Here is a 111,301-nt window from a genome sequence, read left to right as displayed (position 1 = left end):
GCAGAGCTTAGAGCCTGCAACCGGGGCCGGCAATGAACGCGGTCGCGTTCACGAAACGGCCGGGAGGGCAGTGCAGCGCGCCCGCCGCGGCGGATCTCCCATCGAGCCGCGGCGGCCGGTGGTGGCGGCCGCCGCTGGGCCGGGTTCAGGCGAAGCCGTAGGGCAGGTTCTCGCTGGACACGACTTTGTCGCCGACCTGTTCGCCGTGCAGGAAACGCAGGGCGGCGACGATCACGCTGCCGTCGTCGGCGATGCGGTTGTGGCCCAGGCCCTGGGTGCTGAGCAGACGCGAATCGGGCCAGTAGCGCGCATAACGCTCGCCCTCGGCCCACGGCACTTCGCGGTCGTCCAGGTCGTGCACGATCAAGGCCGGGCTGGCGATGCCGGGCGCGTTGCGATGGGCCTGCTGCGAATCGAAGCTGATGCCGATATGCGCCTCGTAATAGGCGAACAGGCGCCGGCAGATGTCTTCGCCGACCCACAAAAAGCGGGCGAAACGCTTCACCGCCGCGACCGGGTCGGCCGCGGGCGCGATCAGCACCGCGCGCTCGGCGCGCATGCCGCGCGCCATCGCCAGCAAGGCCGCGGCGCCGCCGAGCGAATGGCCGATCACCACCGCTGCCGGACCGTAGTGCTCGCCGACCGCGAACAGATGGCGGGTGAAGTCGGGCAGGGTGGCGAGGCGGCCGGCGCTCTTGCCGTGGGCGGGCTGGTCGAACGCCACCACTGCGTAGCCGGCGGCGGACAGCGCCGGCAACCACTTGGCGATGCGGGTGCCGTGGCTCGACCAGCCGTGGGCGAACAACACATAGGGCTGGCGCTGCGGATCGCCCCAGACATAGGTGGCGATGCGCTGGCCGTCGACCTCCAGCGATTCCTCGCGGGCGCCGTGGGTCGGCGCGGCGAGGGCGCGGCTGCGGGTCGAGGCGAACGGCGTACAGAACAACCGTGCCACCCGGTGCATGGTGGCGTCGGGCGCGAACCAGGCGCCGACCACGAAGCCCAGGCGCAAGCCGTATAGTTTCAACATGTTACGAACGGTCGTGCTAATTTTGGCGATAAGCGGATACATGACGAACCTCGTCGGTCGCTCAGGCGGTGGGGGAGGAAGCGTAGGAACGGATCAGGCGCTCGTAGGCGCGGCGCCCGCGTTCGGTCGCGGAGTCGTAGCCGAACAGGCCGGAATCGTGGTGCACGACCAGGGCCACGCCGTAGATTTCGAAGGCGAGCTGGGCGGTGTCGGTGTCGGCGCCGAGTTCGCCGGTGTCGATGGCCAGTTGCACGGCCTTGCCCAGGACCTGGTGCCAGCGTTTCTGTTGATCGACCACGGCATCGCGCAGCGAGCCGGGGCGGTCGTCGTACTCGCTGACCGCGCCGAGCAGGACGCAGCCGCCTTCGGTGTGGCGCGCCCAATCGAACCAGGCATCGACGATGGCGCGCAGCCGCGGCAGGCCGCGGGGGTGTTGCAGTGCCGGCAGCAACACATATTCGACGAAGCGCTGGCTGGCCATGTCCAGCACCGCCAGCTGCAAGTCTTCGCGCGAACCGAAGTGGGCGAACACGCCGCTCTTGGACATGCCGACCGCGGCCGCCAGCGGGCCGATCGACAAGCCTTCCAGCCCGGCCGACGACGCGATGCCGTAGGCCTGTTCGAGGATCGCGTCGCGGGTCGCGGCGCCTTTGACGGTGGCGGTCAGCATCGACATGAATTCAAATTAGCACGTCCGTTCGTTTTATTGCGACCGTTCGTCGGCAATCGCCGTTCAGCTTACCGGACGACGCCGGCCTTGCCACGGGCCTGGGTCGCAGTGCGACTCCGAACGCTCTGCAACCGCATGTAATGAGAACTCGGACCGCAGCCATCGGCGGCCACGAGCGGGCGCCCGGAGTCCGTCCGGGTAGCGGGCGTGCGAGTGTTCAAGGCAAGGGAGGCCGAGGCCTCGGTGGATATCGCGTGCATCGAAGCCATCGCCGGGTGGCGATCAGCGCAGGCCCGGCACGCCTTCGTCGGGCTCGCCCTGGTCGCCGTCGCCGAGCGCGCGCACCAGTTGCACGGTGTCGAGCCAGCGGCCGTGCTTGCGGCCCAGGCCGGGAAATACCCCGCCGGGCTTGAAACCCAGGCGTTCGTGCAACGCCACCGAGGCCTGGTTGCTGCCGTCGCCGATCACCGCGACCATCTGCCGGAAGCCCAGCGCGGTGCAGTCCTCGATCAAGCGCAGCATCAGCGCCCGGCCGATGCCGCGGCCGTGGAAGTCCGGAGCGACGTAGACCGAGTTCTCGACCGTCCAGCGATAGCCGATGCGGGTGCGGTAGGCGGTGGCATAGGCATAGCCGGCGAAGGCGCCGTCGTGCTCGGCGACCAGATAGGGATAGCCGGCGTCGACGATCGCGCGCCAGCGGCGGCGCATCTCGGCGGCGTCGGGTTCGTCGTACTCGTACGTCGCCAGGCCCTCACGGACTTCCCGCGCATACAGCACGGTGATCGCGTCGAGGTCGGCCTCGACCGCCGGACGCAGCAAGGGCGACGGACGAGCGTCGGCGTTCAATCGCGGTACCGCTTGAGCAGATCGGCGTAGGCGTCGATGCGGCGATCGCGCAGGAACGGCCAGATCCGCCGCACGTGTTCGCTGCGGCCGAGGTCGACTTCGGCCATCACGATCTCCGGCTCCTGGGTCTTGGCTTCGGCCAGGAACTCGCCCTGCGGCCCGAGCACGTGGCTCGAACCCCAGAACTGGATGCCCGAGGCTCCGATCGGCGAAGGCTCGTGGCCGACCCGGTTTACGCTGAGCACCGGCAGGCCGTTGGCGACCGCGTGGCCGCGATGGCTGAGGATCCAGGCATTGCGCTGGCGATCCTTTTCGTCCTGTTGATCGTCCGGGTCCCAGCCGATGGCGGTCGGATACAGCAGCAGCTCGGCGCCGGCCAGGGCCATCAGGCGCGCGCCTTCCGGGTACCACTGGTCCCAGCACACCAGCACGCCGAGGCGGCCGACCGAGGTGTCGATCGGCTCGAAACCGATGTCGCCCGGAGTGAAGTAGAACTTCTCGTAGAAGCCCGGATCGTCCGGGATATGCATCTTGCGGTACTTGCCGGCGATCGAGCCGTCGGCCTCATAGACCACCGCGGTGTTGTGGTACAGCCCGGCCGCGCGGCGCTCGAACAGCGAGCTGACCAGGACCACGCCGTGTTGCTTGGCCAGAGCGGACAGGCGCTCGGTGCTCGGGCCGGGAATCGGCTCGGCCAGGTCGAACTCGGCGACCGACTCGTGCTGGCAGAAGTACGGGCCGTTGTGCAGTTCCTGCAGCAGCACCAGGCGCGCGCCGCGCTTGGCCGCCTCGCCGACGCGAGCCTCGATATTGGCCAGGTTGGCTTCGCGCGAGCCGTGGTCGCGGTCCTGGATCAGGGCGACGGGGAGGGTGGTCTTCTTCATCGTCTCTAGCTTGATCGCGAACGTGGGGGAGTCATTGTAAGGCCGCGCGCCGGCGCGGCCGTCCCGGCCGAGCACTCCGCGTCATTGCGCGGTATCGCGCGGGCAGGCGCTCGGGTTCTCTTTGGCCAGATCCGGTGGCGGCGCACCGGTGCTGCGGTCCAGCACTCGCAGTTCGCAAGCGCGGGCGCCGGTCTCTTCCTGCACGACTTCGTAGTCGTGCTGGGGCTGTGGAACGAAGCTGACCAGATTCAGGCAGGTGCCTTGCACCAGGTACATGCCGGGTCCGTCGTAGAACGTACCGGGGCCGCGGGGCGGCGAGCTGGTAACGCCATAGCCGTGCAGGCCCGCCGCCAGGTAGAGGCGCTGGCCGGCGTCGACCGTGGCAGCTTTGCGCAAGGTCGTATAGGTCAACATCGCAGCGAGCCGGCCGGTGCCGGAGGTGTCCTTGCACTGTGCGTCGCGGTACGCGGAATAGACCTGCAGCGAGCGGCCGCCCAGGTGCATTGCACCGCGGACCAAGCTCAGTTGCGCTGTGCCGGCGCCGGCATTGGACTTGTAGTATCCGGCGCCGCAGCCGGACAGCAGGCCGGCGGCCGCGAGGGCGAGGCCCGCGGCGAGTATGGTTCGAAGCATCCCTGATCCCCTGGTTCGGCATGCGCGAACGACGCGCATGTGGCGCGCAAGGTTGTCGCATCCGCACCGAGCGGACAAGTTGCGATCCGTCGGCCCGGTCGCGTTGCAGTGCGGGCGGATGCGGTCCGCCCGACGAGGTTCAGCCGGCCACCAACCCCTGCGGCAACTGCATCGTCACGCAATGCAGGCTGCCGTTCTGCCAGATCAACGAGCGGCAGGGCACCGGCACGATGTCGCGATCCGGGAAGGCCCGGGCCAGCACGGCCTGGGCTTCGGCGTCGGCGGCATCGCCGTAAGCCGGCATCAGCACGGCGCCGTTGATGATGAGGAAGTTGGCGTAACTTGCCGCCAGCCTTCGGTTTTCATCGATCACCGGCTGCGCCCACGGCAACGCGAACAGACGATACGGCTGGCCGTCGCGGGTGCGCAGCGCCGCCAGTTCGGCGGCCATGGCCTGCAGTTCGCCGTAGTGCGAATCGGCCGGGTCGTCGCAACCCTGGTAGACGATGGCGTCGGGCGCGGCGAAGCGGGCCAGGGTGTCGATGTGGGCGTCGGTGTCGTCGCCTTCCAGATAACCGTGATCCAGCCACAGCACCCGGTCCTGCTGCAGCCAGCCGGCCAGCTTGGCGGTGATTTCCTCGCGGCCGGCCTGCGGGTGGCGTTCGTGCAGGCATTGCCAGGTGCTCAGCAAGGTGCCGGCGCCGTCGGTCTCGATGGCGCCGCCTTCCAGCGCAAAATCAATGCTTTGGCGAGTACTGTTCGAGAAGGTTCCCATCTCGGTCAGGCGTTCGACCAGCAGGTCGTCCTGGCTGGCGTCGAACTTGCCGCCCCAGCCGGTGAAGCGGAAGTCGAGCAGGCGGAAGCCTTCGCCGTCGCGCAGGCTGATCGGGCCGGAGTCGCGCAGCCAGGTGTCGTCGTAAGGCGCTTCGATGAAGTGCACGCAGGCCATGTCGATGCGCGCCGATGACAGGCGTGCACGTGCATAGGCCTGGACGTCGTCGTCGGCCACGCAGATCAGCACGGGTTGGTAGCGGACGATGGCCGCGACCAGGGCGATGTAGGTTTCTTCGACTTCGCCCAGGCGCTCGGCCCAGTCGGTGTCGGCATTCGGCCAAGCGATCAGGACCGCGGACTGGGGTTCCCACTCCGCGGGGAAGCGCAATACGTTTTTATTCATAGCCTCAAAGGATAGGCGGTTTCGGCCCGATTTCCTCGGCGTCGGCCTTGTTGGCGACCACGTCGATCACCCGGCTCTTCTCGAAATAGACGGTGAAAGCCGGGTAGACCCAACGGTTGATCTGCGGCCATTGCCGCTTCTGGCCGCCGCGCGGGTCCATGCGCTGGGTCGGCTCGCCGTAGCGCGCCTTGACCTGGTCCATGCTCTGGCCACGGGCCGGCAGCAAAGCCTTGCCTTCCTCCTGCACGCGCTGGATCAGCAGAGTCTCGGCAGAGACGGCGCCGGAAAAGGCGAGCAGGGCGAGCAACAGCGGGGCAACGGCGATACGCGATTTCATGGAAGAGCCACCTCGTCAAAGGACGCGGGGATTCTAGTCACAAGCTGACGCTTAACGGCAGCGTGCGGCCGTCACGGTTTGGCGAAGCCGAGGGGTGGGGCGGCAATAAGAATGAAGAAAGCCGCCTTGCGGCGGCTTTCGACTTCGAACCTGGACGGCGAGGGGCCGTCCGGCGGGTTTCAGCGCTGACGCGCTTTGACCGAGCTGGTTCGTTTCAGCGCTGACGCGCCTTGAAACGCGGGTTCGACTTGCAAATCACGAAGACCTTGCCGCGGCGGCGGACGACTTTGCAGTCGCGGTGACGGGCCTTCGCCGACTTCAGGGAGGACAGGACCTTCATGAGAGACCTCGGCAAAAATTAGGTGAAAGAAGCGGGGTGGAAAAGTTAGCCCGCGATTGTAGCGGACAAATCTTCGTCCGATCAAGTGCTTGCGTGAAAAAATCCAGCCGGCGCCGGCGAGGGGTGAAATTTCCGACGTAACGGCGATGCGCCGAGCGCTGTGACCGCAGGGCCTGGGCTAGGGTTTTTCGGCCCGACTCGGCGGGTCGGGCCGCGCGAACCGGGGCTCGCGCGCCCGGGCGCCTGGCGCCGATCGGCTGCGATCGCGAGCCGAAAACGCGTGCTGCCGTCGCATAATGATACGCATGAACAGCGCATCCTCAGACAACAGCAGTATCCCCGTCCTCACCATCGACGGGCCCTCGGGCTCGGGCAAGGGCACCATCAGCCGCCTGGTCGCGCAGCGCCTGGGCTGGCATTACCTCGATTCCGGCGCGCTTTACCGCGCGGTCGGCGTCGCCGCGGGCTGGGCCGATCTCGACCTGGCCGACCCGGCGGCCCTGGTCCGCTGCGCCTTCGACACCCACATCGGCTTCCGCGACGACGAGCGCGGCGAGCTGCGGGTGCTGGTCAACGAGGTCGACGCCACCGACGAGCTGCGCACTGAAACCGCCGGCGCCGCGGCCTCTGCGATCGCTGCGATCCCGGAAGTCCGGGCCGCCCTGAAGGACCGCCAACGGGCGTTCAGGCAGGCGCCGGGGCTGGTCGCGGACGGCCGCGACATGGGTACGGTGATCTTCCCGGATGCCCCGTTCAAGGTGTTCCTGACCGCCAGCGCCGACGAAAGGGCCGAAAGGCGCTATAAGCAGTTGAAAGACAAAGGGGTTTCGGTTATTTTAGATGGTCTGCTGCGGGAGATTCTTGCCCGCGACGCCCGCGACGCCCAGCGTTCGGTGGCGCCGTTGCGTCCGGCTGAAGATGCCGTTCGCATCGATACGACCGGGTTGGGCATCGACACGGTAGTCGAACAGGTGCTGGCTTTGTTGCCTGCGCGCTGAACGGCACGAGCGCACGCGATGCGTCCGCGGCAGAGGCAGTCGTAAGCAGGTTTGTAGTAGCAGGCTTTGGTTACAGATCGCTTTCGTTACAAGAAGTTCCGTTGCAAACGTTGTTCTACAGCCCCGTCGCAATCCTGCGGCGGATCAACCAATAACACATGGTGCAGTTCCATCGCGCCACATAACGGGTGGGTCGACCACGTACTGCTTGCGTTGCCAGTCCGGCAACGATGTCAGACGGTGCGGCCCGTGTGTTTAACCGAGATATCCAATCCAATGACCGAATCATTTGCCGAACTGTTCGAGCAGAGTCAGCAATACCTCGCCAAGCTGAAGCCCGGCGCCATCGTCACCGGTACCGTCGTGGAAGTCCGCGGCGACGTGGTGGTGATCAACGCCGGCCTGAAGTCCGAAGGCATTGTGCCGATCGAACAGTTCCGTAACGACGCCGGCGAGATCGACGTTGCCGTGGGCGACGAGGTCAAGGTCGCACTCGACTCGATCGAGAACGGCTTTGGCGAAACCGTGCTGTCGCGCGAGAAAGCCAAGCGCGCAATGGTGTGGGACGAGCTCGAAGAGGCGCTCGAAAAGAACGAGACCATCACCGGCCGCATCAGCGGCAAGGTCAAGGGTGGTTTCACCGTCGACATCAAGGATGTCCGCGGCTTCCTGCCGGGTTCGCTGGTGGACGTGCGCCCGGTGCGCGACTCCGCCTACCTGGAAGGCAAGGAACTCGAGTTCAAGCTCATCAAGCTGGACCGCAAGCGCAATAACATCGTCGTCTCCCGCCGCGCGGTGGTCGAGAGCGAGTACAGCGTCGAGCGCGAGCAGCTGATGGAGAAGCTGCAGGAAGGCGCGATCCTCAAGGGCGTCGTCAAGAACCTCACCGATTACGGCGCGTTCGTCGACCTCGGCGGCATCGATGGCCTGCTGCACATCACCGACATGGCGTGGAAGCGCGTGCGTCACCCGTCGGAAGTGGTGGAAGTCGGTCAGGAACTCGACGTCCGCGTGCTCAAGTACGACCGCGAGCGCAACCGCGTCAGCCTCGGCCTCAAGCAGCTGGGCGAGGATCCGTGGGACAACATCGCCCGCCGCTACCCGGCCAACACCCGCGTGTTCGGCAAGGTCAGCAACGTCACCGATTACGGCGCGTTCGTCGAGATCGAGCCGGGCGTCGAAGGCCTGGTGCACGTGTCCGAGATGGATTGGACCAACAAGAACGTCAACCCGTCCAAGATCGTGCAGGTCGGCGACGAAGTTCAGGTCATGGTCCTCGACGTCGATGAAGAGCGTCGTCGTATCTCGCTGGGCATGAAGCAGGTCACCTCGAACCCGTGGGAGACCTTCGCGGCCATCCACAAGAAGGGCGACAAGGTCGAAGGCCAGATCAAGTCGATCACCGACTTCGGCATCTTCATCGGCCTGGACGGCGGTATCGATGGCCTGGTCCACCTGTCCGATATCAGCTGGAACACCACCGGCGAAGACGTGGTCCGCAACTACAAGAAGGGCGACACGCTGGAAGCCGTGGTCCTGGCCGTCGATCCGGAGCGCGAGCGCATCAGCCTCGGCGTGAAGCAGCTCGAGCAGGACCCGATGGGTCAGTACGTGGCTTCCAACGCCAAGGGCTCGATCGTCAAGGGCACGGTCAAGGAAGTCGACGCCAAGGGTGCGACGATCGAACTGGCCGACGGCATCGAAGGCTACGTCGCCGCGCGCGACATCGCCAAGGAGCGCGTCGAAGACGCTTCGCAGTACCTCAAGGTCGGCCAGGAAGTCGAAGCCAAGATCATCGGCACCGACCGCAAGGGCCGCAGCATGCAGCTGTCGATCAAGGCCAAGGACGAGCACGAGCAGCAGGAAGCGATGGCCGATTACAACCGCCAGACCTCCGAAGCCGCCAGCGGCACCACCAGCCTCGGCGCGTTGCTGCGCGAGCGTCTGGGCGGCAAGTCCGAGTAATCGCTGCACGCGTCACGCTACAGGTAGTACGGCCCGGTCGATCCGGGCCGGGCAACACCGATGTACTCACCGAGGCGGCCCGGCATGGCCGGGTCGCCTTCGGTCTGCGGTAGGGGATCGCAGTAAATCGCGACGTCCGCACGACTCTCTTCACGACCTTCCTAAGGCAAGGCCACGCTTCGTCCATGACCAAGTCCGAACTCATCGAGATCCTTTCGCAGCGTCAGGCCCATCTCAAGGGCGACGATGTGGATCTGGCGGTGAAGGCTTTGCTGGAAATGATGGGCGGCGCCCTGTCGGCCGGCGAGCGGATCGAGATCCGCGGCTTCGGCAGCTTCTCGCTGCACTACCGTCCGCCACGCCTGGGCCGCAACCCGAAGACCGGCGAGTCGGTCGCGTTGCCCGGCAAGCACGTCCCGCATTTCAAGCCCGGCAAGGAACTGCGCGAACGCGTCAGCGGCGTGACCCCGCTCGACGAAGAGGCCTGAAAGCCAGGAAGAGTGGCGGCTGCGCCGCCTCGAGCAGCGAGGAACGAGTGGCATTGCCGCCGGCCCGCTTTTCGATTCCATATTTATATGTATTGGCCGCACTGGCCGAGGGGTAGGGCGATCGCGCCCTGACTCACTCCTTACTCCTCCAAACTCGTTTTCCCCGGCTCAACACGCCGCGGCCGCGCCTGTCCGTTAAGCTAGGCGCGACACGCACGAGATCGTGCACGACCTCCGGAACTCTCCCATGCGCGTGATCCGTCTCCTCATCGCCCTGGCCTGCCTCGCGGCAGGGGCGATCCTCGGCGCCCTGAACCGCCAGATCGTCAGCATCGACCTCGGCATCGGTTTCGTCCCGGCGACCTCGCTCGGCATCGCCCTGATCGTCGCCCTGTTGCTCGGCGCCCTGATCGGTGGTCTGGCGATCAGCGCCAGTGTGGTCCTGCCGTTGCGCCGTCGCCTCAGCCGCGCCGAGCGCGCGGCGAGCGCCGCGCCGGCGCCCCCGCTCACCGGCCCCGAGGTCTGAGCATGGAATTCATCAGCCAGTGGTTCTGGTTCTTCCTGTTGCTGCCGGTCGCGGCCGTGAGCGGCTGGGTGATCGGGCGGCGAGGGGGCGAGCGGCATAGCGACAACCAGGTCAGCCGGTTGTCGACCACCTATTTCCGCGGCCTCAACTACCTGCTCAACGAACAGCCCGACAAGGCGATCGAGTTGTTCCTGCACATCGCCGAGCTCGACAAAGACACCTTCGAGACCCAGGTCGCGCTGGGTCACTTGTTCCGCCGCCGCGGCGAAGTCGACCGCGCGATCCGCCTGCATCAGGCCCTCGTGCAACGGCCGGGCCTGAGCGACCAACAGAAGGTCCAGGCCTTGCTCGCGCTCGGCGAGGACTACATGCGTTCGGGTCTGCTCGACCGCGCCGAAACCGTCTTTAGCGACCTGGTCGCGCTCGACATGCGCGCGCCGCTGGCCTTGCGCCATCTGATCGGCATCTATCAGTCCGAACGCGACTGGGACAAGGCGATCGAGAACGCCCAGCGCTACGAGGCCGCGACCGGCGAGCCGATGGGCAAGCTGATCGCCCAGTTCGAATGCGAACTCGCCGACCGTTATCGCGCCGCCGGCGACACCGATGCCGCGCGCGCGGCGGTCAAGCGCGCCTACGAGGCCGATGCGAACTCGGTCCGCGCCGGCATGCTGGAAGGGCGCATCGAAGTGGAGACCGGCAACGATGCCGCGGCGATCCGCGCCTTCGAGCGCGTCGCCCGCGCCGACCCCGATTACCTGCCGGAAGTGTTGCCGGCCTTGCTGAGCTGCTATGAACGCGACGGCGACGCCACCGGCGCGCGCGCCTTCCTGGCCGAGATGTGCGAACACTACCGCGGCATCGCCCCGGTGCTGGCCCTGACCCGCATGGTCGAAGCCGAAGACGGTGTGCCGGCGGCGCGCGCCTATTTAGCGCGCCAGCTCAAGGACCGGCCCTCGGTGCGCGGCGAAGCGGCGTTGATCGACCTGACCATCGCCGAGAACGCCGACCCGCTGGCGACCCTGCACGACCTCAAGCACATCACCGATCAGTTGCTGGTGCGCAATCCGAGTTACCGCTGCAACCGCTGCGGCTTCGGCGCCCGTAGTCACCACTGGCAATGCCCGAGCTGCAAGGAATGGGGTTCGGTGAAGCCGCTGTTGAACTACGCGGTGGTTTGAGCGATGTGGCAATGGATCGCGATCTACGCGGCGCTCGGCGCCGCCGGTACCTGGTTGGCGCGCGTCTATGCGCTGCACAGCCGGCTCATCGACGAGCCCGGCGAACGCCGCAGCCATAGCGTCGCCACGCCGCGCGGCGGCGGCATCGCCATCGTCGCTGCGGTGCTGATCGCCGCGGCCGCGCTCGGCATTCGCTTCCCCTCGCATGCACCGCTCGCGCTGGCGTTCGCGATCGGCCTGTTGGCGATCGCCGGCATCGGCTGGGTCGACGACCATCGCCCACTGTCGCCGTGGCTGCGCCTGGGCGTGCATGCCTTCGCCGCGGCCCTGCTGGCGTTCGCGGTCTGGCACGTATTGGGCGATGTCTGGCTGGCGCTGGCGGCGTTCGCCCTGGCGGTCGGACTGACCAACGTCTGGAATTTCATGGACGGCATCAACGGCATGGCCGCTTCGCAGGCGGCGCTGGTCGCGCTGGCCCTGGTCTGGCTCGGCGGACCGGTCTGGAGCTGGCTGGCGCTGGCCTTGCTGGCGGCCTGCGTCGGGTTCCTGCCGTTCAATTTTCCGCGCGCGCGCATCTTCATGGGCGACGTCGGCAGCGGCGCGATCGGCTACGCCGTGGCCGCATTGTGTGTGCTCGCCGCGAGCGGGCTGGGTCTGCGTTCAGGCCTGTTGCTGTTGCCGCTGGCCGCATTCATGGTCGACTCCGGCCTGACTTTGCTGCGGCGGGTCCGGCGTGGCGAACGCTGGTGGACACCGCATACTCAGCATGCTTACCAGGTCTGGGCCAGGCGCATCGGCCACACCCGGGTGACCCTCGCCTATGCGGTTTTCACGCTGCTGTCCCTAGTCTGCGTGCGCTATGTGACCGAAGTCCGAACCGGTTTCATCTTATGTATGGGAGCCGCGTGGTATATGTCCGGCGCTTTTTTTTGGTGGCTGATCCAGAAGACCGGACGCGAAACCGGCGACCCGATCAGCTAGGACGAACCGAGCGGCCGAGCGGGCCGAACCGATTGATTTTCTTCAGTAGGGGCAGGGAATGAGTTCATTGCGCGATCGTCTGAAAGGCGGCCTGCCCCGGTTGGCGGTGGTTGCGCACGATCTCGCGATGGTCTGGCTGGTCTGGCAGGCGCTGCACAAGCTGCGCTTCGGCATCACCGCGACTCCTCCGACCCTGCCGCTGTGGTCGACCGAGATCGCCCTGGTCCTGGCCGCGCAAGGCCTGGTGTTCTGGCAGGTCGGTCTGTACCGCGGCCTGTGGCGTTTCGCCGGGGTGCCCGACCTGTGGAACATCTTCAAGGCCTGCATGCTGGGCCTGTTCGCGATCGTCCTGGGCCTGTTCCTCTATAACCGCGTCGATGCCGTGCCGCGCACCGTGCTGGTGCTGTACCCGCTGGTGCTGATGGGCATGCTGGGCGCGCCGCGCCTGCTGTACAGGGCCTGGAAGGACAGCCGCATCGACAGCGCCAATGCGGTTTCGGTAAGGATCCTGATCCTCGGTGCCGGCCGCGCCGGCGAAGCGTTGGTTCGCGACCTGCGCCGTTTCGGCACCTATCACCCGGTCGGCTTCCTCGACGATGCCGCGCGTCTGCGCGGCAGCAAGGTCCAGGGCGTGCCGGTGCTCGGCAACGTCGACGACGTCGCCGAGATCGCGCGCGAGACCGCGGCCAAGCTGCTGGTCATCGCCATGCCCTCGGCCGACGCCAATGCGATGCAGCGCGTGGTCATGGCCTGCGAACGCACCGGCGTGCCGTTTCGGATGGTGCCGCGCCTGCAAGACGTGCTCGAAGGGCGATCGCTGCCCGGCGAGCTCAAGGAAGTCGCGATTGAGGACTTGCTCGGCCGCAAGCCGGTGTTGCCGGATTGGAAGGCGATCCGCGCCTGGCTCGGCGCGCGTTCGGTCCTGGTGACCGGCGCTGGCGGCTCGATCGGTTCCGAGCTGTGCCGCCAGTGCGCGCGCCATGGCGCCGGGCGCATCGCCCTGATCGAGATCGACGAGCTGGCCCTGGTCACCACCGAGACCGCGCTGCGCCGCGATTTCCCCGACGTCGAATTCATTCCGATCCTCGGCGACTGCGGCGACAAGGCGCTCATCGAATACGCCCTCAAGCTGGCCTCGCCCGACGCCGCTTTCCACGCCGCCGCCTACAAGCAGGTGCCGTTGCTGGAAGCGCAGCTGCGCGAGGCGGTGCGCAACAACGTGCTGACCACCGAAACGGTGGCGCGCGCCTGCCGCGCGGCCGGCGTCGGCACCTTCGTGCTGATTTCCACCGACAAGGCGGTCGACCCGGTCAACGTGCTCGGCGCGACCAAGCGCCTGGCCGAGATGACCTGCCAGTCGTTGGCCGACCAGCGCGCCACCCGTTTCGTCACGGTGCGCTTCGGCAACGTGCTCGACTCGGCCGGCAGCGTGGTGCCGCTGTTCCGCGAACAGATCCGCAGCGGCGGCCCGGTCACCGTTACCGATCCGGAGGTCACGCGTTTCTTCATGACCATTCCGGAAGCCTGCCAGTTGATCCTGCAGGCTTCGGCGATCGGCACCCACGAGGCGATCTACACCCTCGACATGGGCGAGCCGGTGCCGATCCGCCTGCTCGCCGAGCAGATGATCCGCCTGGCCGGCAAGACGCCGGGCCGCGATGTCGCCATCGTCTATACCGGCCTGCGCCCGGGCGAGAAGCTGCACGAGACCTTGTTCCACGCCGACGAGCGTTATCGTCCGACGGTGCATCCGAAGATTCTCCAGGCCGAGCCGCGCGACGTCGCCTCGGTGGCCTTGGAAAACTCCTTGCAGCAACTGCGCGAGGCTTCGATCCGCTACGACCGCGAGGCGCTCAGCACGCTGCTGCGCATCGCTGTGCCGGAGTTCCGTCCGGTCGGTGAACATCCCGATTACAAGGAATCGGCTACGGTGGTGGCATTCCCCGCCCGTAACGCCAGGAAGATTTGATGGCCGCACGTATTCGCAAGGCTGTTTTTCCGGTCGCCGGACTCGGCACCCGTTTTCTCCCCGCGACCAAGACCGTGCCGAAGGAAATGCTGCCGATCATCGATCGGCCGCTGATCCAGTACGCCGTCGACGAAGCGATCGAGGCCGGTTGCGACACCCTGGTCTTCATCACCAACCGCTACAAGCACGCGGTTGCCGATTATTTCGACAAGGCCTACGAGCTCGAACACAAGCTCGAACGCTCCGGTAAGACCGAACAACTCGAACTGATCCGCAACGTGCTGCCCAGCGGCGTGCGCGCGGTGTTCGTGACCCAGGCCGAAGCGCTGGGCCTGGGCCACGCGGTGCTGTGCGCCAAGGAAGTGATCGGCAACGAACCCTTTGCGGTGCTGCTGCCCGACGACGTGATCTGGAACCGCGGCCCGGGCGCGCTCAAGCAGATGGCCGATGCCGCGCAGAGCAGCGGCGCCAGCGTGATCGCCGTGCAGGACGTGCCGCGCGAACAGACCGCCAGCTACGGCATCGTCGCCACCGACGCCTTCCAGGCCCGACAGGGCCGGATCCGTGCCATCGTCGAAAAGCCCGAGCCGGACGTGGCGCCGAGTACGCTCGCCGTGGTCGGTCGTTACGTGCTCAATCCGGGCATCTTCGAACTGCTCGAAACCACCACGCCGGGCGCCGGCGGCGAGATCCAGCTCACCGACGCCATCGCGACCCTGCTCGAACGCGAGACCGTCAACGCCTACCGTTTCCAGGGCACGCGCTTCGACTGCGGTACCCACCTGGGGTTGATCGAAGCCACGATCCGTTACGCCCTCGACCACGAAAAGCTCAGCGACTCGGCGCGCCAGTTGATGCAGAACGCGCTCAACGAACTCGGTGTCGAAGACCTCGAGTAACTCCGTCCGAGGGCACGATCGTGCGATTCATGGGCCGCGAATGCGGCCCACTTCGTTTTCGAGCACTGGCCGCGGTCAACTGAGCCAGATCCAGGCCGCTACGGCCGCCGCGGCGAATGCTCCGGCGGCGCTTTGCGCGATACGGCCCAGGCGCTCACTGCGCTGCGACCACTGCAATGCGGCCTGTTCGCGCAGCACCCGCACGTCGCGGTATGTCTTCCAGGCGCGCGGCGGAAACCGGCCTTCCTCGCGTGCGGCCCGGCCGAGCCGGCGCAGGCTGCGTCCCCACAGGACGCTCGGCAAGGCCGGCATGATCAGCATCGCGGCGATCGCCCCGCGCAGCCAGCGCCGCGCTTCCTGTGGCGCGCTCGCCAGCGCATGCGCCTGCACCGTCTGCAGCCAGCCGTGCAACAGCCACAGTCCGATCGCACAAGCGCCCAGGAGCGCGGCCAGCAGGCACAGGCTGCGTCTGCGGTAGGCTAGGTCGGCGCGGTGGATTTCCATCGTCTGCGTCTCGGCGTTCGGTGTGGCGGCGCGGTCAGGCACCGGTCGCCGCGACGGCCGACCGGCATCATCAAACCCGTTGCGACCCGCTCATGTCCATACCTGCCGAAAGCTATTACCGCGCCAGTCTCGAACGCCAGCCTTCGTGGTCCGAGCTCGAAGGAAAGCGCCAAGCGCGGGTGTGCGTGATCGGCGGCGGTTTCGCCGGGCTCAACACCGCCCTGGGCTTGGCCGAGCGCGACCTGGGCCAGGTGACCCTGATCGAAGCGCAGGAGATCGGTCACGGCGCCTCGGGCCGCAACGGCGGCTTCGTGTTCGGCGGCTTCTCGCGCGGCGAGGACGCGTTGCTGCGCGAGTTGGGGCCGCAACGCGCCCGCGCGCTGTACGCCGGCACCACCGACGCGGTCGAGCTGATCCGCTCGCGTATCCATCGCCACGGCATCGCCTGCGATGCCACCGAGGCCGGGGTGATCTGGGCCAACTGGTTTCGCGATCCCGAGGTCTTGCGCTCGCGCCAGGCCTTGTTGGCCGAGCATTACGGCGTCGACTGGCAATGGTGGTCGCGCGAACGCCTGCGCGAGCAGGTGCGCAGCGAGCGCTATCACGAGGCCCTGTTCGAACCGCAGGCTTTGCATTTTCATCCGCTCAAGTACGCGCACGGGCTGGCGAGCCTGGCCGAGAACCTGGGCGTCGCCGTGCACGAACGTACGCCGGCGCTCGCACTGGAACGCCAAGGGGCGGCTTGGCGGATCAAGACCGAACGCGGTGAGATCGAGGCCGAGCAAATCGTGTTGGCCTGCGGCGGATACCTGGCCGGTCTGCGCCGCGAGGTCGATGCCGGGGTGATGCCGATCGCGACCTATGTGATGGTGACCGAACCCCTCGGCGACCGGCTCGATAGCGCCTTGCATACACGTGCCGCGGTCTACGACACGCGTTTCGCCTTCGACTACTATCGGCCGCTGCCGGATACGCGCCTGCTCTGGGGTGGACGCATCTCGGTGCTGGATCGCTCGCCTGAAGCGGTGAAACGCTTGCTCTACCGCGACCTGCTCAAGGTGTTTCCGCAATTGGCCGGTGCCCGGGTCGACTACGCCTGGTCGGGCTTGATGAGCTATGCGCGTCATCAGATGCCTCAGGTCGGCCGTATCGGCGAGGGTCTGTGGCTGGCCCAGGCCTTTGGTGGACACGGCGTCGCGCCGACCACTTTCGCCGGCGAGACCGTCGCCGCCGCGATTGCCCACGGCGACGAGCGTTGGCGCGAGCTGTCCGATTACGGCCTGGTCTCGGCGATGAAACCCGCCGGCCTGTTGGCGGCGCAACTGAGCTACCTCTGGGCGCAATTCAAGGACGCCTACAAAGAACGCAGCGAAAGGAAACCAGGATGAGCGATACGAACAGCGACGAGGCGGGCCTGATCGCTTGGAGCGACTTCGAGAAAGTCGTGCTCTGCGCCGGCACCGTCACCCAGGTCGAGGAATTTCCGCAGGCGCGCAAGCCGGCCTGGAAGCTGTGGGTCGACTTCGGCCCGCACGGCCTGCGCAAGACCAGCGCGCAGATCCGCGATCTGTATTCGGCCGAGGAACTGGTCGGGCGGCAGATCGTCGGGGTGATCAATTTCCCGCCGAAGCAGATCGGGCCGTTCGTGTCCGAGTTCCTGCTGACCGGTTTTCCGACCGATGACGGCGTGGTCATCACCACCCTCGAGCGGCCGGTGCCTAACGGTACGCGCTTGGCTTGAATGCCAGCGTTCTCTCGTGCAGTCCGGTTTCAAGGGTAGGCGCGGCGCAAGCCGCGATTGAGCGAAGTCGTGTTCGCAAGCAGTACGATCGAAGCCGGGACATCCGGCGCATTTGCCAAGCCGCGCCGGAGAGTCTGGCTTCGGGAGAAAGACGTGGTATTTCACCGCTGCGGTTGATCGTGGCTTGCGCCGCGCCTACCCTGAAAGCGGAGGCGCGGCATCTGAAAACGAAAAACCCCGGAGCGATCCGGGGTTCTCGTGCCTAAGACCCGCTCGCGGGCCGCGGCCGATTACAGCGCTTCGAACACGCCGGCCGCGCCCATGCCGGTGCCGATGCACATCGTCACCAGGCCGTACTTCTGCTTACGGCGCTGCAGACCGTGCACGATCGTGGCGGTGCGGACCGCACCGGTCGCGCCGAGCGGGTGGCCGAGCGCGATCGCGCCGCCGAGCGGGTTGACCTTGGACGGGTCGAGGTCGCTGTCGCGGATCACCGCCAGCGCCTGCGCGGCGAAGGCTTCGTTGAGCTCGATCCAGTCGATCTGGTCCTTGGTCAGGCCGGCCTGCTTGAGCGCCTTCGGAATCGCGGCGATCGGGCCGATGCCCATCACTTCCGGACGCACGCCGGCGACCGAGAAGCTGACGAAGCGGGCGAGCGGGGTCAGGCCGTAGTCCTTGACCGCCTGACCGGAGGCCAGCAACACCGCCGCGGCGCCGTCGCTCATCTGCGAACTGGTGCCGGCGGTGACGCTGCCGCCGAACTGGCCGTTGCGGAACACCGGCTTGAGCTTGGCAAGCGCTTCCAGCGAGGCGTCCGGGCGCGGGCCCTCGTCGAGTTCGATCAGGCTCTTGCGCAGCTTGATCGTATTGCCCGACAGATCCGGCACGTGCGAGACGACTTCGAGCGGGCTGATTTCGTTCTTGAACTCGCCGGCCTGGATCGCGGCGATGGCCTTCTGGTGCGAGGCCAGCGCGAACGCATCCTGGTCTTCGCGCGAGATCTTCCACTCCTCGGCGACCTTCTCGGCGGTGATGCCCATGCCGTAGGCGATGGCGACGTGGTCGTCGTTGAACACCGACGGGCTCAGCGCGACCTTGTTGCCCATCATCGGCACCATCGACATCGACTCGGTGCCGCCGGCCAGCATCAGGTCGGCGTTGCCCAGGCGGATTTCGTTGGCCGCCAGCGCCACGGCCTGCAGGCCGGACGAGCAGAAGCGGTTGATGGTCTGCGCGGCGATGGTGTTCGGCAGGCCGGCCAGCAGCACGCCGATGCGCGCCACGTTCATGCCTTGCTCGCCCTCGGGCATGGCGCAGCCGATGATCGCATCGTCGATGCGGTTGACGTCGATGCCCGGCGCCTGCGCGATCACGGACTTGAGCACGTGGGCGAGCATGTCGTCGGGACGGGTATTGCGGAACACGCCGCGCGGGGCCTTGCCGACCGGCGTACGGGTAGCGGCGACGATGTAGGCTTCCTGGATCTGCTTGCTCATTGGATTCTCCGGAGGCGGGAATCGGGGATCGGGAATCGGGAATCGCAAGAGCAAACGCTCATGGTTCCCGCCCGGTCGCCGTATCCCGCTTTAACGATTCTCGATTCTCAATTCCCGATTCCCGTTGCGCTCAGTTGCGCAACGGCTTACCGGTCTTGAGCATGTGCGCGATGCGCTCTTGGGTCTTCGGCATCTGCGCCAGGGCGACGAAATGCTCGCGTTCGAGCTTGAGCAGCCATTCCTCGTCGACCAGCGCACCGCGATCGACTTCGCCGCCGCAGATGACGGTGGCGATGCGGCTGGCGATCTCGTAGTCGTGCGGCGAGATGAAGCGGCCTTCGAGCATGTTGACCAGCAGCATCTTGAAGGTGGCGATGCCGACGTCGCCGGCGACCTGGATGCGGCGGCCGGGCAGGGGCGGGCGGTAGCCGCTTTCGGCCAGCGCGCGCGCCTGCGCCTTGGCCACGTGCAGCAGTTCGAAAGCGTTGAAGACGACGCCGTCGCCGTCGCGGGCGAGCTTGAGTTCGCGCGCTTCGAAGGCCGAGGCCGAGACCTTGCCCATCGCCACGCTCTCGAACGCGGTCTTGAGCTCGGCGAACACGTCGCCGCCCGGACCGGCCGCGTCGGAGGCGCGCACCGCGAACTCCTTCAGGCCGCCACCGGCCGGCAGCAGGCCGACGCCGGCCTCGACCAGGCCGATGTAGCTTTCCAGCGCGAACACCGTGCGCGCCGAATGCATCTGGAACTCGCAACCGCCGCCGAGCGCCAGGCCGCGCACCGCCGCGACCACCGGCACCAGCGAGTACTTGATGCGCTGGCTGGTGGCCTGGAAGTTGGCGACCATCGCCTCGAAGCCCTTGAGGTCGCCGGCCTGCAGCAGACCCAGCGCGCCGGACAGGTCGGCGCCGGCCGAGAACGGCTCCTTCGGCTGCCAGATCACCACGCCCTTGAACTTCTTCTCGGCGATGGCGATGGCTTCCTGGATGCCGTTGAGCACGTGGTCGTTGACCGTGTGCATCTTGGTCTTGAAGCTGATCACGGCGATGTCGTCGCCGTCGTCGGCCCACAGGCGGATGCCGTCGTTCTCGAACACGGTCTGGCCCTGCGAGAAACGCTCGCCGAGCAGCGCGTCGGGGAAGCGCTGGCGCGCGTACACCGGGTTGGACGAGCGCGGCACCTGGGCATTACGGCCCGGGCTGTAGCTGCCGTCCTTGCCGTGCACGCCGTCGCGGCCGTCGAACACCCAGTTCGGCAGCGGTGCGCTGGCCATGGCCTTGCCGGCGACGATGTCCTCGGCGATCCAGTCGGCGACCTGCTTCCAGCCCGCGGCCTGCCAGGTCTCGAACGGGCCGAGCGACCAGCCGTAGCCCCAGCGCATGGCGAAATCGACGTCGCGCGCGGTGTCGGCGATGGTTTCCAGGTGGAAGGCGCTGTAGTGGAAGCTGTCGCGGAACACCGCCCACAGGAACTGCGCCTGCGGATGTTCGCTGGCGCGCAGCGCGGCGAACTTCTTGGCCGGGTCTTTTTCCTTGAGCAGGGCGGCGATGTCGGCGTCGAGCTCGCCGGCCGAGGCGCGGTAATCCTGCGCCTTCAGATCCAGCACCAGGATGTCCTTGCCGCGCTTGGTGTAAACGCCGGCGCCGGTCTTCTGGCCGAGCGCGCCCTTGCCGATCAGCGCCGACAGCCACTTCGGCGCCTGGAAGTAGGAATGCCACGGGTCGTCGGGCAGGGTGTCGGCCATCGTCTTGATGACGTGGGCCATGGTGTCCAGGCCGACCACGTCGGCGGTGCGGAAGGTCGCCGACTTCGGGCGGCCGATCGCCGGGCCGGTCAGGGCGTCGACGGTGTCGAAGCCGAGGCCGAACTGCTCGGTGTGGTGCATCGCGGCCAGCATCGAGAACACGCCGATGCGGTTGCCGATGAAGTTCGGGGTGTCCTTGGCGATCACCACGCCCTTGCCGAGGGTGGTGGTCAGGAAGGTTTCCAGGCCTTCCAGTACCGCCGCGTCGGTGGTCTTGGCCGGGATCAGCTCGGCCAGGTGCATGTAGCGCGGCGGGTTGAAGAAGTGCACGCCGAGGAAGCGATGGCGCAGCTGCTCGGGCAGCACTTCGGCGAGCTTGTTGATGCCCAGGCCGGAGGTGTTGGAAGCCAGCACGGCATGGTCGGGCACGTAGTCGGCGATCTTCTTGTACAGGTCCTGCTTCCAGTCCATGCGCTCGGCGATGGCCTCGATGACCAGGTCGCAACCGCGCAGCTGTTCCAGGCCGGTGTCGTAGTTGGCGGCGGTCAGGCGCTCGGCCAGAGCCTTGCTGGCCAGCGGCGCCGGGCTCAGCTTGGCCAGGTTGGCGATGGCCTTGTTGACGATACCGTTGGGGTCGCCTTCCTTCGCGGCCAGGTCGAACAACACCGTGTCGACGCCGGCATTGGTGAGGTGCGCGGCGATCTGGGCGCCCATGACGCCGGCCCCGAGGACCGCGGCACGGCGGACAAGCAATTGCTTAGACATCGTCTACAACTCCTTGAAGAAAAACGGAAATCTTGGATGTGGGCGAGGGGAGAGGGCGGGAGCCCGGAGAGAGGTCCGGGAGGCAGTCCGGGAACGACCGGCAGCGCGAGGCCGTCCGGCGATGCCGGTCCCCGCCGGGACCGGCATCCGGCGCCGCTCAGCTCTTGAAGCCGGCGGCGGCGAAACGGATCAGTTCGCGGGCCGCACGCTCACGGTGCGCCGCTTCGGTGACACCGGCGGGTCGCTTGATCAGGCCGAAATCGGCCATGGCATAGGTCAGCGAACCGGCCAGGAAGTCCAGGCGCCAGTACAGCTCCTCTTTGCTGAGGTTCGGCACCGCGCCGGCGATGGCCTTGGCGAATTCGCGCAGGACATGGCCGTAGTGGTCGGAGAGGAATTTGCGCAGGCTGTCGTTCTTCTCGGCGTAGGCGCGGGCGATCACCCGCACGAAGGCGCCGCCGCCGTTGCGGTCCTGGGCCAGGGCCAGGGCGGGTTCGACGAAGGCGGCCAGGATCGGTTCGAGCTCGCCGGGGTGCTGTTCGACCGCGGTCTTGAGCGCGCCCATGCGTTGCTCGGTCATCTCGTCCATGCGCCGGCGGAACACCTCGTTGACGAGGTTTTCCTTGCTGCCGAAGTGGTAATTGACCGCGGCGATGTTGACGTCGGCGCGGCTGGTGACCTGGCGCAGCGAGGTACCGGTGAAGCCGAACTGGGCGAACAGCTCTTCGGCGGCGCCGAGGATGCGGTCCTTGGTCGAAAAATGGGCGGTCGTGCTCATGAGGTGCGGGCTACTCCTGGACGACCGCCGCGGCGGCCTGAATCAAACGCTTGTTTGATGCTAGTCCGGCTCCCGGGAATCGTCAATCTCGGAGCCGTCTGAGCCCTCGCGCTGGCCTGCGGGAGGATGTAAACCAAGTGATTATTCCGTTAGAATTACCGCAGCCATATCGGCTAAACCCGCGTCCCGTCGCGGGTTTTCTGTTATTCTCGGGCCGACCGTAAGCGGCCCGCCTACCCGGAGACTTTCCATGGCGCTGGAGCGCACCCTGTCCATCATCAAGCCCGACGCCGTTGCCAAGAACGTAGTCGGCGAGATCTACACCCGTTTCGAGAAGGCCGGCCTGAAGGTCGTCGCCGCCAAGATGAAGCACCTCTCGAAGCAGGAAGCCGAAGGTTTCTACGCCGTGCACCGCGAGCGTCCGTTCTTCGCCGCCCTGGTCGAGTTCATGATCAGCGGTCCGGTGATGATCCAGGCGCTGCAGGGCGACAACGCCGTGCTCAAGAACCGCGAGCTGATGGGCGCCACCAATCCGAAGGACGCAGCGCCGGGCACGATCCGCGCCGACTTCGCCGACAGCATCGACGCCAACGCCGTGCACGGTTCGGACAGCCTGGAGAATGCCGCGATCGAAATCGCGTACTTCTTCCCGGCCACCGACGTCTACGCGCGCTAAGCGAAACCTTAGAGCACGCCAGTGAACGACATCCGCGACAACGCCAACGATCTTCCTCTTGCCGGCACCGCGCAGGCGACGGAAACCGCGGCCGCGCGCGCGGATGTCGCCGGCACCCCGGGCGCGATCCCGAGCGTGCTGGTCGGTAACGCGGCGGCGCCGGCTTCGGCCGGCACCGTCGTGCCCGACAACGGCAAGACCAACCTGTTCGATTTCGACCGCGTGCAACTCGAGGATTTCTTCGAGCAGACGCTGGGCGAAAAGCGCTATCGCGCGCACCAGGTGATGAAGTGGATCCATCACCGCTACGTCACCGACTTCAACGACATGACCGACCTGGGCAAGGCCCTGCGCGGCAAGCTCGAGGCGCATGCGCAAGTGCGCGCGCCGATGGTCATCTTCGACAAGCCCTCCACCGACGGCACCCACAAGTGGCTGCTCGGCATGGACGCGAAGAACGCCATCGAGGCGGTGTACATCCCCGACAAGGGCCGCGGCACGCTGTGCGTGTCCTCGCAGGTCGGCTGCGCGCTGAACTGCCAGTTCTGCTCGACCGCGACCCAGGGCTTCAACCGCAACCTGTCGACCGCCGAGATCATCGGCCAGGTCTGGGTGGCGGCGCGTCACCTCGGCAACGTCCCGCACCAGCAGCGCAAGCTCACCAACGTGGTGATGATGGGCATGGGCGAGCCGCTGATGAATTTCGACAACGTCGTGCGCGCCATGAGCATCATGCGCGACGACCTCGGCTACGGCCTGGCCAACAAGCGGGTGACCCTGTCGACCGCTGGCATGGTGCCGATGATCGACAAGCTCGGCGAAGTCAGCGACGTCTCGCTGGCGGTGTCGCTGCACGCGCCGAACGACGAGCTGCGCACCGAGCTGGTGCCGCTCAACAAGAAATACCCGATCGAGCAGTTGATGGACGCCTGCGTGCGCTACGCGCTGCGCAAGCGCGGCACCTCGGTGACCTTCGAGTACACCCTGATGAAGGGCGTCAACGATCAACCGACCCACGCGCGCCAGCTGGTCCGTCTGCTGCGCCAGTTCGACAACGCGGTGCAGATGAAGGACGCCGCCAAGGTCAACCTGATTCCGTTCAACCCGTTCCCGGGCACCCGCTTCGAGCGACCGGACGAGACCGCCATTCGCGCGTTCCAGAAACTGCTCAACGATGCCGGCATGATCGCGCCGGTGCGCCGCACCCGCGGCGACGACATCGACGCGGCCTGCGGCCAGCTCAAGGGTCAGGTCATGGACCGCACCCGGCGCCAGGCCGACTTCCGTAAACAACTGCAAGCCCAAGGCCTCGACCAGGATGTCGGCGATGCTGCTGCCTGAGGTTCCGCGCTCCACCGCATCGAACCGCCTTCCCGCCGCGCCGCGCGTCCGCGCCGTGCGCACCATCGTCCTGTTGACCGTCGTCGTTCTCGCGGCGAGCGCCTGCAACCGGCTCAGCTTCATCCGTCCGAACATGGAGCGCAAAGGCTTCAAGCAGACGGCGGTGGAGTACGACATCGGCGACAAGCGCGGCGGCCGCAGCGGCGGCGAAGCCAGCGCGCTGGGCCGCATCCAGTCCGCGCAGAGCCATCTGATGGCCGGCGACCGCGACAAGGCCCGCTCCGAGATCAAGCAGGCCCTGCAGTTCGATTCGAAATCGGCCGAGGCCTATAGCCTGCTGGCGGTGATGGCCGAGCAGGACGGCAACAACGCCCAGGCCGGCGCCCATTACCGCAAGGCCGCCGAACTGGCGCCCGACCGCGGCGCCGCACTCAACAACTACGGCGTCTGGCTGTGCGCGAACAACCGCGCCAGCGAGGGCCTGACCTGGTTCGACAAAGCCCTGGCGGATCCGCGCTACGGGACCCCGGCGGTGGTGCTGGCCAACAGCGGCGCCTGCGCCGACACGCTGGGGCAGGGCGAGCGCGCCGATCGCGACCTGCGTCTGGCGATCTCGCTCGAGCCGACCAACGCCATGGCGCTGGGCGCGATGGCCAAGCGGCAGCTGCGTTTGGGCAATGCCTTCGAGGCGAGGGCCTTTTCTGAACGCCGGCTGGCCGTTGAGCCAATCACAGCTGAAGCGCTGATGACTGCGTCACAGATCGAACAAAAACTCGGCGACACGGCTGCCGCCGCAAGATACGTTCAGCGAATGAGGGCGGAGTTCCCTGACGCGCAGGGCTCCGGAACGGGGGATGGCGGTAGGTGAAGATGCAGTCGAACGAATTCGCGCCTGAAGGCGGCGGAAGCTGTGGCGCGCGTCTGAAACAGGCCCGCGAGGCAGCGGGGCTGTCCATCGAAGACGTCGCGGCACGGCTGAAAATGCCGTCGCGGGTAGTGCAGTCGCTGGAAAACGACGATACCGCGAGCACCGGTGCGCCGGTCTTCGTGCGCGGCCAATTGCGCAGCTACGCGCGTCTGGTCGGCATCGATCTGGAAGACCAGCTCAGCGGCACACCGCTCGCTTCGACCGCACCGTCGGAACTGATCAGCCATACCCACACGCCGCGCTACCGCCGCGTGTACGAACAGACCACCCGCCGCGCCATCTACATCGTGATGACCGCGGCGATCACGGTGCCGGTGATCCTGGCGACGCGGCCGCACCTGAGCAACAGCGGCAACGTGCAATCGCTGGAAATGCCCGCGAACCCGGTCGGTGCCGAGCACGGCGCGGCGCAGACCACGCAATCGTCCAAGGCCGCGGCCACGCCGCCGCAGCGCACGCCCCTGGTCGCCTCGATGGCGCCGGCGCTGTCGCAGATCCAGGCCAGCAAGACCCTGACCCTGAATTTCACCGGCGAAAGCTGGATGCAAGTGCGCGGAACCGGCGGCCAGGTGCTCGACGAGGGCACCGTCCAGGCCGGCCAGGTGCGCAGCTACACCCTCGGCGAGGTCGGCTACGTCAAGCTCGGCAACGCCTCCGGCGTGGAAGTCCGCAAGACCGGCGAGTCGGTCGATCTGGCGCCGTTCAGCCGCGGAAGCGTGGCCCGCTTTACGCTATCCTCTGACGGTTCCCTCGCGCCAGCGTCTAATTGATCCGCGCTGCGGGTTCGCGACCATCACCGGCCCGCGTTGCGGGCCGGTCCTCATTGACTTCGGCTTCGCCCTCGCGGGCGAGGACCTAGCACGGCGGCCTACGGCGTACTCATGGCGATAGACGATCTGCTCGACGAACACGAACAAAGCGAACGGGTACTGGCCTGGTTGCGCGCCAACGGTGCCGGCCTGATCGGCGGCATCGCCCTCGGTCTGGCTGCGATCGGCGGCTGGAAGTGGTGGGGCAACCACCAGCTCGAAACCCACGGCAAGGCCGCCACCGAGTTCCAGGCCGCGGTCGATGCGGTGCAAGCGAAGGACAAGGCCGCCGCGGCCAAGGTCAAGGCGCTGCCCCCGGGCATGTACCAGACCCTGGCCTCGCTCGACCTGGCCAAGTCGCAGGTCGATGCCGACCAGCGCGATGCCGCGATCGCCACCCTGCGCGGGATCAAGACCGAGGACGCCGCCATCGCCGAGATCGTCAAGCAGCGCCTGGCGCGCTTGCTGATCGATGCCAAGCAGCCGGCCGAGGCAATCAAGTTGCTCGACAAGTCGACCTCGCCGATGGCGATCGAAGTGCGCGGCGACGCCCAGTTCGCGCTCGGCAAGCCCGAACTCGCCCGGGCCGATTACGGCACCGCGCTCGCCAAGCTCGACGAGGCCTCGCCGCGTCGCCGCCTGCTCGAACTCAAGCTCACCGAAGCCGGCGGCACGCCGGCCAAGCCCGAGGCCAAGTCTTGATGAAGTCCGCTGAAAACAGGTTCTCCGGCCGCCCCGCCGTCCGCAACACCGCCGCGATCGTGCTGTGCGCGTTCGCGCTCAGCGGTTGCACGACCATCAAGGGTTGGTTCGGCGGCGGCAAGAAGGACGACGGCAAGCCCAACGAGCCGACCGAGCTCACCGACATCACCCCGAGCGTCAAGGTCGACAAGATCTGGTCGGTCAACGCCGGCAAGGGCGAGGAGCGCATCGGCATTCGCCAGGGTCCAGCCGTGGCCGACGGCCGCGTCTATGCCGCCGCAGTCAAGGGCGGCGTGCACGCCTACGATCTGCAGACCGGCAAGCAGGTCTGGCACTTCCAGCCCATGCGCACCGACAAGGACAAGAAGGACAAGGACATCCGTCTGTCCGGCGGTCCGGGCGCGGGCGATGGCCTGGTCGTGGTCGGCGGGCTCGATGGCGAAGTGATCGCGCTCGACGCGGCCACCGGCGTGCAGAAGTGGACCGCCAAGGTTTCCAACGAAGTCATCGCCGCGCCGACCATCGGCCTGGGCATGGTGTTCGTGCGCTCCAACGACGGCCGCGTCACCGCCTTCGACGCCGCCAGCGGCGAGCGTCGCTGGTTCTGGGTGCATGAAGTGCCGATGCTGACGGTGCGCGGCAACGGTTCGCCGACCCTCGGCCCGGGCTTCGTCTTCGTCGGCAACGACGACGGCACCGTCAGCGCCTTGTCGGCGACCGACGGCCGCCCGACCTGGGACCTGCCGGTCGCGCAGCCGGAAGGCCGCAGCGAACTCGACCGCATGGCCGACGTCGACGGCACGCCGGTCCTGGAAGGCACCACCCTGTACGCCAGCAGCTTCAAGAAGCAGACCATCGCAATCGACGCCCCGAGCGGCCGGCCGATGTGGGTCAGCGAACACGGCAGCGTGGGCCGTCTCGGCGTCGCCAGCGACCGTCTGGTCGTCAGCGACCCGGCCGGCCTGGTGTTCGGCCTCGACAAGTCCGGCGGCAGCGCGTTGTGGCAGCAGCCCGGCTTGGCGCGTCGCAGCCTGACCGGCGCGGCGGTGCAGGGCGATTACGCCGTGGTCGGCGATTTCGACGGCTACGTGCACTGGCTCAAGCTCGACAACGGCGAGTTCGCCGCGCGTGCGCGCGTCGGCGGCAAGCTGCTGCGTGCCGCTCCGGTGGTCGCCGACGGCGTGCTGATCGTGCAGAACGTCGAAGGTGAGCTGACGGCGTTCAAGTTGCAGTGAGTCCGGGATACGAGAGTCCGGGCCAGCCCTGACCCTCGTTTCCAGCAGTACTCGCGGCCCGGGCGGCGCAAGCCGTGCCGGGCCGTTCGTTTGATCGGTGCCCCTGATCGGTGCCGAACCCAGGCCTCGGATGCCTGCTTCCGGAGTCCTCGCGGTAGCGGCCGGCGGCCGTGCGAAAGCGTCTTCGCGCCCGCTCTGGCACTATGGCGCCTGTTTCGGCAGCCTCGCGCCGATGGGTTTCCAGGCCGGCGCCGCTGTCCCACAGCCGCGCGCCTGCGATCCCGAATCCCCATTCTCCATTCCCGGCTTCAAACACATGCTTCCCTTAGTCGCCCTCGTTGGCCGTCCCAACGTCGGAAAATCCACGCTCTTCAATGCGCTCACGCGCAGCCGCGACGCGCTCGTCCACGACGAACCCGGCGTCACCCGCGATCGTCACTACGGTGTGTGCCGGCCCGAGGGCCAGCGCCCGTTCGCGGTCGTGGACACCGGCGGCATCGCCGGCGAAGACGAGGGCCTGGCCGGCGCGACCGCGCGCCAGGCGCGCGCCGCCGCCGAGGAAGCCGATCTGGTGCTGTTCCTGGTCGATGGCCGCGAAGGCGCCTCCGCGCTCGACGACGAGATCCTGGCCTGGCTGCGCAAGACCGCGCGCCCGACCTTGCTCGTGGTCAACAAGACCGACGGCCTCGACGCGCGCGCCGCGGTCAACGACTTCGCCCGCTACGGCATCCGCGACGCGGTCGCGGTGTCGTCCGCTCATCGCCAGGGCATCGACGAACTGCTCGCCGAAGTGTTCGCGCGCCTGCCGGAAGAGGGCACCACCAGCGAACTCGACAACGACCCCTCGCGCGTGCGCGTGGCCTTCATCGGCCGCCCGAACGTCGGCAAGTCGACCCTGGTCAATCGCCTGCTCGGCGAAGAACGCATGATCGCCTCGGAAGTGCCGGGCACCACGCGCGACTCGGTCGCGGTCGACATGGAGCGCGACGGCCGTCTGTATCGCCTGGTCGACACCGCCGGCGTGCGCCGCAAGTCCAAGGTCGAGGAAGCGGTCGAGAAGTTTTCGATCATCAAGACCCTGCAGGCGATCGAGAACTGCCAGGTCGCGGTGGTCATGCTCGACGCCGGCGAAGGCGTGACCGACCAGGACGCCAGCGTGCTCGGCTATGCGCTCGACTCCGGTCGCGCCCTCGTGGTTGCGGTCAACAAGTGGGACGGCCAAACCGAGTATCAGCGCCAGCAGACCGAAAACCTGCTGATGCGCAAGCTGGCGTTCGTGGAATGGGCCGAGAAGGTGCGGATCAGCGCCAAGCACGGCTCGGGACTGCGCGAGCTGTTCGGCGCGATCCATCGCGCCCATGCCTCGGCGACCACCGAGATCGGCACCAGCGAAGTCACCAAGGCCATGGAAGTGGCCTACGAAACCAACCCGCCGCCGGTGGTGCGCGGGCACGTGGCCAAGCTGCGCTTCGCCCATCCGGCCGGCCTCAATCCGCCGACCTTCGTCGTCCACGGCACGCGCCTGCGCACGCTCGGCGATACCTATAAGCGCTACCTGGAAAACTTCTTCCGCAAGCGCTTCAAGCTGGTCGGCACGCCGATCCGCTTCGTCTTCAAGGACAGCAGCAATCCTTACGAAGGCAAGAAGAACGTGTTGACCGAACGCCAGGTGGCGAAGAAGAAGCGTCTGATCCGCCACGTCAAGCGCGGCAAGTAAATCCGGCGGGCGCGGCCGACTACAGCGCCCGGGACACGCGAGGAGAGGCCATGCAGTGCACACGCGCCGACCTCAGCCTGGGCATCCTCGCCGGCGGCCGCGCCTCGCGCCTGGGCGGCCTCGACAAGGCTTGGCTGCGTCGCGACGGCGAGGCGCAGGTACTGCGCCTGGCGCGTGCGTATCGAGAGCAGGTCGCACAGGTGTGGGTCAGCGCCAATCGCGACCTCGCGCGCTATCGGCAGCATGGTTTGCAGGCGCTGAGCGATACGACGCCCGACCTCGGGCCGCTCGGTGGCCTCGCAGCCCTGGCCGAGGCCTGCACCACACCGTGGTTATTCACCCTGCCGGTCGATGCGGTCGCGCTCGACCGGCCATTGTTGTCGGCGCTGATCGAAGCGCAGGACGGGCAGGGCGCCTATGCGGTCGACGACGACGGCGTGCAGCCCCTGTTCGCGCTGTGGCCGGTGACGGCCCTGCGTACGGCCTTGGCCCAGGCCTTGGCGCAGCGACGGTTGGCGGTGCGCGAGCTGCAGGCCGCACTCGGCATGGCGGCGCTGCGCCTCGATGGCCTACGCTTCGGCAATCTCAACAGCCCCGAGGATCTGCTCGCCCACGGTTTCGTCGCCGACGACGCGCCGGGCCGCTGATCCGTCACCACTGCGAGCGATGCCCCCATGAGCGATGGCCCCATAAACGATTTCCCGAGCGGCCTGTTGTTCGACGAGGCGATGGCGATCGTCGCCGAAGTCGCCGCCGCGCACCGGCTCGAAGCCGAAACCGTGGCCTTGTCGCGTTGCCACGGCCGCGTGCTCGCCGGCGACGTCGATGCGCCGCTGTCCTTGCCGCCGTTCGACAACAGCGCGATGGACGGCTTCGCCTTTCGCCATGCCGATCTGGCCGGCGAGCAGACCGTGCTGCGCTTGATCGGCGAGCAGTTCGCCGGCCTCGACGGCGGCTGGTCGCTCGCTGCCGGCGAGTGCGTGCGCATCACCACCGGCGCGCCGCTGCCGGCCGGCGCCGACACGGTCGCGATCAAGGAGAACGTCGCCGTCGCCGGCGAGCGCGTGAGCGTGCCGCGCACCGCGCTCGGCCAGAACGTGCGCTACGCCGGCGAAGACGTGCGCCAAGGCGAGCGCGTCCTGCAGGCCGGACAGCTGCTGACCCCGGCGCGGGTGTCGCTGGCGGCCTCGCTCGGGCTGTCGTCGTTGCGGGTGCGGCGCAAGCCGACCGTGGCGGTGTTCACCAGCGGCGATGAGCTGGTCGAGCCCGGCATGAGCCTGCAGCCCGGGCAGATCTACGACAGCAACCGCGACTTGTTGATGGGCCTGCTGCGTGCCGACGGGCTGGAGCCGACCGCGTGGCCGCGCCTGCCGGACGATCCGAAACAAGTCGAGATCGCCTTGCGCGATGCCGCCTGCGCCTTCGACCTGGTGTTCACCTGCGGCGCGGTCTCTGCCGGCGAAAAGGACCACATCCCGGCGGTGTTGCGCGAATTCGGCCGCATCCATCTGTGGAAGGTGAAGATGCGCCCGGGCATGCCGCTGCTGTTCGGCAGCATGGACCAGGCGCGCATGCTGGGGCTGCCGGGCAACCCGGTCTCGGTGATGGCGACCTACATGACCTTCGGCCGCGCCCTGATCGACGGCCTCCAAGGCCGCAGCGAGGCGCGCCCGCGGTTCCGTGCGCGCCTGGTCGGCTCGATCGAGAAGACCCATCCGCGCCGCGAGTTCATCCGCGCGCGTTTGTTCAGCGACGACGCGGGCGTGCTGCGGGTCGACCCGAATCCGGCCACCGGTTCGCACCGTTTGCGCGCGGCCGCCGACTCCGACGCCCTGATGGTGGTGGCCGAAGGGCCGCAGACGCTGGCGGACGGGGCGGTGATGGACGTGCTGCCGTACTGACGGCCGGCGCAACACAGCGTCGCCGCGGACGCGACCGATCCGCCTGCGCACGAGCATCCGAAAGCGGATAATCCGCGCATGAGCATCGAACAGATTTCACCGGAGCAGGCGCGCCGGCGGCAGCAGGCCGGCGCGGTCCTGATCGACGTGCGCGAAGCCCACGAACGCGCCGGCGGCCAGGCCGAACACGCCCGTGGCATCGCCAAGGACGCGCTCGAATCCGAGCCCACGGCGTTCTTGCCCGACCGCGACGCCGATATCGTCCTGATCTGCCAATCCGGCGCGCGTTCGCTGCGCACCGCGCAGACCCTGGTCGCGGCCGGCTATGCGCGCGTGGCCTCGGTCGAGGGCGGCACCTCGCGCTGGATCGCCGAGCGTTTGCCGCTCGCGGTGCTGGAGCAGTCCGACGAAGAACGCGATTTCTACGACCGCTATTCGCGCCATCTGCGCTTGCCCGAAGTCGGCGAGGCCGGGCAGCGCAAGCTGCAGGCCGCGCGCGTGGCGATGGTCGGCGCCGGCGGCCTGGGCTCGCCGGCGGCGTTCTATCTCGCCGCGGCCGGCATCGGCACCCTGGTGCTCGCCGACGACGACGTGGTCGATCGCAGCAATCTGCAGAGGCAGATCCTGCACACCGAGGACCGCATCGGCGTGTCCAAGGTCGAATCGGCGCGGATCGCGCTGGCGGCCTTGAACCCGCGTGTGCGCGTGGAAACCTTCGCCGAGCGCATCAGCGCCGACAATGTCGAGCGGCTGATCGAGGGCGCCGACGTGGTCTTCGACGGCGCCGACAATTTTCCGGTGCGCTATCTGCTCAACGACGCCTGCGTGAAACTGGCCAAGCCCTTGGTCTACGGCGCGATCCATCGTTTCGAAGGGCAGGTCAGCGTGTTCGACGCCGGCCGCCATCGCGGTGCGCGCCCCTGTTATCGCTGCCTGTTCCCCGAGCCACCGCCGCCGGACGCGGCGCCGAACTGCGCCGAGGCCGGCGTGCTCGGCGTGTTGCCGGGCGTGGTCGGGCTGATCCAGGCCACCGAAGTCATCAAGCTGATCCTGGGGCTCGGCGATTCCCTGGCCGGGCGTCTGCTGCATTTCGACGCCCTGGGCCTGCGCTTCCGCGAAACCCGGTTGGCGCCCGACCCGGATTGCCCGGTGTGCGCGGCGGGTCGCGAGTTCCCGGGTTATATCGACTATCAGGCGTTTTGCAGTGCGCATTAAGCTCGCCGCGATCTCCCTGATCCTGGCGACGTGTCCAGGCGCGGTCGCCGCGAAGCAGCCGGCCCTGCCGGCCTTGACCCGCCTCGCCGAGCTCAGCGCCCAACGCCTGCTGCTCGCCGACACGGTTGCGGCCAGCAAGCGCCACTCCGGCAAACCGGTCGAGGACGCCGCACGCGAGAGCGAGCAACTCGAACGCCTCGGCGCGCAAGCCGCATCGCATGGCCTGACCGAGGCCCAGGCCACGGCCTTCTTCAAGGCGCAGATGGAGGCCAACAAACTGGTCCAGTACCGCTTGCTGGCCGAGCCTGCGCATCGAGCGGCCGCCGCGGTCGACCTGGGACCGGTGCGCGAGCGCCTGGACCGTCTCAATGTCGAGCTATTGGATGCGCTCGCGCCGGCCATGCACGAAGCGCAAGGCGAGGCCTGCGTGTTGCGGACCGATCGTGTCCAGCGACTTGCGGCGCGGCGGCATCGCCTGGATGCCTTGCACCGCACCGCGCTGGTGCGAGCCTTCGGCGATCTGTGCCGGATGCCGTAAGGATCAGTCGGCCGCGATCGCCTCGATCTCCACCAGCCAGCCTTCTTCGTACAGGCCGGTGATGATTACGGTCAGCGCCGGGGCGTGCTCGCCGAGCAACTCGTGGCGGATCTCGTAATTGCGCTGGCGATGGCGGCGATCGGTCAGAAAGGTCGTGACCTTGACCAGATGGCTGTAGTCCATGCCGGCGGCCGCCAATTGGCGCGCGACATTGGCCCAGGCCTGGTGGCATTGGCCGTCGAAATCGCCCGCGAGCGCGCCGTCGTCGCTTTGCGGAATCTGGCCGCTGACGAACAGCATCCGCTTGAAGTCGCTGATCTCGTGCGCCTGCGCGTACGAGACCGCAGTCGGGTGAATGGCCCGTCGCCGCATGGCCGAGTCCTCAATCCATGAACTCGCGCAGCGAATCGCCGTAAGCGGGGTAGGTGCCGATGTTGTGGTGATCGGCGCCTTCCAGTTGCACCACGTCGACGCCTTGCGGCCGGGTCTGCAGCGAGTGGATCAGGCGTTGGGTGTTCGGCGCCGGAATCACATCGTCGGCGGTCGCGCGCACCACCAGGACCGGGCCGAAATAGTTGCGCAGGTGGGTCACCGAATCGTAGCGGTCCTTGACCAGCCAACGCGTCGGCAGCCAGCGGTAATGGGCCTGCGCGGTCTCGCGCAGGCTGTCGAACGGCGTCACCAAGGCCAGGCGTTCGACCGGGCGATGGCCGGCCACGTAGCTGGCGACGCCGCTGCCGAGGCTGCGGCCGACGATGGCGACCGGCTGCCCCGGGTGCTCGCGCGCGACTTGATCGAACACCGCCAGCGCATCGGCGAACAGCGCCGATTCCTCGGGGCGGCCGTCGCTGGCGCCGAAACCGCGGTACGAGACCAGGTAGATAGTGCGGTCGGGAAACCACTGCGCCAGCGACTCGCGCATGTTCTCGATGCGTTCGGCGTTGCCGCCGAAATAGATCAGCGCCTTGCCCTGGCCGGCGTTGAGCCGCCAACCACGCAGGACCACGCTGCCGTGCTTGACCGTGTAGTCGGTCATCGACACTCCCAGACGCGTGTTCTGCGGGAAATACAGCAAATCGCGCTGCTTGAAGTAGAGCCAGCCGCAGACGCTGAGATAACCGGCCGCGGCGACGCCGGCCAGCATGGTGACGGATGGGAGCAGACGCGGATTACGAGCCATCGATGCGGGGCCTTCCAAGGCGGGCAAGGGAGCGCGGGCGTTGGATTGCGCGCGCGCGGTGCTATTCGGGCGACGATAACCCGCGGCGTCGGTATCTCGCCAGCGCTGCGGCTATCACACGACTTGCACAGGCGATCCATAGGCTGGGCAAGGGCGGCCGATTGATCGATCATGCCGCCACCCCACGCGGCGTCGTCGTTCGACGGACCGTACCGTCGTTTCGCCGTGCCGCACGGCACCGCCTTGGAGAAGTGCCGATGTTCCGTTCGCTCGTGTTCGCCTGTCTGTGGTTGTCGGCGGGTGCCGCCGTCGCCGCCGACGCCTGTCCGGCGTTGCGCGGGCAGACTGCAGCGCCGGATGCGGCCACCCGCATCGCCGCGGCCGCCTGCACCGAGAACCTGCAATGGTTCCGTCCCTTCATCGACGTGCAGGGGCGCCTGGCCAGCGCGACCCTCAGCGAAGCCGAGACCAGCCGGCTCGAGGACGGCGCCACCGAGACCTGGCGCCGCACCGTCAGTTACTGGCGCGACACCGGTCTGCTGCAGCGCATGGCGGGTTTCGCCGGCGCGACCCAATGCAGCGATCCCTATGGCGGCAGCTATCCGGCGGTCGCCTGCCGGGCCTTCCTGGTCGATAACCCCTGGTCGGCCGCGTTCGTGTCCTACGTGATGATGAAAGCCGCGGTCCCCGGGTTCCGGCCGTCCGCCAGTCATTACGACTACGTCCGCGATGCCTACCGCACGCCCGACCAGAGCCCGTTCCAGTACCTGGACCCGAGCACCGCGCGCCCCGCGGCGGGCGATCTGTTGTGCGCGGTGCGTTCGGGCAACCGCGTCTACGGTTACGAAGGCCTGGTCGCCGCGCTCGATGGCGTCAACGGCGCGCTCAACATGCATTGCGACATCGTCGTCGCGGTCAATCCCGGCAACGACGGCAAGGCCTATCTGATCGGCGGCAACGTCCAGCAGGGCGCGACCATGCGGATCATGGCGGTCAACCGCAACGGCGAGTTCTGGCCCTTGCCCCGGCGCAGCGAGACCCAGGTCGAGTGTTCGCCCGACACGGCTTCTGCCTGCGACATGAACAAGTTGGACTGGGCGGCGCTGCTCAAACTCAAGCCCGAGGCCTCGCTGGCCCAGCTCGCGCCGGCGATTCCCTTGTACGTCCCGCAGATGGCGCCGCCGGCGCCGACCCCGCAGGGCTGCTGCGTGCAGTGCGTGGTGGGCTCGGGCGTGCCGCGTTGCCCGAATCCGAATGCGCCGGGAGTGCGGCCGCAGCAGGAGTGAGCGCCAATATTCCTGTAGGAGCGGCGCGAGCCGCGACCGCGGAACGCGCAGAGCTTGCATCGCTGTCGTCGGTCATCGAAGCCGCGTACTTTCGCGAAGGGTAGGAGCGGCGCGAGCCGCGACCGCGGTGCTCCAAGTTGGCGCGGTCCTTTTCGATGCCGACGCCTTGGCTGTTGCTGTTGCTGTTGCTGTGCGTAGCCTCGCACTAGCGAAGGCTATAGAAGACCCAAAGGGCGGCGCGCAAGGATGCGCGCCGTTTTTCATCGGGACAGGGATGTCCCGTATGAAAAGTCCCTGCGTCGGCAACGCGCGTGCGGGCTGGTGATTCAAAGAAAAGCATTTTTCTTTGGTTACCTTTCTTTTGTTGCTTATGACAAAAGAAAGTAACCCGCCGCTTTAGTGGCGGAGGCTTTTGGCGTTTGATCTTGCAAGTGAGATGCGCCGCAAGAACGGTCGCGGCGCGGTCGCGGCTCGCGCCGCTCCTACCCGGGAAAGCATGTCGCTTCGATTGGATGGCATCGGCCTTGCGGTCCCTGCGCATCCTTTGGTCGCGACTTACTTCGCTCCTACAGGGGCGGATTCGCAAGATTGCGTTGATCGAGCAAGAGCAGAGCTTCCGTCCGCTGACGCGGCCGGGTTACTTTCTTTTGCTAAGCCCAAAAGTCCGTCTGGATTCCCTTCGGTCAAAGCTAACCAAAGAAAAGGGCTCTCCTTGCAAGGGCACAGGCCACGAGTGCGATGCCCGCGCCGGGATTTTTCGATAAGACGTCCCTGTCTTATCGAAAAACGGCGCACGTCCTGTGCGCCGCCCTACGGGTCTCCACTTGACCGGAAAAGCGGCAAAGCAGATCAAAATCGCGGCAACGGCAACGGCAACGGCAACGGCAACGGCATGCTCTTAGGGTAGGAGCGGCGCAAGCCGCGACCAAACGAAGAGGTTTAACGCCACGTCACTGTCCGAAGCCTGGCTACGCAGTGCGGAGCCGGAATGTCTCGGCTCCGGTCATTGCGCTTGCGTTCGTCGCTTCGTTTTGTCGCGGCTCGCGCCGCTCCTACCCAAAAGCGGCGCGGCAAAGCCGACGGTCTGGAGCCGCCGAAGCAGGATTAGCCGTGCTGTTTCTGCGCGGCCTCGAAGGCGGCCAACTGCTCCGGAGTGGCGTCTTTCTGGTGCTGCGCCTTCCATTGCGCGAACGGCATGCCGTAGACGGCCTCGCGGGCTTCGTCCTTGCTCATGGCGATGCCGCGCGCGTCGGCGGCTTCGCGGTACCAGTCGGCCAGGCAGTTGCGGCAGAAGCCGGCCAGGATCATCAGGTCGATGTTCTGCACGTCGCTGCGTTCGTGCATCAGATGGGCAATCAGGCGCCGGAAGGCGGCGGCCTCGATCGCCAGGGTCTCGTGGTCCTGCGGGGGATGGTCGGGGGGCGGGGTATGGCTCATGGCGGCGCTCGCGGTGACCCGGCAAAAAACGCGGGTGGGAATAGGGGATAATGCGCGGCTTCGACTCTACCGCAGCGCATCCGACCTCGCATGACGTCCACACCCCATTCGGCGCATCCGGCCCGCATCCTCGACGGCAAGCGCATCGCCGAGGATCTGCTCGACAATCTCAAGGCCCAGGTCGATGCGCGCATCGCCGCGGGCCAGTCGCGGCCGGGTCTGGCGGTGGTGCTGGTCGGCAACGACCCGGCCTCCAGCGTCTACGTGCGCAACAAGCGCCGTGCCGCGCAGAAGGTCGGGATCCGTGCGATCGACTACGACCTGCCGGCCGATACCAGCGACGAGCAGCTGCTGGCCCTGATCGACCGGCTGAACGCCGATCCCGAGGTCCACGGCATCCTGGTGCAACTGCCGCTGCCGGACCGCCGCGACGCCACCGCGCTGATCCACCGCATCGACCCGCGCAAGGACGTCGACGGCTTCCACCCGGAAAACGTCGGCCACCTGGTCCTGCGCCAGTTCGGCCTGCGCCCGTGCACGCCGCGCGGCATCACCACCTTGCTCGGCTATACCGACCGCCCGGTGCGCGGGCAGAGCGCGACCATCGTCGGGGTCAGCAATCATGTCGGCCGGCCGATGGCGCTGGAGCTGATGATCGCCGGCTGCACCGTCACCAGCTGCCACAAATTCACCCCGCCCGAGGTCCTGGAGGCCTCGGTGCGCGGCGCCGACATCCTGGTGGTCGCGGTCGGCCGTCCGCAGCTGATCCCGGGCGAGTGGGTCAAGCCGGGCGCGGTGGTCATCGACGTCGGCATCAACCGGCTCGACGACGGCCGCCTGGTGGGCGACGTCGGCTTCGACGCCGCCGCCCAGCGCGCCAGCTGGATCACCCCGGTGCCGGGCGGGGTCGGGCCGATGACGGTCGCGACCCTGATGCAGAACACCCTGGAAGCGGCCGAGGCCGCGGACAAAGTCGGCTGAAGGCACCGCGTCGCGGGGCGCCGGGCGGGTTGGATGGGTACTCCCAAGCCGTCATTCCCGCGCAGGCGGGAATCCAGAGACTTCAGTTGGCGGTTTCCGGAGGTCTGCGGTAGAAACGGCCGGACCTTGGTGGTTCTTGCTCGAAAGCCCTGGATTCCCGCCTGTGCGGGAATGACGGTTGCAGACTGCCTCGCCGGCCTCAGGTGAGGCTTAACGGCCACCTTCCCCCCACCCGCAGAACGCCTCTTTCCGTTGGCGCAGCGGGCAAGGAGGGGGCGTTTCGGGTTAGAATGGCGCGCTTCATCCTCCCGGGCCCGCCCATGCTGCGCATCCAGGCTGAAGCGCTTACTTACGACGATGTGTCCCTCGTCCCCGCGCATTCGATCGTCCTGCCTAAGGACGTAAACCTCTCGACCCGCCTGACCCGCGACCTGTCGATTCGCTTGCCGATCCTGTCGGCGGCGATGGACACCGTCAGCGAGGCCCGCCTCGCGATCGCGTTGGCCCAGCTCGGCGGCATCAGCATCATCCACAAGAACATGAGCCTGGAAGCCCAGGCCGCGCAGGTCGCCCAGGTCAAGAAGTTCGAGGCCGGGGTGATCCGCGAGCCGTTCACCGTCGGTCCGGAAACGACCATCGGCGAAGTGCTCAAGCTGACCCGTGCGCGCAACATCTCCGGCGTGCCGGTGGTCGACGGCGGCCAGCTGGTCGGCATCGTCACCAGCCGCGACATGCGCTTCGAGACCAAGCTCGACGATCCGGTGCGCCACATCATGACCAAGCGCGACCGCTTGATCACGGTGCAGGAAGGCGCCAGCGACGACGAAGTGCTGCAGCTGCTGCACCGTCACCGCATCGAGAAGATCCTGGTGGTCAACGACGGCTTCGAGCTGCGCGGCCTGATCACGGTCAAGGACATCCAGAAGAAGACCGACAACCCCAACGCCGCCAAGGACAGCGCCGAACGGCTGCTGGTCGGCGCGGCGGTCGGCGTCGGCGGCGACACCGAAGCGCGCGTCGAAGCGCTGGCTGCGGCCGGCGTGGACGTGGTCGTGGTCGATACCGCCCACGGCCATTCGCAGGGCGTGCTCGACCGGGTCAAGTGGGTCAAGACCCGCTTCCCGCAGTTGCAGGTCATCGGCGGCAACATCGTCACCGGCGACGCGGCATTGGCGCTGATGGATCACGGCGCGGACGCGGTCAAGGTCGGCGTCGGCCCCGGTTCGATCTGCACCACGCGCGTGGTCGCCGGCGTCGGCGTGCCCCAGGTCACCGCGGTGGCGATGGTCGCCGAGGCTCTGCAGGACCGCATTCCGCTGATCGCCGACGGCGGCATCCGCTATTCGGGCGACATCGGCAAGGCGCTGGTCGCCGGCGCCTCCACGGTCATGGTCGGCGGCCTGTTCGCCGGCACCGAGGAAGCGCCGGGCGATATCGAACTGTTCCAGGGCCGCAGCTACAAGAGCTACCGCGGCATGGGCAGCCTCGGCGCGATGGAGCAGGGCTCCAAGGACCGCTATTTCCAGGACGCGTCCGACGCCGACAAGCTCGTGCCCGAAGGCATCGAAGGCCGCGTGCCGTATCGCGGCCCGCTGCACGGCGTGGTGCACCAGTTGGCCGGCGGTCTGCGCGCGACCATGGGTTATGTCGGCTGCGCGACCATCGAGGACATGCGCAAGAAGCCCAGCTTCGTGCGCATCACCAACGCCGGTGCGCGCGAAAGCCACGTCCACGATGTACAGATCACTAAAGAACCGCCGAATTACCGGGCGGGTTGAAGTCCAGGAACGAATGAAGAGGAGTGAGGAACGAGTGTCCCGCTCCTCTTCGTCTATTCCGAAGCCGCTTTTGCTCGTCTCGTTCCTCACTCCCCTCCATTCGTTGCCGGCTCCATGACCGATATCCATAGCGACAAGATCCTGATCCTCGACTTCGGCGCGCAGTACACCCAGCTGATCGCGCGCCGCATCCGCGAACTCGGCGTGTATTGCGAAATCTGGGCCTGGGACCACGATCCGGCCGAAATCGCCGCCTACGGCGCCAAGGGCATCATTCTTTCCGGCGGCCCCGAGTCGACCACCGAGCACGGCTCGCCGCGCGCGCCGCAGCAGGTCTTCGACGCCGGCCTGCCGATCCTGGGCATCTGCTACGGCATGCAGACCATGGCCAAGCAGCTCGGCGGCGAAACCGAGGCCGCGGACCAACGCGAATTCGGCCATGCCGAAGTGTCGCTGGTCGCGCACTGCCGCTTGTTCGACGGCCTGAAGGACCATCCGGGCTCGCCGCCGCGTCTCGACGTGTGGATGAGCCACGGCGACCACGTCTCCAAGGCGCCGGAAGGTTTCGTCGTCACTGCCAAGACCGACCGCATCCCGGTCGCCGCCTTCGCCGACGACGCCCGTCGCTGGTACGGCGTGCAGTTCCATCCCGAGGTCACCCACACCAAGCAGGGCCAGACCCTGCTGCGCCGCTTCGTGGTCGACATCTGCGGCTGCCAGACCTTGTGGACCGCCGCGCATATCATCGAAGACCAGATCGAGCGCGTACGCGCCCTGGTCGGCAGCGACGAGGTCATCCTCGGCCTGTCCGGCGGCGTCGACTCCTCGGTCGTGGCCGCGTTGCTGCACAAGGCCATCGGCGACCAGCTGACCTGTGTGTTCGTCGACACCGGCCTGCTGCGCTACAACGAAGGCGACCAGGTGATGGCGATGTTCGCCGAGCACATGGGCGTCAAGGTCGTACGCGTCAATGCCGCCGACCGCTACTTCGACAAGCTCGCCGGGGTCAGCGACCCGGAAGCCAAGCGCAAGATCATCGGCAACCTGTTCGTCGACATTTTCGACGAAGAGTCGAACAAGCTCGCCAACGCCAAGTGGCTGGCACAGGGCACGATCTATCCCGACGTGATCGAGTCGGCCGGCAGCAAAACCGGCAAGGCTCACGTCATCAAGAGCCATCACAACGTCGGCGGCCTGCCCGAGCACATGAAGCTCGGCCTGGTCGAGCCGCTGCGCGAGTTGTTCAAGGACGAAGTGCGCCGCCTCGGCGTCGAACTCGGCCTGCCGCGCGAGATGGTGTATCGCCATCCGTTCCCGGGTCCGGGCCTGGGCGTGCGCATCCTCGGCGAAGTGAAGCGCGAATACGCCGAGCTGCTGGCCAAGGCCGACCACATCTTCATCGACGAACTGCGCAAGGCCGGTCTGTACGACAAGACCAGCCAGGCCTTCGCGGTGTTCCTGCCGGTGAAATCGGTCGGCGTGGTCGGCGACGCCCGCGCCTACGAGTGGGTGATCGCGTTGCGCGCGGTCGAGACCATCGACTTCATGACCGCGCATTGGGCGCACCTGCCGTACGATTTCCTCGGCACGGTGTCCAACCGCATCATCAACGAACTGCGCGGCGTCTCGCGCGTGGTCTACGACATCAGCGGTAAGCCGCCGGCTACGATCGAGTGGGAGTGAGTCCGCGCTGAATCCGTCGCGGCTATCGCCGTGACGACGGGGGCCTTGCCGTAAGCGCGGCAAGGTCCCGATGCCGGTCGCATCGACCAAGGCATCGCGGGCCCGGCCCGCTTCGACGGCGTCGAGCCGAATCCACCGAGCGGGCGGCGCTGACCACAGGTGCCGTAGCGTCCCGCTGAGTCCCGACGACGGCATCGAAGCAAGCGCTGCCCGGTCTCGTACTTTCCGCTGCGTCGCGTCCGCGCCCCGGCGTTGCTCCCTGCGCGATTGGAACGCGGCAGCCTCGAGTGCCGGCACCTGGAGTCACGGCCGATGCGGGCTCCCGGCATCCGGTTGTGTGATTCGGGACGCGTTTCCGGGCGCCGTGCGCCGCTAGGGTTCGATTCGGCATCCGGGTATCGGCCTGGAGCCGCCAGGGGACACAAGGATGTCCGTATCAGCTTGGATGGGCTGCCTCATCACTGTCGTGCCTTGCGAGGCCCGTTCCATGTCCGGGCGGCCGCCGTGTCGCCGCGAGTCGCCTTTGTTTTCGCTGCGAACGCCGGCCGGGCGACCTGCCGCTGCGTCTGCGAGCGGATATTCCCGCACCGCCAATGCACGCGACGCGCTTGCCTGCACATCGCTCCTGCATGCGCAGGCGCCAACGACTGCGTCTTCGCCAAGGCCCTGTGCGGCGCGCCGTGCGCGAAGCCAAGGCGTAGCGCGCTTCGATGATCGGTGCACGACCGGCACGGCGAGGCATCGGGATCTCCCGCGCTTGGGGCTTGAACGAAGCCCGCGTCGCGGAACCGAACCGGCTGCGGAAGGAGCCGCGGCGAACCGCGCTGGACGGCATCCGCCGTCGGCGCCCCAGACGGCGGGGGAAGGAGAGCCCCGGTCGTCCCATCAGCATAGGAGAAGGCGATGAATAGGAAGTCCCGCACCAAGGCATTGCTGGCTTGCTTCGCGTTCGGCTTGGGTCTCAGTGTCAGCCTCAGCGCATTCGCGCGGCCGTGCTGCAGCAGTTGCGACCCGGACGATCCGGATTCGCGTTGCTGGGCCATCTGCTCGCCCGGTTGCTGATTGGCGGAACCGGAAAGGGGCGGGAGACCGCCCCTTTCCTTTGCGATCCACGATTGGAATCCGCGAGCCGTGTTGCGCCTGGCGACAGCCGCAGTTCGCGGGCCACGCCGGCCTCGGCCCGGCTGCGTCTGTGTCGGCCCAACTGCGTGCCGAACGTCGTTCCCGCAACGGCCAGCGCCTGCGACAGCGGGTCACGTCCGATCGATAACTGCGTCCCGGATCATGACATCGCCGCAGTGACGCCTTCGATTTAGGACAAAGACAGTCCGGAATGGCGCGTAGTTTCGCCGCATGACGATTCGTCCCGGAGCCCCGATCCCGGCGGCTCACGGGCATCCGTCTGCGCGCGGAAGCGGGGTAAGTCGAGCCGCCCTTCGCCTTTGCGCTTCGCGCTGTCGATTTTGGAGTGCTCGACTCGTCGTTTCTTCAGTGCCGGCCGATCCAGGCAACCGCCGTGGCCGGCCCGCATGAGGAACGACCTTGATAAGGAGAAGTTCGATGTCGAGATATCTGCCGGTGGTGGCGGCCTTGCTGGCCTTGCCGCATCTGATCGCGGCCGCATCTGCGCGGACCGAATCGGATGCGGTGCGCAGCGAACACGCGATCGAGCTGGAACGGGCCCGCTGCGACGCGCTTTACCGGAAACACCCCGTGGCGGCACCCGCAAAGACCGCCAAGCCGATCGTGGTCGCGCCGCGATCGCTCGGTGCGCACTGAGCGCGCCAGCGCGCTTGCTTCAGGCTGACGGCCAGGCGCGCATCGCGATGCGCACGACCTGGGCCAACTGCTCCGTCGTCGCACCATCGCGTGCCTGGATCGACAGGCCCTGGGTCAGGGCAGTGAGGAACTTGGCCAACGCTGCCGCATCGGTATCGGCCGGCAGGTCGCCCACGCGCATACCGCGCTCGATGCGCAGCAGGAATTGGTTCTCGAGCGCGCTGCGATAGCGCGCGAGTTCTTCGCGCAGCTCGGCAGGCAGGCCGCCGGCCTCGGCCGCGATCAGCATGCAGCCGGAGCGCTGTTCGGACTCGACGAAACTCTGCGCGATCGCCTCGAAGAAGGCCTCGAAGGCCTGGCGCGTGCTCATGCTTTCGTCGGTGAGCACGCGTCCGCCATTGCAGCGGTAGCCGTCGATGTAGCGGGCGAGGGCGGCGCGGAACAATTGCTCCTTGCTGCCGAACGCGGCGTACAGGCTCGGGGCGGCGATGCCCATCGCGGCGGTGAGCTCGCTCAGCGACGTCGCCTCGTAGCCCCGGCACCAGAACAAGCGCATCGCGGTTTCCAGCGCCTGCTCGCGGTCGAACACCCGCGGCCGGCCGCGTGGGCGGGGCGCCTGCTTGCAGCTGTCCGAGGCCTCGGCGAGGGGCTCGGGTTTCGCAACGGGTATTTCCATAGCGATCGATAATAAAATCGTTGACCCGGCCGGAGCAAGCGGCCAGAATCCCGTTCGCATTCCTTAGCGGTCGCTACATTAAAGCTCCGGTCCGGGGTCGCCAGCACCTGGGTAGCGCGAGCCGGCACCGTGCAGTCCCGTCCGATCCATCCGCAAGCAGCTCAACGGCGCGCCGTCCGACGGCGGCGCGTTCGCCACCACGCCACCAAGAGAATTCCCATGACTCTATCCTTGTACGACATCTCGGTACCCAGCCTGTTGCGCGGTCTCGACACGCTTTCGCACTTGCTCGACAAAGGCCAGGCGCATGCGCAGGAGCAGGGCATCGAGGTCGAGCAGTTGCTCGGCGGTCGGCTCGCCCCCGACATGTACACGCTGACCCGCCAGGTGCAGGCGGCCAGCGATGCGGCCAAGTTCGGCGCCGCGCGCCTGGGCGGCATCGCGCCGCCGAGTTTCCCCGACACCGAAACCACCCTGGACGAGCTGCGCGCGCGCATCGTGCGTACCCAGGAGTTCGTGCGCAGCGTGCCGCGCGAGAGCATCGACGGCCAGGAGCAGCGCGAGATCGTGATCCGCCCGCCCAACGCGCCCGAGCTCAAGTTCGTCGCCGCCGACTACATCCGTTTCTTCGTGCTGCCGAACTTCTATTTCCACCTGACCACCGCCTACGGGATCCTGCGCCACCAGGGCGTGGCCCTGCGCAAGCCGGATTTCCTCGCCGCCGGCTCGATCTGACCGGCTCGATCTGAGCGGCAGCGGCCGCGCGCGCGGCGCATCGGCACGGCCGGTGCGCCGCTGACGCGCGTCGGCGATAATCGTCGCTTTCCACGAGCGGGACCTGCGCCGAGTGAGCGAGCTGGCCGACATCGACGAACGCTGGATGCGGCATGCGCTGACGCTGGCCGAACGCGCCGAGCGCGAAGACGACGAAATCCCGGTCGGGGCGGTGTTGGTCTCGGCCGACGGCGCGGTGCTCGGCGAGGGCTGGAACCGCAACATCGGCAGCCACGACCCCAGCGCGCACGCCGAGATCGTCGCCCTGCGCGAAGGCGGCCGGCGGCTCGCCAATCACCGTCTGATCGGCACGACCCTGTACGTGACCCTGGAGCCCTGCGCGATGTGCGCGATGGCGATGGTGCATGCGCGGGTCGCGCGCGTGGTGTTCGGCGCCAGCGATCCCAAGACCGGCGCGGCCGGCAGCGTGTTCGATCTGTTGGTCGACCCGCGCCACAACCATCGCGTCGAAGTGCGCGGCGGCGTGCTCGGCGAAGAGGCCGGCGCGCGCTTGACCGCGTATTTCCGTCGCAAGCGCGGCAAGCCGACCGGAGAGGCGTAGCTCGCATCGAGCGAGTTTCTCGGGCCGGGCGCGCAAACGCCGGCGGTGCGAGGCCTTCGCTCTCAACGCGTGCTGTCGCGCATCAGCGCCGCTTCTGGCGCCCGTTGTCGCGGTCGAACTCGCGCTTCACTTCGGCATCGAGCATGGACACGCTCATGCGCGCTTCGCGGCCCATGTTGATCGACGCGGCGAGTACCAATAGCACGCCGCACATCGCCAGGCCGGTCGGCACGCCGCGCAGGCGGTAGTCGGTGAACTGGTCGATGCCGATCGCCAGGCTGGTGGCGACGAAGGCGGTCATGGCGCCGTACAGCAACTGCAGGCAGATCAGGATCAGGCGCACCCGCCGGCGGTGCAGGATGATGCGCGCTTCCAGATAATCGCGCGCCTGCTCGTCGACGGTGTCTTCGAGTTGGTTCAGTTGCTGACGCATGCGGTCGACCACGCGCGCCAGGCGATTGTTCGAGGACACCAGCAGCGAGGCGGTCGCGGTCAGGAAGAACGCCGGCGTGATCATCGCCGAGACCACGGTGTAGTGACTGCTGAGTTGCAGCAGAGGGTCGGCCATGACGGGCTCCAGGGTCGATGCGCACGAAGCGCGATGATGCCGCAAGCCGGGCCGCTGCGGTTCATGCGCGCGGCTTGGACCAGCGCTTCATCGCGGTGATGTGGCCGTGGTCCATTTCCTCGTTGACCGCCTCGACCGCCAGCGAGGATTCGCGCGCCAGCAGCAGGCTGGCGGCGAACATCGCCAGCACCCCGAGCGCGGCAAGGATCGTCGGCACCGCGCCGAGCCGATAACCGAGGAAGGCGTCGCCGGCTACGCTGAGGCTGGTGCCGACGAAGAAGCTGATCGCGGTGTACAGCAACTGGCTGCCGCGCAGGATGATCTTGCTGCGCTTCTTCTGGCGCAGGATGTGGCGTTCGAGCTGGTCGCGCTCCTCGGCGTCCTCGGTCTCGGCCAGTTCCTTCAGCAGGACCCGGGCACGGTCGATCACCCGCGCCAGGCGGTTGTTGGCCGACAGCAGCAGCGAGGCGGTCGCGGTCAGGAAGAACGCGGGGGCCAGCATCGCGGTGAGGATCGCGTAGTGGGCGAAAGAGGCGGCGTTCTGGCTCATTGCGGTGCGGCAGCTGGGAAGGGGGCTGGGCTATCATGCCGCGACACGGGCACGACGGCGAGGCTATGAGCGACAAGACAGGGCAGGAGCACCGGCTGATCTGGATCGATCTGGAGATGACCGGGCTGGACACCGACCGCGATTCGATCCTGGAGATCGCCACCGTCGTCACCGATGCGCAGTTGCAGGTCCTGGCCGAGGGGCCGGAACTGGCGATCGCCCATCCGCTCGAACGCCTGCAGGCGATGGACGAGTGGAACCGCCATCAGCACGGCAAGTCCGGCCTGTGGAAGCGCGTGCTCGAACAGGGCGTGGCGATGGAAGAGGCCGAGACCCGGACCCTGGAGTTCCTCGCCCAGTGGGTGTCGCCGAACACCTCGCCGATCTGCGGCAATTCGATCTGCCAGGACCGCCGTTTCCTGCATCGCTGCATGCCGCGGTTGGAGAAGTACTTCCACTACCGCAACCTCGACGTCAGCACCATCAAGGAGCTGGCGCGGCGCTGGGCCCCGGACGTGCTGGCCGGGTTGAGCAAGGACAGCAAACACACCGCCCTGAGCGACGTCATGGACTCGATCGCCGAGCTCAAGCATTACCGCGCGGCGATGGGCAAGTTGGGCGGCTTGGGCTGAGGCGCCATACCGGCGCGATCGCGGGTCCTGGGGTAGGAGCGGCGCGAGCCGCGACCCACCGAAGCGACGTACGCAAGCGCAACGAACCGGAGCCCGACATTAGGGCTTGGGCCCGCGGGTAGCCGGGTTTCGGAAGGTTGCGCGGTATTGCACCTTTCCGGTTGGTCGCGGCTTGCGCCGCTCCTACCCTAAGGCCATCGCTTCGGGGCTAGCCGAAGCGGCTGCGGTCACGCCTTCGGCTTGATCGCCGGCTGGGCCACATCGCCATCGTCGGCGATGGCTTTGGTCAGCACTTCGGTCAGCGGGCGGCCGTCGGCGTCGTGGTGATACACGTGCAGGTCGCGCTGCGGGTAGGGGATGTTGAGACCCTTGCCGATCAGCTCGTTGCGGATGCCTTCGACCAGGTCGCTCTTGGTCCGCATCAGGTTCGCGGTCTTGACCCAGGAGCGCAGCTCCAGATTGACGCTGCTTTCGGCCAGAGCGGTCACCAACACTTCCGGCGCCGGGTCCTGCAGCACGTTCGGGTGCGCCGTGGCCAGGGCCAGCAGGGTTTCCTTGGCGACCTTGAGGTCGTCGTCGTAGCCCACGCCGACGGTCAGGTCGATGCGGCGCTTCGGGTTGGCGGTGAAGTTGATGATCGCCGCGGTGGTGATCAGGCTGTTCGGCAGCACGATCACGCGGTTGTCGATGGTGCGCAGGCGGGTCTGGAACACGCGGATCTGTTCGACCGTGCCCTCGATGCCGGCGGCCTGGACATGGTCGCCGGCCCGGAACGGGCGCAGCACGATCAGCATCACCCCGGAGGCGATATTGGACAGCGAGTCCTTCAGCGCCAGGCCGATGGCCAGACCGGCGGCGCCGAGCACGGCGAGCACCGAGGTCATCGGCACGCCGAGCTGCTGCAGGGCCGCGACCGCAACGATCACGATCATCGCCGCGTAGGCGATGTTGCGCAGAAAGCCACGCAGGGTGACTTCCATGTTGGCGCGGGTCATGACCCGCTCCAATGCGCGCGACAGCCACTTGGCCAGCCACAGGCCGATCAGCAGGATCGCCAGGGCGCTGATCAGGACCAAGCCCTTGGTCTGCGCCCAGGCGAGCAGCTTGTCGATGTCGAAGCCGGCCTCAAGCCCCAGCAGGGACTTGGGGACCAGCGCCTGCACCGCGTCCTTTTCCGTCATCGTGCGCTCAGGCCTGGGCCTTGGCTTTCGCCTTGGCCAGGCGCAGCCAGGTGTCGACCACGGTATCCGGGTTCAGCGACACCGACTCGATGCCCTGGTCCATCAGCCATTCGGCCAGGTCTGGGTGATCGCTCGGGCCCTGGCCGCAGATGCCGACGTACTTGCCCTTGGCGCGCGCGGCCGAGATCGCCATCGCCAGCAGCTTCTTGACCGCCGGATCGCGTTCGTCGAACAGGTGGGCGACGATCGCCGAGTCGCGGTCCAGGCCGAGGCTGAGCTGGGTCAGATCGTTGGAGCCGATCGAGAAGCCGTCGAAGATCTCGAGGAACTCGTCGGCCAGCAAGGCGTTCGAAGGGACCTCGCACATCATGATGATCTTCAGACCATTCTCGCCCTTGCGCAGGCCGTTCTTCTCCAGCACTTCCAGTACGCGGCGACCTTCGTCGAGGGTGCGCACGAACGGGATCATGATCCAGCAGTTGGTCAGGCCCATTTCCTCGCGCACCTTCAACACCGCCTGGCACTCCAGGGCGAAGGCGTCGGAGAAGCTCGGGTCGACGTAACGGCTGGCGCCGCGGAAGCCGATCATCGGGTTCTCTTCGTGCGGCTCGTAGCGGGTGCCGCCGATCAGGTTGGCGTATTCGTTCGACTTGAAGTCCGACAGGCGCACGATCACCGGATGCGGCGCGAACGACGCGGTGATGGTGGCGATGCCTTCGGCCAGGCGGTCGACGTAGAACTGCACCGGGTCGTTGCCGTAGCCGGCGATCTTGGCGTCGATCTTCTTCTTGGTGTCGGCGTCCTGCGAGGCGTATTCGAGCAGCGCCTTCGGATGGATGCCGATGTGGCTGGCGATGATCATCTCCAGGCGCGCCAGGCCGACGCCGGCGTTCGGCAGCATCGCGAAGTCGAACGCGCGTTCCGGGTTGGCGACGTTCATCATCACCTTGAGCGGCGCCGGCGGCATCTTGTCGAGGTCGGCGACATGGCGTTCGAACGGCAGGCTGCCGTCGTAGATGAAACCGGTGTCGCCTTCGGCGCAGCTGACCGTGACGATCTGGCCGTCCTTGATCGCATCCAGGCCATTGGTGGTGCCGACCACGGCCGGCACGCCGAGCTCGCGGGCGATGATCGCCGCGTGGCAGGTGCGGCCGCCGCGGTTGGTCACGATCGCCGCGGCGCGCTTCATCACCGGCTCCCAATCGGGGTCGGTCATATCGGCGACGAGCACGTCGCCCGGCTGCACCCGGCTCATGTCGTCGAGGTTGCGCACCACGCGCGCCACGCCGCTGCCGATCTTCTGGCCGATCGCGCGGCCTTCGGTGATGACTTCGCCGCGCTTTTCGAGCTGGTAGCGCTCGATCTGGGTGGCCTTGCCGCGCGACTTCACCGTCTCCGGGCGCGCCTGGACGATGAACAGCTTGCCGCTGACACCGTCCTTCGCCCATTCCACGTCCATCGGACGGCCGTAATGCTTTTCGATGACCAGCGCCTGCTTGGCGAGCTCGTGCACGTCGGCATCGTTGATCGAGAACGTCGCGCGCAGTTCGGCCGGGGTGTTCTCGGTGCGCACGCGCTCGCCGGGCTGGTCGGAATAGACCATGCGCAGCTGCTTGGCGCCGACCGAGCGACGCAGGATCGCCGGCTTGCCCTGTTGCAGGGTGGGCTTGTAGACGTAGAACTCGTCGGGGTTGACCGCGCCTTGCACGACCATCTCGCCCAGGCCGTAGCTGGAGGTGATGAAGACCACGTCGCGGAAGCCCGACTCGGTGTCGAGGGTGAACAACACGCCGGAGGCGCCGACATCGGAGCGAACCATCAACTGCACACCGGCCGACAGGAACACGTCCTCGTGCTTGAAACCGTGATGCACGCGGTAGGCGATCGCACGGTCGTTGTAGAGGCTGGCGAACACTTCCTTGACCTTGCGCACCACGTCGTCTTCGCCGGTGACGTTAAGGAAGGTTTCCTGCTGGCCGGCGAAGGACGCGTCGGGAAGGTCTTCGGCGGTGGCCGAGGAGCGCACCGCGACGGCGACGTCGCCGCCACCGTTCTCGTTGCACAGCTTGCGGTAAGCGGTGCGGATGTCCTGGTCGAGATCGTCCTGCAGCGGCGACTCGATGACCCAACCGCGGATCTCGGCGCCGGCGGCGTTCAGGGCCGGCACGTCTTCCACGTCCAGCGTCGCGAGCTTGTCGAAGATGCGCTGGTGCAGGTTGTTATGGGCGATGAAGGCCTTGAAGGCTTCCGAGGTGGTGGCGTAGCCGCCGGGCACCGATACGCCGAGGTTGGCGAGGTTGCCGATCATCTCGCCGAGCGAGGAATTCTTTCCGCCTACGCGGGCGAGATCGTTGAGGCGTAACGCGTGCAGCCAGAGGATGTTCTCGTTCAAGACACACAATCTCCGAGGGGGGAGGTCACGTCGGGGCGCGGCCAAGCGGCTATGATCGCCCGGGCGTCGGGTGCATACAAGCTTGATCCGACGGGCTTTTTCGTATTGGTGCAGCTTCGAGACGGGGTGGGCGATGGCAGGAACAAGACCGGTTTTCTACGTTTCCGACGGTACCGGCATCACCGCCGAGACCATCGGTCACAGTTTGCTGACCCAGTTCACCGAGACCCGGTTCGTCACAGATCGCATCGCTTTCGTGGACAGCGTCGAGCGCGCCCAGGACGCGGCGGCCAAGATCCGCGAGGCCGCCGTGGTCCACGGGGTACGGCCGGTGGTGATCAATTCCTGCATGGACGGGGAGGTCGGCGCGGCCCTGGCCGAGAGCGGGGCCCTGATGCTGGACGTATTCGCGCCGTTCATAGAACCGCTGGAGCGCGAGCTGCACGAGACCCGTCAGCGCCGGGTCGGCCAGGCCCACGGCATCGCCGACTTCGAGACCTATCACCGCCGCATCAATGCGATGAATTTCGCCTTGACCCACGACGACGGGGCCAGCGTCGATTACGCCGAGGCCGACCTGATCCTGGTGGCGGTGTCGCGGGCCGGCAAGACCCCGACCTGCGTTTATCTGGCGCTGCATTACGGGGTGCGCGCGGCCAACTATCCGCTGACCGAGGAAGACCTCGAGCACGACCGCCTGCCGCCGCGCCTGCGGCCCTACCGCAGCAAGCTGTTCGGCCTGACCATCGACCCGATTCGGCTGCAGCAGATCCGCCAGGAACGCCGGCCGAATTCGCGCTATGCCCAGTTCGAAACCTGCAAGCGCGAGGTCGCCGCGGCCGAGATGATGTTCCGCGCCGAGCGCATCCCGACGCTGAGCACCACCCACACCTCGATCGAGGAAATCTCGAGCAAGGTGCTGACCACCCTGGGCATCCATCGCGAAATGTTCTGAGGCCGCCGTGCGCCGCGCCGCCGCGTGCGGCGCAGGCGTGATGCCGGAGCAGGGCGGGCTGAAAACGTTGCGGGAGGGCAGCGAGACGATGGCTCGCAGACGCAATCACGGATCGACTCGCGCAGGGAGTCACTCCAGGAGTGCGGGGCAGGGGGTAGATGAATCGGGGAGTGGGGACGCGGGCTGAGGCCGCGGTTCGCAGGCCGCCGGGCGGTTCGCTGAGCAAACCTTTTCCCGATCTCGTTCGCCTTGGCGAAGAGCCTACAAATTAAGGCTTTTTCGTCATTCCGTCAATGCTGCCGCGCGCTGCGCAAGGCGTGTAGGATCGCGAACATGAGCACCGCCGCCTCCCGCTTCGCGCGCCTCCCCAAACTCAGCCGCTTCGGTTGGTTGATGGGCTTGTACGCGGAGAATCACGAGCGTCTTTCGCGTCTGTTTTCTCCGGCCGAACTCGCACGCGGCGTGTACCTGTCCGACGTCGGCGACGGCCTCGACCTGCGCCTGGACGTGATCGAGCAACACCGCTACACCACCGAAATGCGCTTGACGTATGCGCTGCAGGACCCCTTGACCGGCGAGCCGGATCCTTCCGCGTATCTGCGCCTGTATCACGACGCGCACCAGGTCGAAGCCACCCATTGCTATGTCGGCCGGCGCTGGCAGGACGTCATCGGCATGTACCCGCCGCCGGCGGAGGTGATCGGCCACCGCATGCGCATGAATACTTTTTTAGGAAAGTGGCTCGAGTATCTAGCGGAACGGGGTCATGGCATGGCAACATTGCGCCCGGTCGAACACGACCCCGCGCAGCCCGATCCATTCGGCCCAGGCGACGCGGGACCGGGAAAAAATTTAGCGATGAATGCTTGACGACATCGCTGAACGCCCGCTAAGATGTTCGTCTTTCCAGCACGTGGGGCCATAGCTCAGCTGGGAGAGCGCTACAATGGCATTGTAGAGGTCGCCGGTTCGATCCCGGCTGGCTCCACCACTCTTCGGAACTGAAAGGGTTTCCGGACGAGTTAGCTGCAAGAACAACAAGTTTTGTCCCCATCGTCTAGAGGCCTAGGACATTACCCTTTCACGGTAGCGACCGGGGTTCGAATCCCCGTGGGGACGCCAAACAACACAGAAGGCCGCCGAAAGGCGGCCTTCTGTGTTTTCTTGCGCGCGATGAACGAAAATCGCCGACATGCCCGCGTCCGCGGCTGCGCTTTCGTGCGTCTCCTTGCAAAGCTCTGTGAGCGCAGCGCGTAAGGCCTGCGATGCGCAGCGATGCGTCGCGCGCGCGGCGCGCGAGTCGAGCCGCGATCTTCGACGAGGCGAAGATCGCAAGCGCGCCGACGAGATCGCAGCGCGGATGCGCGCGCCGCGGCGCGCGCATTGCCGATGTAGTCGTTGCACCGCCGCGGGCGCTCTTCCGGGTACTTCTCGATCAGCCTCGATCGGCCTTAATCGGCCGCGCCTTCGGCGTACATGCCGTTGTGCACGGTCTCGATGATGTCGTTATAGCCGCCGGTGGACCACGGCTGCCCCTTGCCCGGCGCATACAAAGTCATCTTGGCCGGAATCACCCGGCTGCCGGCCTGATCGAGCAAGCGATCGAACTCGGCCAGCCCTTCCAGCAATTTCTTGGTCTTGAGCTTGGCCGGATTGCCCTTCTTCGCCAGCACGTCCTGCATGCGCGCGCTCAGCGCCGGCACGGTGCATTCGAGTTCGACCTCGCTGATCCGCCCGTTCTTGACGTATTCGTTCGCTTGTTCGGTGTTCGACAGGCCGCGGCATTGCGCGTCGGCCGCCAGTTGGTTGACCCGCTTGATCGCGGCGAACAGGGCCGGCTTGGCCTTGGCTTTGTCGACCTTCGGCATGTCCGCCAGAATGCCGTCGGCAAAGCCTTCGTACTGCTGCTCCAGACCGACAGTGTCGGCCAGGCCCTCGAGGTCGAACGCGTTTTCGTTGTTGGCGTACAGCGGTTTGGAGTAGGCGTTGAGTTGCTTCGCCGCTTCGAGGTCCTGCCTCAGCGCGACGCGCGCGTAAAGCTCGGCGACCTGCTCGGGCTTCATGGTGATCTTGGGCGCCCGGGTCTTGGCTTTGGCGGCCTTGGACGGCTTGGCGGCGAAGGCCGGGTCGAAGGCCGGCGCGAGCACAGCCGGAATCAACAGCGCGGCCAACAGCGCATTACGGAGAGGGGTGCGGGACATGGAGCGATCCTTTGCGTGGTAAGAGGGCTGTCCGCCGGTTCGATGCGGCCGGCTGGCGGGGGCGGGCAGGGCATGCGGGCCCGCCGAAGTCATAGGACGAACGACGGCACCCGTTCCAGTACGCCGCCGGCGTAGTCGCGCTGGAACGGCAGGTCCGGGCGATGGGCGTAGCCGATGTAGCAGTCGCAACGCGAGTTGGGGCAGGTGCGGGCGCGCAGCTGTGCGGCGTAGCTGCCGTCATAGAGGTTGCCGAGCGGTTCGGCGACGAAGTGGCAGCGCTTGACGTTGCCGTCGCCATCGACCGAGACCACGTTCTCGCCGGTCAGGCAGGGCGCGCCCAGGCTCGGCGCGGGGTCGAGGTTGTAGCGGAAATGCGGGTCGATGCGCTGCAGGCGTTCGATCCGTGCATCCTCGTAATAACCCGGCGGCCGTTCGTCGTAGGCGTTGAGCCATAGCGGCGTGTGCGCCGGCAGCTCGGCGCGCAGTGCCTCGATCTCGTCCAGGTGCTCGTGCAGCGCGACCATGCCGACGCTGTGGCGCACGCCGCGGCGCGTCAGTTCGCGACAGCGGGCGAGGAAGGCGGCGCGGCTGACCTGGGTCGGGTGGTAGGTGCACCACAGGGCGAGCGTGCGGGTATCGACCTCGTCGAGCCAGCGCATGCCGACGCACAGGTTGGTCTGGATCGCGACCCGGCGTACCTGCGGCAGGTGGCTCAGGCGAGTCATCGCGTCGCGGTAGTGACGGCGCACCAGGCCTTCGCCCCAGGGCGTGAACAGGATCGACAGATCCATCCGCTGCTGGGTCGCCCAATCGACGAAACGCGCCAGGTCGTCGGCGTCGCGACGCAGGGCGGCGCGGCTGTCGTAGGTCTTCGCGAACGGGCAGTAGGCGCACTCGTAGTTGCAACTGCTGAGCCGGCCGCGATAGAGCAGGGACAGGTGCATGCGCTCAGCCGAGGCGGTAGTCGTGCATGCGCTCGGCGATGCGCGCCGAGGTCAGCCACGGGCCGATGGTGTCGGCGCGGGCGAGGCCGGCGTCGGTCAGGGCGAGCATCCCCTCGTCGCCTTGGGCCAAGTCGAGTGCGAGCAGGTCGCGCAGCTGCGGCAAATCGTCGAGGCAGTCGGCGCCGAAACGGCGGCGGTAGTCGTCGCGATCCAGGCCCGGGCGGATCAGCAGGGACTGGATGACGTGGCGGCGCCGGCGTTCGTCGTCGTCGAGCTCGATGCCGTAGTCGGCATAGGCGAACGAGGCCGGGTCGCGGGCCAGATAGTGATCGAGGATCTCGGCCACGCTGCGGCGGGCGACACCGTACTCGCTGGAGTAATGCAGGGTGCCGGTGTACGAACGCGCACCGCAGCCGACCCCGACCATGCCGTCGCTCTGGCAGCAATAGACCGGCGCGGCGATGTCCGGCGAATGCGGCGCACGGAACATGCGCATCGAAACCTGGGTGTAGCCGGCCGCGAGCAGATGGTCGCGGCCGGCTTCGTACAGGGCCAGGCGCGTGTCCATCGGTTCGGCTTGCAGGGCGAACCCGGGCTTGGCGCCGGCCTTGGCTTCGATCCGGCCCAGGCCGGTCAACGGCCGCACATACAGCGGATACAGATAAATCTCTTCGGGCCCGTGCGTCAGGGCGCTGTCGATCGAGGCGAGAAAACTCGTCACCGTCTGCCCGGCGATGCCGTAGATCAGGTCGAGATTGAGGATCGGGAAGGCCTCGGCGCGGATCGTCGCGATCGCGCGCTCGACCACCTCGCGCTGTTGCGGCCGCACCAGCGAGCGCACCTCGGCGTCGCTGAAGCTCTGGATGCCCATGCTGACGCGGTCGATGCCGGCTTCGCGGCAGACCCGCAGCTTGTCGGCGTCGACGGTTTCCGGCGACACCTCGATGCCGGCCGGCGTGGCTTTCAAGTCGATCGAGGCGTAGCGCTCGGCCATCGCGAACACGCGCCGCAATTGCTCGGCGTCGAGGTAGGTCGGGGTGCCGCCGCCGAGCGCGAAACGTACGAAACGGTGATCGCCGAGGGCCTGCGTGGTGGCCTGCAGCTGCCGTTCCATCTGTTGCAGATAGCGCTCGACCTTGGCCGGTTCCGGCCGCGCCAGCGCGAACAGATTGCAGAAGCCGCAGCGGTACGAGCAAAACGGGATGTGCAGATACAGGAACAGCGCATCGCGGCGTTCGCCGGCCCAGAGTTTCGCCAAAGGCTGCGCCGGTTCGATCGGCCGATACGCGGTCTTGTGCGGATAGGAATACGAATACGCCTGGTACGGAGGCAGGCGCAGCAGGTCGGCGAGGCCGGGCGAAGCAAGGGCAGCGGTCATGGCGTGAGTATGAAATGCGCGTAGGGCACGGTCATCACCACTTCGTGGGCGAGGCGGTGGCCGTGGTAGCCGTCCTCGCCGTAGGCGGTGCCGTGGTCGGAACAGGCGATGACGAAGGCGCGTCCGCGTTCGCGCAAGGCGGCGAACAAGGGCGCGAGCGCGGCGTCGACGTAGCGCAGGGCTGCGCAATGGCTGTCGTAGCCGTCGTGCTCGGCGCCGGCGAGGTAGTGGCGATTGGGCTGGTGCAGGGCGGAGACGTTGATGAAGATGAAGCAACGCGTATCGCGCAGTTCCTCGCTGCGCAGGCGTGCGCAGGCCAGGGCGACCTGGCGCTCGGTGGAATCGACCGCGGTGACGCCGAAGCCCGGTTCCCAGTGGCTCTCGTCGAACAAGCCCGGCAGTTGCGAACCGAGCGGGTTGCGCTTGTTGAAGAAGCCGACCCCGCCGATGCAGATGGTGCGATAGCCGGCATCGCGCAGGCCGGAGACGATGTCGGCGCGGTCGCGGAACACGTAGGTGTTGGCGGCGGTGGTTTCGCTGCCTTCGAAGTCGAGCGCGAACAAACGCGGATGCGGGCCGGGCGAGGCCGGTGTGGGCAGGAAGCCGGCGAAGAACGCTGCGTGAGCGGCATAGGTGAAGCTGCCGGGCGTGTGCCGGCGCTCCCAGCCTTCCGGCGGCAAGTGCGGCCCGAGCACCGGCAGTTCGCCGCGTTCGAAACAGGCCTGCGCGGCGTCGTAGCGCAGGGTATCGAGGGTGATCAGGACCAGGTCGTGATCGCCGACGATGGCGCGCATGTCGGGCAGGGCATCAGGCATGGGCGAGGCTTCGTTGCGGGCCGGTCGTGGCTTGCGGCGAGGGCGTCAGTGCGGCTTGATCGTCGTACGTGCCGCGACCCTGCCACAGCAAGTTAGGAAGCAGATCGCCGAAGGCATTGGCTTCGAGCAGCCAACTGCGGCGGTCGCGCAGGATCAGGTCGAAGCCGATCATGCGGCTGCGCGGGAACACGCTGGCGGCACGTTTGGTGGCGGCTTCGAGCGCCTGCATCGAGTCCGTGTCGAGCCAGGCTTCCAGCGCGCCGCGGCGATTGCCCAGGTGCAGATTGGTCAGCGGCCTTCGGCTGACCCGGGCGACGCGTTGCCGCGCCTGGCCGTCCAGGGCGACCACGCGCAGGTCGTAGTGGCCGCCGAGGGCATCGGGCGCGCGCGGTTTCGGTATCCAACGCTCGAGGTAGGCGCCTTGCGCGGCCAGGGTGTCGACGAGGCGGGCGATCTCGCCGGTGGCGGTGTAGCGGCGCGGACGCAGCGAGTTGAACACGCGTGCCCGTCCGTCGCTTTCGACCAATTCGGCCGAGCCGTAGGCGATCTCGCGGCCGACGCGGTTGCGCCGATACGCCAGCACGCCGGCGCCCGAGGAACCGTAGCGCGCCTTGACGAAAACCTGATCGCAGGCGCAGTCGCGCAAGCGTTCGCGCAGAGCTTCATAGCCTTCGACCGGGCCGAGCAGCGGCGGCACTTCGATCCCGGCCGCAATCAGGCGTTGCTGGCAGGCCAGCTTGTCGCTCATGCAGGCGATGTCGTCGGGCGGATTGAGATAAGCGGCCTCGGCCGGCAGCGAGCGCAGCAGATCGGCGAAGCCGGCGTACCAGTACTGCTGGTAGGCGAGCTCGCCATGTTCGAGCGGCTGCGGTGCCGGACACGGCGCGCCGAGCCGATGCCAGCCGCGTTCGATCAGGGCGGCGTGCAGGGCCGGCGCTTCGCCGGGCGATTCCAGCTTGACCATCGCGCCGCGACGGCCGGCGATCGCCTCGGCGGCGCGTTCCGGTGCGCTCAGCAGGCTCTGGTAGTCGACGACCTCGGCCGCAGGCAGGCCGCGCTCGCGCAGGGCCTGCTGCAACCCCCGGACCCGGCGGCTGTCGTGCGGGCCGAACAACAGCCAGGGGGCGGCGGACACGGTTACTCGGCGACTGCGACGTAACGTTCGCCGTCGTCCTCGTCTTCATGCTCGTCGAGCACGACCTCGCAGGGCAGGCTGGCGAGTTTTTTCTGCCATTCCGGCGAGATGTAGTGGTGGCTCAGGTTGATGCGTTCGATGCCGCCGAGGTTCGGGCTTTCGAACAGGGCCTGCGCACCGACATCGCCGATGGTGCCCAGCGACAGGTCGAGGGTCTGCAAGCCGCCCAGCCAGGGCTGCGCGGCCAGCCATACGGCGAGCTCGTCGGTGATGCTGGCGTTGCGCAGGCCCAGGTAGCGCAGGCGCTCGGGCTGGATCGCGGTGAACAGGCGCTGGTAGGTCGCCAGGTCGCCGTCGTAGCCGTAGTTGTCGTCGCCGAGCCACAGTTCCAGATGGTGCAGCGCCGGCAGCCTGGAGCCGGCGAGGGCGTCGACGATCTTCGAAGGCAGGCCGCCGCATTCGATCGCCAGTTCCTGCAGATGCTCATGCTCGAAGGCCTGCAGTTCCAGACTGCTGGAACCGCGGATGCGCAGGGACTCCAGCGTCGGGTAGGCGGCGAGCAGGGCGTTGTACGAGGTCTGGATGATCCAGGAGATTTCGCAGTCTTCGTAAGTCATGTCGCCGACGAACAGGCCTTTGAGCGCGGGCAGTTCGGCGCGGCGTTCGATCAACAGGTCGAGATAGCCCGAGGGGCTTTCGTCGTGCGCTTCGCTCCAGGGGCCGACGACCAGCGCATCGAGCGTGCCCGGGTCGACCTGCGACAGCAGACTGCCGAGCAGATCGCCCTGGCTTTCGGCGCTGTCGTAGTCCTGGTGCAGGCGGTAGACGACGTCGCCGCCGGCGGGCGTCTCGCCCATGCTGAAGTTCACGATGCGCTTGCCGCGGTAGATCTGCGAATACTCGCCAATGGCCACGAGTGGCTCCTTGCCTGAATGTGCCGCAAGCATACCCAAGCCCGGGCCGACCGCGTAGCCGCGCGCAGTTTGCGCATCGAGGCGGCCGACACATCGTCGGTGCATCGATCGGCCGCCATCGCGTGGCGGTGCTGCCGACACAGCGCGCGGCAACAGGCCGTTGCTATGATCGGATCAAATCATGGAGGCGGCGATGGCGAATTTCGGTTTCGGCTCGACTAATCCCGGCGATTTCGGCGCCGGCCCCGATCTGGATGCTCTGGCGCGACAGTACTGGAGCGCATGGGGGCAGATGATGCGCGGCGCCGGCGCGCAGCCCTCGCAGCCGTCGGTTCCGGGTTGGAACGAGGCCGTGAACTGGTGGTCGCAACTGGCCAAGGGCGCGAGCCCGCAGGCCGACGAAACCCTGGACCGTTTCAACAGCCAGGCGCGCGGCTGGTTCGGCGAAATCCAGAAGCTGGCGGCGCAGTTCGCCGGCAGCGACGCCTCGGCCGGCGACATCGCCGGGGCCTGGAAGCGGGCCCTCGGCGGCAATGCCGCCAATCCTTTCGCCGACGTGTTCGGGGCCATGCGCGGCCCGGGTCAGCAGGACCTGTCGCGCTGGGTCGAGCAGGTCGCGCCGTTTCTCGAACGCCTGCAAGGCCAGGGCCAATCGATCCTCGGCCTGCCCGCATTCGGTTTTGCGCGCGAGCATCAGGAGCGCCTGCAGGCGCTGGCCCAGGCGCACGTCGATTACCAGAAGCAAAGCCAGGCCTATAACGCCTTGATGGCCGAAGCCGGCCAGGACGCGTTCTCGCGTTTCGAGGACAAGCTGGCCGAGCGCAGCGAGCCGGGTCGCCAACTCTCCAGCGCACGCGCGCTGTTCGATCTGTGGATCGACGCGGCCGAGGAGGCCTATGCGCAAATCGCCTTGTCGCCGCGGTTCCGCGATGCCTATGCGGCCCTGGTGAATTCGCAGATGCGTCTGCGCGCCGGCGTGCAGAAGGAAGTCGAACAGGCCAGCGGCGGCTTCGGTATCCCGACCCGCACCGAGATCGACGCCGCGCACCGCAAGATCGCGCAACTCGAACGCGAGCTGCGCCGCCTGCGCGACGAAGTGCAGCAGTCGCGCTCGGTAAGCGCGAACGAGGCACCGCGCCGGGCCGCGGAAGCGCCGCGTGCGCCGGCCCAGCCGGTTGCGAAGCCCGCATCGAAATCAGCGGCAAAATCAGCGGCGAAATCCGCCAAGCCCGCGGCGAAGAAAACGGTCAAGCCGCGTGCGGCCCAGGCCGCGGCGGCCGCCGCCAGCAAGTCGGGCGATGTGTCGCCGGGCAAGCCCAAGCTGGCGAAAAAGACCGCGATCGCCCGTCCGCAACCGCCGACCCGGCCCAGCGCCGCCGCCGCGGTGAAGCCGGCCAAGACCAGCCAGAAGGCGCGCTGACATGACCTCACCGATCAATTTCAGCGCCGAGTCCCTGGCCCAGGAAGCGATGCAGGCGCAGAACAAATTGCGCGCCGGCCTGGATTCGCTGCACCAGGTCGGCAACATCGACTACGGCGCGACCGAGCGCGAGGAAGTCTGGCGCGACGGCAAGGTGGTGTTGTATCGCTTCCGCGGCGACAAGGCGCCGACCGCGAAGGTCCCGCTGCTGATCGCCTACGCCCTGGTCAATCGCCCCTACATGGTCGATCTGCAGGCCGACAAGTCGATCGTGCGCGGCCTGCTGGAACGCGGCGAAGACGTCTACATCCTGGACTGGGGTTATCCCGACCGCTCCGACCGCTACCTCGAGCTCGAGGATTACATTCAACGTTTCCTCGGCGGCGCGGTCGACCATCTGCGCCGCGAGTACCGCATGGACGCGATCAACCTGCTCGGCATCTGCCAGGGCGGTGCGTTCTCGTTGTGCTATTCGGCCTTGAACCCCAGCAAGGTGCGCAACCTGATCACCATGGTCACGCCGGTGGATTTCCACACCGACGACAACATGCTGTCGAACTGGACCCGCGGCCTGGACATCGACCAGTTCGTCGACACCCTCGGCAACGTCCCGGCCGACGTCATGAACTGGTGCTACCTCACCTTGAAGCCGTGGCGCTTGTTCGTGCAGAAGTACGTCGGCCTGATCGACATCCTCGACGACAAGCGTGCGCTCGAGGACTTCCTGCGCATGGAGAAGTGGATCTTCGACTCGCCCGACCAGGCCGGCGAAGCCTTCCGCCAATTCATCAAGCAGTTCTACCAGGGCAACGGCTTCGTCAACGGCGGCATCGACATCGGCGGTCGCGCGGTCGATCTGGCCTACATCGGCATGCCGGTGCTGAACATCTTCGCCGAGCAGGACCACCTGGTGCCGCCGGCCGCATCGCGGGCGCTGGCCAAGCTGGTCGGTACGCAGGACTACTCGGAGCTGTCGTTCCGCGGCGGCCACATCGGCATCTACGTGTCCGGCCGTGCCCAGCGCGAAGTGCCCCAGGCGATTCACGACTGGTTGGCGCAGCGCTCGCGCTGAGGCAGCCGCAAGAACGACAGCGCCGTCGCCGCGCCGCGAACCGCTCCCTGTCCCGCTTGCGGGAGAGGGACGGGGTGAGGGCAAGCGAATCCTGCGCGTCGCCCCGAGATGCATCGTCCCGCCGAGACGTTTAGTCTCGGCAACTCGTCAGTCAGAGAACACCCATGCGCCGCATCCTGCTTCCCTTGCTGCTGGCCCTGCTTAGCGCCTGCGCCAGCACCGCGCCGACACCCCTGGCCGCAACGACGACCGCGGCAGTCCCGGCCGCCGCAGCAGCCGCAGCAGCCGGCACCGATTCCAGCCGCTGGGAACTCGACATCCAGGCCTTCGAGCGCGAGGACGCGGTGGTCCGCCGCCGTCCCGGCAGCATCGTTTTCGTCGGCAGCTCGTCGATCCGTTACTGGCAAAGCCTGGATACGGATTTCCCCGGCGTGGCCAGCATCAATCGCGGTTTCGGCGGTTCGCGCGTCTACGATTCGCTTCACTACGCCGATCGCATCGTTACCCCGTATCAGCCGCGCGCGGTCGTGTTCTATGCCGGCGACAACGACTTGTCCGAAGGCCGCACGCCGGTGCAGGTACGCGACGATTTCGCCGCTTTCGTCGAGCGCGTGCGCGCCGCCGCGCCGCAGGCGCGGATCGGCTTCATCTCGATCAAGCCCAGCCCCTCGCGCGCGGCCTTGCTGCCGCAGGTGCGCGAAGCGAACGCCCTGGTGCGCGCTTATGCGCAACAAGCCAAGGGCGTGGACTATCTCGATGTGTATACGCCGATGATGCAGGCCTCCGGTGCGCCGCGCCCGGAACTGTTCCTCGAGGACGCCCTGCACATGAACCGCGGCGGCTACGAAATCTGGATCGACGTGGTCGGCGCCTGGTTGGGTGCGCTTTAATTCGCCGCATGGACATCGCCCGCACCCGCACTCGTTTCCGCATTCCCTTCATCAGGGCCCTGACGACGACCGCCTTGCTCGTCGGCCTCGGCGTCGCCCAAGCCGCGCCGTCGGCCCAGGCCGAGCGCGAGATCGAGCAGCTGATCCAGGCACTGGGCAGTTCCTCCTGCCAGTTCGAACGCAACGGCAGCTGGCACGACGCCAAGACCGCGCAGGCGCACCTGCGCAAGAAACTGGCTTACCTGCGCAAGCGCGATCTGGCCGACACTGCCGAGCAGTTCATCGAGCGTGCCGCCAGCGAAAGCAGCCTCAGCGGCCAGGCCTACCGGGTCCGTTGCGGCGGCGCCCCGCCGGTCGCCTCGGCCGCCTGGCTCAAGGCCCGCCTCGTTCAGCTGCGCGCCAAGCCGGCGACGACGCCATCACCCTGACGCGTTAGACTGATTCCGGGCCCGCAGGAACCCGGAGCACGCCCGGATGAGCAGTACCACGCGAACGTTCTGCCGCTCGCGCCACGATCGCATGATCGCCGGCGTCTGCGGTGGTATCGCCTTGCGGATGCATTGGAATCCGGTGCTGGTGCGCGGCGCTTTCGTCGTCCTGGCTCTGGCCACGTTCTTGCTGCCGGTCGCGCTGGTGTACCTGATCCTGTGGCTGTTGATGTCGGAAGAGGGCTGCTGACTGGCTGGCTTGTTGCGAATCGCCGGCGGCACGCTCGGCATGCTCTGGACCTCGCCGATCACGGCGCTGGGTCTGTTGGCCGGCGTCATCGGAATGCCGTTCGGCGCGCGCCTGCGTTTGCGTCGCAGCGACCTGGCCCTGGTGTTCCAGCATTGGCCGTGGGGGCCGGGCGGGGCGATCACCCTCGGCAACGTCATCCTGCATACCGGCGATAGTCTGGATTCGCCGTGCTTCACCTACGCGCACGACGCCGGCCACGGCGACGAGCCGCCGATCCTGCTCGCCGATCACGAGCGCGCCCACGTCTATCAATACATGGTGCTGGGGCTGTTGTTCGTGCCGCTGTATCTGATTTGCGGCGGCATCAGCGTGCGCAATCCGTTCGAGCGCGCCGCCGATCGCTACGCCCAGACCGGCCGCGGCTGGTGGCCGTGGTCGAGGCAGTGAGGCCAGGAACGAGTGGTGAGGAGTGAGGAGTGAGGAATTAGTAGCTGCTAAAGCTACGGCGATCTCTCCACTCCTGGTTCCTGGCTACTCGCCCTGATTACTGAACGCGTCGCCGAGCGTCCTGAACAGGCGCGCGACCGTTTTCGCTTACGAAAATTTGATCGGCCGGTAACGCCGGCGACGTTAACTTACGCCCATCGGAGAACAACCAACGGACGAAAGTCCGATGCAATCGCTCCGATACGGAAGGCCCGGACACCCGAGGAAATCTCGAAGGCCCGGGTCTTCTCATTGCGTGTTCGGTTAGTGCGCGCGCCCGGAACTCAGCTGCGTGGCGACAACGGCAACAGCGTCGCCGATTCTCCGCCGGCCGCGCCGTTCGGGCCGAAGCGTCGCTCGACGAAGGCGATCGAATCCGCATCGATCAACACCACCGTGCTGCATCGCGTGCCGTAGCGCTCGCCGAGCACGAACGGCGGCGACAGCATGCGTTCGAGTTCCAGCCCCACGCCGGTATCGGGCAGCGCCTCGTCGGGCGCGGGCGTGGAGTCGGCGAGCGCCGACAACAGCATTTCCAATTGGTCGGTGCCCGATTGCGGCGCGGTCGATGCCGACGAATCCAGCCACGACGACAAGGCGCGCGTGGCGTGAGTGCTCTTGGGCCACGGCGCGTCGAAGGCGCCGTTCGACATCGCATGCACGCCGGGCGCGACCGGCCGGGCGACGAAATGCGGATGATTGCTGGCGAACATCAAGGCCTCGCCGTCCCATAGCAGCAGATTGAAACGGCCGAACTCGGCCGCGTCGGGACGCAAGGCGTCGAGGTAGTCCGAGGCGCCGATACGATCGCGCACGAACTCGCGCACCAGTCCGCCGCGCGATCGCGGTGCGACCTCCGGGTTGAGCCCGGCGCGCACGTTAGTGACCGCAGCGAAGCGGCCCGCGCTCGACGCCATCAGCCAACTGCCGCCCTGGAGCAGGTCGCGGCCGCCGTAGACCTCGGGGCTGTCGGGGTCGGGCCCCGCGGCCGCGGTCGGGCGCTGATGGGCCTCGTCGCGATTGGCGATCAAGGCCAGGCGATAGCGAGGGTGGTGTTGCCAGGCGAGGGCGATCAGACACATCGCGCCATTCTAGCCGTGCCCGCGTCGCCGCATTGCTCACGGACGGCGGCGACGCGCAAGCGGCAAGCGTCGCAGCGCCGCCACGACGAATGGCAGGGGCGGCGCGGCGGGCCTGGCCATATTCTGGCCATCGTCTCATCGGCTGAGATCGCTCCACGTTCTGCTAGCTGGCGCAGAAGGGGAGACGTGTCGATGAATCGTGGTGCCAGGATGTTGCTGCAGTTGTTCGCGCCGGCCTTGGTGATCGCCGCCGGCGGCATCGCGGCCGGTACGGTATTGCTGGAGTTGGGCGACACGCCCGCCGGTGCGGCGTTCGCACCGATCGCACGATCGTTGCAGCTCGGCAGCGTATGCGCCGGCTTCACGATGATGATGTATTCATTCTGGCGTCTGTGGCGCTGGGAACGCGGCTTGGAGCCGCAATGCCCTTGTGGCGGCCTGTTGTCGCGGCCCTCGTCCGGCCGTCGTGGCCACACCCGGCGATGCCTGGGCTGTCGCCGTTCTCATTCAGAAAACTGATCCCAATGCTCGCAACCGCCGCCGCCATCCGATGCACCGTGACCGCCTGGCAGGCGGCGGCGCGGATGAGCGCGGCGGAACGCGCGGAGTCGGTGGCGGAGCCGCAGGAAGCCGGCGATGCCGCGGCCGCTTCGATGGCAACGGCGTTTACGGCCGACGACGACGCCGGCGAGCCGAACTGAGCCCGGCGCTCGCGCACTCCTGCTGCGCGGGTCGGGCGCATCGCAAAAACAAAGGGCCTAGCCTTGCGGCTAAGCCCTTGTTTTTTCATGGTGCCGGAGGTGGGACTCGAACCCACACGCTTTTAAGGGCGGCGGATTTTGAGTCCGCTGCGTCTACCGATTCCGCCACTCCGGCAGCGGACGCGCAGTATAGCGAGCCGAACGCTCGGCGTCTGCATGCTTTGAACGAGGCACGGCGTTTGGGTTGTGCCGGGGTTCGTCAGATGCCCACCTGCCCATGCCTTCAATTTGCCGGGTCGGGTCGAAGTGACTCTCGCCATTGCAGTGGTAGAGGGCTCAGAAACCGCCGTAGCGCGCCATCGCCGCGGCCAGCACGAAGATCGCCGCGATCAGGACCAATTCGAAACGCACCAGACCGCGCATCTTCGCCACTTCGCCGGCGTCCGGCAGATAGGCCGGGTTGAGCGACAAGGCCTTGCGCCAGCGCAGGAAGCGTACGGTCGGCAGGATCGACAGCAGGCCGACCAGAACGTAGGCGCCGAGCTTGGCGTGGAACCACGGGTTGTGCAGGTAGAAATCGTGACCTTTGACGCCGTACCACACGCGCGCCAGGCCGATCAGCAGCAACAGGCCGGCGCAGCCGCCGTAGCCGGAGTCGAGACGGGCCAGGCGTTGCAGCACGCCGCCGTCGATAGGGCCGCGCAACAAGATCGATTCGGCGACGAGCATCGACACCAGGGCGAAGATCAGCAGGTGGTGCGAGGCAGCGAGCAACAGGTCGGTCAGCATCGTCTGATCTCCGGGCGGCGGCTGAGAGAGGCAATAAGCGAACGCGCGGATGCTACCCGGTGTCGGGCGCGCCGGCATGGGCCATCGGCAGGTTGTGTGGGGCGCCGTGATGTAAGGATGGCGCGTCTGCGCGCCGCTCATCAGGCTTGCCGGCGATGCGATGCCGCGGCGCCGCGGTGCGGCGCACGGCGGCTCAGGCCGCTTCGTCGGTTTCCAGCGACTTGTCGACGCGGCGGAACCACTCGCCATCGCGTGGCACGAACATCGAGCAGGCTTCCATCGGCGCCTTGTAGATGTGCAGGGACACGGCGACCGAGTCGTTACTGGCGTTGCGGATGGTGTGGTACTCGTGCGGCGGGATCAGGCTGCCGGCGCTGCCCGGGCCGGCATGCATGCCGCCGGCGGCGCGGAAACGGAAGTTCTCGCCGTTGCGTTCGAGCAGTTCGAACTGGGTGATTTCGAGTTCGCCGTCCCAAACGCCTTCGACGCACCACAGGCCACTGTGGTCGTGCATCGGCGTGCCCTGGCCTGGGCCCCAGGTCATCGCCACGACGCTGTAGCCGAGCTGCGGGCTGCGGTAGATCTCGCGCCGGGCGTAGTGATCGTCGATCGGATCGAACACGCAGTCGGGCAGGTGCACGTCGCGGTCGCGGATCATCTTGCACAGGGTATTGCGCAGGGCCGCGGTGACCGCGTGTTCGTCGCCGCAGCCGACGGCATCGTCGATGGCGGCGACCAGCTTGTCGTGGCCGGGGAAGTCGAGGTCGGGCAGGGCGTCGGTGGCGTTCATGCGGTCCATTCTACGCCTGTCCTAGCGTCCCCGCAGCTCGGCCAGGAATCCTGCGACGGCCGGCCCAAAACGGCCGATGTCGACCAGGAAGGCGTCGTGCCCCTGCGGCGATTCCAACGGCAGGAAGCGCGAATCGGCGCCGCCGGCGCTCAGGCCCTCGGCGATTTCCTGCTGTTGCTGCAAGGGGAACAGGATGTCGGTTTGGACGCCGATCGCCAGGGCCTTCTCGACCCGGATCGAGGCCAGGCCGAGTCGCACCTGTTCATCATTGTCGGCGAGGGGCTGGCCGCAGTAATCGCCCAGGTCGAACCAGTCCATCGAACGGCTGAGGTAGAGGTAGCAGTTGGGGTCGAAACGGCGGACGAAGCGGCGGGCGTGGCCTTCGAGGTAGCTTTCGACTTCGAACTCCAGCCCGAACGGTTCGTCGTCGGCGCGGTCCGAGTCCAGACGCACGCGGCCGAAGCGGCCGTCCCATTCCAGCGCCGAACGATAGGTGATGACGCCAAGCTTGCGCGCCATGCGCATGCCGGACTCGGGGTAATGCGCGTCGTCGTAGCGGCCCAGGTTCCATTGCGGGTCCAGGCGGATCGCCTCGCGCTGCAGCGAGCGGATCGCGATCGAGAACGGCAAGGCGCGGGCGGCGCCGGAGATGTTGATGTGGTTGCGCGCCAGGCCCGGATGACGGATCAACAAGGCCAGCGCGGTCATGCCGCCCATCGAATTGCCGATCACGCAGGCCAGGTGCTCGATGCCGAGCGCGCCCACGACGTGAGCGGCCGCATCGGCGCCGTCTTCGACCGACAGTTCGGGGAATTCGAGGCGGTACAGCTCGCCGGTAACCGGGTCGACCGAGGCCGGGCCGGTCGAGCCCTTGCAACTGCCCAGCGAGTTCACGCAGATCACGAACCAGTGCTGGCTGTCGATCGGCTTGCCCGGGCCGAGCATCGCCTCCCACCAACCCGGTTCCGGATTGCCGGCGTTGGCGGCGGCGTGCGCGTCGGGCGACAGGCCGGTGACGATCAGGATGGCGTTGTCGCGGGCGGCATTGAGCTCGCCCCAGGTCTCGTAGGCGATGCGGGCGCCGTGCAGCGCGCCGCCGCGTTTCATCGGAAACGGCGATGGCAGGTCGATGTGGCGGGTGCCGGGCGGAATGAATTCGGTCATGCCTTAACGCTCGTCTGGCCGGCCGTGGGCCGGTGTCCTTGGGGTCGGAGGGGAAGGGCGGAGCGGGAAGCTGACGCTTGCGAAGTTCGTTTCGTCCGCTCGCCCGCAGCGATCGCGGTGCAGCCTAAACCATAGGCCCGGCGTGCGTCGCAGCACCATCCGTTCTGTCGTCATGAGCCCGTTCCGATGGCGAAACAGGCCTCGTTTTGCCGCTGGACGGCCCCGAACCGGACCGACCCGGCGGCGCTCATTCGACCACGCGATCGATCACGATCTCGACCGTGCCGTTGTCGGCCACGCGCGCGATGGCCGGCGCAGAGGCGAGGTCGCCAGGCTGCGGGATCGCATTGCCCGAGGCCGATATGCGGGCGAGCACCTGCACCTGCGCGAGCTGGGACAGTTTCATGGTCGGCATCGGGCTGTCGCCGTCGTCGAGCCGGACCTCGATCGGGAAATCCTTGGCTGCGTGTTTCTCGACCGCGACCGGCATCGGCGCGCCATTGGGCTGGCGAGCGAGCACGAACAGGCTGGCGTTGGCCGGCAGCTTCGCCGCCAGGGCCGGCGCCAGGCTGACCTTGACGGTGAGGCCGGGGCCCGCGACAGCGGGTCGAGCGGCTTGGGTCGGTGTCTGCGCCGGCGCCTGCATCGGTTCGAGGCCGGCTTCCAGGCGCGCGCCGTTGATCTGTTCGAGCAGGCTGGCGGCGGTGCGCGCATCGACTACGGCGAGCAGCGGCTCCCAGGTCTTGGCCGCTTCGGCCGGTTGCTCGGCCTGGCGCTGGGCGATGCCGAGGAACCAGCGCGCGCGCTGGTGCATCGGCTGCTGTTGCAGGGCGTGCTGCAGCATGGACACGGCTTCTGCATCGAAGCGACGGTCCGGCATCGCCAGCGCGCGCGCCTCGGCGGCTTCGGCGAGCAGGTCGGGGTTGTCGGGGGCAAGCTTGACCGCACGCGCATAGGCATCGCGCGCTTTCTCGCTCAGGCCTTCGGCGGTGTAGGCGCTGGCGAGCAGGCGCCAGCCTTCGATCTGGTTCGGATCGCGTTCGAGCTCGGCTTCGAGTTGGGTCACCGCTTCGGCGAGGGTCTGCGGAGCCTTGACCTGCTGCGGATTGAGTGCGGCCGGCGTGCCAATCGCGAGGTACAGCGCCGCGGTCACCGCCGCCAGCGCCAGGCCGACGCCGGCACCGAGCCACGGCCGCGAGCGCCACAGCGGATACAGGGCGAACCCAAGCGCGAACACGACCAGGGTCGCGCCCGCCACCACGAACATCGTCATCGACGTCGAACCCATCGCCACGGCCATCACCACTCTTGCTCGTCGTCGGCCGGTGCCGGAGTCGATGCGGCGCTGCGCTGGCGCACGATGCGCGCCACCACGAAGCCGCCGGCCAGCAGCACCAGGGCCGGGCCGAACCACAGCAGCCAGGTCTTGGATTCGACCTGCGGCCGGTAGAGCACGAACTCGCCGTAACGCGCGACCAGGAAGTCCTTGATCTCGGTGTCGTCCTTGCCTTGGCGCATCAATTCCAACACCTCGCGGCGCAGGTCCTGGGCGATCTGGGCGTTGGAATCGGCCAGCGACTGGTTTTGGCACATCACGCAGCGCAGCTCGGCGACGAGGGCGTGGAAGCGCCGTTCTTCGCCGCTGTCGTTGAAGCTCAACGGCACCGGGTCGCTGGCCGGCTGCGCAGCGAGCGGCGCGGCGAGGGCCAGGGGGAGCAGCAGTGCGAACAAAAGCGGCCGCAGCAGCCTGGTTGCGGCGCGGCGCGGCGAGTTCTTCCCGCAGCCGTTCATCGCGCCTTCTCGACTTCCGCCAACTTCGGCAGCAATTCGTCGCGGATAGTCGCGTCGGTCAGCGGGCCCACGAACTTCCAGCGCACGATGCCCTTGCCGTCGACCAGGAAGGTTTCCGGCGCGCCGTAGATGCCCCAGTCGATCGCCGACTTGCCTTCGAAGTCGGTGACCACGACCCAGTAGGGGTTGCCGAACTGTTCGAGCCAACGCAGCGCGTCGGCGTGTTCGTCCTTCCAGTTGAAGCCGATCACGCGCACGCGCTTGGTCTCGGCGAAACGGGTCAGCACCGGATGTTCGTCGCGGCAGGCCGGGCACCAACTGCCCCAGACGTTGAGCAGGTAGGGCTCGCCGCGCAGATCGTCGGACGAGAGCAGGCGCCCGGCCTCGTGCAGCACCGGCAGTGAGAACGCCGGTGCCGGCTTGCCGATCAACGGTGACGGCAGCGCCTCGCGGTTCGGCTTGCGGCTCAGCCAGACGCCGGCGGCGAGCAGCACGGCCAACGCAGCGAATACCGCCAACGGCAACCAGCGGCTGTTGTTGCCGCGCGGGGTGGGGGTATTCATGCCTGTTCTCCTGCAATGGATCCTGCGACCACAGCGCTCGCAGTCGACACCGCCGGACGCGGCTCGGGCGAGCGTTCGCCGGGCTCGCGCACATCGGCCTCGCGCGCGTCGGCCTTGACGCGGAAACGCCGGTCGGCCGCTGCGACGAAACCGCCGAGCATCATCAGCAAAGCGCCCAGCCAGACCCAGCGCACGAACGGTTTGATATGCACGCGTACGGCCCAGGCGCCGTCGCCCAGCGATTCGCCGAGGGCGACATACAGATCGCGGGTGATGCCGCGCTCGATCGCCGCTTCGGTCATGACCTGGCCGCCGCTGGCGTAGGCGCGCTTTTCCGGATGCATGACCGCGAGCACTTCGTCGCCGTCGAACACGGTCACGGTGCCGTAGTCGGCTTCGTAGTTGGGTCCGACGCGATGGGCGACGCTGTCGAAGCGGAACGCGTAGCGGCCGAGGTCCAGGCTCTTGCCCGGCGCGAGCGCGACTTCGCGCTGCACGCTGAGACCTTCGACCAACAGCGCGCCGACCAGGAACACGGCGACGCCGAGATGGGCCAGGGTCATGCCGAGCATTTCGGCGGTGTAGCGGGTGCCGTTGCCGCGCACGCGCGTCCACACGAAGCGAAGAGTGCCGGCCGCGACCCACACCGCGCCGCCGACGCCGGCGGCGACTTTCCACGGCCCCTGCGGCGCGAGGAAATAGGCCGCGATGGCCGCGCCGAGGGCGAGACCGGCCCAGGGCACCAGCATCGCCAGGGGGCGCGAGGGTTGCTCGCGCTGCCAGCGGAACAGCGGGCCGAACGGCAGCAACAGCACCAGCGGCGCCATCAGCAGCACGAACATCAGCGAGAAGTACGGCGGGCCGACCGAGATCTTGCCGAGCTCCAGGGCATCGGCCAGCAACGGATACAAGGTGCCCAGCAGGACCATCGCGCAGGCGGTGGCGAGCAGCAGGTTGTTGGCGAGCAACAAGGTCTCGCGCGAACTGAGCTCGAACGGCTTGCCGCCGTCGTCGTCGCCGGACGGCACGCGCAAGGCGTACAGCAGCAGCGAGCCGCCGATGACGATGCCGAGGAAGATCAGCACGAACAGGCCGCGCGAGGGATCGGCGGCGAACGTGTGCACGCTGGTCAGCACGCCGGAGCGGACCAGGAAGGTGCCGAGCAGCGACAGCGAGAACGCAGCGATGGCCAGCAACAGGGTCCAGCCGCGGAAACTGCCGCGTTTTTCGGTGACCGCCTGCGAATGCAGCAGGGCGGCGCCGGCGAGCCAGGGCATGAAGCTGGCGTTCTCGACCGGGTCCCAGAACCACCAGCCACCCCAGCCGAGTTCGTAATACGCCCACCACGAGCCCAGGGCGATGCCGAGGGTGAGGAAGGCCCAGGCGATGTTGGTCCACGGCCGCGTCCAGCGCAGCCAGCGCGCGTCGACTTTGCCGTCGAGCAAGGCGGCGATGGCGAAGGCGAACGGCACCGAGAAGCCGACGTAGCCGATGTACAGCATCGGCGGATGGATGATCAGGCCCGGGTCCTGCAGCAGCGGATTGAGATCGCGGCCTTCGGCGACCGCCGGCAACAGGCGCGCGAACGGATTGCTGGTGAAGATCAGGAAGGCGAGGAAGCCGACGCTGATCACGCCCATGACCGCGAGCACGCGCGAGATCACCTCGGGCGGCAAGGCCTTGGAGAAACGCGCGACCGCGGCGGTCCACAGCGCCAGCACCAGCGCCCACAGCAGCAGCGAACCTTCGTGCGCGCCCCATACCGCCGAATAGCGATACGCCATCGGCAGCAGCGAATTGCTGTTCTCGGCGACGTAGCGCAGCGAGAAGTCCTGGGTCACGAAGGCTTCGGTCAGGATCGCGAAGGCGAAGCCGACCAGGATCAGCTGCGCGTACGCGGCCGGCCGCGCGATCGCCATCCACGGCGCGATGCCGCGATGCGCGCCGAGCATCGGCAGGCTGGCCTGCACGATGGAAATCAGCAGGGCGAGGATCAGGGCGATCTGGCCGAGTTCAGGCAGCATGGGAGTCGCCCTTGGAGAGGATCAGGGATGGGGCAACAGCAACGGCAAATCCCCCTCGGCCCCCCTCAAACAAAGGGGGAAGACCAGCGGAGCTAGCACAGCGGGCAGATTCTCGAGAACTCGCCCAAGCCGTTCCCCCCTTTGTTTGAGGGGGGCAGGGGGGATTTGCTCTCGCTACCGCCACGGTCACTGCGATCAACGCGCCGGCTCCGCGCCGCCGGGGGCGGCGACGTCGTGCTTCTTGTGCGCCGCGCCCATCTTGTCGGCGACTTCCTTCGGCATGTAGGTCTCGTCGTGCTTGGCGAGGATTTCCTCGGCGACGAAGGTGTCGCCCTGCATGCGGCCGGTCGCGACCACCGCCTGCTTCTCGCGGAACAGGTCGGGCAGGATGCCGGTGTAAGCCACGGCCAATTCGGCGTCGCCGTCGGTGACGCGGAACTGCGAGTCCAAAGTGCCCTGGGTGCGTTTGAACGAGCCGGCCGCGACCATGCCGCCGAGGCGGAAACGCGCACGCTCGCTGGCTTCGCCGCGCAGGATCTCGCTCGGCGTGTACAGGTAGGCGACATTGCGCTGTAAAGCGGTGGCGACCAAGGCGGTCGCGACGCCGGCGGCGGCGACCAGTCCGACCACCCAGAGCAGGCGACGACGGCGAGTGGGGTTCATCGGCTCAATTCACTTGTCTGGCTGCGCGCTGCGCTGCGGGCCGCGCGCGCGCGCGCCAGGCGCAACTCGCGGCGGACCTGCAGGCGGCCGGCGACGAAGTCCCAGCCCAGCACGATGGCGAAAACCGCATACGCGGCGATGATGTATTCCTGGTATTCCATTATCGACGGCCCTCGCTGTTGGCACCTGCGAGTTCGGCGACCCAGGCCTTGCCCTGTTCGCGACGCAGATTGTCGGCGCGCGCCCGCGTCAGCAGGGCGCCGATGAACCACAGCTTGGTGCCGACGATCATCCAGATCAGCGGCGCCATCATGCTCGCGTCCATGCTCGACTTGCCGAGCAGGCTGATGGTCTGGCCTTGGTGCAGCGAGTTCCACCACACCACCGAGTAACGGATCACCGGCAGCAGGGCGACGCCCACGATCGCCAGCAAGGCCGCGGCGCGCGCCGCGGCACGGCGATCGTCGATGGCGTTGTACAGGCCGATCACGCCGAGGTACAGGAACAGCAGGATCAGCTCGGTGGTCAGGCGCGGGTCCCAGTCCCACCAGGTGCCCCACATCGGCTTGCCCCAGATCGAGCCGGTCGCAAGCGTGATGATGGTGAAGCCGGCGCCGATCGGCGCGCAGGCCATGGCCAGGATCTCGCACAGCTTGATCCGCCAGATCAGGGCGATGGCGGCATAGAACGCCATCAGGGCGAACACCGCCATGCTCATCCAGGCGCTGGGCACGTGGATGTAGAGGATGCGGAAGCTGTCCTTCTGCTGGTAGTCGGCCGGCACCAGGAACAGGGCCGAGTACAGGCCCCAGGCCATGACCAGCAAGCCCAGGCCGTAGCCCCACGGCGCCCAGCGCGCGGCGAAGCGGTCGAAGTAGGGCGGCGAGCCGAGTGTGTGGAACCAGCGGACGAGGGGATTCATTCAGTGGTTCGTTCGGGGTCTGGGTGTCTGGGTCGCGAGCGGCCTGGAGCGGTGGGACGCGGCCAAGCGGCGGCCGCGCAGGATCTGTTCGGTGCGATCAGTTCAATGCGATGCGGATCGCCGCGGCGGCCGCCAGCGGCGCCAGCAACAGGGCGACCACCAGGCCGGCGGCCAGCAACAGCAACGCGCCTAGCGGGTCCAATCCCTGGGCCGAGCGAGCCACACTGCCCGCCCCGAACACTAGCACCGGGACATACAGCGGCAGCGCCAACAAGGCCACAAGGATACCAGAGCGCCGCATCCCGACCGTCAGTGCGGCCACCACCGCGCCGAGCAGACTCAGCAGCGGCGTGCCCAACGCCAGCGAGGCCAGCAGCACCGGCAATTGCTCGCGCGGCAGGTACAGCAGCTCGGCGAGGAAGGGGGTGGCGACCAGCAGTGGCAGGGCGGTGGTGGCCCAGTGCATGAAGGTGCGCACCGCGACCAGCCAGCCCAGCGGCACCGGCGCCAGCATCCATTGCTCCAGCGAGCCGTCCTCGGCGTCGCCGCGGAACAAGGTGTCCAGGGCGAGCAGGCCGGCCAGCAGCGCCGACAGCCACAGCACGCCGCCGGATACCTTCGACAGGGCCTGCTTCTCGCCGCCCAGGGCCAGAGCGAACAGCACCACCACCAGCAAGGCGAACAGCGCCGGCTGCAGCGCGTCGCCGCGGCGGCGCCACAGCAGGCGCAGGTCGCGCGCCATCAGGGCGCGGGCCGAGCCGATCAGGCCGGGCGTGGCGGCGGCCAGGCTGGGATTGCGTTGACGCGCGCTCATGCCGCCTTCTCCATGACCAGCATGCGAGTGCGCACCGGCGGCGCGGCATAAGCGCCGTGGGTGGTGACCAGGGCGGCGCCGCCCTCGCGCAGGTGGGCCTGGACCATGCGATTGACCAGTTCGATACCTTCCAGGTCGAGATTGGCGTAGGGCTCGTCGAGCAGCCACAGCGGCGCCGGCGCCATCCACAGGCGGGCCAGCGACAGGCGTTTCTTCTGTCCGGCCGAAAGCTGGCGGGCGAGGGCATCCTCGTAGCCGGCCAGGCCGACGATGGCCAGGGCGTTCTCGGGCAGCTGACCGCGCCGGCGCCCCTGCAGGCCGCACAGGAAGTCGAGGTTCTCCATCGCGCTGAGGTCGGCCTTCAGTCCGGGCAGATGGCCGAGGTAAGCGATCGCGCGGGCGCGGCGCGCCGGGTCGGACGGTTCGCCGTCGAGTTCGATCTCGCCCTCGTCGGCCCGCAACAGGCCGGCCAGCACCCGCAGCAGGGTGGTCTTGCCGGCGCCGTTGTCGCCCTGCACCAGCAAGGCCTCGCCGGCGTCGACTGCGAAGTCGAGCGGCCCGAACACGGGTTCGTCGTTGCGCGCAAAGCGCAGTCCGCGGGCTTGCAACAGCGGCGGGGCGGTACGTTCGTGTGGGGTCATCGGTCGGGTGCGGGCGCCCGGTCGGGCCGCGGAGCGCGCATTTTATGCGAGTCCGCCGCAAATCCCCCATGAGCGGGCGAGGGCGGTCGCGCCGGCCCGGATCGCGCCTGGCTCAATCGCCGAGCCAGTCGGTGTATTCCGAGCGCTCGGCATTGGCCGGGCGCGCGATCAGCATGCGCAAGCGCACCGGCTCGCCACGGCGCCAGGCGAGCACCCCGGCCTGGCCGAAGTCGCGGGCCAGGGCATGGGCGAGGCTTTCGTCGAGGTCGGCCAGCAGCCAGCCCGGCTCGCGCCATTCGCCGGCGGTGTCTTCGGCCCAGGCGGCATGGCGTTGCACCCCGGCGGCATCCAGGCGCGCCACCAGTCGCTCGTCGGCGGCGCGGTTGGCGCTGTCGGAATGCGGTTCGGAGGCCGGGTTCCAGGCAGTCACGAACATATAGTGTGTCGCCGGCCAGTACGCTTCGAGGTCCCCGGCCGGGCGGCCGACCCGCAAGGGCAGCGCGTCTCCGTCCAGGGCCACCGCATAGTCCGCGGCGGCATAAGCGACCGCCAGTTCGGCTGCATTGACGACTTGTAGTTCGCGCATGGCGCCAGTGTCCCGACCCGGGGCGGACAGCGCAATGCCCGTTGATCGGCGGCTGTCCAATGCGTCGGGCGCATATCGATATGTCGACTCGGACGGCTTGCCGCCGGATGCGATCTAACGGCCTGCAACACCGCGCCGTTACACTCGATGCCCCGTACGCGATTCGTCCCCGCCCATGACGCTCGAAACCAAGCTGCCGAAAGTCGGCACCACCATCTTCACCGTGATGTCGCAGCTCGCCCTCGAGCATCAGGCGGTCAATCTGGGTCAGGGCTTTCCCGACTTCGATGTGCCGGGGAGGCTGGTCGAGTCGTTGGCGCGGGCGATGAAGGACGGCAAGAACCAATACGCGCCGATGACCGGCATCCCGGCCCTGCGCCAGGCCATCGCCGCCAAGACCGAGCGTTGCTACGGCCATCGGCCCGATGCCGACAGCGAGGTCACCGTGGTGTCCGGCGCGAGCGAGGCGATCTTCGATGCGGTCCAGGCGGTGGTCCGCCCGGGCGAAGAGGTGATCGTGCTCGACCCCTGCTACGACAGCTACGAGCCGGCCATCGATCTGGCCGGCGGCCGCGCCGTGCATGTCCCGCTCGACCCGCAGACCTTCGCCGTCGACTGGGACCGGGTGCGCGCCGCGATCACCCCCAAGACCCGGCTGTTGATGATCAACTCGCCCCACAACCCGTCCGGGGCCATGTTCGGCGCGAGCGACATCGCGCGCCTGAGCGAGTTGCTGCGCGACCACGATATCTGGCTGTTGTCGGATGAGGTCTACGAGCACATCGTGTTCGACGGGCTGCGCCACGAGTCGATCCTGCGCTACCCGGAGTTGCGCGCGCGCGCCTTCGTGGTGTCGAGCTTCGGCAAGACCTACCACTGCACCGGCTGGAAGATCGGCTACTGCATCGCGCCGCCGGCGTTGTCGGCCGAATTGCGCAAGGTCCATCAGTACAACAGCTTCTGCAGCTTCGCCCCGGCGCAGTGGGCTTTCGCCGAGATGATCGAGGCCGAGCCTGAGCACTACCTGGGCCTCGGCGAGTTCTACCAGGCCAAGCGGGATCGGTTTCGCGAGCAACTTTCGACCACGCGCCTGAAGCCCCTGCCGGTACCGGGCGGCTACTTCCAACTGGTCGACTACTCGGCGATCAGCGACCTCGACGACGCGGCCTTCTGCCGTTGGCTGACGATAGAGAAGGGCGTCGCGGCGATTCCGCTGTCGCCGTTCTACGAGTCGCCGCCGGCCGGCCAACGATTGGCGCGCCTGTGCTTCGCCAAGAACGAAGCGACCCTGGACGCGGCGATCGAACGCCTGGCCAAACTTTGAGTCGCAACTCTAGATTGCACTTTTTTCGTCGACCCACTTGCCGAAAGCTTTGACTTCGGTCTAATCTTCGTCTACGAGTGTCGTCAGACACGCGTTTAACGGTACTACCGTGCTGTAGGGGAGTTCATGGACAGAACGATGATTACGCGTCGCGCGACTCGCGCGGCCTTACTTTCGCGACCCGGTGCAGAAAGGGCAGGCGTGTTACGCACTGCCGCTGCAAAGGTGTCAGCCGTCTCATTTTGGCCGGCTTCGGTCCGACAAATCCGTTACCAACAATGACCGCGGCGGGGCCAGTCGCGACGCACTGGCGAGTCCAGGCGTGGCTGGCGGCCTCAGCGGCGATTTCGTGCGTCAGTTCAATCAAATAAAGCCGGGGAAAGCGTGAGACATACAACTGCAACCAGCCCTCGTTTGTGGGTCGCGATTTTGCTGGCGATTGCGCTGGCGGGCTGCGCCACTCGACCCGCGCCGGATTTCGGCGGCCGCTGGAAGCCGGTCAACCGGTATTCCGAGGCACCGAGCGAAATTCCGCTGCACCAGTCCTACGTGTTCTATCCGTCGCCGATGGACGGCACGTTGAAGAACATGCTGACGCGCTGGGCGACGGATTCGAATATGACCCTGGATTACCAGCATTATTCGGACTTCACCCTGCATCAGGCGGTGTCGCTGATCCACACCACCAGCCTGCCCGACGCGGTCTCGCAGCTGAATTCCGCGTATGCCGCGCAAGGCGTGGTCGTCGCCCGCGAAGGCGACAAGATCGTGGTCCGCTCGGCCGTCGCCGCGCCGGCGCCGGGCCCCGCCGCGGCGCTGCCCGAGCCGGAGTCGAAGGCTGGCCATCACGCCAAGACCAAGAGCGAGGCGGCCCCGGCCGAATCGCCCTCCGCGGATGCGGCGCCCTCGTCGGTCTCGACGGCGGCGGTCGCGCAAGCCGCAGGTCCGACGCCTTAACCATCGACCGGCTAACGCCGACCCGCCTGGGCGATCCGGTCTGCGTGCGCGAGCACGCGCGGTCGCCGGCAACGATTCCAGTTATGGATGCAACATAAGATGTTCGGAAAAAAGCCCGTAACTCCGCAGATCGAGAACGCCGTCGCCAAGGCGGCCAACTACGAAGTCACCGTCGCCGACATTGCGCGACGCAGCGAACGCCGTGCCTGGATGGTGGCGTTCGCCTCGTTGGTGATGTCGCTGATCCTGGCCGGCGGATATTTCTACTTCCTGCCGCTCAAGGAAAAGGTGCCGTACCTGGTCATGGCCGATGCCTACACCGGCACCTCGACCGTGGCCCGCCTGCGCGACGACTTCGTCAATCCCAGCATCGCCAGCAGCGAAGCGATCAACAAGAGCAACATCTCGCACTTTGTGATGGCGCGCGAGTCCTACGACCACTCGCAGATCGGCGAGCGCGACTGGAACACGGTGTTCGCGATGGCGGCCCCGCACGTCACCAGCGGCTACTCGCAGTTGTACGGTAATACCAATCCGAACAACCCGATCACGATCTTCGGCAAGGCCAAGACGGTCCGGGTCAAGATCCTCAGCATCCAGCTCAACGGCGAGCAGAACACCGGTCCGAAGCCGAAAGTCGCCACGGTTCGTTTCCAGCGCAGCGTGCTGAATAAAGACACCGGGTCTTCCGAGCCCTTGGACAGCAAGATCGCCACGATCGAGTACCTGTACAAATCGAACCTCAAGATGGACGAGCGCAATCGCGTGCTCAATCCCTTGGGCTTCCAGGTGACCGGTTACCGCGTCGACAACGATTACGCCGCTTCGCCGCCGATCCAGAGCGAGTATCCGACCACGCCGGGCGCCGCTCCGGCTCCCGCGGCGCCGCAGGGCCAGCTCATGCCCGACGGCACCATGGCGCCGGCGCCTGCGTATCCCTCAGCTCCCGGCGCGGCTCCGCCCGCTCCCGGCGCCGCCCCAGGCTACCCGCCGACGGCACCGGCCCAGCCCGGTCAGCCCGGCGCGCCCGTTCCCCCCAATCCCGCCGCCAATCCGGCAACGACGCCGGCGGCACCCGCACCTGCACCGACTGGCAATGCGAATGGAGTCAGCAACCGATGAACTGCCTGCGTAAACACCGCTTGGCCGCCCTGCTGTTTCTGGCGGTTTCCGGCCTCGCGCTACCTGCCACGGCCCAGGTTATCCAGGAATACGAATACGAAGCCAACCGTATCTATCCGGTGCGTACCGGCCTGGGCATCACCACCCAGATCGAGCTGAGCCCGAGCGAGAACATCCTCGACTACAGCACCGGCTTCAGCACCGGCTGGGACCTGAGCCGCCGCGACAACGTCTTCTACATCAAGCCCAAGAACGTCGACGTCGACACCAACATGATGATCCGTACGAGCACGCACTCGTACATCTTCGAGTTGAAGGTCGTCGCCACCGACTGGCGCGTGCTCGAACAGGCCAAGCAGGCCGGCGTGCAGTACAAGATCAAGTTCGTCTACCCGAACGGCACCGAGTTTTCCGGCGCTCAGGAGACCAAGGTCGAGCCGGTTCCGGAGTTGAACACGACGCTCGACAAGAACCGCGTCTACAACTTCGACTACCAGTATTCGACCCGCAAGAAGCCGTCCTGGCTGGTGCCGACCAACGTCTACGACGACGGCCAGTTCACCTACATCAAGATCAGTGGACTGAAGAGCCTGCCGACCGGCAATTTCCCGGCCGTGTTCGGTCGCGAACGCGAAGGCAGCGAGGATTTCGTGGTCAACACCACGGTCGAGAACAACACGATCGTCGTCCACGGTACCTATCCCTACTTGATCATCCGGCACGGCAACAACGTCGTCGGTCTGCGCAGGAAGAAGCAGAAATGAGCCAGAACATGCCGCCCAACCCGCCTGGCCGCCCCGAGGACAACACGGGCACGTCGCAAGAAGGCAACTACGGCTACGCCGGTGCCAATCCCTATTACGGACAACAGGCCAGCGGTCCCGCGCCGGACCTGGATGCCGGTACCCCGACCCTGAAGTCCGCTGAAGCGCAGAAGCTCAACCGCAAGGCGCTGTTGTTCCTCGGCGGCATCGTGCTGTTGCTGATCATCGCCGCGCTGTGGATGTTCAACCGGGCGACTTCCGAGGACGACGAGTCGAAGAAGGTCAAGGAAGAGGAAATCAGCATCCCGGCGCTGCCCAAGCCGATCGAGACGCAGTTGCCTCCGCCGCAGCCGGTGCCGGAGATGCCGCCGTTGCCGATGGCCGAGCCGATGCCGCCGCCGCAGCCGCAGATGAACCAGCAGCCGCAGGAACAGGTAGAAGCCGGTCCGCGCGGCCCCAGCCTGATGGAACGCCGCATGGGCGAAATGGCCGGGCAGGGCGGCGGTAGCGGCCAAAGCAGCGAGGACCGCGTCGCGGCCCAGATCGCCGCGGCCGAAGCCCGTCTGAACCCGAAGCCCGCCGTCGTCGAGCCGCCGAAGGAAGTCGCCTTTGCCCAGCCGATCTATAACCCCGATACCTTGCTGGTTCGCGGTACGTACATCCGCTGCGTGATGGAGACCCGGATCGTCACCGACCTGCCGGGCTTCACCTCCTGCATCGTCACCGAGCCGACGTACTCGATCAACGGTCGTCGCCTGCTGCTGCCGAAGGGCTCCAAGATTTCCGGTCGCTACCAGAACGAGAACATCAACGGCCCGCGCGTTTCGGTCATCTGGGATCGCATCACCACCCCGAACGGCATCGACGTCAACATGGCCAGCCCGGGTATCGACAACCTCGGCGGTGCCGGCCATCCCGGCGATTTCAACGCGCACTGGGGCAGCCGTATCGCCTCGGCGCTGATGATCAGCCTGATCAGCGACGCGTTCAAATACGCAGCGGCCAAGAACGGTCCGGAGAGCACCACGGTTACCAACAGCGGCTTGGCCGTCCAGGAGCCCTACGAGAGCAACACCGCTCGAGCGATGGAGCGCCTGGCGAACCAGGCCCTGGACAAGAGCATCAACCGTCCGCCGACCGTGACCATCAACCAGGGCACGATCGTGAACGTCTATGTCGCCAAGGACGTCGACTTCTCGTCGGTCCTCAGGTGATATCGGCCACAGTGGTTAGTTGAGAGAAATGGATACAGACAATTCACCGATCGCCCAGGTATCCAACGCGTTCCTGGAATACCAGTACCAGGTGCTGGGCATCCACGAGTACATGAGCTCGCCGGATGTGACGGAAATCTGTATCAACCGGCCGGGGGAGCTCTATCTGGAGACCCGGTCGGGCTGGAACCGGATCGAGGTGCCGGGCCTGACGTTCGATCGGGCCCGGCAGTTCTGCACCGCGGTCGTCAACGAGAGCAACACCGGCCAGCGCATCACCGATGCCGACCCGGTGGTCTCGTTGACGTTCCCGACCGGCCAGCGCGCCCAGTTCGTGATCCCGCCGGCCTGCGACGCAGGCAAGGTCTCGATCACGATCCGTTTGCCGTCCAAGCACAGCAAGACCCTCCAGCAGTACGAGGAGGACGGCTTCTTCGCCCAGGTCGTCGAGCAGACGCACGTGCTGAGCGAGCACGACCGCGAGCTGCTGGAGCTGCGTGCGTCGAGGAACTACGCCGAATTCTTCAAGAAAGCCGTCCAGTACAAGAAGAACGTCGTCGTCGCCGGCGCCACCGGCAGCGGCAAGACCACCTTCATGAAGTCGCTCGTCAACCACATCCCGGCCTACGAACGGCTGGTGACGATCGAGGACGCGCGCGAGCTCTTCATCGAACAGCCGAATGTGGTGCACTTGCTCTACTCAAAAGGTGGACAAAGCACGAGCAACGTCACGGCCAAGAGTTGCATGGAGGCCTGCCTGCGTATGAAGCCCGACCGGATCATCCTGGCCGAGTTGCGTGGCGACGAATCGTTCTACTTCATTCGTAACTGCGCCTCGGGCCACCCGGGATCGATCACCAGCTGCCACGCCGGCAGCATCACCCAGACCTGGGATCAGCTGGCGTTGATGGTGAAGGCTTCGAACGAGGGCTCGGGATTGGAATTCGCGGTCATCAAGCGTTTGTTGATGATGACCATCGATATCGTCGTGCACATCAAGGCCCACGCCGGGCAGCGCTATATCACGGGCATCGATTTCAATCCGGAACGCGCGCACGCCGAATAGGTGCGCTGCGTTCGCGAAATTCGTGAAAAAGTGACGTAAGTGTGCATAGCCATTGACAATCCTGGCTCCAACATGAATCATTGCGGCGTCGTTCCAACTGCTAGCAACCCATTCATTTTTGGTCTGTTTACAGGGGGTCGGCGCCAAGGTCGGCAGGGGGGATCAAGGAATGTTGCCCGGAATTGAGCTGATGAACTGCCCGGGCTTGGCAGTTCCACATGAAGTGATGCACCACGTCGTGCGCGTGGAGTCGTCCTTTAATCCCTACGCCATCGGCGTCGTGGGTGGCCGCCTCGTGCGCCAGCCCAAGAATCTTCCCGAAGCGATCGCGACCGTGCGCATGCTCGAGCGCCGCGGCTACAACTTTTCGCTCGGCGTCGCCCAGGTCAATCGCTACAACCTCGGCAAGTACGGTCTGGACTCTTACGAGAAAGCCTTCGAGGCCTGTCCGAACCTGCAGGCCGGTTCGCGCATCCTGGCCGAGTGCTACAGCCGCTCCAACAACGATTGGGGCAAATCTTTCAGCTGCTACTACTCCGGCAACTTCGTCACCGGTTTCCGGCACGGCTACGTGCAGAAGATCTATGCCTCGATCAACCGGGCTGCGAGCAACGAATCCGACGGGCAGGCGATCGCGGTGATCGGCAAGTCGCCGCGCGCCGAGCCCGCCGGGGCCGCCGTCGCCGCGGCCGCCAAGCCGGTCTACGCGCCGGGTCGCCAGTCCGGCCCCCAGCGCCTGGCCGCCGCGCTGGCCACTTCGCAGCCGACCCCGGCACCGCCGCCGATGGCCGCGCCGATGCCCCAGTTACCGTTATCAGCTACACCAATGCCAGTTTCTTCACCGTCTGCGGTCCAGCCCGTTTCGATGGGCATGGCCGCGCTGGTTCCGCAGGCGTCCCAGCCGGTCAGGGTGATGCCGATGAACGCGGCTGCGGCCGCCGCCGCTCCGTCGAAGGAGCCGTCACCGGGAGACCAGGCTTTCGTTTTCTGACCACCGATCCACCAGCGCCAAACCCTTAGCTCCAATTCCCTAGCTCCAATTCCCTAGCTCCACCCCTAGACCCACGATTCTTCTCCACCACCTTTGTCCACTCGCGAACTAGAAGGGATCTCTTCATGAACAACACCATTCTCAAGAACTTTGTCTCTGCCTTCGGTATGGCGGCTCTCTTCGTCGGCATGCTGGCCCTGCCGGAACTGGCGTTCGCTCAGCCGGGCGGCGGCGCCAATGCCGAAGAACGCGTCAGCGGCTTCATCAACAACCTGAACTCGTTGCTCAATATCGCTTCGATCGCGGTCGTGACCATCGCCGTGATCTTCGCCGGCTACCAGATCGCCTTCGCTCACAAGCGCATCGCCGACGTCGCTCCGGTCCTGATCGGCGGCTTCCTGATCGGCGCCGCCGCCCAGCTGGCCAACATGGTGATCCCGGAAGACGTCGGCCAGAACGTGATGGTGATGACCGTCCTGTCCTCGTATGCATAAGAACGCGCTGTTTCGCGGCTGTACGCGCCCGCCGATGTTCCTCGGCGTGCCGTACATTCCCTTCGCCTTCGGCGCCGGGACCTCGATGCTGCTGACGTTCTATATCGATATGTGGTGCATCTTGCTGTTGCCGGTGGTGATTTTCATCATGCGGCAGATGACCCGGCGAGATGAGCTGATCTTCCGCTTGCTAGGTCTGCGATTCCAGTTCCGCGCCCGTGTGCGGAACCTGGAGCATCACCAGGGCATGTGGGTGTTCACGCCGAACCTGTATCGCAGCCCCAGCGACAAGAAAGCGAAAAAATGAAGTCCCGGACGTCATTGCGGCTCGCCCGCAGTGACGTCCGGCTTTGCCGGTAGCCGTTCGCCGGCAGCTGTTCGCCGAGTTCCTCGACCGGTCCTGCCGTCCAAGCCATCCAGCAATAGCCGCCCCATCCACCCAAGAAGGCACGTACTCCCCAATGCTGACGCCCGACGCTCCCATCAGCGAGTTCATCCCGCTTTCCACCCACGTATCGCCGACGGTGCTGAAGACGACCGGGGGCGACTTCCTGTTGGTGTGGCATTTGGGTGGGTTGCCTTTCGTCGGGCGCGAGGAGTGGGAGCTGGAGCACCGCCACAACACGTTCAACCGGATGCTGCAGACCCTGCGTGCGCCGGACTTCGTCAACGTGGCGTTCTGGGTGCACGACATCCGCCGCCGTCGCCGCGTCAACACCAAGAACCGGTTCGATCAGGTCTTCAACCAGGAATTGTCGGACGGCTACTTCGCGTCGCTGTCCAGTCAGAAGCTCATGCAGAACGAGCTGTATCTGACGATGATTTACCGCCCGATCGTGTCGGGCAAGCGTTTCGTCGAGAAGTCGACGAACGTCGAGCAGCTGAAGGAAGAGCAGGACCAGGCGATCGGCAAGCTCATGGAGCTGGCCAGCAACGTCGAGGCGGTCCTGAAGGACTACGCGCCGTACCGGCTGGGCATGTACGAGGCCAAGAACGGCCTGGTGTTCTCCGAGTCGCTGGAGTTCTTCGGTTACCTGCTCAACCGCATCGACGAGCCGGTGCCGGTGCTGCCGGCCCCGGTCTACAACTATCTGCCGGTCAGTCGGCATATGTTCTCGAGCAAGTCGGGCGACTTCGTCATCAATACGCCGAACGGCGTGAATCATTTCGGTGCGATTCTCAACATCAAGGAATACACCGACGCCACGTACCCGGGCATCCTCAACGGCCTGAAGTACCTGGATTTCGAGTACGTCGTGACGCATTCGTTCAGCCCGATGGGTCGCCAGGACGCGCTGAAGGCGCTCGACCGCACCAAGGGCATGATGATTTCGTCCGGCGACAAGGCGGTCAGCCAGATCATCGAACTCGATATGGCGATGGACCAGCTCGCCTCGGGCAACTTCGTGCTCGGCGAGTATCACTTCACCTTTACGGTGTACGCCGACAGTCAGGAAAAGCTCGCTCAGCATCTGGCGATGTCGCGCGCCGAGCTGTCCAACGCCGGCTTCATTTCGGCCAAGGAAGATCTGGCCGTGGCGTCGTCGTTCTACGCCCAGTTCCCGGGCAACTGGAAGTACCGCACGCGCCTGGCCAACGTCAGCTCGCTGAACTTCCTCGGTCTGTCGCCGTTGCATAACTTCGCCACCGGCAAGAAAGAGAACAATCCCTGGGGCGACTGCGTCACCACGTTGCAGACGACCAACGGCCAGCCGTACTACTTCAATTTCCACGCCACCCATCCGGCCGAGAACTCGCTCGGCGAGAAGGCCATCGCCAACACGATGGTGATCGGTAAGTCGGGTACCGGTAAGACCGCGCTGATCAACTTCCTGTTGAGCCAGGTGCAGAAGCTCAAGCCGGTGCCGACGATCTTCTTCTTCGACAAGGATCGCGGCGCCGAGATCTTCGTGCGCGCCTGCGGCGGCAACTATCTCGCTCTCGAGAACGGTCAGCCCACCGGCTTCAATCCGTTCCAGTGCGAAAACAACGAAACCAATACCCAGTTCCTCTCGGACCTGATCAAGGTGTTGGCCGGCAAGACCGTGTATTCGGCGCGCGAGGAAGAGGACATTTTCCGCGCGGTCGAGAACATCCTCGACACGCCGCCGCACCTGCGCAGCATGACCAACCTGCAGAAGAGCCTGCCCAACATGGGCGATGACGGTCTGTATGCGCGCCTGCGCAAGTGGACCGCGGGCAATTCGCTGGGGTGGGTGTTCGACAACCCGGTCGACACGGTCAACCTCGAGAAAGCCAGCATCATCGGCTTCGACTACACCGACGTGATCGACAACCCCGAAGTGCGCGTGCCGGTGATCAACTACCTGCTGCACCGCCTCGAAGAGCTGATCGACGGTCGTCCGTTGATCTACGTCATGGACGAATTCTGGAAGATCCTCGACGGCAGCGGCGGCCTCAAGGAATTCGCCAAGAACAAGCAGAAGACCATCCGTAAACAAAACGGCATGGGTATCTTCGCGACCCAGAGCCCGGAAGACGCGCTCGCCAGCGACATCTCGGCATCTCTGATCGAACAGACCGCGACGCTGATCCTGCTGCCGAACCCGAACGCCAGCCGCGAAGACTACATCGAGGGCCTCAAGCTCACCGATGCCGAGTACCAGGTCGTGAAGGGCCTCGACGAGCGTTCGCGCTGCTTCCTGGTCAAACAGGGCCACTCGGCGGTCGTCTGCCAGCTCAACCTGCGCGGCATGGACGACGCCTTGGCGGTCATTTCCGCTTCGACCGACAACATCGACATCATGCATCAGGTGCTCGAGAAGGCAGCCCACAAGAAGGGCGTGACGCAGGGCGACCTCGTTCCCGCCGATTGGCTGCAGGACTTTTTCGACAACCGCAAGGGTTCGGGCAAGGGTCCGGCCAAGAAGGCGGTTTCCGATTCCGCCGCGGCCTGAGCCTGGCGAACCGTTTATTCAGCAGTATCTGACGTCAACCATCAGATCAGGAGAAGGAAGATGAAATCGAACATTGCCAAGCAGGCGCGCACTAAGAAGCTGGCTGTCTGCGCACTGGCGTTCAGTAGCGTGATGGCGGCCGGAAGCGTGAATGCGCAATGGGTGGTTACCGACCCTGGTCACACCGTTCAGAACGTCGTCCAGCAGATTATGGTCTCGGGCGAGCGTGCGATAGAGTTCGGCAAGCAGATTGACGAGTGGAAGAAACAATACGAGCACTTCCAGCAGCAGCTCATCAAGTTCCAGAGCTTCCTGAATAATCCGATCGCCTTGCCGAATTCGGAGCCGTGGGTCGAGCTGGACAAGACCGAGGTCGTCAAGCAGAAGTGCGGCGATAGCGGCGGCAGCCTGCTTGGCCGGCTGATGGACAGCGTCGGCTTGCAGCTCAATGGCGACCTGGCCAAGCAGCAGTTGCAGGTGTGCGTGAACATCGAAAGCGCCAAGGTCGACAAGTTCAACTACACGGTCAAGTTCGCTCGCGACTCGGTGCCGCAGATGCAGAGCCTGCTCGGCAAGATCCAGGGCCAGCGCGGGACCAGCAGCAGCCAGGGCAACATCCAGGGTGTGGACAGCGAATCGATGCGCCTCGCCAACGACCTGGACATCAAGTACCAGTCCTGGCAGGCGCAGATGAAGACTTACGATGCCTACATTGCTGCGATGATGGACAAGCAGAACACCTTGGCCACGCGCGCGCTCAAGGGCGAGCCGAACCCCCTGGGGCAGGCCGTCAGCACCATGGTCCTGGCCGACGCCCTTACCAATTAGGGAGAGAGGGAAGATGAAAACGAATGCCAAGCAGGCGTACAAGAAGAACCTTGCGGTTGGTGTCCTGGCGCTGAGCTGTGTCATGGCGGCCGGTAGCGTCAACGCGCAATGGGTCGTCACCGATCCGGGGCATATGGCCGCGAACATCGGTCAGCAGATCAAAACCAGCGTCGAGCGCGCGGCAGAGTTCGGCAAGGAAATGGCCGAGTGGAAGAAGCAGTACGACCACTTCCAGCAGCAGCTGATCCGGTTCCAGAGCTTTCTGGATAATCCGATCGCCTTGCCGACCTCCGAGCCCTGGCGCGAGTTGGATAAGGCGCAGGTGGTCGAACAGCGTTGCCGCCAGCCAAGCGGCGGGGGCAGCATTCTCGGCAATCTGATGTCGCGTGTCGGCCTGAACCTCGACGGTAATCTCGCCGAGCAGCAGATGCAGATCTGCGTGAACATCGAGAGCGCCAAGGTCGAGAAGTTCAACTACACCGTCAGGTTCTCGCGCGACACCGTGCCGGAAATGCAGCGCTTGCTCGGCCAGGTACAGAGCCAGCGCGGGACCAGCAGCGATCAGGGCAACGTGGAAGGCGTGACCAGCGAATCGATGCGCCTGGCGAACGATCTCGATATCAAATACCAGATGTACCAGGCGCAGATGGGTATCTATGACGCCTACATCGTGGCGATGATGGACAAGCAGAACACATTGGCCAAGCGCGGCTTGAAGGGCAAGCCGTCCTTGATCGGACAGGCCTTCAGCACCGGCGTGATGGCGGGCGCTCTGCAATGACAGGCGCGAACGGCGACGTTCGAATCAAGGCTGCCTTGCGATATGAGCGTCGCATGCAAACAGGCCTAAACGGCAACAGCGATTCCAGGGATAGCGGGTGCAGCGATGATTAAGGGACTTAACCTCACCGGTGGGTGGCTGTCGGGCACCAGTCCGATGGATTGGCTGAATCTGCAAATCAATTCGGTCGGGGACTTCATGTTCTTCCGGCTGATCCTGAACTACTTGCGTCAGGAGATATACGACTTCGGCCTAGTCATGATGGGGAATGCGATGGCATGGGTCGGCGGTATCGCGCTGACCTTGATGACCTTGTGGATCCTGCTTCAGGGCTATCGCATCGTCAGCGGCATGTCGCGCGAGCCGATGATGGCTTTGGTGACCAATGCGCTGCGCGCGACCTTCATCGTCGCCGTCGCCACCTCGATGGGCGCGTTCGGAACGGATTTGCATAAGTTCCTGACGGTAGACGTCAAGAAGGAAATCAATTGGCTCGTCACCGACGATCCGAACTCCACCCCGGAATCTCAGATTGACGAGAACCTGGGCTGGATGCAGTTGGCCTGGTCGAGCATCGATGCGATGCAGGTGGTCAGCGATCCCGAGTTGAGCGATCAAAAGAAAACCGCCATGTGGGCGGTAGGTTTCGGCACCGGCGGTCCCGCCATCACCGCGGGTATTTCCCTGTTGCTTTATGAAATTGCGATGGCTTTGTTCATCGGATTGGGACCAATATTCATATTATGTTTGCTGTTCGACCAGACAAAGCAACTGTTCAGCAAGTGGCTGTACTATGGCATCGGAACCATGTTTTCGATGGCGATGTTGAGTGCAATGGTCGCGATCGCCATGAAGATGGTTGCGAAGGTGGCGTTCGTCTTCTGGGGTACCGCGATCGCCGGCGCGATCCTGGGTCAAAACTTCACCCAGGGCATGTCGAGTCAGGCGTTGCAGCAGGGCGGTCTGGGTTTGATCCTTACTGTGTTGATCGTCAGCGCGCCGCCGATGGCCGCGATGTTCTTCCAGGGCGTGTTGGGTCAGTTCAGTTCATACAATGTATTTGATAAGTCAGGGTCGCAAGGCGCTTCGCCGGGTCCCGGTATTCCTCCGCAAGGTGGTGCACAGCCGCAGCGAGCAGCCGAATCACAAGGTAGTCAGTACCATGCTCAGATGCAGTCACAAGCTGCAGCTCCGCGATTCACAGGCCAACAGGCTAACGCGGAGCCCTCACCGGGGCAGCGTGGGTTGGCAGGCAACAGGGAATAGGAGTTCCAAGCGTGAAAACGGTCAGTCTCTTGGCAGTAATCGGTTTGTGTGCTTTCTTCGCGAATCCAGCCTTGGCGCAATGCCAGGCTGGGATGCCGTCAGCGGGGAACCCACAATGCATTCCGCCGAGTGCCTGGCCGCAGAACGCACCAGCCCAGCAATCGGCTCCCGCAGGTCCGAGTTGGAAATTGACTTGGGGCGCTATCGCTATCGATTTGGATAGTGGTGATGTGGGAACAGCAGTTGGGAAGCTCAATAAGAGAAAGGCTGAACGCGAAGCGCTCGATCGCTGCCAGGCAAACGGCGCGAGGGGTTGTAAGAAGGTTCTGTTTTCCTATCAGAATCAATGCGCGGTCATTGCGTGGCCGGCTGTTGTGGGAGTCGGTGCTGGGGTTATTGCGCAAAGTGGAGCTACCGTTGCAGCTGCGTCTGAAATCGCACTAAAGAGATGTGCCGGTACGAGTGTTGGTGATAGCGGAAAATGTCGCATCGTTTATTCTGAGTGTTCTGATCCAGTGCTCGTATCGCGGTGACTTCGCTCTTTGGGCGCGTTTCATGTTTGTGTCGATGAATAACTAGAGAGCCCGCGTCGTGGAGATGCGGGCTTTTTATTGGTGTGTTGCCATAAAGCTCGATAGTGCGGACGTATAGAAATGAAGGGAATCCATTTTTTATTGTTCGGTGTATTGGTGTTCGGCTCCGAAGCGAGCGCTCAGTGTCCCGGTGGTATTCCCGCTGCGGGCAACCCGCACTGCATTCCGCCGAGTGCCTGGCCGCAGAATGTGACCTCCTCTCAGGCTGCGCCCACTGCGCCAAGATGGAAACTGACTTGGGGCGCCATCGCGATCGACCCCATCACGGGGGATGTCGGCACTTCAGTTGGTAGTGCCAGTAAGAAGAAGGCGGAGCGGGAAGCCTTGAAGGATTGCGCCGCGAAAGGCGCAAGTGATTGCGCAAGGCTGGTTTTCGCTTATGAGAACCAATGCGCGGTCATCGCTTGGCCGTCCGTGCCTGGAGCAAGAATTATCACGCAAGGGGCTGAAACGGTCGAATTGGCGTCAGATCTCGCACTCAAGAGTTGCATCGGCGACGACGCCGACAATAGCCGCGGATGCCGGATCGTTTATTCGGAGTGCACAAGGCCGGTGCTTGCCGATTAAAGTTATGTTTGCCTGCACTTTAATGCGGGAGTGTCATCGAGATGCGGCTGTCTTGCTCCGAACGGTGAGAGCCAGCTTGGCTTGATGCGACGGAGCGAAGCTGAACAAAGGAATGTTGAGATGAAACCTATCTGCTTGCTATTGGTTGGTATCTGCATGCTCTGGGTGGGCACCGCTTCGGCGCAGTGTCCGGCTGGCATTCCCGCTGCCGGGAACCCTTCGTGTGTACCTCCCAGTGCATGGCCACAGAATGCTCCTGCGCAGCAGGCTCCTCCTGCCGCACGCTGGGAAAGTCGTTGGGGCGCCATAGCCACGGATGCGCCGAATGCCGTCTTAGGCACCTCGACCGGAAGGAAGTCCAAGCGGCAAGCTGAGGCACAGGCGCTTTCGGAGTGTCGCGATAAGGGCGGTCGCAACTGTGTTCTGGACGTTGCCTACTTCGATCAATGCGCGATTCTTGTTACCGGGGACAAGAACTACAGCGTTCATACGGCCGGATCCGTCGACAGGGCATCTGAGCTTGGCATGCGGCAGTGCGGTCGTGACGACACTCATTGCCGCATCCATTACGCGAATTGCAGTCCTCCACAGCTAGTCCGGTGACACGATCTCTACGGTCGTTCCGTTCGCTGGTACGGCAGTCAGCTAAAGAGGGTGTCGTCTCGCGACAACCGTCGATCCCTGTGAGTTGGTAGCTCTCCAAAACGACGAGACCTTCACAGTCCACCGCTTTGGATCTATAAGATCCGTGCTTTCGCAGCGCGGGGCCCTCCGATGAAGGGGGGAGGGCGGAATGCAGGGGGCGAACTCCGCAAGCAACCGACTTTGCCTCGTTCATCCGCTTCACTTCGGTCCGATTCCACCTTGTCCGCAGCCCGTCCGGGCGCGTTTGCGGCTGTGCTAACCTGCGGTTCTGGGCTGCAAAGGAGTCGCAGTGAAGCCGAATCGAATCATCCTGTTGCTGTTGGCCGCCTCGCTCTGCGCATGCAGGGCCGACTCGGGCCGGGGACAGGCGGACGCGGCGCCAGTGGTCAAAGCACAAGCGCAAACCGACAGCGCTGCGCCTATGGAGAACGCGATGGATAGCAACGCTTCCGAAGCCACGGCCGAAGCGGTCGTCGCCAAGAGCCCGACCCGCTCGTCGACCGAGTTGCAGGCCGCCTTCAAGAAGGACATGGCCTACGCCGATCTTCGCAAGCTCGTGCTCGAGGGCGGCTGGACCCCGGTGGTGGAGCCGGCCTGCAAGAAAAATGTGGGCGGCGAAGCTGAAATTTGTGATCAAATTCCCGAATTGGATGCTTGCAGTGGCGACGGCTACTGCATAATGCACTTTGAAAGCGTCAGCAGCGGCGAGAAGTTGGACGTGACGACCTATGGAATGGTCGAAGACTGGAACGTCGCTGGTGAGGATTCGCGCTTGAACGTTACCGAGTGGGGCTTCGCGAAAGCCTCCAAGGGCTGAGGACAGGCCAGGAGGCCGCTCCAGCTCGCAAGAAATCGTGGCGCAGATGCGCCATTGCGGTCCCGGGTCTGCAAGTGCCCGGTCCGTAAAGTCGAAGTCGGCTCACGCCGGTTTCGCATGGCCTGGAAAGATTCAGGATGAATCGGTTTTCCAGGTAACCATCGACTTACTTGCTTGAGCTGGAGGCTCACTACAATGGGAAACAGACTAGGCGACCTCATCGCGCAAGGTGAGGGCGGGTACAATTCTTACAATCGCGGAAGCGCGGGCGACGCCCGTGGCGCCACGATTGATTTTTCGCGCATGACCGTCGGCGAGCTGCAAGAAGCGCAGCACCTGCCGCGACGCGATCCCGACCGCCTGTTCGCGGTCGGCAAGTACCAAATCATCCCCGGCACCATGGACGGCGCGGTTCGCGGGCTTCGGCTCGACCCGGACCAGCGTTTTACGCCGGAGCTCCAGGAGCGGATCTTCTCCGACTACCTGATCGTCCAGAAACGTCCCGACATCCACGGCTACATCACCGGCAAGCCCGGTGTGTCGCTGCACGATGCTCAGGAAGCGATGGCGGCCGAATGGGCCAGCGTGGCCGATCCCGACACCGGCCGCAGCCGGTACGGCGGAGTGGGAGGCAATCGCGCTTCCATCTCGGCCGAGCGGGCCGGCGAAGCGTTGCAGGCGATGCGGGCCGAGTACAAGGCCGCGATCGACCAGGGCCTGACGCCACAAGCCGCTTGGCGGGCCGTCAACGACGCATCCCCGACCCAGGGCCAGACCCAGACGACGCCGCGCGCACCCGAAAGGGACGCGATGGCCGACGGCATGTTGAAGCGTGGCGAGCATGGCGCGGAAGTGCGCGGCATGCAGGAAACGCTCAACAAGCTCGGCTACCGCGACGCGCAAGGGCAGCCGCTCAAGGCCGACGGCGACTTCGGCGATCGCAGCAAGCAAGCGCTGCAGGCGTTCCAGCAGGCGCATGGCCTGAAGGACGACGGCATTGCCGGCCCCAAGACGCTGGAAGCGTTGAAGAAGGCCGAGCAGGCGCCCTTGTTGTCGAATGCGGCGCATCCGGACCATGCGATGTTCAAGGGCGCGGTGGACGGGCTGGAAAAGCTCGGTCCGCAGGCGTTCCACAATCGCCAGGAACTGGAGCGCGCCGCGGCGACGCTGACGTACGAGGCCAAGGTGAGCGGTCTGAACCGGATCGATCACGTGGTGCCGAATGCGGACGGAAGCGGGCTGTTTGCGGTCCAGGGCGGCTTGACCGACCCGGGCAGCCAACGCGCCCACGTCAACAAGGCTCAGGCGGCGAACCAGCCGGTCGAGCAGTCGACGTTCCAGGTCCAGCAGGACGCACCGCAGCAGGCCGCGCCGACGCAAGAGCAAAAGCCGAAGGTCCTGACCGCGTAAGCGCGCGGCGCTCCGTTCGCGCATGCGATCGGAACGCCGTCTCGCTCGGTCGGCGTCGCCTCGTGCCCGTCGTTGCGTGCGCGTAAGCGTGCGTGCCGGCGCAGCGGTGGTCGCGTCCGTTCGGTGGCTCCCAGCTCTTTCGTCGTCACTCGTGCGCCGGTCTGGCCAGGCCGTCCCGGTCGTGCCCGTGTCAGCGACTTTCTTTCAGCCAGCCGGGCCCGATCAGCACTGCGAGCGCAGTCTGTTCCGCAGCCGCGTTCGGCGCTGGAATACGGATCCACCACGCGACAACCCGTTACCTCGATCAGTCAAGGAATTGCTATGAAATCTGTGAATCTCTTGGGCATCGCACTGTTGACCGTGTTGAGCGGTTGCCAGGGCGGCACGGCAGCGAACGGCGAAACGTCGGCAACGCCGGCGGCTGCGACCACCGCCGCAGCAGAGGCCGCGTCGCAAGCGCCGGCCCCGGCTACGGCGGCTCCCGCCGCGCCGGCACCGGCTGCGACGCAAGCGCCGGCCGGCGACGGCCGTTCGCTGTGCGCCGCCGGCGAGGACGTGGTGATCTCGTGCACCCTCGCCGGCGCCGAGAAGAAGCTAGCGTCGCTGTGCGCATCGAAGGGCGTGACCGACCAGTCGGGCTACGTCTACTTCGCACAAGGGGCCGCAGGTCATAACGATTACGTCTTTCCGGCGGACAAGTCCGCTCCGGCGCGTCGCTTCAAGCGCACGCAACTGGGTTTTGCCGGCAATACCGGCGGTTACGCCTACTCGTTCGAGGACGGCGGCCGCAAGCACATCTTCTATTCGGTGTCCGGCGAAATGGGTCTGGAAGAGCAGGGCGTGATGGTGGTGGCCGACGCGGCCGCGAAGCCCGAAACCGCGCTGACCTGCGAGAAGGACAGCGTGATCCGCAACGAGGACAACGTCCTGTTCAAGTTCACCCGTAGCTGGGACCGCGACGCGCAGCTCGACAAGCGCGGCCTGCCGCCCAGGAATTAATTCATCGGCCGGACCGGGTCCGGCCGCTATCGAAGATCCATCAAGGAGGAATTATGTCGACCCCAAGCAATCGTGATTTTCTGCTGCTCCGCGCCTATGAAGCGGGCATCCGCGATCCGAAGGAACTGGCCGGGTTCATGGGCCAGATGCAGGTCGAGTCCGGCAACTTCAAGAGCATGCACGAAGGGCTGGGCTACAGCAGCGAGCGCCTGCTGGAAGTGTTCCCGGGCCGCAACGGCATGGACACCAAGGCCGAGGCCGACGCGATCGTGCGCGGCGGCCGCGACTCGATCGCCAATGCGATCTACGGCGGCGCCTGGGGCCGCGAGAACCTCGGCAACACCGAGCCGGGCGACGGCGCGCGTTTCCACGGTCGCGGCTATGTCCAGCTGACCGGCCGCGACAACTACGAGCGCGTTGCGCGCGAGATCGGTATCGACGTGGTGCGCAATCCCGACCTGGCCTCCGATCGTGAGAACGCGGCCAAGATCGCCGTGCACTACTGGCAAGGCCGGGTCGTGCCGAACGGCCACCAGACCAATGTTCGCGAGGCCACGCACGACATCAACGGCGGCTACAACCACCTCAAGGAACGCAAGGCGGCGGTCGGCGAGTGGGAACGCGCGTTGACCCCGGAAGTGATGGAGCGCCTGGCGCGCGGCGAAGTGGCGCTGCCGGCCGCCCATGGACAGCGCGATGCGATGGCCGACGGCGTGCTCAAGCTCAACGAGCGCGGCCCGGCCGTGCAGCAGATGCAGGAGCAGCTCAAGCGCCTCGGCATTCGCGACGCGCAGGGCAACGAGATTAATCCCGATGGGCATTTCGGCGCCCACACCAAGGAAGCGGTGCAGGCGTTCCAACGCGAGCACGGCCTCAAGGACGACGGCATCGCCGGCAGCAAGACCCTGGAAGCGCTGCGCAACGCGCAGCCTAACCAGCAGCAGGGCGCCCGCGACGGCGCCCAGCCGGCCGCACAGGATCGTGCTCAACAAGACCGTGCCCAGCCGACGCCGCAGCAGGCCGATCCGGCACGCGCGCCGTTGTTGTCGGACCCGGCGAATCGCGACAACGCGATGTACCGCCAGGCTCTCGAAGGCGTGGAGCGCCTGGGCCCGCAGGCCGGCTTCCGCAACCGCGAGGACATGGAGCGTGCCGCGGCCAGCCTGACCTATGAAGCGCGGGTCAGCGGTCTGAACAAGATCGACCACGTCGTGCCGAGCGCGAACGGCACCGGTCTGTTCGCGGTGCAGGGCGAACTCAACGATCCGGGCAACCACCGCGTACACGTCGACGGCCGCCAGGCGCGTCAGCAGACGGTCGAGCAGTCGAGCCAGCAGTTGCAGCAGGACGTGCAGCAGCAGGCACCGCAGACGCAGGAAGCGCGTCAGCAGCAAGCCAGGCCGATGATGGCCTGACCGAGTGGCCCTTCGCTTCTGCAGGACGCGGGACCGAGGGGCGTGGTGTGGTCTGGTGCGTCCGCCGCCGATACGGCGGGCGTGCCAGACCGGCTCGTGTAGTGCGCCCCGGGCGGTGTTCGTCGCCCGCGGCTTCAATCACTGGACTTGTTGGACCGGCACATGACGACGAACCCGTACACCGCTTTGCTCGCTGTATCCGCTCTTACCTTCGCGCTGGCCGCGTGCAGCGCCGATCCGGCCGCGAACGCGTCGGTGTCGACGCCGCAGCCGCTGGCCTCGGCGGCGAACGACGGCGTGCCGAACGACGCCCGCGCCAAGAGCACCGATATCCCACCGGGGTTTTCTTCCTATGCCTCGGAATCGATCGGCGACAACAAGCAATGCGTGGTCGGTGCGGCGGTCGACGACGACGGCATGAACCAGCGCCCGGTGGCGTACGTCGCCGAGACCTCCGGCAAGGCCTTGTGGACGCGCACCCTGGAATTGCCGACGCAGACCTACCAGAGCCGCGCGACCCATTGCGTGCGCGAAGCCGATTCGGTGTACGTCTTGTTGCAGTCCGACACCCAGCCGCAACAGGCCTCGTCGCAGACGCTGTTGCGCGTGGTCAGGCTCGCGCTGGGCGACGGTGCGGTGCAAGGCCAGGCGGACGTGCCTGTGCCCGGCGTCAAGGATCCTGTCTCGGCCTGGGTCGAAGAGGGGGCGCAGGGATTGCGCTGGAGCAATGGCGGCCTGATCGTTTCCGGCCAGTACTACCGTCTCGACGACAGCGATCGGCGCAGCACGTTCCAGGTGGGACTGAAACCCGATCTGAAGTCGTAGGCGGCAGGTTCGGCGCCTTGCCCTCGATCCGTACGGAAGCGGTGGCAAGAAACCGGGCATGGACCAGGAGCATCAGCAGGGCCACGGAAGGTGGCAGCGGCGCAGGCGCCGCTCGACGGGGGCCGATGGTCGGCCCGCTGCGACAGTCCGTAGTGTTTGGGGAAGCAAGATGAACTGCAAAAAAGTATTAGTGCTGACGATGCTGGTGTGGCTGGGCGGATGCGAGGTCGCGTCCAGAGGCCCGGGCGCGACGGCGCCTGCGGATAAAACCGCGGCCCCGGTCAAGGCCGCGGCGGCTGCCGCCGGCAAGACCGGCGTGGCGTGTCCGTCGCAGCAATTCGACGCCTTCCTGGCCGCGTTCATGGACGATGTCGCCATCCAGAAGGCCTTTACCGCAAGCCCGCTGCAGAGCGAGACGGTCGATGCCAACGCCGATCCGGAACCCAGGCCGGTCACGACGATGCTCGACGCAACCGCCTTGCGCTTCCCGGTGATGCCGGGCGCGCAGCAACAACAGCGCGATGGACTCGTGCTGAGCCAGACCGAATTGAACGGCGACAAGGAAGTGATGCTGGCCAAGCCGGACACCGACTACCAGATGTCGTTCTTCTTCAAAAAGGGCGAATGCTGGACCTTGTACCGCACGCGCGACGATTCCCTGTGAGCGCCGCCCGATGCAAGCCAAGCCCATGAGGAGAAGCTGACATGTCGTACCAGGACACCATGAACGTGATCCTGCCGCCGCAACACGGACGCTCGGCGCATATCACCGGCCATTACGGCGAACACCGCGACAACGGCGCGCACGGCGGCTCCGACTTCAATTACGTCGGCGGCCAGGCCGGCGTCAACCTGACCCATCCGACGATTCATTCGCCGGTGGCCGGCACCGTCGAATTCGTCGGCGGGCGCTACGGCACCATCAGCATCCGCGATGCCGAAGGCAACAGCCATCAGCTGCTGCATACGCAGAGCCAATCGGTGGTGGTCGGGCAGCGCGTCGAACCCGGTACCGAGATCGGCACCATGGGCGGCCGCGGCCCGCGCGGCGCCGAGCAGTACGCCCAGCACGTCCATTACCAGATGAAGGACAGCGAGGGCCGCAACCTCAACCCGGAAACCTTCTGGAATCAGCGCCAGGCCGTAGGTGCGCGCGGTGGCCACGCCGCGGCCGATCGGCCTGCGGTCGACGACGGCGTGCTGCGACAGGGCGAGCGTGGCGCCGACATTCGCGCGATGCAGGACCATCTCAACAAGCTCGGCTATCGCGACGCTCAGGGACGGCCGCTGCATGCCGACGGCGATTTCGGCGACCGCACTCGCGAGGCCTTGCTGGCGTTCCAGCGCAACCAGGGTTTGAAGGACGACGGCATCGCCGGCAAGCGCACGCTCGATGCGCTCAAGAAAAGCGAGCCGTCGAACCTGTTGTCGAACCCGAACAGCCCGCATTACGCGATGTACCAGCAGGCACTGGGCGGGCTGGAAAAACTCGGGCCGCAGGCCGGCTTCCGCGGTCGCGAGGATCTCGAGCGCGCCGCGGCGAGTCTGACCTACGAGGCGAAGGTGAGCGGTCTGAACAAGATCGACCATGTCGTGCTCAGCACGAACGGCAACGGTCTGTTCGCGGTGCAGGGCGGGCTCAACGACCCGGCCCACCACCGCGTGTTCGCCAACAAGGACATCGCGATGAACCAGTCGCTCGAGCAATCGACCCAGAAGCTGCAACAGGATCTGCCGCAGCAGGCCCAGACCGCGCAGCAGCAGGCTCAGGAACCGCGTCAGCAGCAACAGCCGCCGCGGATGCACACGATCTGAGCGCAGGCACGGCCGATCCTCGCCCCGCATCGGCCGTGCCTCCATCGATCCCGTTCCGCTCGCAAAGATCACCCCCGCAAAGATCGCCACGCACAAGGAAGACAGGCATGAATCTCCCCCGGTTTCTGATAGTCCCGTTGACCGTGGCGCTTGCCGCCTGCGGCGCCTCGCAATCGGACTCGCCGTTCAAGGAACTCGAAGGCGCGAGCCAGAATGCGGTGGCCGCAGCGCCGCCGGTCGGCGCGACGGCGACCGCATCGACACCCGCTGCGGCAGCGCCTGCGGCTACTGCCGCGGCCGCGTGCCCCGCGCAGGGTTTCGACGATTTCCTCAAGGCCTACGCACGCGATGCGCAGACCAAGACCCGCTTCACCTTGCCGACGGTCAAGGTCGTCGACCTGGTCGACGTCGGCGAAGACACCCAGCAACGCACCGAGCAGGTGCCTGGCAAGGACTACACCGGCTTCAACCTGGCCTACCGCGACGACGGTTTCCATGTCGTCGACAGTGCCGGCGCGGTCGATCCCAAGCCGGTCGCGGTCGAGGTCAAGGCCGAAGCGGCCGAGGCCTATTTTGTCCGCTACCAGTACGGCATGTCGGAAGGCAATTCCTATCGCTTCGTCAGACGCGACGGTTGCTGGTTCCTCGCCGAGGATCCCGAACCGTCCGCGCCCTGATCGCACCTTGGTCGCGCCCTGATCGCACCCGAATCACGATCTTCAACCACTCAATGGAAGGACTCTCATGAGCCGCTATCGCATCACGGAAAGCGTGGGTCGCCGCGTCGAGCACGTTCACAGCTACGACGACCTCGACATCCATCACCCGAGCCGCAACGCGCGCGGCCTGCAGACCGGCCGCGACGCCGACTTCGAGCACGGTCGCGAGCATGCGCGCGTCGACGGCGAGTTCGAGGAAATCCGCCGCACCAACGACGGCCGCACCTTGGTCAAGAAGGATTTCATCCTCAGCCAGGACAGCCCGGGCCGGGTGCAGATTCCGGCGCCGGTCGAAGGCTATGTGCACTACCTGCCGAACGACCCGACCGCCGCGCTGCGCATCTACGACCGTCCGCACGACCAGCCCGGCGCCAAGCTGGTGGGCCAGGTCCTGCACATGGACCCCCACTCGTTCAAGCTCAAGGAAGGCGCGCACGTGCAGTACGGCCAGCCGCTCGGCGCGATGTCCGACACCGGCACGCCCGGCTCGGTGCACGCGCACGTCGAAGTCGAGGCCGATCAGTTCAAGCGCTACATCCACGACATCGACCGCGGCGTGATCACTCCGGATCGCTATCCGGCCAAGAACGGCCAGACCGCCGAAGCGCCGGCGCGCGAGGACGGGCATCGCGAAGCCGGGCATCGCGAAGCGACGCCGCGTCCGGCCAGCCGCGGCGCCGCCGCCGATGGCGTGATCCGCGAAGGCGAACACGGCCGCGACGTGCGCTTGCTGCAGGAGCAGTTGAACAAGCTCGGTTACCGCGATGGCCACGGCCATGCGCTGAAGTCCGACGGCGACTTCGGCGACCGCACCCGCGAAGCGGTCAAGGCCTTCCAGCATGCGCACGGCCTCAAGGACGACGGCATCGCCGGTCCGAAGACGCTCGACGCGCTGAAGAAGGCCGGCGAGGCGCCGTTGCTGTCGAACCCGGCCCACCCGGACAACGGCATCTTTCGCCAGGCGGTGGCCGGGCTCGAGAAGCTGGGGCCGAACGGCGGCTTCGGCAATCGCGAGCAGATGGAACGCGCCGCCGCTGCGCTGACCTACGAAGCCAAGGTCAGCGGCCTGACCGCGATCGATCACGTCACCCGCAGCGCCAACGGCAACGGCCTGTTCGCAGTGCAGGGCGAACTCAACGATCCGAGCCAGAACCGCGTGCACGTGGAAAAGAAATACGCGGCCGAGCAGCCGGTCGAACGCTCGACCTTCCAGGTGCAACAGGACGCACCGACGCGCGAGCAGGCCCAGGCGCCGCAGAAGGAAGCTCCGAGGATGCAGATGGCTTGACCCTGGGCCGGCGCACAACTCTGGTGGAGGAGAGCGCCGATCCGGATCGGGGACATCGCAGGCAAGGGATTGCGTTGCAACCACTGCGATGTCCGGACAGGGACGTCGTCGCTTCGCCCGCAGGGGCGGGGCAGGCAGGGCAGGCTCGATCGCTAGGGAGATCGAGCCTGTCGCTGCCGCTTTGCCGGCCGCCCGCGATCGGGCGGGCGGACACGGCCGGCCGGCGACGGCGGGGCCGGGATGCCAGTGTTTCTGACCAGGCCGGGCTGCGCGCACCGGCCCGGGCGCCTCGCCCTTGTGGGGCTCCCGCTATTGCGCGAGCATGACGATTCGGTTCCGGCCGGAGGTGCAACGATGAACGGAAGCACTCAGGAACAGCAATTGAAGGTCGACGGCCAAGCCACGACCCAGACGCTGGACGATATGCGCCGCGCCGAGCAGCGCTCGCTGCTCAGTAGCCCCAGCCATCCGCATCACGACCTGTACTCGCAGGTGCGCGTCTGCCTCGACAAGCAGGACATGGGGCTCAAGGACTACTCCGGCGACCAGCGCGACAACCTGGCCGCGGCCCTGGCCCTGGAAGCGCGCACCGGCGGCCTGCGCAGCGCCGACCACGTGGTGCTGAGCAAGGACGGCTCGCGTGCCTTCGTGATCGAGGGCGAACTGGATTCGCCGAGCCGGCGCATGAGCTATGTCGACACCGCCCAGGCGGCGGCGCAATCGATGGAACGGAGCAGCCAACAGCTGGCCCAGCTCAATCGCGAACAGGACATCCAGGACCAGCAACGGCTGGACGAGCGCCAGGCCGAACGCCAGGCGGACCGCCGTAACGAGCGCGAGCCGTCGCTGGCCCGGGCCCTGTTCAAAGACAAAGACTGAAACGCCCGCGCCGCCGTAGAGCGCGCGAAGGCATCGGAGGCCTGCAATGAACGAATACCGCCATCACATCCTGACCCGCGGCCGCTACCAGATCGTGGCCCTGACCCCGGACCCGCAGTTCGAGAGCGACGACATCTACGCCTACGCGGTGATGTCCTCTTCCGGGCTCAAAATGCGTCAGGAACTGACCCTGACCGACGCCCGCAACTGGCTGGAATTCTGGATCGAGCAGGAAAGGGCCTCCAGCGGAGGCTCGTCGCCGGATATGATGGAGCCATCGCCTCCGGGGGAGCCTTCGAAGCTGCAGGCCGTACGGAAGCGACGCTGACCGACAGCGGGTTCGGGGAAACCAAGCAGGAAACATTACGTGAAAGGGAAGCTGATTTTTGCCCTGGTGGTACTGGTATTCGTACTGGCCGCGGGGACGTATCTGTCGGGATACGTGACGTTGATGTTGTTGGATATCGACAGCCGCGTGCTGAAGTGGACCACCTACCTCGATTACCTCAAGGTGCTGGACGTCCCGCAGTACAAACCCTATGCGGGCAAGATCAAGGCCGGCGGCTTCATCGGCTATGGCCTGCCGATGGTCGGCTACCTGATCCTGACCGTGCTGATGCTGAAGCCGAAGAAGAAGTCGATACACGGCGACGCGCGTTTCGCGCGCTCCGGCGACCTCTCCGCCAAGGGCATGTTCAAGTCGACCCCGACCAGCATCGTGGTCGGCAAGTTCAACGGCCAGCTGGTGCAACTCAGCGGCCAGCAGTTCGTGATCCTCGCCGCGCCGACCCGTTCGGGCAAGGGCGTCGGCATCGTCATCCCGAACCTGTTGAACTACCAGGGCTCGATGGTCGTGCTCGACATCAAGCAGGAAAACTTCGACCTGACCAGCGGCTGGCGCGCCGAGCAAGGGCAGGAGATCTTCCTGTTCAACCCCTTTGCCGAGGATCGCCGCACCCATCGCTGGAACCCGCTGACCTACGTGTCCAGCGATCCGGCGTTCCGCGTCTCCGACCTGATGAGCATCGCCGCGATGCTGTATCCGGACGGCTCGGACGACCAGAAGTTCTGGGTCAGTCAGGCCCGCAACGCCTTCATGGCCTTCACCCTGTATCTGTTCGAGGCCTGGGAAGACGCCAAGAAGGTCGGCTTCCCGTTCGGCACCATCCCGACCCTGGGCGCGGTCTACCGCCTGTCCTCGGGCGACGGCAAGACCGAGCTCAAGCCCTTCCTGCAGGGCCTGTCGCAGCGGCCCTTCCTCAGCAGCAACGCCAAGTCGGCGTTCGCCAACATGCTGTCGCAGGCCGACGAGACCTTCGCCTCGATCCTGGGCACCTTCAAGGAACCGCTCAATCCCTGGATCAACCCGGTCCTGGACGCGGCCACCAACACCGACGATTTCCTGCTGACCGACCTGCGCAAAAAGAAGATGACGATCTACGTCGGCATCCAGCCCAACAAGCTGGCCGAAAGCCGTCTGATCGTGAACCTGTTCTTCAGCCAGATCATCAACCTCAACACCCGCGAGCTGCCGCAGAACAACCCCGAGCTCAAGCATCAGTGCCTGTTGCTGATGGACGAGTTCACCTCGATCGGCAAGGTCGACATCATCGCCTCGGCGGTGTCGTACATGGCCGGCTACAACCTGCGCCTGTTGCCGATCATCCAGAGCATGTCGCAGCTCGACGCCACCTACGGCAAGGACATCTCGCGCACCATCATCACCAACCACGCGCTGCAGATCATCTACGCGCCGCGCGAGCAGCAGGACGCGAACGACTACTCCGACATGCTCGGCTACACCACCGTGCGCAAGGAGAACATTACCCGCGGCCGCGAAGTCTCGCGCAGCGAGTCGGAAGAGCGTCGTGCGCTGATGCTGCCGCAGGAGCTCAAGGCGATGGGCTTCGACAGCGAGGTGTTCCTGTACGAAGGCATCCCGCACCCGGTGAAGTGCGACAAGATCAAGTACTACCAGGACAAGCTGTTCACCCAGCGCCTGCTGCCGAAGGTGTCGGTGCCGGTGCTGGAGATCGGCGCCGGCTGAGCCGGATGAGTCGTGCGTCGCGTTGCCGGGCACTGGCCCGGCAAGCGGCGCGGCTTCGCGGGCATAATGCCCGCATACCCCCTGTTCGGTAGCTCGTATGCGCGACCTTCGCATCTCGCTCGTCCAAGGTGCCACCCGCTGGCACGACCCGGCCGGCAACCGCGATTACTACGGCCATCTGATCGCTTCGCTGCGCGGCATCACCGACCTGGTGCTGCTGCCGGAGACCTTCACCAGCGGCTTCAGCAACGAAGCCATCGGCAGCGCCGAGACCATGGACGGGCCGACCGTGAGCTGGATCCGCGAACAGGCGGCCAAGCTCGGCGCCGCGGTCGCCGGCAGCGTGCAACTGCGCACCGACGAAGGCGTGTTCAACCGCCTGTTGTTCGCCACGCCCGACGGTGGGCTGCAAACCTACGACAAGCGCCATCTGTTCCGTTACGCCAAGGAACACGAGCGCTATGCCGCCGGCCGCGAACGCCTGACGGTGGAGTGGAAGGGCTGGCGGATCTGCCCGATGGTCTGCTACGACCTGCGTTTCCCGGTGTTTTCGCGCAATCGTTTCGATGTCGAGCGCCCCGGCGCGCTCGATTTCGATCTGCTGCTGTACGTCGCCAACTGGCCGGCGGCGCGCGCCTATCCGTGGAAGACCCTGCTGCGCGCGCGCGCGATCGAGAACCTGTGCTACGTCGCCGGGCTCAACCGCGTCGGCAGCGACGGCAACGGCCTGAGCTATTCCGGCGACAGCGCAGTGATCGACTTCCTCGGCCACCCGATCAGCGAATGCACCGACGAGGAAGTGGTGGTGACCACGACCCTGCAGGCGGCGGAACTGGCGGCGCACCGAGAGCGTTTCCCGGCCATGCTCGACGGCGACCGCTTCGAGTTGCGCTGAGTATCTCGAGCGTTGGCGGCGCCGCCGTCGTTGCTCTTGGGTAGGAGCGGCGCAAGCCGCGACCGCGCTGCCCCGATCGCCTGCGCCGGCAGCAATATCTAAAGCTTCCGTCCGCTGACGCGGCCGGGTTACTTTCTTTTGCTGGCCCAAAAGTCCGTCTGGATTCCCTTCGGTCAAAGCTAACCAAAGGGAGGCCTTCCTTGACGAAGCTCCCCTGCGAGTACGCAACTGTCGCCGGGATTTTTCGATAGGACATCCTTGTCCTATCGAAAAACGGCGCACGTCCTGTGCGCCGCCCTCCGGGTCTACGGTTGTTCTCGCGAGCACGGAACTGCGCCAAGCTCGTCACGGCAACGGCAACGGCAACGGCAACGGCAACGGCAACGGCAACGGCAGGAGCAGCTCGGGCAGACCGTCGCCACTCCTACCCTGGCGCGAGCACGCCGCTTCGACGGATAACGGACGGCGGGGGTTCAGCGCAGGCGGTCGTGGACTTGCAGGCCCTGGCTTGGGTCGGCCGCGTCGTAACGCACGGTGACCTCGCGATCGGGTTCGCCGTCGCGCCCGGGGCGCAGCAAGGACACACGCAGCGAGCCATCGGCGGCGGCCACACGCTCGCCCGCTTCGATCGACTGCAGACAGGACGCGATGCGGTAGGCATCGTGCTTGCGCACCTGCAAGCTGGAGTCGAGCGCCAGCCAGACCAGGTCGGTCTCGATGCCGGCGCCGCAATGGCCCTGGGTGCGGTCGGCGCGGCTGGCGGTGTCGACCTCGATCAACAGATAGCGCAGTTCGCCCGGGCCGTGGCCGTGGCCGTTGCCGGAGTCGGCCAGCAGCGCGCGCCGCTCGACGACGCCGTCGACGTCGGTGATGCGCGCGAGCTTGAGCGGTTTGCGCCTGGCGCCGTCGATCAGCAGCAAGTCCTGCTGGCGCGAGTCGATCTCGACCTGCAAGTCGGCTGCAGCGGGCGCAGCCGTCGCGTCCGCGCAGGCCAAGGCGGCGGCCAACAGACAGGCGAGCGCGGCGGGCAGGGCGGACAGGTTCATGCGGCCACTGTACGCCGGCTCGCAGGTGTCTGGCGCGCCGTCGCACATGCTCACAGGCTTTCGGAAGGCCGCGATGCGGCGGCCTCGTCCGGCTCGCGGCTGCCGCGTTTGTGGAAATACACCTGCTCGGCGGCCCAGCGTAGCGGCGCCGAATGCAGCAGCAGGTCGAACGGCCAGTCGAACTGGAAGTGGTCGAAAGCCCAGCGCAGGGCGCGTTTGCGGCGGAAGCGCGGGGCGCTGTCGCGGGCGACCGATTCCGGCGCCGGGCCTTGCCCGAGCGCGTGCAGGGCGATCGCCTGGCCCAGGGTTTCGCCGTGCGCCCAGGCCGAGTGGATGCCGCCGGCCGTCACCGGCGAGACGATGCCGGCGGCGTCGCCGGTCAGCATCACGCCGTCGCGGGCGAGCGGGAACACCGGTCCGCCGCAGGGAATCAGGCCGGCGCGGGTCGCGGCGGGCTGCACCTCGGCATCGAGGCCGACCACCGAGCGCACTCGCTGCAGGAAGCCGTCGATGTCGGGCACGCGCGCGCGCTCGGGGTCGTGGCGCACCGCCAGGCCGGCCTGGACGCCGGTCGGGTTCTGCGCCACCCAGCCGATGTAGCCGGGCGCGTAGCGCTTGCTGACGAAGCAGTGCAGGGCGCCGGACTCGGGCAGGGCGGCACCGGGGAATTCGTACTCGATGCCGTACAGGAACTCGCGCGTCTGGCCCAGGCCGGTGCGCTCGGCGACGCGCGACTTGGCGCCGTCGGCGCCGACGAGGAAACGGGTGCGGCCCACGCCTTCGATGCGCCAGCCGTCGTCCTCGCGCTCGGCCTGAGTGAAGGAGGTGCCGAGGCGCAATTCGACGCCGTGGCGGACCAGCTCCTCGGTCAGCCAGCGCATCAGCCGCGGCGTGTCGGTGGTCAGGAAGTAATAACCCGGTGCGCTCAAGGCCATGCTGCGCAGGCGCGGCGAATACAGGCGCACGCGTTCGACGCGGTGCAGGCAACCGGCGGGCGCGCGGCTCAGCCAGGTCTGTTCGGCGGCTTCCTTGACCACGATGCCGGTGGTGCGCAATTTCTCGCCGGGGTCGCGCTTGCGTTCGAGCACCACCACGCGCAGGCCGGCGCGCGCGGCGGCCAGGGCGCAGGCGGCGCCGGCGAAGCTGGCGCCGACTACGACCAAGTCGCAGTCGTAAGCTTGGGGGTCGAGGTTCATACCGGTTTCTCGTGGGGAGACCGGTGCAGTCTGGGCAGGCTCGACGAAGCCCGTATGGGGTCTGTGTGAAGTGAGTCGAGCCTGCGACGAGGCTCACGTGCCGCGCGTGACGTGAGCCGGATTTCGGTCAGCGATCCGGTGCCGACAAGGCCTCGATGGTCAGTGCGAGGCCATCCAGGGCGCTCTGCGCGGCGCCGGGATCGGCGGCGGCGCGCACGATCGCGCCGTCGAAAGCCTGGGCGATCGCGCCCGCGCGTGCCTCGCGTTCGGCCGATTCAGGCAGCAGTGCGGCGACGCGTTCGGCGAGTTCGCGCTTGTGCCGGCGCGAGCATTCGACCGCTTCGGGCAGGGCCGGGCCGATCTCGGCCACGGCGTTGATGAAGGCGCAGCCGCGGAAATGCGGATGGGCGAACCATTCCGCCAGGGCCGGCACCAGCGCCGCGGCGCCGTGCCCGGGCCGCGCGCCGTGGCGCAGCAGGGCTGCATCGAACCAGGTCATCCAGCGTTCGTGGCGGTAGTGCAGGAACGCCAGGATCAGGGCGTTCTTGCTCGGGAAATGCCGGTACAGCGTGACTTTGGTGACGCCGGACTCGGCGATCACCCGGTCGATGCCGGTGGCGCGGATGCCTTCGAGATAGAACAGATCGTGGGCGGTCTGCAGGATCCGCTCGCGGGCGGGCAATGGCTGGGCTGGCGAAGCGGCTTTGCGGTTCATGGCGCGATGGTAGACCGATTCGTCTACATCCGCCAATCGTGTAGACAGTTCTGTCTACATGGAGTATTTTGGCCATGTAGACCGATCTGTCTACATCAATTCATCATGCAATAGACTGATCTGTCTATATGCGCTCAGGAGCCGCCCTCATGCATACCCGTCCGCCCTTGCCGCCGTTCACCCGCGAAAGCGCCATCGAAAAGATCCGCCTGGCCGAAGACGCCTGGAACTCGCGCGATCCGGCCCGGATCGGCCTGGCCTATTCGCTCGGTACGCGTTGGCGCAACCGCGCCGAATTCGTCGACGGACGCGAAGCCGCGGTGGCCTTGCTCGAACGCAAATGGACCCGCGAACTCGACTACCGCCTGATCAAGGAGCTGTGGGCCTTCGACGGCGCTCGCATCGCGGTGCGCTTCGCTTACGAATGGCGCGACGATTCCGGGCAATGGTTCCGCAGCTACGGCAACGAGAACTGGGAGTTCGGCGACGACGGCCTGATGGCGGTGCGTCTGGCGAGCATCAACGATCGGCCGATCGCGGCGAGCGAGCGCAAGTTTCATTGGCCGCAGGGCCGGCGTCCGGACGATCACCCCGGGCTCAGCGAACTGGGGCTGTAAGACTGCGCGTCGTCGGCCTCAGTCGACGACGATCAGCTCGATGCCGAGACGTAACAGCCCTTCGCTGTATTCCGGGCTGATGCCGGGGTCGGTGATGATGGTATGCACGCATTCCAGCTGGGCGATGCGGTGCAGGCCGACGCGGCCGAACTTGGACGCGTCGGTCAGCACGATCACTTTGCGTGCGCGTTCGACCATGCGGTGGTTGAGACTGGCTTCGCCTTCGTGATGCGTGCTCAGGCCGAACTGCAGGTCGAGGCCGTCGACGCCGAGGAATAGCGCATCGAAGCTGTAGCTGGTCAGGCTGGCCTCGGCCTGCGCGCCCTGGAACGACAGCGACTGCTTGCGCAACAGGCCGCCGGTCAGCATCACCTCGACGCCCGTCGCGTTGGCCAGTTCCCAGGCGATATTGAGGCCGTTGGTCATCACCGTGACGCCCTCGGCGTGGCGCAGATGGCGCGCCAGGGTCATGGTGGTGGTGCCGGAATCGATGATGACGTTGTCGCCGGCCCGGATCAGCTGCGCCGCGCGGGCGCCTATCGACTCCTTCAAGCTGCTGTTGAGACTGTCCTTGAGATGGATGTCCTGTTCCGGCGGCGGTTTGCGCACGAGGGTGGCGCCGCCGTGGTTGCGCTTGGCCAGGCCCTGCGACTCGATCTGGGCCAGGTCGGCGCGGATCGTCACCGTGGACACGCCCATCGATTCGGCCAAATGCGCGACGTGCACGCTGCCGTGCTCGACCAGCATCTGCAGGATCCGTTCGCGGCGTTGGCGGGTGTTTCGCATTGGTCTTTCTCGGTGCAGAACGGAGCGGAAGCGGATGGCGTCAGAGCGGCGGCGTGCAGTCCTGCGTCGGGGTGTGGGCGTGACGGCGATCGGTGCGGGGCATAGCCGGGATGGTGCCACCTTTCGGCTGGGGCTGTGGACCGGCCCGCCCGGGCCTGCCGCGCAGAATCGTCGGCGCCTGACGACTGCGCGGGCCTGTGCATGTCGAGGCCTGCAGCGAGTTCGCGGGCTCGAAACGAAAACGCCGCCATCGCAGGCGATGACGGCGTTGTGTGCGGGCTTCGATGAAGCCGTCGCATCCGGGCGGCGGCCCTTATGAGACGAGCCCTGGGCTCAAGGGTTCAAGCGCCACTGCTGGTAGCCGTTGCCGAGGCAGGTATAAACGCGCAGATAAGCGCCCTGGGCGGCATTGTTGAGCGGGTCCAGGCAGGTGCCGCTGGCGACGTTGTACAGGCCGTCCGAGCCCGGCATCGGCATCCAGCGTTGCGCCGAACCGTTGCCGCATGCCGCGAGCCGGACGCTGCCGTCGCTTTCCGCCTGCAGGCACTGGCTGCGGCTGCGCATCAACATACGGAAGCCGTCGTCGCGCTCGATCAGCTGGTTGTTGTTGCTCGCGCAGCTCCACAAGCCGGCTTGGGTGCCGCCGGCCAGGGTGTCCAGGCAGTAACCGCTGTAGCTGTTGAGCAGCACTTTGGGCGAACCGAGCGTGCCGAACTTGTTGTCGGCGGCGATGCAGTCCTGCTCCGAGGTACACGAGGCGCGGGCGATGGATTCGCAGTTGCCGTAGGTCTTGCTGGTGCTGGTCGACGGCGCGACCGTGCCGTTCTCGGCGCTGGGGCGGAAGAACACCGCACTCGTCGCCGGCGCGGCCGCGCAGCTTTCCAGTTGATCGGCGCCCTGGGCGAAGTTCTCCAGGAACTCGACGGTCTTCTCGTTGAGGCCGCCCCAGGCCTGCGGCACCTGGATGCTGGCGACCTTGCGGCGTGCGCCGCTCGCGACATCGGTGATGTAGGCGCTCCAACTGCCGGGAGCTTCGCTGACGATGCGGATCTTGTACTTCTTGCCCTGCACCCAGGGATAGGCGACCCAGCACTGCACGCCACTGCCTTCGTGGGAGAAATGGCTGCACAGGGTGCCGCTCTCGGCGACCCAGCCGGTGGCCTGCCAGATCGAGAAATTCAGTGCCTTGTCGGCATTGCTGCGTTGTTGCAGGCCGACGTAGCCGCCGTCGCCGTTCTTGAGCGCGAACTGATGCGCCCAATAGGTGCGTCCGTTGTAGCCGGGCTCCTGGGTGATGGCGATGCTGAAGTCCATATCGAGATAACCGCCGGGCTTGCTCGGCCAGGTGCGGTCTATCGCGACCATGCCGCCGGCGACGACGGCCGCGGCGGTGCCGTGCAAGGTCAGGCAAAGCAGTAGCAGGACGATTTTCGCGTAGCGCATACGGACTCCTATCGACGACGGTTGCGGACTGCCCATGGCGAGATCTCGGCTTCGTCATGGACGCATCGGGTCCAGGCCGCGATGGATGCGGCGTGTCTGGTGGGTTGCTCGGATTCGCTGTATTGGCAGGGACGGATTCGGGTTCGATCCTCGGCTCGGCCGGTGAGGCAGGAGAGGGGGGCGCGGCTACGATTGCGCTCGCTGCGGTCGTCGATTCGCGTCCCGGCGAATGCGTGCTGTCTGTTACGCGCTGTCTGTAGCGGATGCCGCGAATTCGGCGATTGAGCATGAGCCGCGCGGGCGCGTCAACAAGCGCGCTGGAAACGAAAGTTCCTTCTTTTCCAGGGTTTCGTTGCAGGATTTTCGGCGAGGGCGCGAAACGAAACGTCGCATGGCGAACAGGTTTCGTACTCGGCTTTCGATGATGCCGATAGCGTGATGGATGTGGCGGTACCGACGCGATCGCGCTTGTTTTCAGCGTCGATGACAAGCGAGTGCGTCGATTTAATGTGCTTTGTGAATCGGCAGGAGTTCACGCGGAGGCGCGTTGTGAAAGCAACGCGAACGGTCGATTTGCTGCGAACGCATATTCGATAGCGCGGACCGGCGCCTGGATCGAGGCGAGCATCGGGATTAAAGCGTAGGGGCGGAGCATTCGCGGGCGAAGTGGTTTCGACGCAAGTAGTCGTTGCGTGGTCGCGGCTCGCGCCGCTCCTACTCTCGAAGCGGTTGCGCGGGGCGATGTGCTTGCGGCGCAAGAGGGCGCTGCGCGCTCGCGGCTTGTGCCCGCAGGAAATCCCCGTGGGACGCCGCTTCGGTTCTTGAATCGACTCGGCGGGTGCGCAACGAACGGTCAGGCGCGCATAAAAACAAAGGGCGCCGAAGCGCCCTTTGTCGTGTCTTGCTTCAGCGTGTCCGGCGTCTGGGTTCAGACGCCGCCGCGCGGACCGCGGCCGCCGCCGGGGCGGCCA

Annotated in this window: 113 protein-coding genes, 3 tRNA genes and 1 pseudogene; 71 read left to right on the top strand and 46 right to left on the bottom strand. The window is 66.4% G+C overall.

Features of this window, described 5'->3' with window-relative positions; genetic code table 11:
* Positions 1-145 precede the first annotated feature (145 nt).
* From GLA29479_RS12470 to ykgO, 8 genes are all read right to left on the bottom strand, one after another.
* Positions 146-1,030: an alpha/beta hydrolase gene (locus GLA29479_RS12470; RefSeq protein WP_237051771.1), complete on the bottom strand. Its 885-nt coding sequence runs from the start codon at positions 1,028-1,030 to the stop codon at positions 146-148.
* Between the two features lie 61 nt (positions 1,031-1,091).
* Entirely contained in the window at positions 1,092-1,700 is a 609-nt protein-coding gene (locus GLA29479_RS12465; protein WP_338039928.1) for a TetR/AcrR family transcriptional regulator, read from the bottom strand.
* Between the two features lie 282 nt (positions 1,701-1,982).
* Complete coding sequence (locus GLA29479_RS12455; protein WP_057917757.1) at positions 1,983-2,546, bottom strand: GNAT family N-acetyltransferase; 564 nt, start codon at positions 2,544-2,546, stop codon at positions 1,983-1,985.
* Entirely contained in the window at positions 2,543-3,430 is an 888-nt protein-coding gene (locus GLA29479_RS12450) for a carbon-nitrogen hydrolase (protein WP_057917758.1), read from the bottom strand. Before GLA29479_RS12450 ends, GLA29479_RS12455 begins: the two co-directional genes overlap by 4 nt.
* An 81-nt stretch (positions 3,431-3,511) precedes the next feature.
* Positions 3,512-4,063, bottom strand: coding sequence for a hypothetical protein (locus GLA29479_RS12445; protein WP_057917759.1), 552 nt, complete (start codon positions 4,061-4,063; stop codon positions 3,512-3,514).
* 139 nt (positions 4,064-4,202) lie between these two features.
* A complete protein-coding gene (locus tag GLA29479_RS12440) occupies positions 4,203-5,240 on the bottom strand; it encodes an agmatine deiminase family protein (protein WP_057917760.1) in 1,038 nt (345 codons plus the stop codon).
* Between the two features lie 4 nt (positions 5,241-5,244).
* Complete coding sequence (locus GLA29479_RS12435) at positions 5,245-5,577, bottom strand: hypothetical protein (RefSeq protein WP_057917761.1); 333 nt, start codon at positions 5,575-5,577, stop codon at positions 5,245-5,247.
* A gap of 214 nt (positions 5,578-5,791) precedes the next feature.
* Positions 5,792-5,917 carry a type B 50S ribosomal protein L36 gene (gene ykgO, locus GLA29479_RS12430; protein ID WP_010342887.1) on the bottom strand — a complete coding sequence of 42 codons (126 nt, stop codon included), beginning with the start codon at positions 5,915-5,917 and terminating at the stop codon, positions 5,792-5,794.
* 305 nt (positions 5,918-6,222) lie between these two features.
* Between ykgO and cmk the strand changes: the two genes are divergently transcribed.
* The 8 genes from cmk (at position 6,223) to galU (ending at position 14,924) form a co-directional block, all read left to right on the top strand.
* On the top strand, positions 6,223-6,915 hold the full coding sequence (gene cmk / locus GLA29479_RS12425) for a (d)CMP kinase (RefSeq protein ID WP_057973185.1): 693 nt from the start codon (positions 6,223-6,225) through the stop codon (positions 6,913-6,915).
* Between the two features lie 276 nt (positions 6,916-7,191).
* Positions 7,192-8,880 (top strand): 30S ribosomal protein S1, encoded by a 1,689-nt coding sequence (gene rpsA, locus GLA29479_RS12420; protein WP_031371667.1) that lies wholly within the window; start codon positions 7,192-7,194, stop codon positions 8,878-8,880.
* A 185-nt stretch (positions 8,881-9,065) separates the two neighbouring features.
* Positions 9,066-9,368, top strand: coding sequence for an integration host factor subunit beta (locus GLA29479_RS12415; RefSeq protein WP_031371666.1), 303 nt, complete (start codon positions 9,066-9,068; stop codon positions 9,366-9,368).
* Between the two features lie 247 nt (positions 9,369-9,615).
* Positions 9,616-9,894 carry a lipopolysaccharide assembly protein LapA domain-containing protein gene (locus GLA29479_RS12410; RefSeq protein WP_057917762.1) on the top strand — a complete coding sequence of 93 codons (279 nt, stop codon included), beginning with the start codon at positions 9,616-9,618 and terminating at the stop codon, positions 9,892-9,894.
* A 2-nt stretch (positions 9,895-9,896) separates the two neighbouring features.
* Positions 9,897-11,075: a lipopolysaccharide assembly protein LapB gene (gene lapB / locus GLA29479_RS12405; RefSeq protein WP_031371664.1), complete on the top strand. Its 1,179-nt coding sequence runs from the start codon at positions 9,897-9,899 to the stop codon at positions 11,073-11,075.
* 3 nt (positions 11,076-11,078) lie between these two features.
* On the top strand, positions 11,079-12,056 hold the full coding sequence (locus GLA29479_RS12400; protein ID WP_057971766.1) for an MraY family glycosyltransferase: 978 nt from the start codon (positions 11,079-11,081) through the stop codon (positions 12,054-12,056).
* Between the two features lie 58 nt (positions 12,057-12,114).
* On the top strand, positions 12,115-14,025 hold the full coding sequence (locus GLA29479_RS12395) for a polysaccharide biosynthesis protein (RefSeq protein WP_057971765.1): 1,911 nt from the start codon (positions 12,115-12,117) through the stop codon (positions 14,023-14,025).
* A complete protein-coding gene (gene galU, locus GLA29479_RS12390; RefSeq protein WP_057971764.1) occupies positions 14,025-14,924 on the top strand; it encodes a UTP--glucose-1-phosphate uridylyltransferase GalU in 900 nt (299 codons plus the stop codon). Before GLA29479_RS12395 ends, galU begins: the two co-directional genes overlap by 1 nt.
* A 75-nt stretch (positions 14,925-14,999) precedes the next feature.
* Here the strand turns inward: galU and GLA29479_RS12385 are convergent, their stop codons facing one another.
* Complete coding sequence (locus tag GLA29479_RS12385; protein WP_057971763.1) at positions 15,000-15,428, bottom strand: hypothetical protein; 429 nt, start codon at positions 15,426-15,428, stop codon at positions 15,000-15,002.
* 92 nt (positions 15,429-15,520) lie between these two features.
* Between GLA29479_RS12385 and GLA29479_RS12380 the strand changes: the two genes are divergently transcribed.
* The gene (locus tag GLA29479_RS12380; RefSeq protein WP_057971762.1) at positions 15,521-16,816 is read left to right on the top strand and encodes an NAD(P)/FAD-dependent oxidoreductase; all 1,296 of its coding nucleotides are present in this window, start codon (positions 15,521-15,523) and stop codon (positions 16,814-16,816) included.
* The gene (locus tag GLA29479_RS12375) at positions 16,813-17,169 is read left to right on the top strand and encodes a tRNA-binding protein (RefSeq protein ID WP_057917768.1); all 357 of its coding nucleotides are present in this window, start codon (positions 16,813-16,815) and stop codon (positions 17,167-17,169) included. The genes GLA29479_RS12380 and GLA29479_RS12375 overlap by 4 nt, the downstream gene beginning before the upstream one ends.
* A gap of 290 nt (positions 17,170-17,459) precedes the next feature.
* Here the strand turns inward: GLA29479_RS12375 and GLA29479_RS12370 are convergent, their stop codons facing one another.
* The 3 genes from GLA29479_RS12370 to GLA29479_RS12360 all read right to left on the bottom strand — a co-directional run bounded on the left by GLA29479_RS12370 (position 17,460) and on the right by GLA29479_RS12360 (position 21,949).
* A complete protein-coding gene (locus GLA29479_RS12370) occupies positions 17,460-18,665 on the bottom strand; it encodes an acetyl-CoA C-acyltransferase (RefSeq protein WP_057917769.1) in 1,206 nt (401 codons plus the stop codon).
* Positions 18,666-18,795: 130 nt separating this feature from the next.
* Complete coding sequence (locus tag GLA29479_RS12365; protein WP_057971761.1) at positions 18,796-21,171, bottom strand: 3-hydroxyacyl-CoA dehydrogenase/enoyl-CoA hydratase family protein; 2,376 nt, start codon at positions 21,169-21,171, stop codon at positions 18,796-18,798.
* A gap of 157 nt (positions 21,172-21,328) precedes the next feature.
* Entirely contained in the window at positions 21,329-21,949 is a 621-nt protein-coding gene (locus GLA29479_RS12360; protein ID WP_057917771.1) for a TetR/AcrR family transcriptional regulator, read from the bottom strand.
* A 250-nt stretch (positions 21,950-22,199) separates the two neighbouring features.
* Here GLA29479_RS12360 and ndk point away from each other — a divergent pair, with 250 nt between their 5' ends.
* The 11 genes from ndk (at position 22,200) to aroQ (ending at position 33,011) form a co-directional block, all read left to right on the top strand.
* The gene (gene ndk / locus GLA29479_RS12355; RefSeq protein ID WP_031371654.1) at positions 22,200-22,625 is read left to right on the top strand and encodes a nucleoside-diphosphate kinase; all 426 of its coding nucleotides are present in this window, start codon (positions 22,200-22,202) and stop codon (positions 22,623-22,625) included.
* Positions 22,626-22,760: 135 nt separating this feature from the next.
* A complete protein-coding gene (rlmN, locus tag GLA29479_RS12350) occupies positions 22,761-23,966 on the top strand; it encodes a dual-specificity RNA methyltransferase RlmN (protein ID WP_057920025.1) in 1,206 nt (401 codons plus the stop codon).
* Positions 23,953-24,834 carry a tetratricopeptide repeat protein gene (locus tag GLA29479_RS12345; protein WP_248842726.1) on the top strand — a complete coding sequence of 294 codons (882 nt, stop codon included), beginning with the start codon at positions 23,953-23,955 and terminating at the stop codon, positions 24,832-24,834. The genes rlmN and GLA29479_RS12345 overlap by 14 nt, the downstream gene beginning before the upstream one ends.
* Before the next feature lie 2 nt (positions 24,835-24,836).
* Entirely contained in the window at positions 24,837-25,664 is an 828-nt protein-coding gene (locus GLA29479_RS12340; protein WP_057971760.1) for a RodZ domain-containing protein, read from the top strand.
* 111 nt (positions 25,665-25,775) lie between these two features.
* Positions 25,776-26,405 carry a YfgM family protein gene (locus GLA29479_RS12335; RefSeq protein WP_057917773.1) on the top strand — a complete coding sequence of 210 codons (630 nt, stop codon included), beginning with the start codon at positions 25,776-25,778 and terminating at the stop codon, positions 26,403-26,405.
* Positions 26,405-27,640 (top strand): outer membrane protein assembly factor BamB, encoded by a 1,236-nt coding sequence (bamB, locus tag GLA29479_RS12330; RefSeq protein ID WP_082638609.1) that lies wholly within the window; start codon positions 26,405-26,407, stop codon positions 27,638-27,640. Before GLA29479_RS12335 ends, bamB begins: the two co-directional genes overlap by 1 nt.
* A 316-nt stretch (positions 27,641-27,956) precedes the next feature.
* Positions 27,957-29,357 carry a ribosome biogenesis GTPase Der gene (gene der, locus GLA29479_RS12325; protein WP_057917774.1) on the top strand — a complete coding sequence of 467 codons (1,401 nt, stop codon included), beginning with the start codon at positions 27,957-27,959 and terminating at the stop codon, positions 29,355-29,357.
* 50 nt (positions 29,358-29,407) lie between these two features.
* Entirely contained in the window at positions 29,408-30,004 is a 597-nt protein-coding gene (mobA, locus tag GLA29479_RS12320) for a molybdenum cofactor guanylyltransferase (RefSeq protein WP_057971759.1), read from the top strand.
* Between the two features lie 42 nt (positions 30,005-30,046).
* A complete protein-coding gene (locus tag GLA29479_RS12315) occupies positions 30,047-31,258 on the top strand; it encodes a molybdopterin molybdotransferase MoeA (RefSeq protein WP_057920028.1) in 1,212 nt (403 codons plus the stop codon).
* Between the two features lie 78 nt (positions 31,259-31,336).
* The gene (moeB, locus tag GLA29479_RS12310) at positions 31,337-32,473 is read left to right on the top strand and encodes a molybdopterin-synthase adenylyltransferase MoeB (RefSeq protein ID WP_057971758.1); all 1,137 of its coding nucleotides are present in this window, start codon (positions 31,337-31,339) and stop codon (positions 32,471-32,473) included.
* Positions 32,463-33,011, top strand: coding sequence for a gamma subclass chorismate mutase AroQ (gene aroQ / locus GLA29479_RS12305; RefSeq protein WP_057971757.1), 549 nt, complete (start codon positions 32,463-32,465; stop codon positions 33,009-33,011). Before moeB ends, aroQ begins: the two co-directional genes overlap by 11 nt.
* A 3-nt stretch (positions 33,012-33,014) precedes the next feature.
* Here aroQ and GLA29479_RS12300 read toward each other — a convergent pair whose 3' ends face one another.
* Both GLA29479_RS12300 and GLA29479_RS12295 read right to left on the bottom strand, forming a co-directional pair.
* A complete protein-coding gene (locus tag GLA29479_RS12300; RefSeq protein ID WP_057971756.1) occupies positions 33,015-33,383 on the bottom strand; it encodes a RidA family protein in 369 nt (122 codons plus the stop codon).
* A gap of 10 nt (positions 33,384-33,393) precedes the next feature.
* The gene (locus GLA29479_RS12295; RefSeq protein WP_057917779.1) at positions 33,394-34,191 is read right to left on the bottom strand and encodes an alpha/beta hydrolase; all 798 of its coding nucleotides are present in this window, start codon (positions 34,189-34,191) and stop codon (positions 33,394-33,396) included.
* A 257-nt stretch (positions 34,192-34,448) separates the two neighbouring features.
* On the opposite strand from GLA29479_RS12295, the gene GLA29479_RS12290 reads away from it, so the two are divergent.
* On the top strand, positions 34,449-35,477 hold the full coding sequence (locus GLA29479_RS12290) for a DUF2272 domain-containing protein (protein ID WP_057971755.1): 1,029 nt from the start codon (positions 34,449-34,451) through the stop codon (positions 35,475-35,477).
* Positions 35,478-36,581: 1,104 nt separating this feature from the next.
* Here GLA29479_RS12290 and GLA29479_RS12285 read toward each other — a convergent pair.
* Positions 36,582-36,914 carry a DUF1244 domain-containing protein gene (locus GLA29479_RS12285; RefSeq protein ID WP_057917781.1) on the bottom strand — a complete coding sequence of 111 codons (333 nt, stop codon included), beginning with the start codon at positions 36,912-36,914 and terminating at the stop codon, positions 36,582-36,584.
* Positions 36,915-37,004: 90 nt separating this feature from the next.
* On the opposite strand from GLA29479_RS12285, the gene folD reads away from it, so the two are divergent.
* The 4 genes from folD to GLA29479_RS12265 all read left to right on the top strand — a co-directional run bounded on the left by folD (position 37,005) and on the right by GLA29479_RS12265 (position 43,135).
* Complete coding sequence (folD, locus tag GLA29479_RS12280) at positions 37,005-37,895, top strand: bifunctional methylenetetrahydrofolate dehydrogenase/methenyltetrahydrofolate cyclohydrolase FolD (protein WP_057917782.1); 891 nt, start codon at positions 37,005-37,007, stop codon at positions 37,893-37,895.
* A 320-nt stretch (positions 37,896-38,215) separates the two neighbouring features.
* A complete protein-coding gene (gene guaB, locus GLA29479_RS12275) occupies positions 38,216-39,673 on the top strand; it encodes an IMP dehydrogenase (RefSeq protein WP_031370694.1) in 1,458 nt (485 codons plus the stop codon).
* A gap of 114 nt (positions 39,674-39,787) precedes the next feature.
* Positions 39,788-41,356 (top strand): glutamine-hydrolyzing GMP synthase, encoded by a 1,569-nt coding sequence (gene guaA, locus GLA29479_RS12270; protein ID WP_057917783.1) that lies wholly within the window; start codon positions 39,788-39,790, stop codon positions 41,354-41,356.
* Between the two features lie 1,560 nt (positions 41,357-42,916).
* Complete coding sequence (locus GLA29479_RS12265) at positions 42,917-43,135, top strand: hypothetical protein (RefSeq protein ID WP_144436501.1); 219 nt, start codon at positions 42,917-42,919, stop codon at positions 43,133-43,135.
* A 19-nt stretch (positions 43,136-43,154) separates the two neighbouring features.
* Here GLA29479_RS12265 and GLA29479_RS12260 read toward each other — a convergent pair whose 3' ends face one another.
* A complete protein-coding gene (locus GLA29479_RS12260) occupies positions 43,155-43,811 on the bottom strand; it encodes a TetR/AcrR family transcriptional regulator (RefSeq protein ID WP_082638604.1) in 657 nt (218 codons plus the stop codon).
* Between the two features lie 219 nt (positions 43,812-44,030).
* Here GLA29479_RS12260 and GLA29479_RS12255 point away from each other — a divergent pair, with 219 nt between their 5' ends.
* Positions 44,031-44,546, top strand: a complete 516-nt coding sequence (locus tag GLA29479_RS12255; protein ID WP_057971753.1) for a DUF1993 domain-containing protein — start codon at positions 44,031-44,033, stop codon at positions 44,544-44,546.
* A gap of 112 nt (positions 44,547-44,658) precedes the next feature.
* On the top strand, positions 44,659-45,147 hold the full coding sequence (gene tadA, locus GLA29479_RS12250) for a tRNA adenosine(34) deaminase TadA (RefSeq protein WP_425599932.1): 489 nt from the start codon (positions 44,659-44,661) through the stop codon (positions 45,145-45,147).
* Between the two features lie 82 nt (positions 45,148-45,229).
* Here the strand turns inward: tadA and GLA29479_RS12245 are convergent, their stop codons facing one another.
* Together GLA29479_RS12245 and GLA29479_RS12240 are read right to left on the bottom strand one after the other, a co-directional pair.
* Positions 45,230-45,715: a DUF2721 domain-containing protein gene (locus GLA29479_RS12245; protein WP_051884431.1), complete on the bottom strand. Its 486-nt coding sequence runs from the start codon at positions 45,713-45,715 to the stop codon at positions 45,230-45,232.
* 61 nt (positions 45,716-45,776) lie between these two features.
* On the bottom strand, positions 45,777-46,265 hold the full coding sequence (locus tag GLA29479_RS12240; protein ID WP_051884433.1) for a DUF2721 domain-containing protein: 489 nt from the start codon (positions 46,263-46,265) through the stop codon (positions 45,777-45,779).
* Between the two features lie 65 nt (positions 46,266-46,330).
* On the opposite strand from GLA29479_RS12240, the gene orn reads away from it, so the two are divergent.
* The gene (gene orn / locus GLA29479_RS12235; RefSeq protein WP_031370702.1) at positions 46,331-46,897 is read left to right on the top strand and encodes an oligoribonuclease; all 567 of its coding nucleotides are present in this window, start codon (positions 46,331-46,333) and stop codon (positions 46,895-46,897) included.
* Between the two features lie 227 nt (positions 46,898-47,124).
* Here orn and GLA29479_RS12230 read toward each other — a convergent pair whose 3' ends face one another.
* Both GLA29479_RS12230 and ppsA read right to left on the bottom strand, forming a co-directional pair.
* Positions 47,125-48,078, bottom strand: coding sequence for a mechanosensitive ion channel family protein (locus tag GLA29479_RS12230; protein WP_057917786.1), 954 nt, complete (start codon positions 48,076-48,078; stop codon positions 47,125-47,127).
* A gap of 7 nt (positions 48,079-48,085) precedes the next feature.
* Positions 48,086-50,470, bottom strand: coding sequence for a phosphoenolpyruvate synthase (gene ppsA, locus GLA29479_RS12225; RefSeq protein ID WP_057971752.1), 2,385 nt, complete (start codon positions 50,468-50,470; stop codon positions 48,086-48,088).
* 133 nt (positions 50,471-50,603) lie between these two features.
* Here ppsA and ppsR point away from each other — a divergent pair, with 133 nt between their 5' ends.
* The 4 genes from ppsR (at position 50,604) to GLA29479_RS12205 (ending at position 52,547) form a co-directional block, all read left to right on the top strand.
* The gene (gene ppsR / locus GLA29479_RS12220; protein WP_057917788.1) at positions 50,604-51,425 is read left to right on the top strand and encodes a posphoenolpyruvate synthetase regulatory kinase/phosphorylase PpsR; all 822 of its coding nucleotides are present in this window, start codon (positions 50,604-50,606) and stop codon (positions 51,423-51,425) included.
* 333 nt (positions 51,426-51,758) lie between these two features.
* Entirely contained in the window at positions 51,759-52,295 is a 537-nt protein-coding gene (locus GLA29479_RS12215; protein WP_057917789.1) for a DUF1249 domain-containing protein, read from the top strand.
* 45 nt (positions 52,296-52,340) lie between these two features.
* Positions 52,341-52,416, top strand: a tRNA-Ala gene (locus GLA29479_RS12210).
* 55 nt (positions 52,417-52,471) lie between these two features.
* A tRNA-Glu gene (locus tag GLA29479_RS12205) sits at positions 52,472-52,547 on the top strand.
* 329 nt (positions 52,548-52,876) lie between these two features.
* Here the strand turns inward: GLA29479_RS12205 and GLA29479_RS12200 are convergent.
* The 6 genes from GLA29479_RS12200 to GLA29479_RS12175 form a co-directional block, all read right to left on the bottom strand.
* Positions 52,877-53,626 (bottom strand): hypothetical protein, encoded by a 750-nt coding sequence (locus GLA29479_RS12200; RefSeq protein ID WP_144436499.1) that lies wholly within the window; start codon positions 53,624-53,626, stop codon positions 52,877-52,879.
* A gap of 89 nt (positions 53,627-53,715) precedes the next feature.
* Positions 53,716-54,570, bottom strand: a complete 855-nt coding sequence (locus GLA29479_RS12195) for an STM4011 family radical SAM protein (RefSeq protein WP_057971750.1) — start codon at positions 54,568-54,570, stop codon at positions 53,716-53,718.
* 4 nt (positions 54,571-54,574) lie between these two features.
* The gene (locus GLA29479_RS12190) at positions 54,575-55,948 is read right to left on the bottom strand and encodes an STM4012 family radical SAM protein (protein ID WP_057971749.1); all 1,374 of its coding nucleotides are present in this window, start codon (positions 55,946-55,948) and stop codon (positions 54,575-54,577) included.
* Positions 55,945-56,763 (bottom strand): STM4013/SEN3800 family hydrolase, encoded by an 819-nt coding sequence (locus GLA29479_RS12185; RefSeq protein ID WP_057971748.1) that lies wholly within the window; start codon positions 56,761-56,763, stop codon positions 55,945-55,947. Before GLA29479_RS12185 ends, GLA29479_RS12190 begins: the two co-directional genes overlap by 4 nt.
* Positions 56,756-57,877 (bottom strand): STM4014 family protein, encoded by a 1,122-nt coding sequence (locus tag GLA29479_RS12180; protein WP_057973180.1) that lies wholly within the window; start codon positions 57,875-57,877, stop codon positions 56,756-56,758. Before GLA29479_RS12180 ends, GLA29479_RS12185 begins: the two co-directional genes overlap by 8 nt.
* A gap of 23 nt (positions 57,878-57,900) precedes the next feature.
* Positions 57,901-58,812 carry an STM4015 family protein gene (locus GLA29479_RS12175; RefSeq protein WP_057971747.1) on the bottom strand — a complete coding sequence of 304 codons (912 nt, stop codon included), beginning with the start codon at positions 58,810-58,812 and terminating at the stop codon, positions 57,901-57,903.
* A 193-nt stretch (positions 58,813-59,005) separates the two neighbouring features.
* On the opposite strand from GLA29479_RS12175, the gene phaE reads away from it, so the two are divergent.
* From phaE to GLA29479_RS12145, 6 genes are all read left to right on the top strand, one after another.
* A complete protein-coding gene (gene phaE / locus GLA29479_RS12170) occupies positions 59,006-60,232 on the top strand; it encodes a class III poly(R)-hydroxyalkanoic acid synthase subunit PhaE (protein ID WP_169795652.1) in 1,227 nt (408 codons plus the stop codon).
* Between the two features lies 1 nt (position 60,233).
* Complete coding sequence (locus tag GLA29479_RS12165) at positions 60,234-61,304, top strand: class III poly(R)-hydroxyalkanoic acid synthase subunit PhaC (RefSeq protein WP_057917797.1); 1,071 nt, start codon at positions 60,234-60,236, stop codon at positions 61,302-61,304.
* A 164-nt stretch (positions 61,305-61,468) separates the two neighbouring features.
* Positions 61,469-62,194 (top strand): SGNH/GDSL hydrolase family protein, encoded by a 726-nt coding sequence (locus GLA29479_RS12160; RefSeq protein ID WP_057971745.1) that lies wholly within the window; start codon positions 61,469-61,471, stop codon positions 62,192-62,194.
* An 8-nt stretch (positions 62,195-62,202) separates the two neighbouring features.
* Positions 62,203-62,622 carry a YfeK family protein gene (locus GLA29479_RS12155; RefSeq protein WP_169795651.1) on the top strand — a complete coding sequence of 140 codons (420 nt, stop codon included), beginning with the start codon at positions 62,203-62,205 and terminating at the stop codon, positions 62,620-62,622.
* A gap of 46 nt (positions 62,623-62,668) precedes the next feature.
* A complete protein-coding gene (locus GLA29479_RS12150; RefSeq protein ID WP_031370717.1) occupies positions 62,669-62,872 on the top strand; it encodes a PspC domain-containing protein in 204 nt (67 codons plus the stop codon).
* Between the two features lie 39 nt (positions 62,873-62,911).
* Positions 62,912-63,319, top strand: a complete 408-nt coding sequence (locus GLA29479_RS12145) for a hypothetical protein (RefSeq protein ID WP_057920033.1) — start codon at positions 62,912-62,914, stop codon at positions 63,317-63,319.
* A gap of 323 nt (positions 63,320-63,642) precedes the next feature.
* Here the strand turns inward: GLA29479_RS12145 and GLA29479_RS12140 are convergent, their stop codons facing one another.
* The gene (locus GLA29479_RS12140) at positions 63,643-64,440 is read right to left on the bottom strand and encodes an NRDE family protein (protein ID WP_057917799.1); all 798 of its coding nucleotides are present in this window, start codon (positions 64,438-64,440) and stop codon (positions 63,643-63,645) included.
* Positions 64,441-64,632: 192 nt separating this feature from the next.
* On the opposite strand from GLA29479_RS12140, the gene GLA29479_RS12135 reads away from it, so the two are divergent.
* Positions 64,633-64,959, top strand: a complete 327-nt coding sequence (locus GLA29479_RS12135) for a hypothetical protein (protein WP_144436498.1) — start codon at positions 64,633-64,635, stop codon at positions 64,957-64,959.
* A 5-nt stretch (positions 64,960-64,964) separates the two neighbouring features.
* Positions 64,965-65,141 carry a hypothetical protein gene (locus GLA29479_RS25260; RefSeq protein WP_169795650.1) on the top strand — a complete coding sequence of 59 codons (177 nt, stop codon included), beginning with the start codon at positions 64,965-64,967 and terminating at the stop codon, positions 65,139-65,141.
* A gap of 88 nt (positions 65,142-65,229) precedes the next feature.
* Here the strand turns inward: GLA29479_RS25260 and GLA29479_RS12130 are convergent.
* The 14 genes from GLA29479_RS12130 to GLA29479_RS12065 all read right to left on the bottom strand — a co-directional run bounded on the left by GLA29479_RS12130 (position 65,230) and on the right by GLA29479_RS12065 (position 75,888).
* Positions 65,230-65,316, bottom strand: a tRNA-Leu gene (locus tag GLA29479_RS12130).
* A 161-nt stretch (positions 65,317-65,477) separates the two neighbouring features.
* A complete protein-coding gene (locus GLA29479_RS12125) occupies positions 65,478-65,930 on the bottom strand; it encodes a DUF2214 family protein (protein ID WP_057971744.1) in 453 nt (150 codons plus the stop codon).
* 193 nt (positions 65,931-66,123) lie between these two features.
* Positions 66,124-66,720 carry a cysteine dioxygenase family protein gene (locus GLA29479_RS12120; protein WP_248842724.1) on the bottom strand — a complete coding sequence of 199 codons (597 nt, stop codon included), beginning with the start codon at positions 66,718-66,720 and terminating at the stop codon, positions 66,124-66,126.
* 21 nt (positions 66,721-66,741) lie between these two features.
* On the bottom strand, positions 66,742-67,884 hold the full coding sequence (gene metX / locus GLA29479_RS12115) for a homoserine O-acetyltransferase MetX (RefSeq protein WP_057971742.1): 1,143 nt from the start codon (positions 67,882-67,884) through the stop codon (positions 66,742-66,744).
* A 247-nt stretch (positions 67,885-68,131) separates the two neighbouring features.
* Positions 68,132-69,157 (bottom strand): tetratricopeptide repeat protein, encoded by a 1,026-nt coding sequence (locus GLA29479_RS12110; protein WP_057973179.1) that lies wholly within the window; start codon positions 69,155-69,157, stop codon positions 68,132-68,134.
* Between the two features lie 26 nt (positions 69,158-69,183).
* Entirely contained in the window at positions 69,184-69,675 is a 492-nt protein-coding gene (locus GLA29479_RS12105) for a cytochrome c-type biogenesis protein (RefSeq protein ID WP_082638602.1), read from the bottom strand.
* Positions 69,672-70,238 (bottom strand): DsbE family thiol:disulfide interchange protein, encoded by a 567-nt coding sequence (locus GLA29479_RS12100; protein ID WP_031370726.1) that lies wholly within the window; start codon positions 70,236-70,238, stop codon positions 69,672-69,674. The genes GLA29479_RS12105 and GLA29479_RS12100 overlap by 4 nt, the downstream gene beginning before the upstream one ends.
* On the bottom strand, positions 70,235-72,262 hold the full coding sequence (locus GLA29479_RS12095; RefSeq protein WP_082638600.1) for a heme lyase CcmF/NrfE family subunit: 2,028 nt from the start codon (positions 72,260-72,262) through the stop codon (positions 70,235-70,237). Before GLA29479_RS12095 ends, GLA29479_RS12100 begins: the two co-directional genes overlap by 4 nt.
* Before the next feature lie 195 nt (positions 72,263-72,457).
* Positions 72,458-72,925, bottom strand: coding sequence for a cytochrome c maturation protein CcmE (gene ccmE, locus GLA29479_RS12090; protein WP_057917805.1), 468 nt, complete (start codon positions 72,923-72,925; stop codon positions 72,458-72,460).
* Positions 72,922-73,086 (bottom strand): heme exporter protein CcmD, encoded by a 165-nt coding sequence (ccmD, locus tag GLA29479_RS12085; protein ID WP_057917806.1) that lies wholly within the window; start codon positions 73,084-73,086, stop codon positions 72,922-72,924. The genes ccmE and ccmD overlap by 4 nt, the downstream gene beginning before the upstream one ends.
* The gene (gene ccmC / locus GLA29479_RS12080) at positions 73,086-73,847 is read right to left on the bottom strand and encodes a heme ABC transporter permease CcmC (RefSeq protein ID WP_057917807.1); all 762 of its coding nucleotides are present in this window, start codon (positions 73,845-73,847) and stop codon (positions 73,086-73,088) included. The genes ccmD and ccmC overlap by 1 nt, the downstream gene beginning before the upstream one ends.
* A gap of 97 nt (positions 73,848-73,944) precedes the next feature.
* Positions 73,945-74,661, bottom strand: a complete 717-nt coding sequence (gene ccmB / locus GLA29479_RS12075; protein ID WP_057971741.1) for a heme exporter protein CcmB — start codon at positions 74,659-74,661, stop codon at positions 73,945-73,947.
* Positions 74,658-75,302 (bottom strand): heme ABC exporter ATP-binding protein CcmA, encoded by a 645-nt coding sequence (gene ccmA, locus GLA29479_RS12070; protein ID WP_057917809.1) that lies wholly within the window; start codon positions 75,300-75,302, stop codon positions 74,658-74,660. Before ccmA ends, ccmB begins: the two co-directional genes overlap by 4 nt.
* Positions 75,303-75,414: 112 nt before the next feature.
* Positions 75,415-75,888, bottom strand: a complete 474-nt coding sequence (locus GLA29479_RS12065) for a DUF3293 domain-containing protein (RefSeq protein WP_057917810.1) — start codon at positions 75,886-75,888, stop codon at positions 75,415-75,417.
* Positions 75,889-76,063: 175 nt separating this feature from the next.
* On the opposite strand from GLA29479_RS12065, the gene GLA29479_RS12060 reads away from it, so the two are divergent.
* The 29 genes and pseudogenes from GLA29479_RS12060 (at position 76,064) to GLA29479_RS11935 (ending at position 104,527) form a co-directional block, all read left to right on the top strand.
* Positions 76,064-77,212 (top strand): pyridoxal phosphate-dependent aminotransferase, encoded by a 1,149-nt coding sequence (locus GLA29479_RS12060; protein WP_057917811.1) that lies wholly within the window; start codon positions 76,064-76,066, stop codon positions 77,210-77,212.
* A gap of 414 nt (positions 77,213-77,626) precedes the next feature.
* Positions 77,627-77,989, top strand: a pseudogene (locus tag GLA29479_RS12055) (hypothetical protein); the annotation flags it as partial.
* 279 nt (positions 77,990-78,268) lie between these two features.
* Positions 78,269-79,291 carry a VirB8 family type IV secretion system protein gene (locus GLA29479_RS12050; protein WP_082639007.1) on the top strand — a complete coding sequence of 341 codons (1,023 nt, stop codon included), beginning with the start codon at positions 78,269-78,271 and terminating at the stop codon, positions 79,289-79,291.
* Positions 79,288-80,055 carry a TrbG/VirB9 family P-type conjugative transfer protein gene (locus GLA29479_RS12045; RefSeq protein WP_031370737.1) on the top strand — a complete coding sequence of 256 codons (768 nt, stop codon included), beginning with the start codon at positions 79,288-79,290 and terminating at the stop codon, positions 80,053-80,055. Before GLA29479_RS12050 ends, GLA29479_RS12045 begins: the two co-directional genes overlap by 4 nt.
* Complete coding sequence (locus tag GLA29479_RS12040; protein ID WP_057971739.1) at positions 80,052-81,269, top strand: TrbI/VirB10 family protein; 1,218 nt, start codon at positions 80,052-80,054, stop codon at positions 81,267-81,269. The genes GLA29479_RS12045 and GLA29479_RS12040 overlap by 4 nt, the downstream gene beginning before the upstream one ends.
* Before the next feature lie 28 nt (positions 81,270-81,297).
* Positions 81,298-82,335: a P-type DNA transfer ATPase VirB11 gene (gene virB11 / locus GLA29479_RS12035; RefSeq protein ID WP_031370739.1), complete on the top strand. Its 1,038-nt coding sequence runs from the start codon at positions 81,298-81,300 to the stop codon at positions 82,333-82,335.
* Positions 82,336-82,516: 181 nt separating this feature from the next.
* Positions 82,517-83,326, top strand: a complete 810-nt coding sequence (locus tag GLA29479_RS12030; RefSeq protein ID WP_211265088.1) for a lytic transglycosylase domain-containing protein — start codon at positions 82,517-82,519, stop codon at positions 83,324-83,326.
* Positions 83,327-83,451: 125 nt separating this feature from the next.
* Complete coding sequence (locus tag GLA29479_RS12025) at positions 83,452-83,820, top strand: TrbC/VirB2 family protein (protein ID WP_057917814.1); 369 nt, start codon at positions 83,452-83,454, stop codon at positions 83,818-83,820.
* On the top strand, positions 83,813-84,127 hold the full coding sequence (locus tag GLA29479_RS12020; protein ID WP_081930610.1) for a VirB3 family type IV secretion system protein: 315 nt from the start codon (positions 83,813-83,815) through the stop codon (positions 84,125-84,127). Before GLA29479_RS12025 ends, GLA29479_RS12020 begins: the two co-directional genes overlap by 8 nt.
* A 154-nt stretch (positions 84,128-84,281) precedes the next feature.
* Positions 84,282-86,738: a VirB4 family type IV secretion/conjugal transfer ATPase gene (locus tag GLA29479_RS12015; RefSeq protein ID WP_057971737.1), complete on the top strand. Its 2,457-nt coding sequence runs from the start codon at positions 84,282-84,284 to the stop codon at positions 86,736-86,738.
* A gap of 60 nt (positions 86,739-86,798) precedes the next feature.
* Positions 86,799-87,566, top strand: a complete 768-nt coding sequence (locus tag GLA29479_RS12010; RefSeq protein WP_057971736.1) for a TrbJ/VirB5 family protein — start codon at positions 86,799-86,801, stop codon at positions 87,564-87,566.
* A gap of 13 nt (positions 87,567-87,579) precedes the next feature.
* Positions 87,580-88,347 carry a TrbJ/VirB5 family protein gene (locus GLA29479_RS12005; protein WP_144436497.1) on the top strand — a complete coding sequence of 256 codons (768 nt, stop codon included), beginning with the start codon at positions 87,580-87,582 and terminating at the stop codon, positions 88,345-88,347.
* 105 nt (positions 88,348-88,452) lie between these two features.
* Positions 88,453-89,613 carry a TrbL/VirB6 family protein gene (locus GLA29479_RS12000; RefSeq protein ID WP_144436496.1) on the top strand — a complete coding sequence of 387 codons (1,161 nt, stop codon included), beginning with the start codon at positions 88,453-88,455 and terminating at the stop codon, positions 89,611-89,613.
* 92 nt (positions 89,614-89,705) lie between these two features.
* Entirely contained in the window at positions 89,706-90,146 is a 441-nt protein-coding gene (locus GLA29479_RS26125) for a DUF4189 domain-containing protein (protein WP_082638598.1), read from the top strand.
* Positions 90,147-90,266: 120 nt separating this feature from the next.
* Positions 90,267-90,773, top strand: a complete 507-nt coding sequence (locus GLA29479_RS23710; RefSeq protein WP_082638596.1) for a DUF4189 domain-containing protein — start codon at positions 90,267-90,269, stop codon at positions 90,771-90,773.
* Between the two features lie 84 nt (positions 90,774-90,857).
* Complete coding sequence (locus GLA29479_RS26120; RefSeq protein WP_082638594.1) at positions 90,858-91,376, top strand: DUF4189 domain-containing protein; 519 nt, start codon at positions 90,858-90,860, stop codon at positions 91,374-91,376.
* Between the two features lie 331 nt (positions 91,377-91,707).
* On the top strand, positions 91,708-92,235 hold the full coding sequence (locus GLA29479_RS11995) for a hypothetical protein (protein ID WP_144436494.1): 528 nt from the start codon (positions 91,708-91,710) through the stop codon (positions 92,233-92,235).
* 303 nt (positions 92,236-92,538) lie between these two features.
* On the top strand, positions 92,539-93,645 hold the full coding sequence (locus GLA29479_RS24550) for a peptidoglycan-binding domain-containing protein (protein ID WP_057971733.1): 1,107 nt from the start codon (positions 92,539-92,541) through the stop codon (positions 93,643-93,645).
* Positions 93,646-93,966: 321 nt separating this feature from the next.
* Positions 93,967-94,644: a hypothetical protein gene (locus GLA29479_RS11985; protein ID WP_144436493.1), complete on the top strand. Its 678-nt coding sequence runs from the start codon at positions 93,967-93,969 to the stop codon at positions 94,642-94,644.
* Positions 94,645-94,697: 53 nt separating this feature from the next.
* Positions 94,698-96,059, top strand: a complete 1,362-nt coding sequence (locus GLA29479_RS23700; protein WP_082638591.1) for an XVIPCD domain-containing protein — start codon at positions 94,698-94,700, stop codon at positions 96,057-96,059.
* Between the two features lie 162 nt (positions 96,060-96,221).
* Positions 96,222-96,884 (top strand): hypothetical protein, encoded by a 663-nt coding sequence (locus GLA29479_RS11975; protein WP_057917824.1) that lies wholly within the window; start codon positions 96,222-96,224, stop codon positions 96,882-96,884.
* A 58-nt stretch (positions 96,885-96,942) separates the two neighbouring features.
* Positions 96,943-97,548 carry a hypothetical protein gene (locus tag GLA29479_RS11970; RefSeq protein ID WP_144436492.1) on the top strand — a complete coding sequence of 202 codons (606 nt, stop codon included), beginning with the start codon at positions 96,943-96,945 and terminating at the stop codon, positions 97,546-97,548.
* A gap of 41 nt (positions 97,549-97,589) precedes the next feature.
* Positions 97,590-98,699: an XVIPCD domain-containing protein gene (locus GLA29479_RS11965; protein ID WP_057971730.1), complete on the top strand. Its 1,110-nt coding sequence runs from the start codon at positions 97,590-97,592 to the stop codon at positions 98,697-98,699.
* 107 nt (positions 98,700-98,806) lie between these two features.
* The gene (locus GLA29479_RS11960; protein ID WP_144436491.1) at positions 98,807-99,376 is read left to right on the top strand and encodes a hypothetical protein; all 570 of its coding nucleotides are present in this window, start codon (positions 98,807-98,809) and stop codon (positions 99,374-99,376) included.
* A gap of 67 nt (positions 99,377-99,443) precedes the next feature.
* Entirely contained in the window at positions 99,444-100,706 is a 1,263-nt protein-coding gene (locus GLA29479_RS11955; RefSeq protein ID WP_057971728.1) for a peptidoglycan-binding domain-containing protein, read from the top strand.
* 354 nt (positions 100,707-101,060) lie between these two features.
* Positions 101,061-101,585 carry an XVIPCD domain-containing protein gene (locus GLA29479_RS11950; RefSeq protein ID WP_057971727.1) on the top strand — a complete coding sequence of 175 codons (525 nt, stop codon included), beginning with the start codon at positions 101,061-101,063 and terminating at the stop codon, positions 101,583-101,585.
* A gap of 46 nt (positions 101,586-101,631) precedes the next feature.
* The gene (locus GLA29479_RS11945; protein WP_057917830.1) at positions 101,632-101,913 is read left to right on the top strand and encodes a hypothetical protein; all 282 of its coding nucleotides are present in this window, start codon (positions 101,632-101,634) and stop codon (positions 101,911-101,913) included.
* A 39-nt stretch (positions 101,914-101,952) separates the two neighbouring features.
* Positions 101,953-103,632: a type IV secretory system conjugative DNA transfer family protein gene (locus GLA29479_RS11940; RefSeq protein ID WP_425478909.1), complete on the top strand. Its 1,680-nt coding sequence runs from the start codon at positions 101,953-101,955 to the stop codon at positions 103,630-103,632.
* A gap of 97 nt (positions 103,633-103,729) precedes the next feature.
* A complete protein-coding gene (locus tag GLA29479_RS11935) occupies positions 103,730-104,527 on the top strand; it encodes an amidohydrolase (RefSeq protein ID WP_057971726.1) in 798 nt (265 codons plus the stop codon).
* 473 nt (positions 104,528-105,000) lie between these two features.
* Here the strand turns inward: GLA29479_RS11935 and GLA29479_RS11930 are convergent, their stop codons facing one another.
* The 3 genes from GLA29479_RS11930 to GLA29479_RS11920 all read right to left on the bottom strand — a co-directional run bounded on the left by GLA29479_RS11930 (position 105,001) and on the right by GLA29479_RS11920 (position 107,484).
* Positions 105,001-105,573, bottom strand: a complete 573-nt coding sequence (locus GLA29479_RS11930) for a hypothetical protein (protein ID WP_144436489.1) — start codon at positions 105,571-105,573, stop codon at positions 105,001-105,003.
* Positions 105,574-105,623: 50 nt separating this feature from the next.
* The gene (locus tag GLA29479_RS11925) at positions 105,624-106,769 is read right to left on the bottom strand and encodes an NAD(P)/FAD-dependent oxidoreductase (protein WP_057971724.1); all 1,146 of its coding nucleotides are present in this window, start codon (positions 106,767-106,769) and stop codon (positions 105,624-105,626) included.
* Positions 106,770-106,896: 127 nt separating this feature from the next.
* Positions 106,897-107,484 (bottom strand): TetR/AcrR family transcriptional regulator, encoded by a 588-nt coding sequence (locus tag GLA29479_RS11920; protein WP_057971723.1) that lies wholly within the window; start codon positions 107,482-107,484, stop codon positions 106,897-106,899.
* Positions 107,485-107,633: 149 nt separating this feature from the next.
* Between GLA29479_RS11920 and GLA29479_RS11915 the strand changes: the two genes are divergently transcribed.
* Positions 107,634-108,101, top strand: coding sequence for a nuclear transport factor 2 family protein (locus tag GLA29479_RS11915; RefSeq protein ID WP_057917835.1), 468 nt, complete (start codon positions 107,634-107,636; stop codon positions 108,099-108,101).
* A gap of 18 nt (positions 108,102-108,119) precedes the next feature.
* Here the strand turns inward: GLA29479_RS11915 and GLA29479_RS11910 are convergent, their stop codons facing one another.
* Positions 108,120-108,887, bottom strand: coding sequence for a DeoR family transcriptional regulator (locus tag GLA29479_RS11910; protein ID WP_057971722.1), 768 nt, complete (start codon positions 108,885-108,887; stop codon positions 108,120-108,122).
* 333 nt (positions 108,888-109,220) lie between these two features.
* Positions 109,221-110,330: a DUF3472 domain-containing protein gene (locus GLA29479_RS11905; RefSeq protein WP_057971721.1), complete on the bottom strand. Its 1,110-nt coding sequence runs from the start codon at positions 110,328-110,330 to the stop codon at positions 109,221-109,223.
* Between the last annotated feature and the right edge of the window lie 971 nt (positions 110,331-111,301).

This window comes from Lysobacter antibioticus (assembly GCF_001442535.1).
Classification (GTDB): domain Bacteria; phylum Pseudomonadota; class Gammaproteobacteria; order Xanthomonadales; family Xanthomonadaceae; genus Lysobacter; species Lysobacter antibioticus.
The sequence above is the reverse complement of the archived record's forward strand: the minus strand, read 5'-3'. Positions and strand labels throughout refer to the sequence as shown.

Coding starts and splice junctions, on each gene's coding strand:
- GLA29479_RS12050 (WP_082639007.1), top strand. CDS start 78,269: ATGTTCGGAAAAAAGCCCGTAACTCCGCAGATCGAGAACGCCGTCGCC.
- GLA29479_RS12135 (WP_144436498.1), top strand. CDS start 64,633: ATGAATCGTGGTGCCAGGATGTTGCTGCAGTTGTTCGCGCCGGCCTTG.
- GLA29479_RS12160 (WP_057971745.1), top strand. CDS start 61,469: ATGCGCCGCATCCTGCTTCCCTTGCTGCTGGCCCTGCTTAGCGCCTGC.
- GLA29479_RS12025 (WP_057917814.1), top strand. CDS start 83,452: ATGAACAACACCATTCTCAAGAACTTTGTCTCTGCCTTCGGTATGGCG.
- ykgO (WP_010342887.1), bottom strand. CDS start 5,917: ATGAAGGTCCTGTCCTCCCTGAAGTCGGCGAAGGCCCGTCACCGCGAC.
- GLA29479_RS26120 (WP_082638594.1), top strand. CDS start 90,858: ATGCGACGGAGCGAAGCTGAACAAAGGAATGTTGAGATGAAACCTATC.
- GLA29479_RS12435 (WP_057917761.1), bottom strand. CDS start 5,577: ATGAAATCGCGTATCGCCGTTGCCCCGCTGTTGCTCGCCCTGCTCGCC.
- GLA29479_RS12265 (WP_144436501.1), top strand. CDS start 42,917: ATGTCGAGATATCTGCCGGTGGTGGCGGCCTTGCTGGCCTTGCCGCAT.
- GLA29479_RS12465 (WP_338039928.1), bottom strand. CDS start 1,700: ATGCTGACCGCCACCGTCAAAGGCGCCGCGACCCGCGACGCGATCCTC.
- GLA29479_RS12340 (WP_057971760.1), top strand. CDS start 24,837: ATGCAGTCGAACGAATTCGCGCCTGAAGGCGGCGGAAGCTGTGGCGCG.
- rpsA (WP_031371667.1), top strand. CDS start 7,192: ATGACCGAATCATTTGCCGAACTGTTCGAGCAGAGTCAGCAATACCTC.
- GLA29479_RS11945 (WP_057917830.1), top strand. CDS start 101,632: ATGAACGAATACCGCCATCACATCCTGACCCGCGGCCGCTACCAGATC.
- GLA29479_RS12060 (WP_057917811.1), top strand. CDS start 76,064: ATGACGCTCGAAACCAAGCTGCCGAAAGTCGGCACCACCATCTTCACC.
- GLA29479_RS12415 (WP_031371666.1), top strand. CDS start 9,066: ATGACCAAGTCCGAACTCATCGAGATCCTTTCGCAGCGTCAGGCCCAT.
- GLA29479_RS12120 (WP_248842724.1), bottom strand. CDS start 66,720: ATGAACGCCACCGACGCCCTGCCCGACCTCGACTTCCCCGGCCACGAC.
- GLA29479_RS23700 (WP_082638591.1), top strand. CDS start 94,698: ATGTCGACCCCAAGCAATCGTGATTTTCTGCTGCTCCGCGCCTATGAA.
- GLA29479_RS11905 (WP_057971721.1), bottom strand. CDS start 110,330: ATGCGCTACGCGAAAATCGTCCTGCTACTGCTTTGCCTGACCTTGCAC.
- GLA29479_RS11935 (WP_057971726.1), top strand. CDS start 103,730: ATGCGCGACCTTCGCATCTCGCTCGTCCAAGGTGCCACCCGCTGGCAC.
- GLA29479_RS11965 (WP_057971730.1), top strand. CDS start 97,590: ATGTCGTACCAGGACACCATGAACGTGATCCTGCCGCCGCAACACGGA.
- GLA29479_RS11950 (WP_057971727.1), top strand. CDS start 101,061: ATGAACGGAAGCACTCAGGAACAGCAATTGAAGGTCGACGGCCAAGCC.
- GLA29479_RS12045 (WP_031370737.1), top strand. CDS start 79,288: ATGAACTGCCTGCGTAAACACCGCTTGGCCGCCCTGCTGTTTCTGGCG.
- GLA29479_RS11920 (WP_057971723.1), bottom strand. CDS start 107,484: ATGAACCGCAAAGCCGCTTCGCCAGCCCAGCCATTGCCCGCCCGCGAG.
- GLA29479_RS24550 (WP_057971733.1), top strand. CDS start 92,539: ATGACCGTCGGCGAGCTGCAAGAAGCGCAGCACCTGCCGCGACGCGAT.
- virB11 (WP_031370739.1), top strand. CDS start 81,298: ATGGATACAGACAATTCACCGATCGCCCAGGTATCCAACGCGTTCCTG.
- ndk (WP_031371654.1), top strand. CDS start 22,200: ATGGCGCTGGAGCGCACCCTGTCCATCATCAAGCCCGACGCCGTTGCC.
- ccmC (WP_057917807.1), bottom strand. CDS start 73,847: ATGAATCCCCTCGTCCGCTGGTTCCACACACTCGGCTCGCCGCCCTAC.
- GLA29479_RS12255 (WP_057971753.1), top strand. CDS start 44,031: ATGACTCTATCCTTGTACGACATCTCGGTACCCAGCCTGTTGCGCGGT.
- GLA29479_RS12380 (WP_057971762.1), top strand. CDS start 15,521: ATGTCCATACCTGCCGAAAGCTATTACCGCGCCAGTCTCGAACGCCAG.
- GLA29479_RS12095 (WP_082638600.1), bottom strand. CDS start 72,262: ATGCTGCCTGAACTCGGCCAGATCGCCCTGATCCTCGCCCTGCTGATT.
- phaE (WP_169795652.1), top strand. CDS start 59,006: ATGGCGAATTTCGGTTTCGGCTCGACTAATCCCGGCGATTTCGGCGCC.
- GLA29479_RS12345 (WP_248842726.1), top strand. CDS start 23,953: ATGCTGCTGCCTGAGGTTCCGCGCTCCACCGCATCGAACCGCCTTCCC.
- GLA29479_RS12240 (WP_051884433.1), bottom strand. CDS start 46,265: ATGAGCCAGAACGCCGCCTCTTTCGCCCACTACGCGATCCTCACCGCG.
- GLA29479_RS12365 (WP_057971761.1), bottom strand. CDS start 21,171: ATGTCTAAGCAATTGCTTGTCCGCCGTGCCGCGGTCCTCGGGGCCGGC.
- GLA29479_RS12375 (WP_057917768.1), top strand. CDS start 16,813: ATGAGCGATACGAACAGCGACGAGGCGGGCCTGATCGCTTGGAGCGAC.
- GLA29479_RS12000 (WP_144436496.1), top strand. CDS start 88,453: ATGATTAAGGGACTTAACCTCACCGGTGGGTGGCTGTCGGGCACCAGT.
- GLA29479_RS12300 (WP_057971756.1), bottom strand. CDS start 33,383: ATGCGGCGACGGGCCATTCACCCGACTGCGGTCTCGTACGCGCAGGCG.
- metX (WP_057971742.1), bottom strand. CDS start 67,884: ATGACCGAATTCATTCCGCCCGGCACCCGCCACATCGACCTGCCATCG.
- GLA29479_RS12065 (WP_057917810.1), bottom strand. CDS start 75,888: ATGCGCGAACTACAAGTCGTCAATGCAGCCGAACTGGCGGTCGCTTAT.
- galU (WP_057971764.1), top strand. CDS start 14,025: ATGGCCGCACGTATTCGCAAGGCTGTTTTTCCGGTCGCCGGACTCGGC.
- GLA29479_RS12360 (WP_057917771.1), bottom strand. CDS start 21,949: ATGAGCACGACCGCCCATTTTTCGACCAAGGACCGCATCCTCGGCGCC.
- GLA29479_RS12385 (WP_057971763.1), bottom strand. CDS start 15,428: ATGGAAATCCACCGCGCCGACCTAGCCTACCGCAGACGCAGCCTGTGC.
- GLA29479_RS12290 (WP_057971755.1), top strand. CDS start 34,449: ATGTTCCGTTCGCTCGTGTTCGCCTGTCTGTGGTTGTCGGCGGGTGCC.
- ppsR (WP_057917788.1), top strand. CDS start 50,604: ATGGCAGGAACAAGACCGGTTTTCTACGTTTCCGACGGTACCGGCATC.
- ccmD (WP_057917806.1), bottom strand. CDS start 73,086: ATGGAATACCAGGAATACATCATCGCCGCGTATGCGGTTTTCGCCATC.
- GLA29479_RS12140 (WP_057917799.1), bottom strand. CDS start 64,440: ATGTGTCTGATCGCCCTCGCCTGGCAACACCACCCTCGCTATCGCCTG.
- GLA29479_RS12410 (WP_057917762.1), top strand. CDS start 9,616: ATGCGCGTGATCCGTCTCCTCATCGCCCTGGCCTGCCTCGCGGCAGGG.
- ccmE (WP_057917805.1), bottom strand. CDS start 72,925: ATGAACCCCACTCGCCGTCGTCGCCTGCTCTGGGTGGTCGGACTGGTC.
- ccmA (WP_057917809.1), bottom strand. CDS start 75,302: ATGACCCCACACGAACGTACCGCCCCGCCGCTGTTGCAAGCCCGCGGA.
- GLA29479_RS12395 (WP_057971765.1), top strand. CDS start 12,115: ATGAGTTCATTGCGCGATCGTCTGAAAGGCGGCCTGCCCCGGTTGGCG.
- GLA29479_RS12260 (WP_082638604.1), bottom strand. CDS start 43,811: ATGGAAATACCCGTTGCGAAACCCGAGCCCCTCGCCGAGGCCTCGGAC.
- GLA29479_RS12100 (WP_031370726.1), bottom strand. CDS start 70,238: ATGAATACCCCCACCCCGCGCGGCAACAACAGCCGCTGGTTGCCGTTG.
- GLA29479_RS11960 (WP_144436491.1), top strand. CDS start 98,807: ATGAATCTCCCCCGGTTTCTGATAGTCCCGTTGACCGTGGCGCTTGCC.
- GLA29479_RS11955 (WP_057971728.1), top strand. CDS start 99,444: ATGAGCCGCTATCGCATCACGGAAAGCGTGGGTCGCCGCGTCGAGCAC.
- der (WP_057917774.1), top strand. CDS start 27,957: ATGCTTCCCTTAGTCGCCCTCGTTGGCCGTCCCAACGTCGGAAAATCC.
- GLA29479_RS12195 (WP_057971750.1), bottom strand. CDS start 54,570: ATGCACCTGTCCCTGCTCTATCGCGGCCGGCTCAGCAGTTGCAACTAC.
- GLA29479_RS12445 (WP_057917759.1), bottom strand. CDS start 4,063: ATGCTTCGAACCATACTCGCCGCGGGCCTCGCCCTCGCGGCCGCCGGC.
- folD (WP_057917782.1), top strand. CDS start 37,005: ATGACGTCCACACCCCATTCGGCGCATCCGGCCCGCATCCTCGACGGC.
- GLA29479_RS12145 (WP_057920033.1), top strand. CDS start 62,912: ATGCTCTGGACCTCGCCGATCACGGCGCTGGGTCTGTTGGCCGGCGTC.
- GLA29479_RS12400 (WP_057971766.1), top strand. CDS start 11,079: ATGTGGCAATGGATCGCGATCTACGCGGCGCTCGGCGCCGCCGGTACC.
- GLA29479_RS12335 (WP_057917773.1), top strand. CDS start 25,776: ATGGCGATAGACGATCTGCTCGACGAACACGAACAAAGCGAACGGGTA.
- GLA29479_RS12285 (WP_057917781.1), bottom strand. CDS start 36,914: ATGAGCCATACCCCGCCCCCCGACCATCCCCCGCAGGACCACGAGACC.
- GLA29479_RS11930 (WP_144436489.1), bottom strand. CDS start 105,573: ATGAACCTGTCCGCCCTGCCCGCCGCGCTCGCCTGTCTGTTGGCCGCC.
- GLA29479_RS12440 (WP_057917760.1), bottom strand. CDS start 5,240: ATGAATAAAAACGTATTGCGCTTCCCCGCGGAGTGGGAACCCCAGTCC.
- GLA29479_RS12470 (WP_237051771.1), bottom strand. CDS start 1,030: ATGTTGAAACTATACGGCTTGCGCCTGGGCTTCGTGGTCGGCGCCTGG.
- GLA29479_RS12150 (WP_031370717.1), top strand. CDS start 62,669: ATGAGCAGTACCACGCGAACGTTCTGCCGCTCGCGCCACGATCGCATG.
- GLA29479_RS12005 (WP_144436497.1), top strand. CDS start 87,580: ATGAAAACGAATGCCAAGCAGGCGTACAAGAAGAACCTTGCGGTTGGT.
- GLA29479_RS12190 (WP_057971749.1), bottom strand. CDS start 55,948: ATGACCGCTGCCCTTGCTTCGCCCGGCCTCGCCGACCTGCTGCGCCTG.
- GLA29479_RS12015 (WP_057971737.1), top strand. CDS start 84,282: ATGCTGACGCCCGACGCTCCCATCAGCGAGTTCATCCCGCTTTCCACC.
- lapB (WP_031371664.1), top strand. CDS start 9,897: ATGGAATTCATCAGCCAGTGGTTCTGGTTCTTCCTGTTGCTGCCGGTC.
- GLA29479_RS12245 (WP_051884431.1), bottom strand. CDS start 45,715: ATGGCCGACCCTCTGCTGCAACTCAGCAGTCACTACACCGTGGTCTCG.
- GLA29479_RS12040 (WP_057971739.1), top strand. CDS start 80,052: ATGAGCCAGAACATGCCGCCCAACCCGCCTGGCCGCCCCGAGGACAAC.
- GLA29479_RS11915 (WP_057917835.1), top strand. CDS start 107,634: ATGCATACCCGTCCGCCCTTGCCGCCGTTCACCCGCGAAAGCGCCATC.
- GLA29479_RS12295 (WP_057917779.1), bottom strand. CDS start 34,191: ATGGCTCGTAATCCGCGTCTGCTCCCATCCGTCACCATGCTGGCCGGC.
- GLA29479_RS26125 (WP_082638598.1), top strand. CDS start 89,706: ATGCCGTCAGCGGGGAACCCACAATGCATTCCGCCGAGTGCCTGGCCG.
- GLA29479_RS12200 (WP_144436499.1), bottom strand. CDS start 53,626: ATGTCCCGCACCCCTCTCCGTAATGCGCTGTTGGCCGCGCTGTTGATT.
- GLA29479_RS11985 (WP_144436493.1), top strand. CDS start 93,967: ATGAAATCTGTGAATCTCTTGGGCATCGCACTGTTGACCGTGTTGAGC.
- GLA29479_RS12230 (WP_057917786.1), bottom strand. CDS start 48,078: ATGACGGAAAAGGACGCGGTGCAGGCGCTGGTCCCCAAGTCCCTGCTG.
- GLA29479_RS12010 (WP_057971736.1), top strand. CDS start 86,799: ATGAAATCGAACATTGCCAAGCAGGCGCGCACTAAGAAGCTGGCTGTC.
- GLA29479_RS12370 (WP_057917769.1), bottom strand. CDS start 18,665: ATGAGCAAGCAGATCCAGGAAGCCTACATCGTCGCCGCTACCCGTACG.
- ccmB (WP_057971741.1), bottom strand. CDS start 74,661: ATGAGCGCGCGTCAACGCAATCCCAGCCTGGCCGCCGCCACGCCCGGC.
- mobA (WP_057971759.1), top strand. CDS start 29,408: ATGCAGTGCACACGCGCCGACCTCAGCCTGGGCATCCTCGCCGGCGGC.
- GLA29479_RS12450 (WP_057917758.1), bottom strand. CDS start 3,430: ATGAAGAAGACCACCCTCCCCGTCGCCCTGATCCAGGACCGCGACCAC.
- moeB (WP_057971758.1), top strand. CDS start 31,337: ATGAGCATCGAACAGATTTCACCGGAGCAGGCGCGCCGGCGGCAGCAG.
- GLA29479_RS12110 (WP_057973179.1), bottom strand. CDS start 69,157: ATGACGATGTTCGTGGTGGCGGGCGCGACCCTGGTCGTGTTCGCGCTT.
- GLA29479_RS12185 (WP_057971748.1), bottom strand. CDS start 56,763: ATGCCTGATGCCCTGCCCGACATGCGCGCCATCGTCGGCGATCACGAC.
- GLA29479_RS12155 (WP_169795651.1), top strand. CDS start 62,203: ATGGACATCGCCCGCACCCGCACTCGTTTCCGCATTCCCTTCATCAGG.
- GLA29479_RS12125 (WP_057971744.1), bottom strand. CDS start 65,930: ATGCTGACCGACCTGTTGCTCGCTGCCTCGCACCACCTGCTGATCTTC.
- GLA29479_RS12215 (WP_057917789.1), top strand. CDS start 51,759: ATGAGCACCGCCGCCTCCCGCTTCGCGCGCCTCCCCAAACTCAGCCGC.
- GLA29479_RS12105 (WP_082638602.1), bottom strand. CDS start 69,675: ATGAACGGCTGCGGGAAGAACTCGCCGCGCCGCGCCGCAACCAGGCTG.
- GLA29479_RS12165 (WP_057917797.1), top strand. CDS start 60,234: ATGACCTCACCGATCAATTTCAGCGCCGAGTCCCTGGCCCAGGAAGCG.
- guaB (WP_031370694.1), top strand. CDS start 38,216: ATGCTGCGCATCCAGGCTGAAGCGCTTACTTACGACGATGTGTCCCTC.
- cmk (WP_057973185.1), top strand. CDS start 6,223: ATGAACAGCGCATCCTCAGACAACAGCAGTATCCCCGTCCTCACCATC.
- GLA29479_RS12020 (WP_081930610.1), top strand. CDS start 83,813: ATGCATAAGAACGCGCTGTTTCGCGGCTGTACGCGCCCGCCGATGTTC.
- guaA (WP_057917783.1), top strand. CDS start 39,788: ATGACCGATATCCATAGCGACAAGATCCTGATCCTCGACTTCGGCGCG.
- GLA29479_RS25260 (WP_169795650.1), top strand. CDS start 64,965: ATGCTCGCAACCGCCGCCGCCATCCGATGCACCGTGACCGCCTGGCAG.
- GLA29479_RS11910 (WP_057971722.1), bottom strand. CDS start 108,887: ATGCGAAACACCCGCCAACGCCGCGAACGGATCCTGCAGATGCTGGTC.
- GLA29479_RS23710 (WP_082638596.1), top strand. CDS start 90,267: ATGAAGGGAATCCATTTTTTATTGTTCGGTGTATTGGTGTTCGGCTCC.
- GLA29479_RS11970 (WP_144436492.1), top strand. CDS start 96,943: ATGGACCAGGAGCATCAGCAGGGCCACGGAAGGTGGCAGCGGCGCAGG.
- orn (WP_031370702.1), top strand. CDS start 46,331: ATGAGCGACAAGACAGGGCAGGAGCACCGGCTGATCTGGATCGATCTG.
- bamB (WP_082638609.1), top strand. CDS start 26,405: ATGAAGTCCGCTGAAAACAGGTTCTCCGGCCGCCCCGCCGTCCGCAAC.
- GLA29479_RS11925 (WP_057971724.1), bottom strand. CDS start 106,769: ATGAACCTCGACCCCCAAGCTTACGACTGCGACTTGGTCGTAGTCGGC.
- GLA29479_RS11975 (WP_057917824.1), top strand. CDS start 96,222: ATGACGACGAACCCGTACACCGCTTTGCTCGCTGTATCCGCTCTTACC.